Source organism: Sphingomonas sp., assembly GCF_036731925.1.
Lineage (GTDB): Bacteria > Pseudomonadota > Alphaproteobacteria > Sphingomonadales > Sphingomonadaceae > Sphingomonas.
This window is the reverse complement of sequence record NZ_DAINDJ010000002.1, coordinates 313,280-425,866: the sequence shown is the minus strand read 5'-3', so window position 1 is coordinate 425,866 and position 112,587 is coordinate 313,280. Positions and strand designations below refer to the sequence as shown.

The following is a 112,587-nucleotide window of genomic DNA, read 5'->3' as shown; positions in this document are numbered from 1 at the left end:
TCAACGTCTACACGACCGACCTGGGCGAGGAGGGTTTGGACCTCGCCAAGCTGTATGATTACGACATCATCCTGCTCGACCTGAACCTGCCGGACATGCACGGCTATGACGTGCTGAAGAAGGTGCGCACCGCGCGGGTGCAGACCCCGGTGCTGATCCTCTCCGGCATCAACGAAATGGATTCGAAGGTGCGCTCGTTCGGCTTCGGCGCCGATGATTACGTCACCAAGCCGTTCCATCGCGAAGAGCTGGTCGCCCGCATCCACGCCGTCGTGCGCCGCTCGAAGGGCCATTCGCAGTCGGTCATCCGCACCGGCAAGCTGGCGGTGAACCTGGACGCCAAGACCGTCGAGGTGGACGGCGCCCGCGTGCACCTGACCGGCAAGGAATATGCGATGCTGGAGCTGCTTTCGCTCCGCAAGGGCACGACGCTGACCAAGGAGATGTTCCTGAACCATCTCTATGGCGGCATGGACGAGCCCGAACTCAAGATCATCGACGTGTTCATCTGCAAGCTGCGCAAGAAGCTGAGCATGGCGTGCGAAGGTGACAATTACATCGAGACCGTCTGGGGCCGCGGCTATGTGCTGCGCGAGCCGGACGAGGCAGGCCAGGTGGACACCCAGGTCGCCTGATTTCCGGAGATCACGCAGGGGCAGGGCCGCCGTCACCACCGGGTGACGGCGGCCTTTTCGTTTCCACGCTGGCGGGGCGCCAACGGATCGGTCACGCTGACCGGATGAGCGAACCCAGCGACCACTGCGCGGCGCCGAAAGGCTTCAGCATTTCCGCGCGCCTGAAGAGCTTTCGCTACGCGATCCGGGGACTGCGCGTGCTGGTACGCGAGGAGCATAACGCGCGGGTGCATCTGGCCGCTTCGCTTTGTGCGGTCGCAGCCGGTGCCGCCTTGCAGCTGCCGCTCTCGGACTGGCGCTGGCTGGTCCTCGCCATTGCGCTGGTCTGGCTGGCCGAGGCGTTCAACACCGCCATCGAGGATCTTTGCGACCGGATCTGCCCGGATTTCGATCCGGCGATCGGCCGCATCAAGGATCTAGCAGCGGGCGGCGTATTGATCGCGTCGCTTGCGGCTGCGGCGATCGGACTGCTGACGCTGGTGCCGCCCCTGCTCCGGATACTGCCCTTCTAAGCCCCTCCCCTTCAGGGGAGGGGTTGGGGGTGGGGCCTGAACCGGAAGCGAGCCCGCCGCTCGTCGGTCATACCCCACCCCAACCTCTCCCCTGAAGGGGAGGGGCTTAGAAGGCTTTATCCGCGTCGTGCCGCTGCATGGTGTTCGGCGCGGGCGAGCAGTGCCAGCAAGTCCTCGCGGCTGACGTCGAAGGCCTCGCCGGCCTCTTCCAGCGCGGCGTCCACATCCTCCGGCAGCAGGCCCGGCGCGGGCGGGGCGGGCTGCACCCGGTGGGGGTAGCTGTGCCCGGTGAAGCGGTGGACCAGCAGCCCGCACAGCGTGAGCAGCACGGCGTTCACTGCGATCGGCAGCAGTACGAATTCCAGTCCCTGCGCCAGCACCGCAGGCGCCAGCACGGGCAGCAGCACCGTACCCCCGCCCGGCGGGTGCAGGCTGCGGGTAAGCGACATGATCAGGATCGCCAGCCCTACCGCCACGCCTGCTGCCAGCGCGCCGTGCCCCAGCCAGTGCGCCACGGCCAGTCCCACCAGCGCCGAAATCCCATTCCCGCCGATCACGCGCCACGGCTGCGCCAGTGGGCTCGACGGCACGGCGAACACCAGCACTGCCGAGGCACCGATGGGCGCGGCCAGCAGGATCGCCGTCGTACGGTCGAACCCAGCCAGGGCCGACACCCAGGCCGTTATCCCGATCCCGATCGCGCCGCCCAGCGCCGCGCCGATCCGGTCGCGCCACTGCGCGCCGGCCATCACCAGCTTGAACATGCGACTAGGGCTTCGCGCCCCAGGCCCGGCGCCCGCCGACCCAAGTCTCCACCACCTTGGTGCCGCGCAGCTCGGTAGGCGAGGCGGTCAGCGGGTCGCGATCTAGGATCAGGAAGTCGGCCCACAGGCCGGGTGCCAGCCGACCGATCTTGTCGTCGGCGAAGCCCGCATAGGCGGCGCCGATGGTGAAGCCCGCCCAGCCTTCCTCGCGGGTCAGCTTCTCCTCGGGGCGCCAGCCGCCCGGCGGATTGCCGGCCGCGTCCTGCCGGGTGAAGCTTGCCGCCCAGCCGGCCCAGGGATCGGGGCTCTCGACCGGATAGTCGGAGCCGAAGGCGATCCGCGTCCCGTCGCGCAGCATCGTCCGCCAGGCATAGGCACCGGCCAGCCGATCCGGTCCCAGCCGCGCTTCGGCCATGATCCTGTCGCTGGTCTGGTGGACCGGCTGCATCGAGGCGATCGCGCCCAGCTTGGCAAAGCGCGGCAGGTCCTTCGGATCGATGATCTGGGCGTGCTCGATCCGCCAGCGGCGATCGCCCTTGTAGGTTTCGGACAGGATCTCGATCGCGTCGAGCACTTGGCTGTTGGCGCGATCGCCAATCGCGTGAACGGCGAGCTGGAAATTGTCCATCGCCCCGCGCGCCATCAGGTTGAGCAGCTGGTCGTCGGTGAGGAAGCCCAGTCCCTTGTTGCCCGGCGCATCGCTGTAGTCGGCCTTGAGCCATGCGCCGCGCGAGCCCAGCGCGCCATCGGCATAGAGCTTGATGCCGCCCATCCGCAGCCGGTCGCCGTACAGCCACGGCGTCGGACCGGCGCCCGCCACGCGCAGCGCGGTGTCGACGCCGTGGGCATAGCTCAGGATGCGCAGGTGGAGCTGGCCGATATCGGCCATGCCGCGCATCGTTTCCCAATCGTCCACCGTGGTGCCCATGTCGGCGGTGGCGGTGATGCCGAGCGACAGCAGCTTCTGCTGTGCGGCAAGGAAGGCGGCGTTGCGTTCGCGCGGGGTGGGTTGCGGCACGACCTTGGCGACCAGCTCGGTCGCGGCATCGACCAGCACGCCGGTGGGGCGACCGCTCGCGTCACGCTCGATGCGGCCGCCGGCGGGGTCCCTGGTGGTCGCGGTAATGCCGGCCAGCTCGAGCGCCTTGCTGTTCGCCCAGCCGGCATGGCCGTCGACCCGCTCCAGCCAGACCGGACGGTCGCTCACCGCGCGATCGAGATCGGCGGCGGTGGGGAAGCGGCCGAGCTTCCAGGCTTCCTGGTTCCAGCCGCGGCCGAGCACCCATTTCGCGCGGCTCTTGGCCGTATAGTCGCCGATCCGGGCCAGCGCCTCGTCGAGGCTGGTGGTGGCGGAAAGATCGAGCTGGAGCTGCTGAAAGCCTAGGCCCATGAAATGGCCATGCGCGTCGATCATCCCCGGCACGATCGTCGCGCCCTTCAGGTCGAGCCGCCAGACCAGCTTTTTGGGCCGCTTCTGCCCCTTGGCATAGACTGCGACGACCTTGCCATAAGGGTCGATCTGCAGCGCCTCGAACCGCACCACGGCGCCTTTGGCGTCGAGCGTGATTCCATTGACATTGTCAACGATTCCATCGGCCTGGGCAGCGGGCGCGAGCAGCAGGGCGGTGGCGGCGGCAAGCCGCTTGAGGCGCGTGAACATGGACGAGGGCATAGGGCCTGTTCCCCTGCCGCGCCAGATGGTCTAGGCGAACGGGATCATGGCTACCAAAGCAGCAAACGCGCCCGCCTCGCTCCCCGTGTCCATCGCCGATGTTCGTGCGGCGGCGGAGCGAATTTCGGGCGCGGTGGTGCGTACGCCCACGCTGCACAGCCGGACGCTCTCGCAGCTGACCGGCGCGAACGTGTATCTGAAGTTCGAGAACCTGCAGTTCACCGCCGCCTACAAGGAACGCGGCGCGCTCAACACGCTGCTCCAGCTGGATGCCGAGGCCCGTGCCAAGGGCGTCATCGCCGCCTCGGCCGGCAACCATGCACAGGGCCTTGCCTATCACGCCACCCGGCTGGGCATCCCCAGCACGATCGTGATGCCCAAGAACACGCCGATCGTGAAGGTGACGCAGACCGAAGGGCACGGCGCCAACGTGGTGCTGCACGGTGAGACGTTCGACGCCGCCTACCAGCATTCGCGCGAGCTGGAGGCGGAGCGCGGCTTCACCTTCATCCACCCGTTCGACGATCCCCGCGTGATCGCCGGCCAGGGCACCGCGACGCTGGAACTGCTGGAAGACGTGCCCGGCATCGACACGCTCGTCGTGCCCATCGGCGGCGGCGGGCTCATCTCGGGCGCGGCAGTCGTCGCCAAGGCGCAGGATCGGCCGATCGAGGTGCTGGGCGTGCAGGCCGAGCTCTACCCATCGATGTACAACCGCGTGCACCACACCGAGATGCCGTGCGCGGGCGACACGCTCGCCGAGGGTATTGCGGTGAAGTACCCGGGCAACATGACGGCAAAGATCGTCGAGGCGCTGGTCGACGACATCGTGCTGGTCGGCGAACGCCGGCTGGAGGAGGCAGTGAGCCTGCTCCTGCAGATCGAGAAGACGGTGGTCGAAGGCGCAGGGGCCGCAGGCCTCGCCGCGCTGCTTTCCGAGCCGGAGCGCTTCAAGGGCAAGACCGTCGGCACCATCCTGTGCGGCGGCAATATCGACACCCGCCTCCTTGCCAACGTGCTGCTGCGCGACCTCGCGCGTTCGGGCCGTCTGGCGCGGCTACGCATCCGGCTGCAGGACCGCCCGGGCGCGCTGTTCCATGTCGCGCGGATCTTCCACGAACAGGGCGTGAATATCATCGAAGTGTATCACCAGCGCGTGTTCACGTCGCTGCCCGCCAAGGGCCTGGTGACCGACATCGAGTGCGAAACGCGCGACCGCAACCATCTCGATCGGCTGATCACCGCGCTGCGCCGGGCGCAGTATGAAGTGAGCATGGTCGAGTCCGCCTGATGCGCACGCTGTTTTCGACCCTCCTCTACCAGCAGCCGCTGGGCGACGACGCCTTGATCGCCGAGCTGGAAGCCTCGTGCCTGCAACTGGCGGAGGACGACACCGCCGGTCGCCGCTGGTGCCGGGAGAACCATTATCGCGGCTATACAAGCTACGCCTCGCTCGACGATCTGCCGATCCGCGACCCGGCCTTCGCGGATCTGAAGCGGCTGCTCGATCGCCACGTCGCCAAGTTTGTCGAGGCCTGCGCCTTCGACCTGGGCGGGCGCAAGCTCAAGCTCGACAGCCTGTGGGTCAACGTGCTCGACGGCAAGGGCGGCCACGGCGCACACATCCATCCGCACAGCGTGGTTTCGGGGACGGTCTATGTCGCGTTGCCGGCGGGGTCGCGCGGCCTGAAGCTCGAGGATCCGCGCCTGGCGATGATGATGGCTGCGCCGACGCGCCGCCCGGATGCGCCGGAATCGCTCCAGCCCTTTATCGAGGTGGTGCCGGAGCCGGGCACGATCCTGTTGTGGGAAAGCTGGCTTCGTCACGAGGTGCCGCCGGGGGCGGGCAAGGAAAAGCGGATCAGCGTCAGCTTCAACTATCGCTGGTAGCGTTCATGCGTTTCCGGTTGAACGGTGAACAGGGAGGAAAGCGATGGGTCTTCAGAACACGGTCGACCGAGTTCTGCTGAAGCTGATACGAAACCAGGACGAGAGCTCTTACCTTCGCAATCGCTTCCAGAAGCTCTACGGCATCGAGATCGGCCAATATAGCTACGGCGCATTCGATCGGTGGCGCATCCAGCCTGGCACCAAGATCGGCCGCTATTGTTCGTTCGCGGCATCGGTACGGGTCATCTCGGCCAACCACCCGCTCCAGGCACTGTCGACCCACCCGATCTTCTATTTGAAAGGCCGCGGGGTGATTGATCGGGACCGCGTTGTCTCCCGGGCGGCGATCATCGAGGACGATGTGTGGATCGGCCACAACGCCATCATCACGCCGGGCTGCACGCATATCGGTCGTGGCGCGGTGATCGGCGCGGGGTCGATCGTGACGCGCGATGTTCCGGCCTATGCAATCGTCGGGGGTAATCCCGCGAAGCTGATCCGCCATCGCTTTTCGCCCGAGGTGATCGACGCCGTGGAGCGCACGCGCTGGTGGGAACTGGATCTCGCGACCCTGAAGCGCGCCTCTGCACTGGCGCCTGACTTCGCGCTGGAGCCGACGGTGGAGAATGCCGCGGCCTTCGAGCGCGCGGTTGCAGCGGTCGCTGCGGGATAGCGATTGTTTGTCGGTTCCCAGCGCCTATGTTGGGGGCCAATGGCTAAGAACAGAACAAGCGCAGGGTTGCCGACACGGCAGCAGATTCTCGATTTCATCGCATCCTCCGACACGCCTGCCGGCAAGCGCGAGATCGCCAAGGCATTCGGGCTGAGTGCGCAGGACAAGATCCTGCTCAAGGCGCTGCTAAAGGACATGAGCGACGAGGGGCTGATCGATGTCGCCCCCGGCCGTGCCTTCCACAAGATGGGCGGGCTGCCCAAGGTGACCGTGCTGCGGATCACCGACGCGGACGGCGACACCACCTGGGCGGTGCCCGAGCGTTGGGAGGCCGAGCATGTGCCCGCCCCCCGGCTGCGCGTACGCGAACTGCGCGGCAAGCGATCGGCGCTGGGAGTAGGGGATCGCATCCTTGCGCGCACCGAAGAGGCCGGCAACGGCTGGATCGCGCATCCGATGAAAACGCTCGCGCGCGGCGAGGAACTGATGCTGGGCGTGCTGCACGAAGAGGGCGGCAAGCTCTGGCTGCAGGGTGTCGAGAAGAAGGAACGGCGCAGCTGGCCGGTTTCCGATGCCGGCGGCGCCGAACCGGGCGACCTGGTGCTGGCCGAAAAGGCCGGCCGCCCGCCGCGGATCAGCGCGCGCGTGGTGGAGCGGCTCGGCGATCCGTTCGCGCCGCGCAGCTTCTCGCTGATCGCGATCCACCGCCACGGCATTCCCAACGTGTTTTCGGAGGAGCTGCTGGAGGAGGCCGAGCGCGTCGCGAAGCAGCCGCTGGGCGACGGGCGCGAGGATCTGCGCCACCTGCCGATCGTCGCGATCGATCCTGCCGATGCCCGCGACCATGACGATGCCGTCTGGGCGACCCCTGATGACGATCCCGCCAATGAAGGCGGCTGGAAGGCGATCGTCGCGATTGCCGACGTCTCCTTCTATGTCCGCCCCGGCTCCGAGCTGGACCGCGAGGCGCGCAAGCGCGGCAACTCGGTCTATTTCCCCGATCGCGTCGTGCCGATGCTGCCCGAGATACTCTCGGCGGACGTCTGCTCGCTCAAGCAGGATGTCGATCGCGCCGCGCTTGCCTGCCATCTGCAGGTAACCAAGAGCGGCGCGCTCAAGAGCTGGCGCTTCACCCGTGCAGTGGTGCGGCTGGCGGCGAACATCGCCTATGAGGACGCCCAGGCGGCGATCGACGGCACGCTGGAGCATCCGCTCACCGAGACCACGCTGCGCCCGCTGTGGGACTGCTGGCACGCGCTCTACGCCGCGCGCGAGAAGCGGGAGCCGCTCGATCTGGACCTGCCGGAGCGTCGCATCGTGCTCGACGAGAAGGGCCGCATCCTCTCGGTCGCGCCGCGCGAGCGGCTCGATGCGCACAAGCTGATCGAGGATTACATGATCGCCGCCAACGTCGCCGCCGCCAAGGCGCTGGAGGCGAAGAAGACGCCGGTGATGTACCGCATCCACGAGCCGCCCGCGCGCGAGAAACTCACGGCGCTCAAGGAATATCTCAAGACGTTCGACATCGAGTTCGCGCTTGGCCAGGTGATCCGACCCGCCACCTTCAACCGCATCCTCGATCGGGTGGGCGAGGAGGATTTCCGTCCGCAGGTGATGGAGCAGGTGCTGCGCACCCAGACCCAGGCCTATTACGGCCCGGAGAATGTCGGCCATTTCGGCCTGGCGCTGGGCTCCTATGCCCATTTCACCTCGCCGATCCGCCGTTATGCCGATCTGGTCGTGCACCGCGCACTGGTCGATGCCTATCGGCTGGGGCCCGGCGGGCTGACCGCCGAGGAAGCGGGCAGCATGGACCGGATCGGCCAGTCGATCAGCCAGCTCGAGCGCCGCGCGATGGAAGCGGAGCGCGAGACGATCGACCGCTATGTCGCTGCCTATCTCGCCGCGCATGTCGGCGAGGTGATGGCGGCGCGGATCACCGGCGTGCAGAATTTCGGCTTCTTCGCGACCGTGGAGGGGATCGGCGGCGACGGGCTGGTCGCCGCGCGTGACCTGGGCAGCGAGTATTTCCACTATGACGAGGCCGGCAAGCGGCTGGTCGGCGAGCATAGCGGCGAGGAATTCACCCTGGGCCAGCGGATCGAGCTGCGGCTGGTCGAGGCGAACCCGGTCTCCGGCGCGCTGCGCTTCGAGTTGCCGGACGGCAAGGGCTCGGCGGGCGGGCCGCAGCGCACCGGTCGCCCGGGAAAGGGAGCGCCCAAGCGGGTGATCCACCGGCGGGGGCGCCCCGGCAATATCCGCCACCAGGGTCGCAAACGCTGAGGCGAGGCGCTGCCGGGCCTGCGTGTCTGGCAGCGCTGTCCAAAAACCGTGCAAAGGCGTAACGGCCGCGCTACAAGCTGTCATAGAGAGCATGTTGCAATGCCGGAATGACGCGTGTCTGCGAAGGAGTGAGAATGTCCAGCCGCCCGACGATCAAGGAAGTCTCGAAGATCGCCGGCGTGTCGTTCAAGACCGTGTCTCGCGTGCTCAACAACGAAAAGCACGTCAGCGAAGAGACGCGGCGGCGGGTCGAGGAAGTGGTCGCCCAGCTCAACTTCCGGCCGAGCCATGCCGCGCGGACGCTGGCAGGGCGCCGCTCGTTCCAGGTGGCGCTGCTGTATGACAATCCCAGCCCCTATTATGTCTTTCACATCCAGGCGGGCGCGCTGGAACGTTGCCACGAGCTTGGCTACCGCCTGCTGATGCAGCCGCTGGAAAGCGGGTCGCGCGATCTCGTGCCGGACGTGCTGGCGCTGGTCGACGAGGCGCATCTGGACGGACTGATCCTGTCGCCGCCGCTGACCGAGATGCCCGAACTGATCGAGGCGCTGGACCAGCGCAAGCTGCCCTATGTCCGCATCGCCCCGGGGCTCCGGAAGGATCACGGCCTCGCCACGACGATGGACGACGTGGCAGCCGCACGCGAAATCACCCGGCACCTCATCGAACTGGGCCACCGCGCCATCGCCTTTCTGCGCGGGCCGGAAAGCCACGTCTCCTCGGCCGATCGTCTTGCCGGCTATCGGCAGGAGCTGGAAGCGCATGGGATCGCCTTCGATCCGGCGCTCGTCATTGCAGGCGACTACAGCTTCCAGTCGGGCGGGGCGGCGGCGCGGGTGTTGTTTGCCCGGGAACCGCGCCCGACCGCGATCTTCGCCGGCAACGACGACATGGCGGCCGGCGCGCTGGCAGCGGCGCACGAGGCGGACATCGCCGTGCCGGATGCGCTGTCGATCGCCGGCTTTGACGATTCCGATCTCGCCCGCGCCGTATGGCCGCCGCTCACCACCATCCGCCAGCCGGTGCGCGAGCTGGCCTATGCCGCGGCGGACCTGATGCTGGCGGGCAATGCAGTCACGCCGCAGGTGATGCTCGACCATGAGCTGAAGGTCCGCGCGACCACGGGGCCGGCGCCCAAGCGCTGAGCGGATCGCAACCATCCCGGCCCGGGACGGCGTTAACCATGGTTGCGACTGGTCGAAATCGTAAACGGCGCGTTAACCTCCTGCCATGCAGCAGCCGTTTGCCCTTCGCGGCGTCCGTCGCCATCCGTTCCGCCGCCATGTGCGGCAGGTGATCGCCCGCCAGCACAAGGCAAGCGAAGACGGCGACGTGAAACTCTTCGTACTGAGCTTCACCGCCTTCTTCGTCTGCTTCTACACCTTCCTGCTGTAATCCGGGCTCAGGCCTCGGGGGCGTCGCCCCGGCGGGGCACGTCGCCTTCCTTGTGGAGCTTGCGCGCGCACCAGGCGGATGCCAGCGCCAGCACCGCCACGACCCACAGCGAATCCTCGACGGCGATGCCCGGAATCCGGGTGAAGCCGAAGATGCCCACCGATCCGAGCACCATCGCGCCCGAATTGACGACATTGTTGGCCGCGACCGTCCGCGCCGTCTGCGACTTCTCGACCGTGGTGGTGAGGAAGGCGTAGAGCGGCACCACGAACATGCCGCCGGTGGTGGCGATCAGGATCAGGTCCGCCAGCGCGTGCCAGGCTGCGGGCATTTGCACGAAGTCCATGGTCTTGAGCAGCGGACCATCGTGGATCGGCCAGTATTTGGCGGTGAAGTGGAAATCGACGACGATGGCCGTCATCGCGAGCACCGAGGGCACGCAGTAGCGCGCGGAGACGTTGCCCTTCAGCAGCTTGTTGATGATCACCGATCCGATCGCGATTCCGATCGAGAAGATGCCCAAGAACACGCTCGCCACGTCCTTCTGCGCGTGGAAGACGTTCTTGACGAGCGGCGGGAACAGCACGCCCAGCACCGCCGCGATCGACCAGAACACGCTGATCGAGATGATCGCCAGGAACAGGCGGCGAATATGCATCGTCGCCGAGATCAGCCGGTGCGAGGCACGGAAGATGTTGAGGTCGATCTCGAGGTGCGTGAGCGGCGGCGCCGGCGGGATCTGGAGCGAGGCAAGCCAGCCGATCAGCGCAACGCCAATCACGGCGAAGGCAGCCGCATGGGCGCTGATCAGTCCGCCCGCGATCGTGCCGCACAGGATCGCGACATAGGTGCCCGCCTCGATCATGCCGGTGCCGCCCAGCACGTCGTCCTCGGCCAGATGCTGCGGCAGCACCGCATATTTGATCGGCCCGAAGAAGGTCGAGTGCACCCCCATGCCGACGAGCGCGACCAGCATCAGCGGCAGGCTCTTGAGGAAGATGCCGGCGGCGCCGACGAGCATGATGCCCACTTCGGCCGCCTTGATGATCCGCATGATCTTCGCCTTGTCATGCGTATCGGCGAGTTGCCCCGCGAGCGCGGAGAAGAGGAAGAAGGGCAGGATGAAGATGCCGGTGGCGATCGCGCTGAACTGCGTCTCCTGCTCCACCGAGTTGAAAATCTGGTAGGTCGCGAAAAAAATCATCGCGTTCTTGAAGAGGTTGTCGTTGAACGCTCCCAGGAACTGCGTGATGAAAAGGGGCAGGAACCGGCGCTCCTTCATGAGCCCGAGCGCACCGATCATTCGATAAAAGCTCCCCTGCTGCGGTATTCCGCATGGTGAAGGGGCGGCATACCGAGGGGCGGGCGCGGCTTCAATCGATTAATCGGAACGGGCAGGAACGAGGCGAGAACATGGCGAGGGAAGTGGCGGTGAAACCGTTTGCGGTGCCGGCGGGGCTGTCCCCGGCGGTTGCAGGAAGGTGCTGGTTTCGCGACCAGATAGGGGAATCCGGCTGTGCGGTATACCGTCTCGCGGCTCCCGGGATGGACGATCTCTACCTCAAGATGGCGGACGCGGAGACGCTCGGCGACCTGGTGGACGAGATGGTGCGGCTGCGCTGGCTGTCGGCGCATCTGCCGGTGCCGCCGTTGCAGGGCTTCGGCCTGGAAGGCGGGGGCGGCTGGATGCTCACCGGGCGCGTGCCGGGGCGCACCGCCTATCAGTTGCTGGAAGAGGATCCCGCGGCTGCGCCCGCACTGGCGGCATCGCTCGCGCGCTTTCTTCGCCGGCTGCACGCGGTCCCGGCCGAACGATGCCCGTTCAACGCCGATCACGCGCTGCGGCTTGCAGCGGCGCGGGAGCGGATGGACGCGGGTCTGGTCGACGAGAGCGATTTTGACGAGTCCCGCCAGGGCCGGTCGGCCCGCGCGGTCTGGGACGAGATGCTGGCGGCGCTCCCCTCCCGGTTCGATCGCGTGGTCACGCATGGCGACTTCTCGCTCGACAACCTGTTCGTCGCGAACGGCGAGGTTGTCGGGTGCATCGATCTGGGACGGGTGGGGGTCGCCGATCGCTGGCAGGACCTCGCCATCCTCTGGCACAGCCTGGCGGGATTCGGCGAGGCGGCGGCGGCTGCGATGCTTGCGGCGTACGGCACCGCCCTGGATCAAGCCCGCCTGGACTTTCATCTTCGGCTCGACGAATTCTTCTGAAGCCGCGGGTGTTTGGCTCTCCCGCTGCGGGGATGCCGGTGCTAGGGCTTTGTCCATGTTGACGTTGCCGAATATTCTCACCTTGTCGCGCATCTTCACGGTGCCGCTGCTGGTGGGGTTCCTGTGGTGGCCGGCCTGGGCAGTCGGCTATGCGATTGCCTTTGCGCTCTACTGCCTGATGGGCATCACCGATTATTTCGACGGCTATCTGGCGCGCGCGCAGGGCACCGTATCGAAGCTCGGCGTGTTCCTTGATCCCATTGCGGACAAGATCATGGTCGCGGCGGTGATCCTGATCCTGGTGGGCAAGGGCGTCATTGCCGATTGGCACGTCATTGCGGCGCTGGTCATTCTGCTGCGGGAAATCGCCGTCTCGGGCCTGCGGGAGTTTCTGGGCGGGCTGCAGGTATCGATCCCGGTGTCGCGCCTGGCCAAGTGGAAGACGACGCTGCAACTCGTGTCGCTCGGCGCGCTGATCCTGTCCGGCGCCGTGCCGCATTGGCCCTGGGTGCTGCTGGTGGGGCTGGTGACGCTCTGGGCGTCGGCCGTGCTGACGGCGATTACCGGCTGGGACTATCTGCGCGTCGGCCTCAGCCACATGGACAGCTGATGGCGATCTCGATGCTCTACTTCGCCTGGGTGCGCGAGGCGGTAGGGACCGGCGAGGAGCAGGTCGATCCCCCCGAGGCGGTACGCAACGTCGCCGACCTGATCGACTGGCTGGCGCAGCAGAGCGACGGCCACGCCGCCGCCTTCGCCGAGCCTGCAAAGCTGCGTGCCGCGATCGACCAGCGCTTCGTGGCACTGGACGCGCTGCTGGGCAGTGCGCGCGAAGTGGCGATCTTCCCGCCGGTGACGGGCGGATGATCCGCGTCTCGGTCGATCCTGCGCCGATCGAACTGGGCGTCGAAGTCGCGGCGCTGGAGGAGCGGGGTGCCGGCGGCGTCGCCACGTTCACCGGCGTGGTGCGTACGGACGACGGCGTCGAGGCGCTGGAACTGGAGCATTATCCCGGCATGACCGAGGCGGCGCTGTGCGCGCTGGCCGAGGCGGCGATCGACCGGTGGAACCTGCTGGGCGTCACCATCGTCCACCGCGTCGGCCGGATGACGGCGGGCGAGCGGATCGTCTTCGTCGGCACCGCGGCGGCGCATCGGCGCGAGGCGCTGGAGGCGTGCGCCTATCTGATCGACCGGCTGAAGACCGACGCACCCTTCTGGAAGCGCGAATGGCTGGCCGGCGGCACGCGCTGGGTGGAACCCCGCGCCACCGATGCGGAGGCAGCGGCGCACTGGTCGTAGCGATACAGGATATTCCATGATATCTGTGCACGCATGACCAAGCCGATGAACCTCAACGTTCGAGTCTCCGGCCCTCTCAGCGACTTCGTCTCGCGCAATGTGGGCGAAGACGGGCTGTACGAGAATGTCAGCGAATATGTCCGCGACCTGATCCGCCGCGATAAGGAGCGGGTGGAGCGCGAGATGTTCGAGACGTTGAAGGCAGAGCTGCAGCGCGCCTTCGCCACACCGGACGAGGACTATGTCGAGGTTACGGCAGACGAGGTGATACAGCGTAATCGGCTGCGGCGCGCACAGCGATGAGCGTCTTTTTCGTCGAACCGACGGCCGATCAACGGCTCGACGAAATCTACGATTTCACCGCGGATCATTGGGGTGAAGAGCAGGCGGATCGCTATGTCCAGCGACTGTTCGAGCGCTTTGCAGCCATTGCCGCGAGGCGCGTACCCTGGCGTGCACTTCCTCCCGATTTCGGTGTGCCGCTCTACTACGCGCGCGCCGAACACCACATCGTCTATTGGCGGGAGCGCGCGGATGGCGCGATCGGCATCGTCACCATCCTCCACGAGCGCATGCACCAGCTCGAGCAGCTGCGCGCCGTCTGGGAGCCCTAGGTCCGCGCTGCGGTGAGCACGTCGGCGAGCAGCCGGAAGTCGCGCTCGCGGGGGGAGGCCTTGCGCCATACCAGCGCGATGTTGCGCGATGCATTGGCGGAATCCAGCGGCCGCGCCTTGACCGACGTGTGTTCCAGGATGCCGGCATCCACCGCCATCTCCGGCAGCATCGTCACGCCCAGCCCATTGTCGACCATCTGGACCATGGTGTGGAGCGAGGTGCCGAGCATCGTCGCCTCTGCGCGCATTTCCGGGCGGTTGCAGGCGGCAAGCGCATGGTCCTTCAGGCAGTGCCCGTCTTCCAGCATCAGCAGCCGGGTTTCGTCGATCGCATCGGGATGGATGACCGCGGTCGGATCCATCTCGCCGTCGCGGAAGGCGACGAAGAGCCGATCGTCGAACAGCCGGGCGCTCTCCACGTCGCCGCAGGAAAAGGGGAGCGCGAGCAGCACGCAATCGGTGCGGCCATGGCTCAGCGCCTCGCAGGCCTGGCCGCTGGTTTCCTCGCGCAGATAAAGCTTGAGATCGGGATATTGCTGGCGGAGCCGCGGCAGGATGCGCGGCAGCAGGAACGGTGCGATGGTGGGGATCACGCTCATCCGCATCTCGCCCGAGAGCGGGCGGCCGGCGGCGCGGGCGAGGTCGCCCAGTTCATCCGCCTCGCGCAAGACGCGGCGGGCCTTCTCGACGATCCGCTCGCCCAGCGGCGTGAAGCGCACCACCCGGCGGGTGCGCTCTACCAGAACGACGCCGATCAGCGTCTCCAGCTCGCGGATGCCGGCGGACAGGGTCGACTGGGTGACGAAGCACGCCTCCGCCGCGCGGCCGAAATGGCCGGCGTCGTTCAGCGCCACCAGATATTGCAGCTGCTTGAGGGTAGGGAGGTAGGTTTGCGCCACTGATCGCCTCTCTCGATTGTCGAGGGGGTATATAGTGGCTGTATCGAACATGGGAAGCGAAGACGGAAAAAGCGCTCCCCCTCCCGCAAGCGGGAGGGGGAGAGGGCTCAGGCGGCAACAGCCTGAAGCTCTTCTTCCGGCAGACGGATCATGTAATCGAAGGCGGAGAGCGCCGCGGTCGAACCCGCGCCCATCGCGATCACGATCTGCTTGTACGGCACAGTGGTGCAGTCGCCCGCCGCGAAGATGCCGGGCTGGCTGGTCTCGCCGCGCGCGTCGATCTCGATCTCGCCGCGCGGGGTGAGCGCCACCGCGTCCTTCAGCCATTCGGTGTTCGGCACCAGGCCGATCTGGACGAAGATGCCTTCCAGCGCGATGTCGTGCTCGGCGCCGGTATTGCGGTCCTTGTAGCTCAGGCCCGACACCTTCTCGCCGTCGCCATTGACCCTCGTGGTCATCGCCGAGGTGAGGATCTTCACGTTGGGCAGGCTGGCGAGCTTGCGCTGGAGCACTGCGTCGGCGCGGAGCTGGCTGTCATACTCGATCAGCGTGACGTGCGCGACGATGCCGGCCAGGTCGATCGCGGCCTCGACGCCCGAGTTGCCGCCGCCGATCACCGCCACGCGCTTGCCCTTGAACAGCGGGCCGTCGCAGTGCGGGCAATAGGCCACGCCCTTGTTCTTGTACTCGTCCTCGCCCGGCACGTTCATCTGCCGCCAGCGCGCGCCGGTGGAGAGGATGATCGCCTTGGCCTTCAGGCTCGCGCCGTTCGCCAGCACCACTTCGTGCAGACCGCCTTCGCGCTTCGCCGGGATCAGCTTCTCGGCCCGCTGCAGGTTCATGACGTCGACGTCATAATCCTTCACATGCTGCTCGAGCTGGGCGACGAGCTTGGGGCCCTCGGTGTGCGAGACCGAGATGAAGTTCTCGATGCCCATGGTGTCGAGCACCTGGCCACCGAAGCGCTCGGCGGCAACGCCGACCCGGATGCCCTTGCGCGCGGTGTAGATCGCCGCCGCGGCCCCTGCGGGACCGCCGCCGATGATCAGCACCTCGAACGGATCCTTCTTCTTGATCTTCTCGGCCGCGCGGGCTTCGGCGCCCGTGTCGATCTTGGCGACGATCTGCTCCAGGTCCATCCGGCCCGAGGCGAAGGGCTCGCCGTTCAGGTAGACGGTCGGCACGGCCATGACCTTGCGGCCCTCGACCTCTTCCTTGAACAGCGCGCCGTCGATCGCGACGTGGCGGATATTGGGGTTGAGCACCGCCATCAGGTTCAGCGCCTGCACCACGTCCGGGCAGTTCTGGCACGAGAGCGAGAAATAGGTCTCGAAGCTGAAATCGCCGTCGATCGCGCGGACCTGCTCGATCAGCTCCTGCGCCGCCTTGCTGGGGTGGCCGCCGACCTGGAGCAGGGCGAGCACCAGCGAGGTGAACTCATGCCCCATCGGGATGCCGGCGAAGCGCACGCCGAGATCGGTGCCCTTGCGGCGGATCATGAAGCTGGGCTTGCGACGGTCGTCCGCGTGGACGAGGTCGATCTTGTCGGACAGCGCGGCGATGGCCGCCAGCAGCTCGCCCAGCTCGCGCGACTTGGCGTCTTCGCCCAGGCTGGCGACGAGCTCGATCGGCTCGCGGATGTTCACGAGATAGCCCTTGAGCTGCTGCGTCAGGTTGGCGTCGAGCATGGGGAAACTCCTGTGTGTCTTACTAAACGACCCGGAGCGGAGGGGGGATCCGCTCCGGGTCGCAACCGGCGCCCGCATTGGGGGGCAGGGACGGGCGCCGTATTACTAGGTCCTTCCCAAAGGAGGGAAGATGACCTTTAGATCTTGCCGACCAGGTCGAGCGACGGCGCGAGGGTCTCGGCGCCTTCTTCCCACTTGGCGGGGCAGACTTCGCCCGGGTGCGCGGCAACATACTGCGCGGCCTTGATCTTGCGGAGCAGTTCCTGGGCGTTGCGGCCAACGCCTTCCGAAGTGATCTCCATGATCTGGATCACGCCGTCCGGGTCCACCACGAAGGTGCCGCGATCGGCCAGGCCCTGGCCCGCACGCAGAACGTCGAAGTTGTTCGAGATGGTGTGGTTCTGGTCGCCCAGCATGTAGTAGTTGATCTTGCCGATCGCGGGCGAGGTGTCGTGCCACGCCTTGTGGCTGAAATGCGTGTCGGTCGAGACCGAATAGACTTCAACGCCCATGCCCTGCAGGGTCGGGTAGATATCGGCCAGGTCTTCCAGTTCGGTCGGGCACACGAAGGTGAAGTCCGCCGGGTAGAAGAAGAAGACCGCCCACTTGCCCTTCACGTCGGCGTCGGTGACTTCGACGAACTTGCCTTCCTTGTAGGCCTGTGCGGTGAACGGCTTGATGGTGCTGCCGATAAGAGCCATGATTGTTGTTCCTCCAGAACGGGGGTTGCTGTTGCGAAACCGGATATAGGCGGCCGCATCGCTTCTGTGAAATTGGAAGACCCGCTTGCGCTGATCGAGTGGCTCACTCAATCAGCCAGCTTTGATCGCTCACCTAGGTAAGTAGGTTTCAGACCAGCGCGCGATAGAGGCTGAACGCGCTGGTGGCGGTCAGCACCACGCCGACCAGGCTCAGCAACAGGCGTACCGGCATGCGCTTGGCGAACATCGCGCCGAACGGCGCCGCGACCACCCCGCCGATCAGCAGCCCCAGCACCGGGTGCCAGAAGGCAGGCGTGAAGCCCTGCGCGCCGATGTGGAACAGGAACGTCGCGGAAATGGTGAGGGTCAGGAAGAACTCGGTGGTGTTGACCGTGCCGATCGTCGTGCGCGGTTGCGCACCCTGAACCAGCAGGTTGCTGGTCACCACCGGACCCCAGCCGCCACCGCCGGCGGCATCGAGGAAGCCGCCGGCCAGCCCGAGCGGCTCGACGATCTTCGGCTCGCGCTGGTGCGGGGGAAAGCGGACGGCCCGGAACAGCAGGTACAGGCCGATCGCCGACAGATAGGCCATCACGAACGGCCGCGTCACCGATGCGTCGAGCGTGGTCAGCACATAGGCCCCCAGCACGCCGCCGATGACGCCGGGGATCAGCAGCCGGGCGAACAGCCGCCAGTTCACGTTGCGGTGGAGGACGTGGCTAAGCCCCGACACGCCGGTGGTCATCGTCTCGACCAGGTGTACGCCGGCGGAAGCCGTCGCGGGCGCGATGCCGAGGACGCTGACCAACAGGGTGCTGGAAATCACTCCGAACGCCATGCCGAGTGCGCCGTCCACCAGCTGGGCGGCGAAACCGACGGCGACATAGGGCAGCATCTCGGCGAGCGTAATTCCGGCGAACATCCATGCCCCCGTTGCGATGGGTCGGCCCACCGAAATGGCGGGTTCCGCCAAATCCTACAACCCCGATAGTGTATGGACGGGACAGGCATGCAGCGGGGGCATGCTGGAAATTCCGGGGATGCTCCCCTATTTTGCGTGCTGCAAAGGGGTCCGGCCATGTACCAGCGTCTGAAGCGCTATCTCGATTCCATCCATGCGCGCGACCCGGCGCCACGGAGTCGGCTGGAAATCCTGCTCTATCCCGGAGTCTGGGCGCTCGGCTATCACCGCATTGCGCATGCGCTGTTCCGCCGCCGCTTCTTTTTCCTGGCGCGGCTGGTCAATCACTGGTCACGCTGGATGACCGCGATTGATATCCATCCGGGTGCGACGATCGGCCATAATTTCTTCATCGACCACGGCTTCGTGGTGATCGGCGAAACGGCGACCATCGGCGACAATGTGACGATCTACCAGTGCGTCACGCTGGGCGGCACCAGCCCGGACAATGGCGTGGGCGGCAAGCGCCACCCGACGCTGCTCGACGGCGTGATCATCGGCTCGGGCGCGCAGGTGCTGGGTCCCATCACGGTGGGTGAGCGCGCACGGATCGGCGCCAATGCGGTCGTCACCAAGGACGTCGCTCCCGGCGCGGTGATGGTCGGTATCCCGGCCAAGCCGACGCTGGTCGAGGCGGTCACGTGGCAGAAGGACTTCGTGCCCTATGGCACGCCGTGCAGCGACGTGTTCGACCCGTCCACCCAGAAGCTGGAACTGATGCGGTGCGAAATGGAGACGCTGCGCAAGCGGCTCGACACCATGATCGCCGAGCGTGACGCCGATTCCGAGCGGCGTGATCGGGCCTGATGGGAACCGTCACCCCGCTTCCCCTCGCGCGTCCCGAGCAGGTCGGTTTCGACCGTCTCGAGCTCAACCGGATCCTGGATTTGTATGGCCGGATGGTCGCCGCCGGCCACTGGCGGGACTATGCGATGCAGTTCGAAAAGGATTTCGCTGCATTCGCCGCGTTCCGCCGGGCAGCGGAGCGGCCCGAATACCGGATCGAGAAGCGGCCGTCCCTGCGCAATCGGCAGGGCATGTGGGCGCTGGTCAACGAGAGCGGCGCGGTGCTCAAGCGCGGGCATGAGCTTGGCCCGGTGCTGGCGCCGATAGAGCGCCGGCTGATGAAGCTGGTGGAAGAATAGGGGCACGGCATGTCCTTCCCCCGTGAAAGGGGAAGGACATGGCCTGATGCGGTTTACACGAGCGCGCCCTGCTGCGTCGGCGGCAGGCGACGGGCGAAGTCGCCGAGCACGCCCACGGCCGCGCGGCGCATCGGATGCCAGAAGGCGGAGAGCGTCAGCAGCGCCGATCCGATCACCAGCCCGGTGAATGCCGCGCTCAGTTCCACGGCGCCGCTCTGGTGGAACAGCGAGTAGAGCGCCCACAGCACATAGGCGAGGCTGGAGACGAGCAGGGCGCGCCGGTCCACTGCCAGCGCCACGAAGGCGAAGAACAGGTAGAGCGCGAAGACGAGCGCGGCCATCGGCGCCCCGATCTCACCGTCGAACACGCCGAGCATGTGGAACACCGGGTGCGCGATCAGCGGCGCGGCGGCGAGGTGGAGCCAGAAGGCCACGTCTGCGCGGCGGGTGCGGCGTTCCAGATCGGTCATGTCCCAGCGCATCGCCGCGATGAACGTGCCGATGCCGCCGACGAGCAGGATCGCGTTCACCCAATCCTTGGCCGCGGGGATCAGCGAGGTGATCAACCCCACCGATACGCCGACCACGGCCAGCGCGCCCGCCGCCACCGTGATCGGCACCATGAACCGCCGCCAATGAACCCAGGCGGCGACGGCGGTAAGCGTGCCCGCGACGGCGGCGATCACGCCGGCGATCCGCTCGCGCTGCGGCTCCGTGGTGATATGGAACGCGGATTCGATCCAGGGAATGTTGATGACGAACAACCCAGCAATCGTCGCGCCCGCGCCACCGACGAAACCGAGCAGCAGCAGGATCGACGGGAGCGCGAGGCGGCGGCGCGCTGTGAAATATTCGGCCAGCATCCAGCTGGTCGCCGCCACCGCCGCGCCGCCGCCGATCAGGTTCGCGCCGACGATGCGCGGCTCGGGACCGCTGCCCACCAGCATCTCGACCAGGCTGCCGCCCAGCTTGCCGATGGCGAGCAGGATCAGCGCCGCGGCAATGGTGACGAAAATGTCGTTGAAGCCGCTCAGCAGCCGGAAATGCTCTTCATCCACCGCCGGGGTCGCCCGGCTGGCGGCGACATAGTTGCGGAATGCAGCGGCGGCTTCGGGGGTGAGTGCCCCGGCCTCCACGGCGCTTGCCAGTTCGCTTTCGCTGTACATCGGCCATCCTCCTTAGAAGCGGCAAGCGTGCCACAGGTGTATTGCTGAAGCAATACGGTAATGCGCGTAGGATCAGCGCTGTAACTTGCCGAGGATCGCCATGGTCTGCTCGGCGCCGGATCCGGGGACGATCTCGCCCGTGCGATCGATGATCTCGGCCCATTGTGCGGCGACGGCCTCGGGCGTGCGCTCCGCGAGCACCGCGCCTTGGGTGAGGGTGACATAGGCCGCCTGCACCACGCCTGCGCCTGCGCCCACGATCATGTTGCTGGGCGCCTGTTCGGAGACCAGGAACAGCGCGGCGGGTGCCACATGCTCCGGTGCGAACGCGGCGAAGGCGGCTTCGGGAAAAATATCCTCGGTCATCCGCGTGCCGGCCACCGGCGCAATCGTGTTGACCCGGATCCCGTGCTTGGCGCCTTCCAGGTGCAGCGTCTTGGTGAGGCCGGCGAGCCCCAGCTTGGCCGCGCCATAGTTTGCCTGGCCGAAATTGCCGAACAGGCCGGTGGAGGAAGCCGTCATCAGGATGCGGCCATAGCCCTGTTCGCGCATCGTATCCCACACCGCCTTGGTGGCGCTGGCCGATCCGATCAGGTGGACGTCGACGACGAAGCGGAAATCCTCCGGCGTCATCTTGGCGAAGCTCTTGTCGCGCAGCACGCCCGCATTGTTGATCAGGATGTCGATCCGGCCCCAGCGCGCCTTGGCGGCCTCTGCCATTGCGAGCATGGCGTTCGGGTCCGTGACGCTCCCGCCATCGGCGATCGCCTCGCCGCCCAGCGCCTCGATTTCGGTGACCACCGCCCGAGCGGCATCGGAATGGCCGGATCCGTCGCGGCCGGCGCCCAGATCGTTCACCACCACGCGCGCGCCACGCCGGGCGAGCTCCAGCGCATAGGCACGGCCGATCCCGCCGCCGGCACCGGTGACGATGGCGACGCGGTCATCAAAGCGGATGGTCATGGGGGATGCTCTCCAACGATGGGTTTTGCGGAGAGACTAGGGCAGGTTGGGCGTGTCGCCAACCATGCTCCCCTCCCGCAAAGGGGAGGGGAGGATAGATGTCGGGGCGTTACTTGCCGCCCGGCTGGCGGCAATGGTCCTTCACGGTGCGCGAGCAGCGCGGATAGCTGGCCGGATCCGAAGGCGGGGGCGGCGGCGCTGCGCCGGCTGCTGCGGGGGCAGGCGCGGCAGACGGGGCTGCTGCCGCATCGACCGGGGCCTGCGGTGCGGGCGGCGCGCCCGGTGCGGTCGTGCCCGGAGGCGGGGGCGGTGAGGGGGCCACGCCCGAACCCGGCGGCGGCGGAGGCGGTGAGGGCGGCGAGGCTTCGCCGGCGCCCGTCGTCCCGTTCATCGGCGCAGGGGGGGCTGCGGGATCGGTCTGCGGAGTCGTCTGGCCCTGCATCGGCGCCGCCGGGGGCGCCGGTTGCGTCTGGGTCTGGCCCGGCGTCGTCTGCTGCGCCGGCATGTCTTGGGCGATGGCGGTGCCGCTGAGGGCGATCGCCGAGGCAAGAAGCATCCACTTCATCTTGTGTCTCCTTCTTCATGAAAGACGAGGTGCGAACGTCCGCCGCGGCGGATTGTTGCAACCAGGTTTCCGGGAAGAAGGTGCGAGGGTGCGGCGATCGGCGGCCGCCGCACCCTGTCTCTCGGTTCAGTTGCCCGCGTCGAGCGCGTATCCGGCCGAGCGGACCGTGCGGATGATGTCCGGCCGGTTGCCCTTGTTGATCGCCTTGCGCAGCCGGCGGATATGCACGTCGACGGTGCGCGATTCGATGTCGCTGTCATGCCCCCACACCGCATCGAGCAGCCGCTCGCGCGAGAACACCCAGCCCGGATGCTCGAGGAAATGCTTGAGCAGGCGGAACTCGGTGGGCCCCAGCTGGATCACTTCGCCGCCGCGGCGGACCTTGTGGCCCACCGTGTCCATCTCGATGTCCGAATAGGTGAGCGCCTCGCCGGCCAGCGCCGGGCGCACGCGGCGCAGCACCGCGCCGACGCGGGCGACCAGCTCGCGCGGCGAGAAGGGCTTGGTGACATAGTCGTCGGCGCCGGTCTCCAGCCCGCGGACACGGTCTTCCTCTTCGCCGCGCGCGGTCAGCATGATGATCGGCACGTTGGCCGTCTCCGGCATGCGGCGCAGGCGGCGGCACACCTCGATGCCCGACAGCCCCTCGACCATCCAGTCGAGCAGCACGATGTCCGGCGTTGCCTCCTTGGCGAGCAGCAACGCTTCCTCGCCATCGGGGGTGTGCTTCACTTCATAGTCTTCGCGCTTGAAATGCCAGGTGACGAGCTCCGCGATCGCGGCATCGTCTTCCACCAGCAGCATCTTGACCCGTGCCATATGTTCCCCTCAGCTCCCGCTGCTTTCGCCGGCTTCCGCCTCGGCGAGATAGTGCCCGGTCGCGGCAAAATAGACCATTTCGGCGACGTTGGTTGCGTGGTCGCCGATCCTCTCCAGATTCTTGGCGACGAACAGCAGGTGCGCCACCTGGCTGATCGTGCGCGGATTCTCGACCATGAAGGTCACCAGCGTGCGGAAGATCGAATCGTAGAAATCGTCGAGCGCGGTATCGCTGGCATGGACCTCGGCCGCGGCCTTGGCATCGCGCGCCGAAAAGGCATCGAGCGCGGCGCGCACCATGTCGGCGGCGACCTGGCCCATCGCGGGCAGGATGGAGACGGCCTCGATCCGCTCCTCGCCTTCGGCATGGATCATCGGCACGCGCTTGGCGATGTTCTTGGCATAATCGCCGATCCGCTCGATCACCGCGGCGATCTTCATCGCGGCGATCACTTCGCGCAGGTCGTCCGCCATCGGGGCGCGCAGCGCGATGACGCGGACGACGAGCTTTTCCAGCTCGGCCTCCATCGCGTCGATCTGCTTGTCCTTCTTGCGCACGGTCCTGGCGAGCGCCTCGTCGCCGCGCTGCAGCGCCTTCATCGCGTCGTAGATCGCCTGTTCGGCAAGCCCGCCCATCTGCGAGATCAGCGCGCGCAGCTGGCTGATGTCCTGGTCGAACGCCTTGACCGTGTGTTCATGAGGGCCTGCCATCAGCCGTACCTTCCGGTGATATAGTCCTTCGTGCGCTCTTCGCGGGGCGCGGTGAAGAGGTTGTCGGTCTCGCCATATTCGACCAGCTGGCCGAGATGGAAGAAGGCAGTGCGCTGCGAGACGCGGGCCGCCTGCTGCATGTTGTGGGTGACGATCACGATCGCATAGCGGCCGCGCAGCTCGTGGATCAGCTCCTCGATCTTGGCGGTGGCGATCGGATCGAGCGCGCTGGCCGGCTCGTCCATCAGGATCACCTCCGGGTCGACGGCGATCGCGCGGGCGATGCACAGCCGCTGCTGCTGGCCACCGGAAAGCGCGGTGCCGCTGTCGGACAGGCGGTCCTTCACTTCCTCCCAGAGCCCCGCGCGCTTCAGCGAGCGTTCGACGATGCCTTCCAGGTCGGTCTTCGACGCCGCCAGGCCGTGGATGCGCGGGCCATAGGCGACATTCTCGAAGATCGACTTGGGGAAGGGGTTCGGCTTCTGGAACACCATGCCGACGCGGGCGCGCAGCTGCACCACGTCCATGTCCGGCGAATAGATGTCCTCGCCGTCCAGCGTGATCTCGCCGGTCACCCGCGCGCTGGCGATGGTGTCGTTCATCCGGTTGAAGGTGCGCAGGAAGGTCGACTTGCCGCAGCCCGACGGGCCGATGAATGCCGTTACCTTGTCCATGTCGACGTCGATCGACACGTCCTTCACGGCCTGCTTGTCGCCATAGGAGACGCTGACGCCGCGAGCCGACATCTTGTGGGGGGCGGGGGAGAGGGCGGTCATTACCAGCGGGTCTCGAACTTGTTGCGAAGGTAGATGGCGAGCCCGTTCATCGCGAGCAGCACCGCGAGCAGCACCAGGATCGCGGCGCTCGTCTTCTCGACGAAGCCGCGGCTGACTTCGTCGGACCAGAGGAAGATCTGCACCGGCAGCACCGTCGACGGATCGGTGAAGCCGCCCGGCGCGGTGACGATGAAGGCGCGCATGCCGATCAGCAGCAGCGGCGCGGTCTCGCCCAGCGCACGCGCCATGCCGATGATCGTGCCGGTGAGGATGCCGGGCATCGCCAGCGGCAGCACATGATGGAACACCACCTGGATCGGGCTCGCGCCGATGCCGAGCGCGGCGTCGCGGATCGACGGCGGCACGCCCTTGATCGCGTTGCGGCTGGCGATGACGATGACGGGCATGATCATCAGCGCCAGCGTCACGCCGCCGACCAGCGGTGCCGAGCGCGGCAGCATCGGGCCATAGACATGGCCGCCGATCTGCCAGGTGCCGAGAAACACCGCGACGCCGAGCAGGCCGAAGATGATCGAGGGTACCGCGGCGAGGTTGTTGATCGAAACCTCGATGAGATCGGTCCACCGGTTCTTCGGCGCATATTCCTCGAGATAGATGGCCGACAGCACTCCCACGGGGAAGGCGATCAGGAAGGTGATCGCCATGGTGAGCAGCGAGCCCTTGAGCGCACCCCAGATGCCGACCGCCACCGGATCGGTCGAATCGGATTCGCGGAGGAATGCCGCGTTGAAGCTGCGGGAGATCGCGCCCTGTTTCTGCAGCCGCGCAACGCCCGCTTCCATCGCGGGATCGCCTTCGCCGGCCAGCGCCTGATCGAAGCCGGTGGCGGCGGGGACATAGACCGTCGCGCGGCGTTCCAGCAGCGAGGGGTCGCGCTTCACTGCGGTACGGACCGCCAGCCACGCGCTGGGCGCGAGATAGCGGTCTCCCTCCGGGCCGAAGGCGCGAACCGCCGCATTGTCCACCGCGTCCTCAAGGCCGGCGCTGGCCAGCGCCAGATCGGCGGCGGGCGTGGCGAGCTGGCGGCGCTCGATGTTCAGGCCGTCTGCACGCAGGTCGATCGGCAGCGCCAGTTCGGTGACGGTGAAGCCGCGCCACCCTTGCGCCACCATGGTGAGCAGCAGGAAGCCGAGGAACGCTGCCGAGAGGATCACCGCGCCGGCGCCGAGCACGCGGAAACGCCGTTCGGCCGCATAGCGGCGGCGGATGCGCTTCTGCATCGCCGCGCCCTTCCAGTCGGTCGGCCGGCGCTCGGCCTGGGCGGCGGGCTTATTCATAGGCCTCGCGATACTTCTTCACGACGCGCAGCGCGACGATGTTGAGCAGCAGGGTGATGACGAACAGGGTGAGGCCCAGCGCGAAGGCGGCGAGCGTCTTCGGGCTGTCGAACTCGGCCTCGCCGGTCAGCAGGTCGACGATCTGCTTGGTGACGGTGGTGGCGCTCTGCAGCGGGTTGAGCGTGATCGTCGCGGCGCCCGAGGCGGCCATGACCACGATCATCGTCTCGCCGATCGCGCGGCTCACCGCGAGCAGCACGCCGGCGACCACGCCCGGCAGCGCAGCGGGGACGAGCACGCGCGAGATCGTCTCGCTCGTGGTGGCGCCCATCGCAAGGCTGCCGTCGCGCATCGCGGTGGGTACGGCAGCGAGCGAATCGTCTGCCATCGAGGAGACGAACGGGATGATCATCACTCCCATGACGAGACCGGCGGCCAGCGCGCTTTCGGACGAGGCGAAAGGATCGCCCAGCAGCACCGCCAGCTTGCGCACCGCCGGCGCCACGGTGAGCGCGGCGAAATAGCCATAGACAACGGTGGGCACGCCGGCGAGCATCTCCAGCGTCGGCTTCATCCAGCGCCGCGTGGTGGGCGAGGCATATTGGGTGAGGTACACCGCGCTCATCAGCCCGAAGGGGATGGCGACCAGCATCGCGATCACCGCGCCGATGAAGAAGGTGCCCCAGAACAACGGCACCGCGCCGAGCGACGCGCCGGGGTTCTTCGCGTCGATGACCTGCGGGCTCCAATGGGTGCCGAACAGGAACTGGGTGATCGGCACCTGCGCGAAGAAGCGGGTGGATTCCCAGAAGAGCGAAGCGAAGATGCCGATGGTGGTGAAGATCGCGATCAGCGAGGCGACCAGCAGCCCCATCATCAGCGTGCGCTCCACCTTGGAACGGGCGCGGAAATCGGGGCGGGTGCGGCTCAGCGCGAAGGCTGCTCCGGCAAAGGCGAGCAGCGCCGCCGCCGCGGTGCCGATCCAGGCGTAGCGGCTGCGCGCTGCATGCACGATCGGGGCGAGCTGCCGCGCCAGCGGATCGGCTTCCGTGTCGTACGGGTTCTTCGCGACGTCGCGTGCCTGGGCGAGCACCGAGTCGCGCTCGAACGCGAAGTCGGACAGGCTGGCGGCGGCGGGGCTCTGCAGTACCGTCTGGCGGACCAGCCCGGGGCTGATCGCTGACCACACGACCAGGAACAGCAGCGGCGGCAGCACCGTCCACATGGCGACGAACCAGCCATGCTGCGCCGGCAGCGAGTGCAGCCGCTTGGCGCCGCCGCGATCGAACCGCAGCGCGCGCGCGCGGGCCGTCAGCCAGCCGATCAGCCCGAGGCCCAGGATCACAAACGAAAGCGCGAACGGGTTCACGGGCGGAGCATCTCGGCGAAACGGGGGGCGAAGGCAGCGATCACTTGAGGACTGCCGGATCCAGCGGGGTGAGGTCCGCCACGCGCTTGGCCATGTCGGCGCGCACGGCTTCGGGCGCGGCGATGAGGCCGCGTTTCACCAGCGGGCCCGTGGGGCCCCAGAGGGACGTGTAGAGCGTGAGGAAATCCTTCAGCCCCGGCACGGCCTTCAGGTGCCGCTTCTTGACGTAGAGGTAGAGCGGGCGGGCGCCCGGATAGCGGCCATCGGCGATGGTTGCGTAGGTCGGCGCGACGCCTTCAACCTGCACGCCGTGCAGCCGGTTCTGGTTCTCTTCGAGATAGGAATAGCCGAAGATGCCGAGTGCGTTGGGATTCTGCGCCAGCCCCTGGACGATCAGATTGTCGTTCTCGCCCTTGTCGACATAGGGGCCGTCGTCGCGGATGCGGCGGCATTCGGCGTCGTACTGCGCCGGATCCGCCTCGGCCTTCAGCCTGGTGGCGTTGGGATCGGCCTCCAGGCAGCCGGGCGCGAGCATCAGCTCGACGAACGCGTCGCGCGTGCCGCTGGTGGAGGGCGGGCCCATGACGAGGATGGGGATGGCCGGCAGGTCGGGATTTACATCGTGCCAGGTGCGGGCGGTGTTCGGCTTGCCCAGCGGCTTGGCCGCGAGCGCCAGATAGACGTCGCGCTTGCTCAGCTGGAGCTTGGGCCCCTGGTTGGATTCGGCGAGCGCCACGCCGTCCAGGCCGATCACGATCTCCATGATCTCGCCGACCTGGTTCGCCTCGCAGCGGTCATATTCCTTGCGGGTCATCCTGCGCGAGGCGTTGGCGATGTCGGGGAACTGCGCGCCCACGCCTTCGCAGAAGCGGCGGATGCCCGCACCGCTGCCGATCGATTCCACCACCGGGGCCTTGCGGCTGCTGCGCGCATTGACGAACGCTTCGGCCACCGTGGTGGTGAAGGGGTAGACGGTAGAGGAACCGACGACGCGGATTTCACGCGTAGCGCTGCCGTCGCACGCCGACAGGGCGAGCGTGCCGAAGGCGATCAGCGCTAGACGACCCAGCATCGTCACTTTGTGCTCCCCGAGGATGGCGGTATTTGGATTACGGAGTCTGCGCTTTGCCCCGCGCATCGCCCATCCGGCAATCGCGTTACGACTTTATGACAGTGGGCTCGATCGGCAGCCGCACGGCGACCGTGGTGCCGACCCCCACGCTGGAGGCGATGTCCAGCCGCCCCCGGTGGCGTTCCACCACATGCTTGACGATGGCAAGGCCCAGCCCGGTGCCCCCCAGCGAGCGGCTCCGTCCCGAATCGACACGATAGAAGCGTTCGGTAAGGCGCGGAATATGCTCCGCCGGAATGCCCTCGCCCTGGTCCGCCACGGCGAAGCGCACCATCGTGTCGCCCTCGCTGCGCAGCGATACCGTAACTGGTGTGCCGGCGCGGCCATATTTCATCGCGTTGCCGATCAGGTTGTGGAGCAGCTGGCTCAGCTGGGTGCGGTCGCCGCGCACCGGGGACACGGCTTCGATCTCGGTCACCAGATCGGCCGCACGGGGGCTGCCGGAAAGCTCGGCGCAGACCTGTGGGATCAGGTCTGCCAGTTGCACCGATTCCGCCGGCGCGCGGTATTTCTCCGCCTCGATCCGGCTCAGCGAGATCAGGTCGCTGATCAGCCGGTCCATCCGCCGCGCTTCGTCGTGCATGATCTTGAGGAAGCGGGCACGAATCTCCGGCTCCTCACCCGCACCGTCGGCCAGCGTTTCGACATAGCCGAGCAGCGAGGCGAGCGGCGTGCGCAGCTCGTGGCTGGCATTGGCGACGAAATCGACGCGCATCCGGTCGGCGGTGTAGCTGCCGGTGCGGTCGACCAGGTGGACGACGCGTTCGCCGGTCTCCAGCGTGCGCACCCGCATCTCCCAGCGCTGTTCGCGCGTGCCGAGGCCGACGAGGTGGATGGGCGCGCTATGATCCTCGCCGGGGTCGAGCAGGCGCTCGGCGGCGGCGGGGTGGCGGATCGCAAGGCGCACGTCCTCGCCCAGGATATGGTCGCCGAGCAGCGCGCGCGCGGCGGCGTTGGCGGCGATCACGCGGGTAGCGGCGATCACCAGCACCGGCTCCGCGATCGCCTCGATCACCTCGCCAAAGGCCGGATCGCGATCGGCGGTTGCCGCGTCGTCGCGCGGGATCGGTGCCGGATCGCCGCCGATGCCGACGACCAGCACGGCGGCCACCCCGCCGACCAGCAGCACCAGCGCCACCTGCAGGTCGCCGTTGAGCAGGAACCCCACCAGCGCCGAGAGGGCGGCGACTCCCAGTGCGAGAGCGATTCGGGAGCCATGGGCCGAGAGCATGTGCGCCTTCTAGCGCGCGATCGTCCCAAGACGAGCCCGTATTTACGATTGCGAAATGGGCGCGGGCGCAGAAGAAGAGGGCGATGGACGATCCCAAACCCGAAGATCAGCCGACCCGTCGGCGTGCGCTGATGCTGGGCGCGGCAAGTGCTGCCGCGATCGTCTCCATCCGCCCTGCGCTGGCGCAGACCAACGCCTCGATCATGCAGTGCGAGATTCCGGTGACGGACCCCGGCCGCGCGGGCAGCTATATCGCGTCCGACGGGCGGGTCGTGCCCGCGCATACGCCGGGCGCGTTCCCGGCTCCGGGACGAAACTTCAAGGCGCAGGACGTGAAGCGCGCCCTGAACGGCGGCACCCTGCCGGGCACCGATCCGCAGGCGAGCCGCGCCTACACCAACTATATCCGCCGCCTGCAGCGCGGGACCAGCGGCTTCACCTGCTTCGCCTCGCTGCAGATGCCGCGCGGCTGAAGGGCCCGGCGGTGTTCTATCGCGCCGCCGATCCCGCGACCCTGCGCATCGTGCCGCTGGATGCGCTGACGCTTGTCTACCACCGTGCCTCCGGCATCACCCATATCGTCGATGCGCCGGTGCCGGAAATCCTTGATATACTCGGCGAGGAGCCGCGCGATCTGGTTGGCCTGCTCGCGGTGCTGAGCGAGCGCTTCGACCTCGCCGACCCCGATCCGGCGGCATTGGCGGTGCGGCTGGACGAGCTGGTCGCCGCCGGGCTGGTGGAGCGGACATGCGCCATCTGAAGCTGCTGCGGATCGGGCCGATCGGCTTCCGCATCGGCAGCCACTGGCGCGGGCCGATCGCGGCGCTCGACAGTCTCTATCGCGACTATCCCGGCCCCTGCGACGGCATCGCCGACTTCAATGTCCATCTGTTCGCCGCGCGGCCCTGGCGGCGGGTGGTGCGGCCCTCGGTGCATATCGCGGGCGATTTCGTGATCCCGGACGCGGCACCGCTGCCGCTGGCGCAGGGGCTGCTCGCCGCCGAGATGGGGATGAACCTCCAGATGGCGCTGGGCTTGCGGCGCTACCTGCTGCTCCACGCCTCGATGGTCGAGCGGGACGGGCGGGCGGTGCTGATGACCGGCATCTCCGGCGCGGGCAAGTCGACGCTGGCGGCGCTGCTGATGGCGCGCGGATGGCGGCTGATGGGCGACGAGTTCGCGCTGATCGACTGCGCAATCGGCCTGGCGCATGCCTTTCCGCGGCTGGTGAGCCTGAAGAACGAGGCGATCGACGTGGTGGCGCAGGCGATGCCCGATGCGCGGTTCGGCCCGTTGCTGCAAGGCACGCCCAAGGGCGCGATCCGCCATCTGGTTCCCGACGCGCGGGCCATCGCCGCGATGGACGTGCCGGCCGAACCCAGCCTGATCCTGTTCCCGCGCTTCGGCTTCGAGGCGGCAGAGCGGCCGGTGCTGCCGAGCGAGGCGTTCGTGCGGCTCACCCAATCCTCCACCAACTATGTCACGCTCGCCGAACGCGGGTTCGAGGCGCTGACCCGGCTGGTGCAGACGGTGCCCGCGCGGGCGATCGACTATCCCGACGCCGAGACCGCGCTGGCGATGGTGGAGGCGCTGGCATGAACCCGGCGCGGCTGCTCGCCCGCGTGCTGCGCGATCCTGCGGCGATCGCGGAACTGCAGGCGGCCGAGTGGAACGCGCTGTGGGCCGTCGCGCGGGCCGAGCAGCTTGCGGGCACGCTCGCGCATCGCATCGCGGGATTGCCGATGCCGGGGGCGGCGGCACGGCTGGTGGCGGACGCGATCGCCTCGGCCGAGCAGGGATGCACCGCCGCGCTGTGGGAAGCCGAGATGGCGCGCCGCGCGCTGGCAGCAATCGACGCGCCGGTCGTGCTGCTCAAGGGCACCGCCTATGCCGCAGCCGGGCTGTCCCCCTCGACCGGCCGGGTGATCGGCGATCTCGACATCCTGGTGCCGCGCGAGTCGATCGGCGAGGTGGAAGCGGCGCTGCTCGCATCCGGATGGGAATGGGTGAAGCCGGACCCCTATGACGATGCCTATTACCGCCGCTGGATGCACGAGCTGCCGCCGCTGATCCACCGCGATCGCGACAGGATGATCGACGTCCACCACACGATCCTGCCGCGCACCGCGCGCATTCGGCCGGATGCGCGCGCGCTGCTGGCAGACAGCGTGGTGCTGGAGAATGGCCTGCGTATCCTCAGCCCCCAGGACATGCTCTGCCACGCCGCCGCGCACCTGTTCGCCGACGGTGACCTGGCGGGGGGCATGCGCAACCTGTGGGACATCCACTGCCTGCTCGGCGAATTCGGTTTCGGCGGACTGGCCGAACGTGCCGCCCATCACGGGCTGAGCGCCGCGATGGCGCGCGCGGTGCGGCAGGCGGTGCGGCTCTATGGCACGGAAGCGCCGCCCGCATGGCAGGGCTGGGACGCGCTCGACCCGTTGTTCCATCGCCGGCTGACCGCGCGCGACCGGTGGGGCCGCTCGACGCGCAAGGCGGTGCAGCTCGGCTTCTACCTCCGCTCGCACCTGTTGCGGATGCCGCCGGCGATGCTGGCCCGGCACCTCTGGACGAAGTGGCGCAAGGGGCACCGGCCGAGCTGAGCCGGACGGCGCCCCCGCGCGATCAGAAGGTCGCGATCTTCACCATGAACCGCACGTTGCGGCCCGGCTGGATCACCAGATCCTTGTTGAGCGAGGCGGCATTGCGCTGCACCTCGTCGGTGAGGTTCTGGCCGATGATCGCGAACTCGATCCCCGGCTGCGACCTGAACGGGCGCACGGCGATCTGCGCGTTGAGGTTGTTGTAGCCCGGCGTCTCGGTATCGAACGCGCCGAACCTGGTCTGCCTGCCGGCATGGACGAACTGCACCGCCGCATCCAGCGCCGGGCTCAGCCAGTTGACCCCGCCGCCGAGGCGATAGGGCGGGATGCGCGGCACATTGCTGCCGCTGTCCAGCGTCGCGCGGGTATAATCGGCCAGCGCGGTGAGTTGCAGCGTGCGGTCATGCCCGCGCAGCAGGTCGTAGCTTGCCTTGCCCTCCAGCCCGCGGAAATGGGCGCCCTGCTGGCGATAGTTGAGCTCCTTCAGGTCGCCGTCGCCGCCGAACGCGCAGGTCCCGTCGTCGTCACAGGTGCGCCCGGTGAGGTCGCCATAGATATAGTTGTGGAACCAGGTGGAATAGGCGCTGCCGTCGAGGTGCAAGCGATCCAGGTTCACCCGCAGCGTCGCCTCGATCGAATTGGCACGTTCGATCTTCAGGTCGGGATCGCCGGTCTCGAACGTGTTGGGGCCGTCATGGCCGCCGCGTGCGAACAGCTCGGTGATCGCGGGCGCGCGCCCCGTGCTGGAGCCGGTGAGGCCCAGCTTCACATGGGCGCCGACATCGAGCAGCGCACCGATCGCGCCGCTGACCGGCGTGAACTCGCGTGCGGTGAACACGTCGGAGGCCGGAGTGCCTTCGGTGCGGACATGCTCCACGCGGCCGCTGGCCTGAAGGTGGAGGATGTCGGCTACCGGCAGTTCGGTGAACAGATAGGCGGCTTCACTCTGCGTCGTGGTGGGGAACAGGTAGCTGCTGTCCTCCCCGATCGCCGAGAACTTGCGGTTCTGCACCTCGAATCCCAGCGCCGAGTTGCGGATGGGGCCCAGCGGATTCAGCAGGAATTCCAGATGGCCGTCGAATTCCTTGTTGCGGAAGGTCGTCGCGATCGTGCCGTCCGGTTCCTTCTCGTCGTGCGTATAGTCGGCATAGCTGGCGTCGACATTGATCGACTTGAGAGGGCCGGCGTTCACCGCGAACACGTCGCGCGACATCACCTTGGTCTGCCGCATGTCGATATAGGTGTCGTCGCTGGGGATGCCGTATTTGGAGTTATACTGGCTGACCGACAGGCCGATGTGGCTCGCATCCTTCTCGCCGAAGAAGTAGGAACCGCCGACCGAGACCCCGTGGCCGCGGAAGAACGAGTTCTGCTGGGTGCCGAGCGGCGTGTCGTAATCGCCTGCGTCGCGGTAGAAGCCGTCGGCATGCAGCGCGATCGCGCCGAGCTTTGCATCGACCAGCGCGCCGCCTTCGCCGACATTGGAGACGGTGCCATAGCTGCCCACCGCCTCGCCCGAGAGCGCCTCGCTCGGCAGCTTCATCGGCACGCGGTTGTTGATCACGTTGACCACACCGCCGATCGCCTGGCTGCCATAGCGCAGCGTGCCGGCGCCGCGGACCACTTCGATGCTCTGCGCGGAGAAGGGGTCGACCGGGATGCCGTGATCGGGCCCGATGTCCGATACGTCGGAGCTGCTCGCGCCGTTCTCCAGAATGCGCACCCGGGTCGCGTCCATGCCGCGGATGATCGGTCGGCTGGCGCCGTTGGCGAAGGTCGTTGCGGCGATGCCGGGCTCCTGCGCCAGCGCGTCGCCGATGCTGGCGCCGCCGCTGCGCAGGATCTGGTCGCGATCGACATGGGTGACGATGGTCGGCACCTCGTCGCTAGCCACGGCATAGGGCGCCGCCGTGATGATGATGACGTTCTTGTCGTTGGCCTGCTGCGGGTCGGAATCGGCAAAGGCATGGGGCACGAACGCGACGAAGGCCGCGCCCGCGAGAAGGGCAGTACGCATGGAAAGGATACTCCGTGAACCTGGGGTGCGCCGCCGATATCGGCGGCGCGAGATTGTCTTCAGGCGGTGCGGAGGGCAGGGGGCGCGCGGCTGTGCCAGGCGTGCGAACGCAGCAGGCGCTGCGCCGGATCGGCGGCCTCGCGCGCACGCCACTGGATGGCGGGAAGGGGAGGACTGAAGGCCGGCGGCAGGGGGGCGAGATAGGCCGCCGCCGTCGCACCCTCGTCGCAGAGGGGGCAATCCGGATCGTCGTCGTTCTGCTTGGGCGCATGGTGCGCGTGGGTCGCGACGGACCAGCTAGGCGCCGCATGCACATGCGCCCGCACGATCCCCGCCTGCCAGCACAGCGCGAACGCCAGCAGCAGCGCCGGCAGCAGCCGGGCGAGGAGATCGGGCACGCGGAACAGGCGCATGCCCGCTGCCCTACTGCAGCGGCGTGCATGTTTCAATATATCATTGGTGCGGGATGGCGGCGATGTCGATCCGTGCGGTGGCAAGCGCCAGCGGCGCGTGGCGATGCGAGACGAGGAGCAGGCCGGTTTCCGTCGCGTCCAGCCACGCGCGCAGCCGGGCGACCAGATCTGCCTCGGTTGCCGCGTCCAGGCCTTCGCTCGGCTCGTCGAGCAGCAGCCAGGGGCGGCGGGCGAGCAGCGCGCGGGCGAGCGACAGCCGCTTGCGCTCACCGCCGGAAAGCGTGCCGCCGGCTTCGGCCACCGGCGTGTCCAGTCCGGCGGGCATCCGTGCGACGGTCGCCTCCAGGCACGCGGTGCGCAGCGCCGCATGCATTTCCGCCTCCGTGATCCCGGGACGGGCAATGCGCAGATTGTCTGCGATCGAGCCGGCGATCAGCATGGCATCCTGCGGCGCGAGCGCGCATTGCTGCCGCAGCACCTCGGCGGGGCACTGCTCGGCCGGCGTGCCGCCGAGGCCGATTGCATGGACCGGCGCGCGAAGGCCGGCCAGCGCTTCGATCAGCCGCGTCTTGCCCGTGCCGGACACGCCGGTGATCGCGATGCGCGCACCCGGCGCCACCACCTGCTCGCCGAGCGTGATGGGCAGTGCGGCAGCGGTTCCGGCCGGCGCCGGGCTGAGTTCCCCCGGCAGCTGCGACAGCGTGGCGAGACGGGCCAGCCCCTGCTCGACGCTGGCCTGGCGGAGGGCCGTGCGGGCAAAAGCCGCCATCGCCTCCACCGCAGCAGCGGCGGCAAGCAGCGCCAGCGCGCGCACCGGCGCGCCGCCTTCGGCCAGCGCGAACACCAGGGCGGCCGCGAGCGTGCCATAGCCGGCGAGCAGCCCCGCCACGGTTCCGTCACCGCGCGCGAGCGCCGCGCGGGCGCGATCGAGCGGGCGCGATAGTGCAGCGATGGTGTCCGCCACGCGGGGGGCGAGGCCATAGGCGATGATCTCGGGGCGGGCAGCGGCATAGTCGACGAAGGCGGTGCGCAGTGCGCCCAGCGCCTCGGCGGCCTCCGCGGCGGGGCCGGCCGTCAGGCGGCGCGCCGCCAGGGTCAGGAGGGGCGGCAGCGCGGCGAGAAGCAGCGCCAGTGCAAGCGCGGCCTTCCACCCCGCAAGCGCCACCAGCGCAACCGCGAAGCACGCGGCGGCGAGGCTGGCAGGCCGGCCCGGGCGGCGGACGACCAGGTCTTCCAGCGCCTCGATGTCGCCGATCAGTCGTGCGCTGGCGTCGCCGCTGGCAAGGTCCGGCGCCGTGCGGCTGTCCTGCGCGGCCAGCTTGCCGAACAGGCGCCCGCGCAGATCGGCCATCGCAGTCAGCGCGGCCTGGTGCGACAGCAGTCGTTCGCCATAGCGCCCGCCAGTGCGCAGGATCGCAAGACCGCGGATGGCGGCGCTCGGAATCAGATAGTTGAACGCAGCGACGGCGGCGGCGCCGCTCGCCCCTGCGATCGCCGCGCCGGTGAGGAACCAGCCGGACAGGGCCAGCAGCAGGATCGATGCCAGCCCGGCGATGGTCGCGCAGGCAAGCGCCTGGCGTAGCGTGCGGCGTTCCGGGGCGGCGAGGGGGAAGGGGTTCACAGCGTCACCTCGGCATCGGCAGCCGCGATCAGGCGCGGATCATGGGTTGCGACGATCACCGCACGCTCCTCTGCGACGGCGCGGAGCAGCGCGGTGATCGCGGCTGCGCTGGCATCGTCCAGGTCGGCGGTCGGTTCGTCGGCGAGCAGCAGGGGGCGGTCCGCGAGCAGCGCGCGCGCAAGGCCGAGCCGTCGCCGTTCGCCGCCGGAAAGGCCGGAACCGCGATGGTCGAGCGGCAGGTCCAGGCCGGCGCCGCGGTGCGCGAGCATTGCGGTGAGGCCCACTCGTTCAATGGCGGCCTGTACCGCCGCGTCGCTGGCGTGCGGCGCGGCCAGCACCAGATTGTCGCGGAGCGTACCCGGCAGGATGAGGGGGTGCTGCGCCGCCCAAGCGATGGCTTCGGCGCCGGGCGCGGCGAGCGTGCCCGAACTGGGGGGGATCTGTCCCGCAATGGCCGCAAGCAGGCTCGTCTTGCCGCTGCCGGTGGGGCCGGTCAGGGCCACCAGTCCGGTGGTGCCGACCGAAAGCTCGGCCGGGCCGATCGTCCGGCCGGGCCAGGCGATCACCACTGCATGTGCCTGTACGCCCGTGAACATGGCGGGTGCCGCCGCCGGTGCTGCCAGCTCGGGCACTGCGGCGATGGCCGTTCGCGCAGCTTCGCCCAGCTGCTTGTCGTGATAGGCGGCCGCCAGCCGGCGCATCGGCAGGTAGAATTCCGGCGCCATCGCCAGTGCGAAAAAGGCTTCGCGGAGCGTGAGCGTCTCAGGATCGGGAAAGGGCAGCAGCCCCAGCAGGCTGAACCCGCAATAGACCGCGACCAGCGCGACCGCGAGCGCGGAGAAGAACTCCAGCACCGCGCTGGACAGGAAGGCGACGCGCAGCACCGCGACGGTCCGGCGAGCGACTTCGCGGGTGGCGACGCCCACCTGGCGGGCGATCCGTTCCTCCGCGGCGAAGTGGCGGACGATGGGCAGGGTGCGAACGCGGTCGACGAACAGGTCGGAAAGGTCGCCCAGTGCCGCCAGCTGGCGCTCCGAAGCGCGCTTGGCGGCCGTGCCGGCGAGAATCATGCCGAAGATGAAGGGCACGAGCGTGCCGATCAGGATGCCCGCCGCGACCAGGCTTGCGCACGCGATGATGCCCACCGCGACCAACGGTGCGGCAGCGGCTGCCACGCGCGCGGGCACGAAACGTGTCTCATATCCCTCGATCGTCGCGACATGGTCGATCGCGAGCACGGCGGATTGCCCGCTCGAAGGCGCCGCGCCGCTGCCGAGCAGGCGCTGGACCAGGGCGCGGCGGAGCGGCGCCGTGGTCGCCTGTGCGCCCCGCACCGCCAGCACCGGCACGCCCCAGGCGGTCGCCGCCCGCACGAGGCCGCCGCCCAGCATCGCGGCGAACGCGAGTGCCGGAACGCCGTGCCCGGCGGCCGCGGCGGCCACGCCGTCGGCAATTCCCCAGGCGAACAGCGCGGCGCCGCCAAGGTCGATGATCCAGGCGAGCCCGGCGTGCTTTTGAAGAGCCATATGAGACAATTTGTACAAGCGATTTCGGCCCTGCAACGGAATAGGGGATATCCCGCATAGGCGGTGGCGCCACCGAAGCCTAGGCCGCGGATCACCGGCTCTTTGCTGAGGACACAACTATGGATATGGCAGTCGTAGAGCTGTCGCGCCTGCAATTCGCGCTGACAGCGATGTACCACTTCCTGTTCGTGCCGCTGACGCTGGGCCTTTCCTTCATCCTCGTGATCATGGAAAGTGTCTATGTCGTCACCGATCGCCCGATCTGGAGGGACATCACCCGTTTCTGGGCCAAGTTATTTGGCATCAACTTCGTCCTCGGTGTTGCCACCGGGCTGACGATGGAATTCGAATTCGGGACCAACTGGTCCTATTACTCTCACTATGTGGGGGACATCTTCGGCGCACCGCTGGCGATCGAAGGGCTGATGGCCTTCTTCCTTGAAGCCACCTTCGTCGGCCTGATGTTCTTTGGCTGGGATCGCCTGTCGAAGCGCCAGCATCTGATGGTCACCTTCCTGGTGGCGCTTGGCACCAACTTGTCGGCGCTGTGGATCCTGGTTGCCAATGGCTGGATGCAGCACCCCACCGGTGCGGTGTTCAACGCCGACACGATGCGCATGGAAGTCGTCGACTTCATGGCGGTGATCTTCAACCCCGTCGCCCAGGCCAAGTTCCTGCACACCGTAAGCGCCGGCTATGTCTGCGCCAGCGGCTTCGTGCTCGGCATCTCGGCCTTTTACCTGCTGCGCGGCCGCCATATCGAGCTCGCCAAGCGCAGCTTCGCGGTTGCCGCAGCGTTCGGCCTGGCAGCCTCGCTGTCGGTTGTCGTACTGGGTGACGAAAGCGGCTACGCCCTCACCGACAACCAAAAAATGAAGCTCGCCGCGATCGAGGCCGAATGGCATACCGAAGCGGCACCCGCAGGCATCACGGTGATCGGCTTCCCCTCGAACCAGGGTCGCGAGACGCTGTTCCAGGTCAAGGTTCCCTATGTGCTGGGCCTGATCGGCACGCGCAGCCTTACCGGCCAGGTGGAAGGCATCTATCCGCTGGTGGGCAAGGCCCGGTTGCGAATCGAAAACGGCCTTACCGCCTATGACGCGTTGCAGACGCTGAAGACCGATCGCAACAACGTCGCCGCGCGCGCCAAGTTCGAGACGGCCAAGGGCGATCTGGGCTATGCCCTGCTGCTGAAGCGCTGGGTCGCCGATCCGCGTCAGGCGAGCGAGGCACAGAAGGACCGGGCCGCCTGGTCGACCGTGCCGAACGTGCCGGCCGTGTTCTGGCTGTTCCGCGGCATGGCGGGAATCGGCTTCGTGCTGATCGCCTTCTTCACCGCCGCGCTCTACTACGCCAATGCGCGCCGCTTCCACCGCAAGTGGTTCCTGCGCCTGGCGATGCTGGTGATGCCGCTTCCCTGGCTCGCGATCGAGTTCGGCTGGGTCGTCGCCGAAGTGGGCCGTCAGCCCTGGGCGGTGGACGGCGTGCTGCCGACCTTCCTCGCCACGTCGAGCCTGACCGTTGCGGCAATCTGGACCACGATCTTCGGCTTCACCGCGCTGTACGGCGTGATGGCCGTGATCGAGGTGCGCCTGATGCTGGCGGCGATCAAGCACGGGCCCGAGACGTACGAGCCCTGGCAACCCCGCCACGACCCGGTGCCCAGCGCACCCGAGCCGCGGCCGCTCCACGCCGTTCCTGCGGAATGAGCGCGAGCAAGGAGAAAGAACATGTCCATCCCGCTCGATTATGAGATCCTGCGCCTCATCTGGTGGGCGCTGCTGGGAGTGCTGCTGATCGGCTTCGCGCTGACCGACGGCTTCGACCTGGGAACGGCAGCGCTGCTGCCGTTCGTGGGCCGCACCGATGAAGAACGCCGCATGGTGATCAACACCGTCGGCCCGACCTGGGAAGGCAACCAGGTGTGGTTCATCCTGGGCGGCGGCGCCATCTTCGCCGCCTGGCCGTTCGTCTACGCAGTCAGTTTCTCGGGCTTCTACCTCGCGATGTTCCTGGTGCTGTCGGCGCTGATCCTGCGTCCGGTCGGCTTCAAGTATCGCTCCAAGCGCCCGGACGCCGCCTGGCGTTCGCGCTGGGACTGGGCGCTGTTCGTCGGCGGTTTCGTGCCGGCGCTGGTGTTCGGTGTCGCGGTCGGCAACGTGCTGCTGGGCGCGCCCTTCCGCCTCGATAGCGATATGCGGTCCTTCTATGACGGCACGCTGCTCGGCCTGTTCACCCCGTTCAGCCTGGTCGCGGGCCTGCTCTCGGTCGCGATGCTGGTGCTGCACGGCGCCGGCTGGCTGAGCCTGAAGGCCGAGGGCGTCGTTGTCGAGCGGGCACAGCGCTTCGGCACCGTCGCCGCGATCCTCGCGATCGTGCTGTTCGCAGCCGGTGGTGCGTTCATTGCCTATGGCGACATGGGCTATCGCCTGGTCGGCGTGGTCGATCCGAACGGCCCGTCCAACCCGCACCTGATCCAGACGGTGAAGGCGCCGGGTGCATGGCTGGCCAATTATGGTACCTATCCGTGGATGCTGGCGGCGCCGCTGCTCGGCTTCCTGGGGCCGGTGCTGGCGCTGATCGGCATCCGCAGCCGCAAGGGCGCACTGGTATTCACCGGCTCGTCGCTGGCGAATGTGGGCATCATCGCCACGGTGGGCCTGTCGATGTTCCCGTTCATCCTGCCGAGCTCGATCGATCCGGCCTCCAGCCTCACGGCATGGAACGCCTCGTCGAGCCACCTCACGCTGTTCATCATGCTGGTCTGCACGCTCGTCTTCCTGCCGATCGTGCTCGCCTACACCGCCTGGGTGTACAAGGTGATGTTCGGCCGCGTCAGCGGGGAAGAGCTTCGGCTCAACCCCGACCTCTACTGAGGAGTAACGTCCATGTGGTATTTCGCCTGGATCCTGGGAACCTGCCTAGCCGTCGCGGTCGCCGTGCTGAACGGCATCTGGCACGAGTTTCATTCAGACCCTTCGTCGGACCTCACGGTGCTAGACTGATCCCGCGGCGGGCGATTGACTAGGCGATCGCTCCGCCGTGCAGGAGGAGAGGGAAGGCGGCGAACCGGAACCCCCGGTTCGCCGCCTTTTCGTTTCCGGTTACATCGGCCCGCCGGCAGCGCGGCGCTCGAAGATGGCGGCCAGTTCGAGATGCAGGCGCTTGTGGCGCTCGTTCGGTGCACGCGCCGCACGGTCCCGCTCCTGCTCGGCGCGGAGGCGGAAGTGGCTGACAAGGGGTGCCATATTGGGGGAGCTCATCAACCCATTCTCTGTGGTAGTGCGACCTGTTCGCAAGAATGTGGCCCCAGCCTCGCCCGCCCGCCATTCCGTAGAAGTCACGGTCTGTACCGATACGATACGGGTTGCAGCCTAGATCGACTCAGCGTTGCACCGCCGGCTGCAACGCGAAGCTTCCCCTGCCCATGGGTGCGGGCGCAGCCGTAACTCCTTCTGAAGCAAGGATCGTGGCGATGGCGTGCGCGCGTTTCGTTGCCAGCGGTGCGTCTTCGGAGAGTGCGGCCACAGCTTCGGCGGCGGGTAGCCCCGGGACCCCCAGCATGCCCCAGTTCCACCGCTTCGCTGCCCATGCCGAGAGGCGCACGGCCGCCTCTGCCTCCGGCGACAGCATCGTTTCCGACGAATCGACGGGAAGAGTTGGAAGCGGAAGGGCAGGCGGCGTTATTTCCACCACCCAGCCAGGTGCCGTTCGGCTGCACGCTGTTCGAGCGCGCGGTAGCTTGCCAGTCCGGCCCCGGGGATCGGCGCGGCGGCCGCCACGACGCGCTGATGATAGCGACCGACGGTCACGCGCGCCTCCGGAATGCCGGCGAGCACTGCGACGAGGCGAACGCTGCAGCAGGGCGGTGCCGGGCCGGATCGTGGTATCGGGCATATCACCAGCTTCCTTGAAGAGATCGACCGTTCTGGAAACGGAATGAACCGGAGAAACACCGGAACTGTCCAGTGCGAAATCGGGTTCAAAGGGCTCCCCAACGCACAGGAGCGAGCCTTGCAGCGATTTGTCGCCGAGCTTCCCGGCTGGATGACCAGCATCTTCGCCATCCTTCTTGCCATCGCGGTGGCCTTGCTCCTCCACCATGTGGCCTTCGCCCTGGCCCGACGTGCGGCGGCCCGGACCAGCACCCAGCTCGACGACATCGTCATTCGGCGGCTGTTTCGTCCGGCGCGGTGGCTGCTGATGGCGATCGCGCTCTCCTTCGTGCAACCGGGGCTGGACCTGGGCGCAAGTGGCACACGCGCCTGGGCGCAGGCGGCGGGGCTGCTGGTGCCGGGCCTGATCGGCTGGACGCTGGTGGCGCTGCTCGGCGTGCTGTTCGACTGGGTGCTGCTGCGCGCCGACGTGTCGGTGGAGAACAACCTGCGGGCCCGTCGGCGGCGCACGCGCGCTTCGATCCTGCACCGCATCATCGTGTTCGTGGTGCTTGCGATCACCTTCTGCCTGATGCTGATGAGCATCCCCAGCGTGCGCAGCATCGGCGTGACGCTGATCGCTTCGGCCGGTCTTGCCGCGCTCGCGGTGGGTGCTGCCGCCCAGCCGGCGCTGAAGAACCTGATCGCCGGTATCCAGATGGCGTTTTCCGAGCCGATCCGGCTCGACGACGTGGTGATCGTGGAAGGCGAGTGGGGCCGGATCGAGGATATCCGCCTCACCTATGTCGTGGTGCGGCTATGGGACGAGCGGCGGCTGGTGGTGCCCGTCTCGCAATTCCTCGAGAAGAGCTTCCAGAACTGGACGCGCGAGACCAGCCAGCTGCTTGGCAGCGTGTTCTGGTATCTCGATCCGGCCGCCGACATCCCGCGGTTGCGCGCTAAGCTGGAGGAGCTGGTCAAGGCCAACCCGCGCTGGGACGGCCGCTTCTGCAATCTGCAGGTGACCGACACCAAGCCCGAGGCGATCGAAGTGCGCGGGCTGATGACGGCCAAGGATGCCTCGACCGCCTTCGACCTGCGCTGCGATATCCGCGAAGGGCTGCTCGCCTATATCCGGCAGGAGATGCCCGAGGCGCTGGTCCGCACCCGCGGGCTGCTCGACTTCACGCCTCGACCGGAAGCCGCGTCTCCGCCTCCATCGGCACGCTCCTGAGTTCGTCGGTGAACTTCTTGAGCCACCACATCACGTCCTGTTCGTCGACGCCTGCCTTCAGCGCCTGCCAGCGCGCGATCCGTTCTTCGAGCGACATGTTAAGCGCCTGGCAGATCGCGTCGGACACTTCCTCCGCGCTATAGGGGTTCACCAGCAGTGCCTGCTCCATCTGGATCGCCGCGCCGGCGAACTTGGAGAGGATCAGCACGCCCGGATCCTTGGGGTCCTGCGCCGCGACATATTCCTTGGCCACCAGGTTCATCCCGTCGCGCAAGGGGGTGACCAGCCCGATCTTTGCAGCGCGGTACACGCCCGCCAGCACGTCGCGCGGATAACCCTGGTTGACGTAGCGCAGCGGCACCCAGTCGAGATCGGCGTGCGCGCCGTTGATCTTGCCCGACAGGCCTTCCAGCGTGTTGCGGATGCGCTGATAGGTTTCCACCGTCGCGCGGGACGGCGGCGCAATCTGCAGCAGGAACACTTCCTTGCGCTGCTCCGGATAGGTGGTGAGGAAGCGCTCGTAACCGAGGAAGCGCTCTTCCAGCCCCTTCGAATAATCGAGCCGGTCGACGCCGACGATCAGCGAGCGGCCGACCGAGCTGGTGCGCATCTGCTCGAACGTCTCGCGCGCGGAATCGCTCTCGGCCAGCGCCGCGAACTCCTTGGCGTCGATGCCGATCGGGCAGGCAACCAGCTTCACGCTCTTCAGGCCGATGCGCAGCACGCCGTCGGGCTGGACCACCGCTTCCATCTCGGCGCGGGCGAAGTCGATGAAGCTTTCCATCCATTCCTGGGTGTGGAAGCCGATCACGTCATAGGCGAACAGCGTCTCGATCAGCTCGTGCGCCTTGGGCAGGCTGGAGAGCAGGCGGCGCGGCGGCCAGGGGATGTGGAGGAAGAAGCCGATCCGGTTCTTGCAGCCCCGCCGGCGCAGCTCCTGGCCGAGCGGGAACATGTGATAGTCCTGCACCCACACCATGTCGTCCGGCTCGATCAGCGGGCGGACGGTTTCGGCGAAGCGCTCGTTGACGCGCTGATAGCCGCCGGCGAAGCCGCGCTCATATTCGGCCAGGTCGATCCGGTAGTGAAACAGCGGCCACAGCGTCCGGTTCGCATAGCCGTTATAATATTCGTCGATGTCCTGCTCTTCGAGGTCGACCGTGGCGGTGGTGACGCCCTCATTCCGCTGCATGCTGATCTGGCCGGTGAACTGGTCGGTCTGCTCGCCGGACCAGCCAAACCAGATGCCGCCATTTTCGCGCAATGCTGCGGCGAGGGCGACGGCGAGGCCGCCCTGCGCCCCCGAATTGGAGCCGTTGGGTGCGGTGACGCGGTTCGAGATGACGATCAGGCGGCTCAACGGATTGAACTCCACGGTTTGCTCAGCAGGACGGCGCAGTTGATCATGCCGACCAGCGAGTAGGTCTGGGGATAATTGCCCCACAATTCCCCGGTCACGGGGTCGATATCCTCGGAGAGCAGGCCGGCGGCGGTGCGCCGGCTCAGCATCTCCTCGAACAAGGCGCGCGCTTCGTCAGTGCGGCCGGTGATGTGCAGCGCTTCGATCAACCAGAACGTACAGAAGTTGAACGCGGTTTCGGGCAGGCCGAAATCATCCTCGGTGTCGTAGCGCAGCATGGTCGAGCCGCGGCGCAGGCCCGCCTCGACTGCCTTGAGGGTATCGACGAAGCGGGAATCGTCGGGCGCCAGGAAGCGCATCTCCAGCAGCTGGAGCAGGCTGGCGTCGAGATCGTCGCCCGAGAAAGTGGCGGAGAAGCGCTGCGTCTCCTCCCGCCACGCCTTGTCGAACACGGCGTTACGGATCGTATCGGCGCGATGCTGCCAGAAGGCGCGCCGATCTTCGAGGCCGAGCGCATGCGCGGCATTGGCAAGCCGGTCGCACGCCGCCCAGCACATCGCCACCGAATAGGTGTGGACGCTCTGGCGCGTGCGCAGCTCCCAGAGACCGGCGTCCGGGGAATCGTGATACTGCCATGCCCGCTCGCCGACGCGCTCCAGCGCCTCGAAATCCTCGATACCCGCGATGCGGTACAGCCGCTGGTCGAAAAAGGCCTGGACGTTGGAGAGGACGATCTGGCCATATGCATCGTGCTGGACCTGCTCATAGGCCTGATTGCCGACGCGCACCGGACCCATGCCGCGATAGCCGGCGAGGTCAGGCGCCTCGCGCTCTTCCAGCGTCGCTTCGCCCAGCACGCCGTACAGCGGCTGGATATGGCCGCCGCGTGGCTCGGCGCGGGCATCGTCGACGATGTTGCGCAAATAGCCGAGATAGGTCTCGAGCACGTCGAGCGCGCCCAGCCGGTTGAGCGCCTGTACCGTATAATAGGCGTCGCGGATCCAGCAGTAGCGATAGTCCCAGTTGCGCTGCGAGCCCGCATGTTCGGGAATCGAGGTGGTCAAGGCTGCGACGATCGCGCCGGTTTCCTCGTGCTGGCAGAGCTTGAGGGTGACGGCGGCGCGGATCACCACGTCCTGCCATTCAAGGGGAATGGCGAGGCCGCGCACCCAGTGCTGCCATTCGGTGATGGTGTTGAGCAGCATGTCGTCGACGGTTTCTGCGACGTCGCCGCTGAAGCTCTCGTCGGGGCCCAGGAAGAAGTGCAGCGGCTTCTCGACGCGGAACAGGCGTTCCTCGTCCACCATGCCGACCGGCGCGGTGGTGGTGAGCCGCAGCGTCATCGGCTCGACCAGGTAGCGAAGGTGGTTGGAGCCGCCGATGCGGGTGGCGCAGGGCTTGCCCCAGCCGCAGGTGGGGCGCAGCTTCACCCGGATGCGCGGGCTACCCGCCACCGGCTTGACGATGCGCGCGAAGGCAACCGGACGGTACACGCGGCCCAGCCGCGAGAAGCGCGGGCAGAAATCGGTGACTTCGATTGCGTTGCCGGCTGCATCGGTGTGGCGGCTCACCAGGATCGGGGCGTTGCGCAGATAGTGCTGCTCGACCGAGACGACGCCTTCCAGCGCGATGTCCCAATAGCCGGAATCGGGTTCCTCGCCGCCAACCAGCGCGGAGAAGAGCGGATCGCCGTCCACCCGCGGCACGCAGCCCCAGACGAAGCGCCCGGTCCGGTCGATCAGCGCGCTGACCTGGCAGTTGCCGATCGGCCAGAGGTCCAGGGTGGTCATGCGTCGACTCCCGCAGCAAGGGCAAGCCATGCGAGCACGCCGTTCACGTCGTCGACGCGGTAGCGCGCGTCCGTCCGGCGGGGTGGCCCGACCAGCACGCCGGCACCGCCCAGCAGCGCCACGGCGGAGAAGCCGGGTTCGTCGGTCACGTCGTCGCCGAGGAATACGGGCCGGCCGCCGGCGAAGCGGGGATCGCTCATCAATGTGCGGATCGCGCTGCCCTTGTCACCGCCGGGGCTGCGGACCTCGACCATCATCTTGCCGTGCTGGAGGTACAGGCCGTGTTCGGCGGCAAGCTGCTCGCCCAGCGTCATCGCGTCGGCTTCATGCTCGGGGTTCAGCCGGTAGTGCACCGCGGCGCCGAGCGGCTTGTCTTCCAGCACCACGCCGTCACGCGCATCGGTGAAGGCGCGCATCGTGGCGAGTGCCTGCTCCAGCCCCACAGGCCGTTCGGCGCGCTCGCGGCGGCCGTCGGACCAGCGGAATTCCATGCCGTGGCTGCCGACGATCGAAGGCACGCGCTCTCCGAAAAACGTCGCCAGATCTTCCGCCGGCCGACCGCTCACCAGGGCAAGCCGGCCGTCCAGCTTTTCTTCCAGGGCGCGGAGCAGAGCGACGAGCTTCTCGTTCACCACCACGCCCTCCGGGCGCTCGGCGAGCTCGACCAACGTCCCATCGAAATCGAGGAACAGGCTGGCGGTATCAAGCAGGTCCGCCGGCGGCGGCATCAGCGAAACGGGTTCCCGGTCGGGCATGCAACTCCTCATCGGGGCGCAGCCAGAATTGCGCCCTCCACAGGATCGTTACGCGCGCGGGCCCGATCCGTTCCCCGACTGGTCGGATTCATGCTGCACCTGCGTTGTACCGAAGCGCAGCGACAGGCCGTGATAGAGCCGCTCTTTCGACACCAGCTGGGCAGTGAAGTCGGCGATCAGCGCGGCCGCGAGCAGCGGCAGCATCAGCCCGCGGCTGGCGGTCGTCTCGGCGATGATGATCACCGCGGTCAGCGGCGCGCGGACCACCCCCGTGAAATAGGCTACCATGCCCAGCAGCACGATCGTGCCTCCTGGGGCGGTGGGGAAGATCGGGCGGACGAGGTCCCCCACGCCCGCGCCGACGGAGAGCGACGGCGCGAAGATCCCCCCGGGAATGCCGGCGACCGCGGTGGCGAGGGTCGTCGCGAACTTGGCGGGGGCGTACCACCAGGCGATCTCGCTGCCGGTGATCGCGGCGCGGGCGGCGTCATAGCCGGTGCCCCAGGTGAGCCCTGTCGTCACGCCGAGCACCGCGACGACCAGCCCGCAGGCCGCGGCGAAGGCGAGCTTGTGGCGGCGGATAGCGACCAGTGGCCGCCAGTCGGATCCGCCGACGGCAAGCATCAGCCGCGCGAACAGCCCGCCGGCCAGGCCGCCCACCACCCCGGCGACGGGCGCGGCGAGGATCGCCTGGCCCAGCGGCAGCGTGCTGCGCATCGCGCCGAAATAGACATAGTCGCCGGCGATGCCGAGGCTGGTCATGCCGGCGATCAGCACTGCGGCCATCACCAGCACGGCCATCCGCTGCTCATAGGCGGCGGCGAGTTCCTCGATCGCGAAGGCGACTCCGGCCAGCGGCGTGTTGAACGCCGCCGCGACGCCCGCCGCGCCGCCCGCGATGAACACGGACGCGCGGATCGGCACCCGGGCGAACCGGTGTGCATAGCCCATGATCGAAGCGGCGACCTGCACGGTGGGGCCCTCGCGCCCGGTAGAGGCGCCGACCAGCACGGCACCGATGGTCAGAACGAGTTTCAGCACGACCGTCTTGGCCGCGGTGAGGCTGGTCATCGCATGGTCGGGGTCGCGCGTGGCGGCCATCACCTGCGGGATGCCGGAGCCGGTCGCGTCAGGGGCGAAGCGCCGCGTCGCCCAGGCGAACAGCGCAAAGCCCGCAGGCGTAAGAAGGAGCGGCAGCCACCACCAGGTGCGCTGCAATGTCGTGAAGCGCCGCGCAGCCCAATCGGCTGCTTCCGCAAAGGCGAAGGCGACGAGGCCGATGACGATCGCGCCGCCGAGGAAGGCGACGCGGCGACGCCATATCTGCGCAGTGGGCCCGTGCCGGCGCACCATGGCGCGGACGCGGCGGGTGGTCTGGTGGCGGTCCATGCACTCCCTCAGCCTGCCCCCGGCGCAGGCTGTAGCGGGGGAGGGCGGGGAGCACCACCCTTAGATCCCATCCTCCCCTGCAAGGGGAGGTCGCAGCCCGCAGGGCTGACGGAGGGGTGTAACCACCGGAAGGGTGGACGACATCTCCGCCTTCGACACCCCTCCGTCGCGCTTACGCGCGCCACCTCCCCTGCAAGGGGAGGATCGTTCGCCTCAAGCGAACGCCGGCATGCCCGGCAGCAGCTTGTCGAGCGTTACCGGATAGTCGCGCACCCGAACGCCGCACGCGTTGTAGATGGCGTTCGCCACCGCGGCGCCGACGCCGCACAGGCCGAGCTCGCCGACGCCCTTGGCCTTCATCGGCGACGTGGTGGGGTCGGTCTCGTCGAGGAAGATCACTTCCTGGTGCGGGATGTCGGCATGGACCGGCACTTCGTATCCGGCAAGGTCGTGGTTGACGAAGAAGCCGAAGCGCTTGTCGACCGCCAGCTCCTCCATCAGCGCCGAGCCGACGCCCATCGTCATCGCGCCGATCACCTGGCTGCGCGCCGACTTCGGGTTCAGGATGCGGCCGGCCGCGCACACCGCGAGCATCCGGCGCACGCGCACCTCGGCGGTTGCGGCATCCACCGCGACCTCGACGAAATGCGCGCCGAAGGTCGACTGCTGGAACTTCCTGGCGAGGTCGCCATAGTCCATGAAGTCCTCGGCGACCAGCTCGCCGCCCTTGGCCGCATCGGCCAGCGCCACGCTGCGGTTGCCCGCACGGACCTTGCCGTCCTCGAACACCACATCGGCCGAGTTGAAGCCGAGCGCCGCGGTCACCTTGTCGCGCAGCATCGCGCAGGCGGCATAGACGCCGGCGGTCGAGCTGTTGGCGCCCCATTGCCCGCCCGAGCCCGCCGAGGCCGGGAAGCTGGAGTCGCCCAGCCGCACGTCGACGTTCTCCAGCGGCACGCCCATCATCTCCGCCGCGGTCTGGGCGATGATCGTGTAGGTGCCGGTGCCGATGTCGGTCATGTCGGTCTCGACCGTGACGACGCCCTTGCCATCCAGCCGCACCCGCGCGCCGGACTTGCCGTTGAGGTTGTTGCGGAACGCCGCGGCCATGCCCATGCCGATCAGCCAGCGGCCCTCGCGGATCGCACCGGGCGCCTTGGCGCGCCTGGCCCAGCCGAACTTCTCCGCGCCGATCTGCATGCACTGGATCAGCTGGCGCTGCGAGAAGGGGCGGTTGGCGGCCTCGGGATCGACCTGGGTGTCGTTCAGCGCGCGGAATGCCACCGGGTCCATCCCCAGCTTCTCCGCCATTTCGTCCATCGCGATTTCGAGCGCCATCAGGCCCGGCGCCTCGCCCGGCGCGCGCATGGCGTTGCCTTCGGGCAGGTCGAGCACCGCGAGCCGCATCGCGGTCAGCCGGTTCTCGCCGGCATAGAGCAGGCGGGTCTGCCCGACCGCCGTTTCCGGACCGCCGCCGGGCAGGTCGCCGGACCAGCTCTCATGGCCGATCGCGGTGATCTTGCCGTCCTTGCTCGTGCCAATGCGGATGCGCTGGATCGTCGCCGGGCGATGCGTGGTGTTGTTGGCGATCAGCGGGCGCTGCAGCGACACCTTCACCGGCCGTCCGGCTGCCCTGGCGCCGAGCGCCGCGAGGATCGCGTCGGTGCGGACGAACAGCTTGCCGCCGAATCCGCCGCCGACGAAGGGCGACATCAGCCGCACCTTGTCCTTGGGCACGCCCAGCGTGCGCGCAACGTCGCCCTTGCCCCAGTTGATCATCTGGTTTGAGGTCCAGAGCAGCAGCTGGTCGCCTTCCCATTTGGCGGTGGAGGCGTGCGGCTCCATCATCGCGTGGGTGTGATCCGGCGTGGTGTAGCGCGCGTCGAGCTGGACGGGCGCGCTGGCGAAGGCACCCTCGAAATTGCCGACCTTGCTTTCGGCCGGACCGCCGAAGCCGGGCGGCGGCAGCGTGGCGCTGCCCATTTCCGCTTCCAGATCGAACCGGCCCTTGGCCCGCGCATAGTCGACGCGGATCAGCGCCGCGGCGGCGCGCGCCTGTTCGAAGCTGTCGGCCACCAGCAGTGCGATCGCCTGGTGGTAATGCTCGATCTCCGGCCCACCGAGCAGGTTGGCGGTATTGAAATTGCCCTTGGTCAGCTTGCCGGCATTCTCGGCGGTGACGATCGCGAGCACGCCCGGCGCTGCCTTGGCGGCGCTCAGGTCCATGCCGGTGATCCGGCCCTTGGCGATCGCCGAGCCGAGCACATAGCCGTATGCCGCACCCGGCGCGACGTCGTGCCGCTCATAGGCATAGGGCGCGCGGCCGGTGGTCTTGAGCGGACCGTCGATCCGGTCGGTGGGCTTGCCGACGACCTTGAGGCGGTCGATCGGATTGGTCGTGGCGGGGGTATCGAACTTCATGGCTCAGCCCCTTGCTTCGCTCAGCACCGCGGCGAGCGTGCGCTCGGCCAGCGGCAGCTTGAAGGCATTGTCGTGCGTCGGCGTGGCGCCGGCGAAGGCGATCCTGGCGGCCGCGGCAGCCCCCTTGGGCAGGGCTGCCTCGGCGGCTTCGACGCGCCACGGCTTGTGCGCCATGCCGCCAAAGGCGACGCGGCCCGTGCCGTCCTTCTGCACCACCGCCGCTACGGAGACGAGCGCGAAGGCATAGGAGGCGCGGTCGCGCACCTTGTGGTAGAAATGCTTGCCACCCAGCGGCTTGGGCAGGGTGACCGCGGTGATCAGCTCGCCGGTCTGGAGCGTGTTATCGATATGCGGCGTGTCGCCGGGCAGGCGATGGAAGTCCGCAATCGCGATCTTGCGGGTGCTGCCGTCGGGCTTCACCGTTTCCACCGTCGCGTCGAGCAGCCGCATCGCGATGGCCATGTCGCCCGGATAGGTGGCGATGCACGCCTTGCTGGTGCCGATCACCGCGAGCTGGCGGCTGAACCCGCCGATCGCCGCGCAGCCGCTGCCGGGCTTGCGCTTGTTGCACGGCTGGTTGGGATCGTAGAAATAAGGGCAGCGGGTGCGCTGGAGCAGATTACCGGCCGTTGTCGCCTTGTTGCGCAGCTGGCCCGAGGCGCCCGCGATGATCGCGCGGGTGAGTACCGCATAGTCGCGCCGCACGCGCTTGTCGGCTGCGAGATCGGTGTTGCGCACCAGCGCGCCGATGCGCAGGCCGCCGTCCGCAGTTTCCTCGATCCGGTCGAGCGCGAGCTTGTTGACGTCGATCAGATGCGCCGGGGTCTCGATCTCCAGCTTCATCAGGTCGAGCAGATTGGTGCCGCCGGCGATGAACTTGGCGCCGGGGATCTTGGCGGCGAGCGCGGCGGCATCGGCCGGGCTGCTGGCGCGGGTGTAGTGAAAAGCCTTCATGCCTGCCTCCGCCCCGCGGCCTCGCGGATCGCCTCGACGATGTTGGAATAGGCGCCGCAGCGGCAGATGTTGCCGCTCATCCGCTCGCGGATCTCCATCTCGGAGAATGCGGGGCTCGCAGCCACGTCGGCGGCGACATGGCTTGGGATGCCGGCCTTGATCTCGTCAAGCACCGCCACGGCCGAGCAGATCTGTCCGGGCGTGCAATAGCCGCACTGATAGCCGTCGTGTTTCACGAAAGCGGCCTGCATCGGGTGGAGGTCCTCGGGCGTGCCCAGGCCTTCGATCGTCGTGACGCTGTCGCCGTCGTGCATCACTGCCAGGCTGAGGCAGCTGTTGATCCGCCTGCCGTTCACCATCACCGTGCAGGCGCCGCACTGGCCGTGATCGCAGCCCTTCTTGGTGCCGGTGAGGTGGAGATGCTCGCGTAGCGCGTCGAGCAGGGTGGTGCGGGTGTCGACGGTCAGCTCGGCCGGCTTGCCGTTGACCTTCAGCTGGACGGGTAGGGTGGGGGGCGTCTCCATGGGCGCGGCCGGTTCCTTGTTGCTGGCACTGGCGGGAAGGGCGGTTGCGGCGGCGAAGCCCGCGCCGCTCGCCAGCAGTCTCCGTCGCGATACGCCAATATCGGCTGGTCGATCCATATGGGTATCCCCTGCTTGCCTGTTTTCTCGCCCGATGGTGCGCGCGGAGGCTGTTCCGGCACGGGCAGGCGGTCGATGGCTCTGTGCATCTATCGGCTTTTCGCCGCACCCGCAATTGTACCGACAGGTAGCAAATCCGCCGCGACCCATTGCATTCTGGCAACAGTGTCATGACATTTTGTTTCTGCACGTGTCTGCCGCGTTGCCATTCTGAGCGGATCGTGCAGACATGGTGCAAGGTGAAGGCGCACGAAAGTTGCGTCCGCTGCGGAAAAAAATCCGGGAAAAGGGAAAATTCATGACGTCCACGTTCAGAACCTGTCTGCTCGCGTCGACCATGCTGGTTGCGGGCATCGCGGCGCCTGCATACGCCCAGCAACAAAGCGTGCCCGAAACCGAGGCGCAGGCCGAAAGCGGCAGCGAGATCGTCGTCACCGGCACGCGCATCTCGCGGCCGGATCTCGAACTGGCCAGCCCGGTCAATGTCATCAGCCAGCAGGAAATCACGTTCCGGCAGCCGGGCACCGCGGATGACCTGCTGCGCAACCTGCCGGCGATTCGTCCGTCCATCGGCGCGGGCGTGAACAACGGTTCCGACGGTTCGTCGACGCTCAACCTGCGCGGCATCGGCGAGCAGCGCACCCTGGTGCTGCTGGATGGCCGCCGCCTGGTACCCTATGGCCTGGACGGGCTGACCGACACGAACAACATCCCTGTTGCGCTGCTGCAGCGCGTGGAAGTGTTCACTGGCGGCGCTTCGTCCACCTACGGCGCGGACGCCGTGGCGGGCGTCGTCAACTTCATCACCCGCCGCGACTTCTCCGGCATCGATGCATCGGCGAGCTACCGCGTGTCCGAGCGCGGCGACAGCCAGCGCTTCAAGGCGGACCTCGTCGTCGGCGGCAACTTCGCCGATGGCCGCGGCAACGTCGTGCTGGCGGTGGGCTACACCAAGGCCGATCCGCTGCTCCACCTCGATCGCAAGATCAGCGAAGTGCCGATCAGCTCCACCACCGGCTCGTTTGCCGGATCGAGCACCGCGGCCGTGACGATCTTCGGCTCGCCCGGGGTGGCCGCGCTCGGCCTCGGCCCCAGCGACTTCGGCGCCGTGGTGAACCCGACGACCGGGCTGCTCCAGTCCGCGACCGCGAACGACACCTACAACACCAATATCGGCACCTATTTCCAGACGCCGCTGGATCGCATCAACGCCTATTCGGCGGGCTATTACAAGATCACCGACGCGATCGAGTTCTACGGTTCGGCGATGTTCACGCGGAACCAGATCGCGACCCAGCTGGCCTCCTCGGGCACCTTCAACAACACCTATCAGCTGGGCCTGAACAACCCGTATCTGACGACCGGCATCCGCAACCAGCTCTGCACCGCGACCAAGATCTCGGCTGCGGACTGCGCGACCGCGGCGGCAGTGCAGGGCGGCCCGGGCACGGCCGGCTATCGCGAGATCCCGGTCGTTGCGCAGCGTCGCTTCACCGAGTTCGGCCCGCGCGGCAACCTGTTCGAATCGCAGATGTTCCAGGTGCAGGGCGGCTTCCGTGGCGAGATCACCACGGGCCTGAAGTACGATGTGTCGGCACAATATGGCGAGACGACGCAGAACCAGACGCGCCAGCGCTGGGGCTCGTTCAGCAAGGTCCAGCAGGCCCTGCGCGCCTATCGCGATGCGAGCGGCACCATCCGCTGCGTGGACAGCAGCAACGGCTGCGTGCCGCTGAACCTGTTCGGGCCCAACGGCTCGATCAGCTCGGCGCAGGCGGCGTTCATCAATCTCGACGCCATCATCAACCGCAAGGTGCGCCAGACCGTCGTTACGGGCAGCCTTTCGGGCGACCTGTTCACCTCGCCGCTTGCCGCGAGCAAGATCGCGTTCGCGGTGGGCGCCGAATATCGCAAGATCACTGCCGCCAGCCAGCCGGACGGCCCCTCGCAGGTGCAGGGTGAAGTGCTTGGCACCGGCGCGCGCACGCCCCCGGACACGGGCCGGTACAGCGTCAAGGAAGTGTTCGGCGAAGTGATCGCCCCGCTCGTCGAGAACCAGCCGTTCTTCTACAAGCTGACTGCGGAAGCGGGCATCCGCTATTCCGACTACACCACCACGGGCGGCAGCACGACGTGGAAGGCCGGCGGCACCTGGGAGCCGGTGCAGGGCTTCAAGTTCCGCGGCACCTATCAGGTGGCGGTGCGCTCGCCCAACATCCAGGAGCTGTTCCAGTCGCCGGTGCAGGGGCTGGGCAACCTGACGCGCGACGTCTGCGCTGGCACCGGCGTGCTGAGCAACGCGCCGCTGGCCGCGCTCTGCGTTGCCACCGGCGCGCCGGCGGGCACCATCGGTTCGATCGCGCAGCCAAGCTCGGGCCAGATCAACAACACCACCGCGGGCAACCGCGACCTCGATGTGGAAAAGGCGAAGACCCTCACCCTTGGCGGCGTGTTCACGCCCACCTTCCTCAAGGGCTTCTCGGCGACCGTCGACTATTTCCGCATCAAGGTCTCGAACGCGATCACTCAGCCGGCCCAGGCCGACATCCTGAACGGCTGCTATTCGGCAACGCTGAACCCCAGCTTCGCCAACAACGCGTTCTGCGCGCTGATCCGGCGTAACCCGCTGACCGGCACGCTGAACGGCGCGGGCGAAACCCCCGGCGTGATCCTGACCTATTCAAACCTGGGCGTAATCCGCACCGCGGGCATCGATCTCGGCGTCAATCAGCGCGTGCTGCTGAACGACATCGGCATCCAGGACAGCGGCGCGATCTCGATCGGGTTCAACGGCACCTATCTGGACTATTATCGCTTCCAGGCGAACCCGAACTCGATCAACCGCAACTGCACCGGCCGGTACAGCGCGGGTGGCTGCACCAATCCGCGCGCCAAGCTGCGCTGGAATGGTCGCCTGACCTATGATCGCCCGGGCTTCGACGCATCGCTGCTGTGGACCCACATCAGCCATGTCAGCCTGGAGGATCCGATCGGCAGCATCCTGCCGCGTTTCGCCCGCATCCCCGCCTACGACTATTTCGACCTGTCGTTCGGCGTGCGACCGACCAAGAACCTCAGCCTGAACCTGACGGTGAACAATCTGCTCGACAAGGATCCGCCGCTGGTGGGTTCGGGTGTCGGCGGTACGTCGTACAACAGCGGCAACACCTTCCCGACGATCTACGATCCGATCGGGCGCTCCTACACGCTGGGTGCGCGCCTCACCTTCTGATCCCGACCCAAAACATAAGTGTCTCCCAACACCTGGGGCGGCGGGCCGAAAGGCCCGCCGTTTTTTTTGCGGGAGGGGGATCAGTCCTGCTGGTCGGACAGGTCCATGAAGTTGCGCGCGGCCTCGCGATCGGCCTCGTCCTCGAAGGTGACGTCGAGATCGGGCGCGTTGCCCAGCATGAACAGCAGCGCCCACAGCGCGAAACGCCGGGCGCGATCGGTCTCGAGGCCGAGATCGACCTTCATCCGTTCGATTCCCGCGGCAAGCGCGGGCGGGGTGAGGGCGCCGAGATCGGCGGTGCCGAAATAGCGGACTAGCTGGTCGTCGAGTTGCATGCTGCCGGCCTAGGCCGGTCCGGTGCGGGCGGCAAGGATACGGGATATTCCCAAGCGACGTTCGCGTGCCCGCGGTCCATGCGACCCGATCATGTGGACCTATCACCCCGATCTGCTCGCCACGCCCGTGCCGCGTTACACCAGCTACCCCACCGCCGCCGAATTCGGTGAGGGCGTAGGGTCTGCGGAGATGGCGGCCGCGCTGGAGCGGGTGGAGCCGGACACGGAGGTCTCGCTCTATCTCCATATCCCGTTCTGCCGCGAGATTTGCTGGTATTGCGGCTGCAACACCGGGGCGGCGAACCGTGCAGCGCGGCTCGACGCCTATCTTGCCCGCCTCTCGGAGGAGATTGACGGCGTCGCCCGGCGGCTCGCAGGCCGTGGTAAGGTAGGCCGGATCGCGTTCGGCGGCGGCAGCCCCAACGCGATTGCGCCCCACGCCTTCCTCCAGCTTGCGGAGCAGGCAAAGGCTGCGTTTGGTGCGACGGCGCCGGTGCTTTCGGTGGAGGTCGACCCGCGCGGTTTCGATGGCGCCTGGGCCGAGGCGATGGCGAAGGCCGGCGTTTCGCGCGCCAGCCTGGGCGTGCAGACCTTTGATGCCGGCCTGCAGGCCGCGATCGGCCGGGTGCAGCCGCGCGAGGACATCGCCGCCACCGTCGGCCTGCTGCGCGGCGCCGGCGTCGAGTCGATCAACTTCGACCTGATGTACGGCCTCCCCGGGCAGACGGACGACGCGCTGGCGGCATCGATTGCGGAGAGCGTCGCGATGGGCGCCGATCGCCTGGCGGTGTTCGGCTATGCCCATGTGCCGCACCTGATCCCGCGCCAGCGCCGGATCGATGCGGGCGCCTTGCCGGATGCCGCCGCGCGCTTTGGCCAGGCGGCGCTGGCGCATGATGCGCTGACCGGTGCCGGCTATGACCCGATCGGCTTCGATCATTTCGCACGGCCCGGCGACGCCATTGCGGTCGCCGCGCGCGAGGGGCGGCTGCGGCGCAACTTCCAGGGGTTCACCGAGGACGAAGCCGAGGTGCTCATCGGCCTGGGCGCCAGTGCCATCAGCGAGTTTCCGGACCTGCTCGTGCAGAACGAGAAGAATGCCGGGCGGTGGCATATGGCGGTCTCGTCCGGCCGGCTGGCGGCTGCGCGCGGTGTGCGGCGCTCCAGCGACGACCAGTGGCGCGCGGCGGTGATCGAGGAACTGCTCTGCCAGGGCCAGGCCGATCTTGCCGGCATTTCCGGCCGCGCGGCGATCGCGCTGCGGCTTGCCCGGTTCGCCGCGCTGAACCTGGTGCGCTGGGAAGGCAGTGTGCTGCTGCTCGCGCCAGAGGCGCTGCCCTATGCGCGGGTGATCGCGAGCGCGGTCGACCAGTATCGCGGCGCGGCGCCCACGCGCTTCAGCAGTGCAGTGTGACGCTATCCGATCTCCGGGAATCTACCCAGCGTTGGGTGTATAGCTTCGGTTCATGCAGGCTCTTATAAGGCGCCGGCCCGATACGCGCCGGGGTCTTGTCTGCGCGGTTCGAAAGAGCACCGATGTCGCGTCCCGTTTTCTTTGATCCCACCGGCAGCCGCAAGCGCTGGACGATGCGCACCGTGTTCGCGCTGATCGGCGGTGTGCTGATCGCTGCCGTCGTGTTCGCCGCCACCATCGTCAACGTGCCGCCCGCACAGGACCTGCCGGTCCGCTGGGAGAATGCCAAGCCGGCGGCGCTGCGGTCGCTGAGCGCGCGGGGCCAGTCGCGCTCGCAGCGCTGGCTGCCTGGCGGCGCGGCCAAGCGGCCGGGCGCGCCGCTCACCGTCGGTTTCTACGTGCCTTGGGATCCGGCAAGCGCCGACTCGCTCCGCCGCAACATCGGCGATCTCGACTGGGTGGTGCCGGCCTTCGTCTCCGTAACCGGGCCGAACCACGCCATGCAGGTGCTCGACGACCCGAAGTTCGCGAGCATCGTCGCCGGCGCGCCGCGCCGGCCGCGTGTGCTGCCGATGGTGCAGAACGTATCCGACGAGGCCTGGGACACCGCCGGCTCGGCCCGCCTGATGGCGAGCCCGGCTGCCCGGGCGAAGCTGGCGCGCGACCTTGCCGCTATGGTCAAGGCGCGCAACCTGCCGGGCCTGGTGATGGACTTCGAGAGCCTGCAGCCGGCGTCGCTGCCCGGCTATGCCCAGCTGCTCGACCAGATCAACAAGGCGATGCCGAAGGACAAGACGCTGGCGGTCACCGTGCCGGCGGGCGACACCAATTGGGATCTCAAGCGCTTTGCGGCGGTCACCGACCGCGTGATCCTGATGGACTATGACGAGCATTGGCAGGGCGGCACCGCCGGGCCGATCGCTTCGCAGCCCTGGTTCGTGGAAGAACTGCGCCGGGCGGTGTCGAAGGTCGGCGCGGACAAGCTGATCGTTGCGCTGGCCAGCTATGCCTATGATTATCACGGCGACGGCACCGACGCGATGAGCATCGAAGAGGCGTGGTCGGCCGCGCGCGACAGCGACGCCAAGGTCACCTTCGACAAGACCAGCGGCAACAGCGCTTTCGCCTATGACGAAAACGGCAAGCACCACGAGATCTGGATGGTCGACGCCACCGCGACCTGGAACCAGCTGCAGGCGGTGCGCACGGCCGGCGTCGGCAGCGTCGCGCTGTGGCGCCTCGGCACGGAGGACGCCGGCGTGTGGACCGCGCTGCTCGCCTATCGCCATGGCGGCCGACCGGACCTGAGCCGGATCGTTCCCGCGACCAATGTGGACGTGGAGGGCCCGGGCGAGATCCTGCGCGTCACCTCGACGCCGATGGTCGGGCAGCGCGCGATCAGCTTCGATGCCGCCAGCATGATCCGCGACGTGCAGTATCCGCAGCTGCCGACGCCTTATGTGGTGATGCGCACCGGCGCCTCGAAGAACGAGATCGCGCTGACCTTCGACGATGGGCCCGATCCCACCTACACCCCGCGCATCCTCGACATCCTGAAGGCCGAGCATGTGCCGGCGACCTTCTTCATCATCGGCGAGAACGGCCTGCAGCACCCGCTGCTGCTCCGCCGGCTGGTGGCCGAGGGGCATGAGCTGGGCAACCACACCTATACCCACCCGAACCTCGCCACCACCTCGGCGGCGAGCACCGCGCTGGAGCTGAACGCCACCCAACGGCTGGTCCAGGCCTATACCGGCCGCGGCATGCGGCTGTTCCGCGCGCCCTATTTCGGAGACGCCGAGCCGACCACGCCAGACGAACTCGATCCGGCCGTGGTGGCGCAGAAGCAGGGCTATACCGTGGTCGGCCTGCACGTCGACCCGGACGACTGGAAGCGCCCTGGCGTGGATGCGATCGTGCACGGCGTGCTCGACGATGTATCCGGGGCCAGGCCCGACCACTCCACCAACGTCGTGCTGCTGCATGACGGCGGCGGCAATCGCGAGCAGACGATCGAGGCGCTGCCCCGCATCATCCACGAGCTGCGCGCGCGCGGCTATACCTTCGTGCCCGTCTCGAAGCTGGCCGGGCTTTCCTACGATGCGGTGATGCCGCCGATCCGCGGCAGCGACCTGCTGGCCGTGCGGGCCGACGTGGCGATCTTCGTCGCGCTCGCGATGGTCGCCTCGGGGTTGCGCTGGATGTTCTTCATCGCGATCACCCTGGGCATTGCCCGCGCGGTGATCCTGGCCGGGCTGGCGCTGCGCCAGCGGCTGCGCGAACGCGGCGAACCGCCGGTGTTCACCCCCAGCGTGTCGGTGATCATTCCCGCCTATAACGAGGAGCGGGTGATCGAATCTTCCGTGCGCCGGGTGCTTGCCAGCGATTACCCGGCGATCGAGCTGATCGTCGCCGACGACGGATCGAAGGATCGCACCAGCGAAATCGTCGCGGCGGCGTTCGGCGACGATCCGCGCGTCACCCTGCTCACCCTCGCCAATGGCGGCAAGGCGGCGGCACTGAACCGGGCGCTGCAACAGGCCAGCGGCGACGTGATCATCGCGCTCGATGCCGACACCCAGTTCGAGCCGGAGACGATCGGCCGTCTCGCCCGCTGGTTCGCCGACGAGAAGATCGGCGCAGTGGCCGGCAGCGCGCAGGTGGGCAACCGGGTCAACCTCGTCACCCGCTGGCAGGCGGTGGAATATATCACCGCGCAGAATCTGGAGCGGCGCGCGCTGGCCGGGTTCAACGCCATTACCGTCGTGCCCGGCGCGGTCGGCGCGTGGCGGCGCGGGGCACTCGACGCGGTGGGCGGCTATCCCGAGGACACGCTCGCCGAGGATCAGGACCTCACCATCGCCATCCAGCGCGCTGGTTGGCGCGTGACCTATGATCCCGACGCGGTCGCCTGGACCGAGGCGCCGGAGAGCTTCCGGGCGCTGGCCAAGCAGCGTTATCGCTGGGCGTTCGGCACCCTCCAGTGCCTCTGGAAGCACCGCGGGCTATATCGCGACAGGAGCGCGCGCGGGCTCGCCTGGATCGGGCTCCCCCAGGCCTGGGTGTTCCAGATCATCTTCGCTGCCATCTCGCCGCTGATCGACCTGGCGCTCGTCTCCGCGATCTTCGCCACCGGCGTCCGGATCGCGCAGCATGGCTGGGAGCAGACGCGCGGCGACGTCGGCACCATGGCGATCTACTGGGTGGCCTTCACCGCGATCGACGTGGGCTGCGGCTGGGTTGCATACCGCCTCAACAGTCGGAAGATCCGCTATCCGGCGCTGCTGCTCGTGGCGCAGCGTTTCGTCTACCGCCAGCTGATGTACTGGGTGGTGCTGCGTGCGATCAGCTCGGCGCTTGGCGGCTGGTTCGTCGGCTGGGGGAAGCTGGAGCGCACCGGCCGAGTCGGCGGCGGACAGGCAGCCGCAGCGGAGTAAAACCCGCTCCCTTCTTCTCGCGAGCAATGCCAGACCGCCCGTTCCGCTCTCGCGGAGCGGGCGGCTTTGCTGTCAGGACCAGGAAGCGCGGAAAGGTGCGCCAGATCCGCTGTGGTAATTTTGCACCGTCGACTGATTTTCGACGCGGAACCCGGCGCAATTTGGCACATTAACCAGCATCGCAAGCGGTTCGACATCAGCGTTGTCGGCCCATTTCCGCGGCTTTTCTTGTAACATGAAGTGAAGATGACGCCGTAGTGTCATGGATGCTGCGCCGGATGTAACAATCCTGCCAAATCGCCTGCCTAGGGCGCCCCCCGAACCAAACAGACTCTGCCTCGGGGAAAACAACTCCATGTCCGACCGTTCGACCTTCCGCCTCTCGCTGCTCGCGGGCGCCACGGTGCTGGCGCTCGCCGCCGCGCCTGCCTTTGCCCAGGCCCAGACCGACAACGCCGCGCCGACTGCGGCAGCTGCCGAGCCCGAGGGCCTGGCGGACATCGTCGTCACTGCGCAGAAGCGCGAGACCAACCTGCAGCAGACGCCGATCTCGATCAGCGTGCTGAGCGACGCCGCGCTCAAGGAGCGCCACGTCCAGAGCCTCTACGACCTTGCCGACGGCGCGGTGCCCAGCCTGCGCGTCGCCACCTTTGAAGCCCGCCAGTCGGCACTGACCGTCGGCATCCGCGGCATCGTGCCGCTCGACGCCAACCAGCCCGCGCGTGAGCAGGGCGTCGGCATCTATGTCGACGGCGTCTATCTCGGCCGCCAGCACGGCCTGAACGCCGCCCTGTTCGACCTCGAGCGCGTCGAAGTGCTGAAGGGGCCGCAGGGCACGCTGTTCGGCCGCAACACCGAAGGCGGTGCGCTGAGCCTCGTCAGCCGCGCGCCCAGCGGCGAGTTCGCCGGCCGCGTCAACGCCGGCGTCGCCAATTATGGCGGCTACAATGTCGACGCGCATCTCGACCTGCCGGAGTACAAGAACTTCGCGCTGAAGCTCGACGGTGTGGTCCAGCACCAGGATGCGACCACCAAGAACCCGCTCGCGGGCCAGGCCGGCTGGAACTATTATGACCGCCACGGCTTCCGCGCCGCGGTCCGCTGGAAGCCGATCGACGGCCTGACCAACGATTTCAGCTACGACAATGGCTATGACGCGAACACGCCGTTCTACAGCCAGCTGCTGAATTACAACCCGAACGGCTGCGTCGCCGGCGCCCAGGCGGCGGTGCCCGCCTGCACTCTGCCGGGCACCCAGTACACCGCGCTTACCGGCACGGTGAAGCCGCTGATGCCGGGCGTCGTCGTCAACGGCTCCAGCCGCATGAAGACCGCCGATATCGGCGTTCCCCAGCAGCCCAGCATCGACAAGACCCATGGCTTTACCAACAGCCTGCGCTGGAAGGTGAGCCCGGAAATCGAACTGCGCTCGATCACCGCATGGCGCGGCGTGACCGCCACCCAGTGGGATAACTCGGGCGGCGCGCACCGCGTGCCGGTCGTCAACACGCCCGCCATCGGTAGCGTGACCACCAGCTGCACCGCGGCCGCGCCCTGCGCCTTCAGCCGCTACAGCCTCGCCGACCTGCGCCAGAACCAGTTCAGCCAGGAGCTCCAGGCAGTGGGGACGGTCGGCCAGTTCGACTATGTCGCCGGCCTCTATTATTTCAACGAGCATGTCAGCGACGACGCTGCCACGCCGAACTCGAACGGCATCGTCGCGCTGACCAACACGGCGGGCCAGGTCACCGGCTACAACTATGTGATCCTCGATCCGTGCACCGGCTCGGCCGGCTTCGGTTCGCAGCCGGGCTGCCGCTCGATCGACCGCGCTTCGGAAGTCTGGTCGAAGAGCTATTCGGCCTATGGCCAGGTGACCTGGAACGCGACCGAGGCGCTGCACCTCACCGTCGGCGGCCGTTACACCCACGACAAGAAGCGCGGCGTGCTGCACTTCTCCCGCAACGTGAATTATGACGTGAACACTGCCGCTGCGGCAACGGCCGGCTACAAGCCGCTCGACAAGAGCTGGGACCGCTTCAACCCGATGGTCACGCTCGCCTATGACGTGAGCGACGCGGTGCACGCCTATGCCAAGTATGCGACCGGCTACCGCGCCGGCGGCGCCAGCTCGCGTACCGCCAACTACCAGGCGTTCAATCCGGAAGACGTGAAGTCCTACGAAGTCGGCCTGAAGAGCGACTTCTGGGGCCACAAGGGCCGCCTGAACCTCGCCGCCTACATCATGGACCGCAAGGACAGCCAGGTCGACATCAGCTCGATCCAGCCTTTCAACGGCAGCAACTTCAACAACCTCGTCACCATCAATGCCCCGGGCAACACCAAGATCCGCGGCATCGAGGCGGACCTGACGCTGAAGCCCGTGCAGGGCCTGACGCTGAACGCGTCCTATGCCTACACCTACACCCGCATCCCGCCGGTGCTGATCACCGCCACCGCGGGCGGGCTGTCGACCAGCGTGTACCAGAACTTCTACATCGTGTTCACGCCGCGCAACGCCGCCAGCGGCTCCGTCGACTATGAGCTGCCGCTGAAGGGGGCGGACCTGCGCTTCCACCTGGACGGCAACTATTCGCAGGCGACCCAGGCCTTCGACCAGTTCGCCACGAAGAACGAGGCGTCGCTGATCTTCAACGGCCGCATCTCGCTCGCCAACATCAATGTCGGCGCGATGCAGAACGTCACGTTCAGCGTGTGGGGCCGCAACCTGTTCAACGAACAGTATATCTTCCGCCGCGACCCCTCGAACAGCCTGCCGGGCTCGCCGACCAGCAGCGTTACCAGCGGCAGCATCAACAACGTGCTGGGCGATTACGGCAACTTCAACGCACCGCGCACCTTCGGTGGCGAAGTGTCGGTGAAGTTCTGATCTTGCACCGGCCGCCTCGGCGGCCGGGCTCAGCCAGCGACGCGGCCCGGAGGGGGAGACCCTTCCGGGCCGTTTCGCGTCTGGCGCAGGCCGAGCGCGGAAAGGGCGCGGAAGGTGATCGACCAGCGCGGTTCCGCCATCGGCGCGATGCTGTGCTCCCAGCCGTGGCGCGCCTGCCCGGACAGCAGGTAGACGGAGCGCGGCGGCAGATGCTGTTCGGCGCGGTCGAAGGCGCGGGGGCCCGTGCGCCGACGAAGGCGCAGCGTGGCGGGTGCGCCAAGGGAAATACCCACCACCTGCTCGAAAACGGGGCGATCCCGGTGCCAACCAATCCCTGCGCCCGGCGGGTAGTGGATCAGCAGCGCCTGGACGAGGGTGCCTGGCGCCAGACCCGCAAAGGCTTCTGCGCGATCGCGCAGCGGCACCAGCCATGCCGGCATGGCTGCGGCCGGACGGAAGCCCCCATTCTCGAAATCATAGCGCCAGCCGTAGCTGATCGTGCGCCGATTGCCGATCCAGCCCTGGAACTGGAACGGGAGGAGATCGTCCGAGTCGATCGACGCGATCGCGGCCGATTCCTCGGCAGTGTCCAGAAATGCCTCGGTCAGTCGCAGGCCGGAAGGCTCGGGAACATCGAACAAATCTGCCTGACGAGGGGCCATCGTCGCTCAACCTTCGAACAAGGGGTATGCTCCCCAATAGCGCCGGGAAAAGAGACACATGTCAGCAAAGTTGCATATATATGATGTGTCACATTGATCCAGGTTTATGAATTTCTTGGATATTTTGTCGCGTGACGGGTTGCTTGGCATAGGATACATGCATAGCCATGGTCGCCGTGAAGAACGATATGATCGAGGTAATCGACCACGCGTCGCAGTTTTTGAAGGCGCTGTCCGGCCGCAGCCGTCTGCTGCTTCTCTGCCACCTGGTGGATGGCGAGAAATCGGTGGGGGAACTGGCACGGCTCACCGGCGCTCGCGATACGGCGGTCTCCCAGCAACTTGCCCTGCTTCGCCGCGAGGGCATGGTTTCCGCCCGGCGCGCCGGTCAGATGATCTTCTACTCGCTGGCAAGTCCCGAGGCGCGTCGCATGCTCGAGGCGCTGAACGATCTGTTCTGTGCCAATGACGGCGCGACCGGCCTGCTGCTGAAGCCCGAGGTCAGCGAGACCGCCTGAGCGGCACCCCGCAGAAAGGGGCGCACCCCGCTTATCGGCGGGGGCGCTCGATCGCTGCCCGCGCCGCCGGCACGATCAGCTCCATCGCGCGATTGGCCCGCATCCGGTGCCAGCCGAACAGATCGCCGATCGGCTTTCGCGCCTGGTCCCGCGCCACCTCCGCCGTGGCATCCGAGGCGTCGCCCGTGCGCGCGGTAACCCGAGCGATGCGATCGCGATCGGGCGCTTCCAGCCAGATTCCGGTGAAGGGTACGCGCGCCTGCAGCGCCAGCGCCTCGGCCACTTCGCGCTCGCTGCGATTGAGGAACACCGCGTCCAGGATCACCGTGGACCCGCAGGCGAGGTGGTCGTCTGCCGATTCGAACAGCGCCTCATAGGTGTCGGCATCGTTGCGGCGCGTATAGTGCGACGGCGGCAGGCGGGTTTCCGGCGGAAGCCCGACGAGGCGCTTGCGGAACACGTCGGAGCGCAGCACCCTGGCGCCCGGCTGACGGCCGTACAGCCCGCCCAGGAGCCGTGCGAGGCTGGACTTGCCGGTGCCGGAAAGACCCCCGATCACGATCAGCTGCGGCATCGCAGGTTCGAGCAGGCGATCGGCGGCCGCCAGGTCGGCGGTCTGCAGCGAAAGCATCAGCGGCAGCAACGCCCAGCCGGTCGCGCCCTGGGGCGACAGGTCGAGATAGCGATTGGCAAGGATATTGGCGTCGGTGGCGCGATCCTGTGCGAGCAAGGCAGCCAGCGCGGCTGCGAGGTCGAACAGGATGTCGAGCGGCATGCCCTCGCCGAGCAGCCGGACCCGGCCGGCGCGTGCGCGACGTTCGATGTCGGCACCTTGCAGGGCAAGTGCGCTGCGCTGGGCGCTGGTCTGCGCGCGCTCCATCAGGGACTGGCGGAAGCTCGCGCCGGCCGGAGTCACCGTGGCGCGTCCATGTGCCCGCACGGTCGCTTCGGCAAGGGCGTGCAGCGCCGCGACGTCGATCGTGCCGGGAACCGGTAGGTCCCCGCCCGGTCCATGCCGCTTCACGGCCGCTGACGCCATCGCCCTGCTCCCCTCAATCCTTCGGCGACTCAGCCGATCGGGAGTATCCTATACGCGCGAAATCTGAACGGGACCGTACCGAGGTTCAACGTCGTGTCGCGGCGCCGATCAATTTCGCCGCAACCGTATCGCGCAGCGGCTTGGGGCGGAACCCGGAGTCATACGGAGCCACGCGCGGCGTGCTGCCGTCCTTGCGCGGCTTGAACCCCTTCAACCAGCTGTAGCGGTCGCACATGCCCCAGAACAGCAGGTCGCGCAGCTGCGGGTAGCTGAACATCACGTCCAGATAGGCGCCCGCATAGTCCGCCACCTGCCGGTCGCGCAGGGTGATGTCGGTCGGCAGATGCTGGTCGGCAACATCGAATTCGGTGATCAGCAGGTCGTAGCCCATGCCGGTCACCGCATCCAGAAAGGCGCGCCAAGGCTTCTCCTGCCGCGCCGCCAGCAGACCCGCCGGTGCATCGCCAGCTGGTTCGATATGCGATTGCACGCCCAGCGCATCCACCGGTACGCCGCGCTTGCGAAAGCCCTCCAACAGCCGCAGCACGCCGTCGCGGTGCGCGGCGTTGCCGGGCTCCCAGCTCATATAGTCGTTGTAGACGAGCTGCGCTTGCGGCGCGGCGGCGCGGGCGGCGTGGAAGGCATGGTCCAGCATCGGCACGGTGCCGCCAAAGGCGCGGGAAAGGCTGGTCTCGCGCAGCTCCCCGGTCTTCTCGTCCACCGTCTCGTTGACCACGTCATAGCTGTGGATCCGCCCGGCATAGCGCTTGCAGACCGTCTCGATGTGCGTGGTGAGCAGTCGTTCCGCCGCGCTGGCCGCGGTGGCGCCGAAATCGTAGCCGACGAGCCAGCGCGGAAAATACTCGGTCTTGTGCCACAGCAGCGTATGGCCGCGCATCGCCATGCGGTGCGCCTCCGCCCAGCCGAGCATCGCATCGACATGGGTGAAGTCGAACCTGTCGGGGGCAGGGCGGGTGGCCTGCCACTTCAGCTGGTTCTCCGGCACCAGCAGCCCGCAGTCGCGCTGGAGCAGCGCGGCATAGGCAGGGTTTGCAAAGGAGCCGGCATCGGCGCCCGGCGGGCTCCACGCGAAGGCCGATCCGATCCGCATGCCCTTCTCGGTGGCCAGCGCGTTGAGGCCGGGCGGCACGCTGGTCGCGCGTGCGACGAGCGGGAGCGTGGCGGCGGCGGTGGCAGCGCCCGCGAGCAGGGTGCGGCGATCGAGGCGGACGGTGTCGAGCGACATCGGGGGTGGTTCCTCTCCTGAGCCCGTTCTGCGGGGCCTATCTGTTTGGTAGCGATACCATGCTCGGCCTGCTACACCTTCGTCAACCGGCGTGAACGGGCGCGAGCGGGAGAGGGCAATGCGGGCGGCAGTACGGGCGTTGCTGTGCATCTGGATGGCGCTCGCCATGACGGGGCAGGGGCACGCCGAGACGGGATATGACCTGTGGCTGCGCTATCCGCCGCTCGATGCTGCCACGGTGCAGCGGGTCGCGCCCAGGCTCCGCTACGTAGTGGCGGAGGGCAGCGGTCCCGCCGTGCGGGCCGCGCTGGAGGAGCTAGATCGCGGTCTTGCCGGGTTGATCGGATTGGCGCCGGCACACGCGCGCACGGTGCAGGGTGAGGGCGGGGTGGTCCTCGCCACCGCCGGATCGCCGCTGCTGCAGGGGCTGGACTTGCCACTGGCGTCGCTGGGCCGGGAGGGCTTCCTGATCCGCTCCGTCGCGATCGGCGGAGTGCGCGTCACGCTGGTCGCAGCCAATAGCGATGCCGGGCTGCTCTACGGCACCTTCCGCCTGCTCAAGCTGGTCCAGCTCCGCGCGTCCATCGATGCGCTGGACGTGCGCGATGCGCCCAAGCTGCAGCTGCGCGCGCTCGATCACTGGGACAATCTGGATCGCTATGTCGAGCGCGGCTATGCGGGCCAGTCGCTATGGGACTGGCAGAAGCTGCCCGGCTACAAGGACCCGCGCTACACCGACTATGCCCGCGCCAACGCCTCGATCGGCATCAACGCGGTGGTGCCGAACAACGTCAATGCGAACGCCGATATCCTGACCGCGCCCTACCTGCAGAAGGTGCGGGCGCTGGCGGAGGTGTTCCGCCCCTATGGCATCCGCATCTACCTGACCGCCCGCTTTTCTGCGCCGATCGAGATCGGCGGGCTCAGGACGGCCGATCCGCTCGACCCCGCGGTGCGTGCCTGGTGGAAGGCCAAGGCAAACGAGATCTACGCCGCGATCTGGGATTTCGGCGGCTTCCTGGTGAAGGCCAATTCGGAAGGTCAGCCGGGTCCCTCCGACTATAAGCGCAGCCATGCGGACGGCGCGAACATGCTTGCCGACGCGCTCGCCCCGCATGGCGGCGTGGTGATGTGGCGGGCCTTCGTCTATTCCGAGCACAACGACGCGGATCGCCACAAGCAGGCGAACGACGAGTTCGTGCCGCTCGACGGCAGCTTCCGCGACAATGTCCTGCTCCAGGTGAAGAACGGCGCAATCGACTTCCAGCCACGCGAGCCGTTCCACCCGCTGTTCGGGGCGATGCCGAAGACGCCGCTGATGCTCGAGGTGCAGATCACCAAGGAATATCTCGGCTTCGCCACCCACCTCGCCTATCTCGGCACGATGTGGGAGGAGGTGCTGCAGAGCGACACCTTCCGGCCGCGGGAAGGCCGCACCGTCGCGAAGATCCTGGAAACGCCGGTGAAGTCCAGGACGCTCACCGGCATGGCGGGTGTCGCCAATATCGGGACGGACGTGAACTGGAGCGGATCGCAGTTCGATCAGGCGAACTGGTACGCCTATGGCCGGCTCGCCTGGGACCCGAACGCCAAGGCCGAGGACATCGCCCGCGACTGGGCGCGGCTGACCTGGAGCCACGATCCCGCCGTGGTGGATCCGATCGTCGCGATGATGCTGGAATCGCGCGAGGCGGTGGTGAACTACATGACGCCGCTCGGGCTCGGCCATGTGATGGCGACCGGGCATCATTACGGCCCGGGGCCCTGGGTGTCGAACCTCGCCCGGCCCGAATGGAACCCCACCTATTATCACCGCGCCGATGCGAACGGGATCGGCTTTGATCGCACCGCCACCGGCACCGATGCACTCGGCCAGTACGCGCCGGAAGTGGCGAGGCGCTGGGGCGAGCTGAAGACGGTGCCGGACAGCCTGCTGCTGTGGTTCCACCACGTCCCCTGGGACTATCGCCTGCGCTCGGGCGAAACCCTGTGGGACAGCCTGGTTATCCGGTACGATACGGGCATCGCCACGGTGGAGGACATGCAGCGGCGCTGGGCTGCGCTGGAGGGCAAGGTCGACGCGCGTCGATGGGGCGAGGTGCGCGACTTCCTCGCCATCCAGCGCGCGGAGGCACAATGGTGGCGCGACGCCTCGATCGCCTATTGGCAGTCGCTCTCGAAGCGGCCGCTGCCGGCGGGCCATCTGGCCCCGCCGCACGGGCTCGATTACTACAAGGCAATCCGGACGCCGCACGCGCCGGGGAATGGAAAATGAGGATGGCTGGAATGCGGAACATGATGGTCGGGCTTGTGGCGACGGTTGCGCTGGCGGCGCCCGCAGCGGCGCAGCAGCGCCCGGCGATCGACCTCAACCAGATCGGCTTCGAGCCCGGCGACGTGAAGCTCGCGGTAGTGCGGGGGGCAGGGTCGAGCCCGTTGCCCTGGCAGCTGCTGGATTCCGATGGCAACGCTGTCGGCAAGGGCGAGACGCTTGTCTACGGTGCCGATGCGAGCTCGGGCGCGGTGGTGCAGCGGATCGACTTTTCGGGCTTTCGCCGTGCGGGCAAGGGCTATCGCCTCTCCGTCGCAGGAGTAACCAGCGATCCCTTCGCCATCGCGCCGCTGCTCTACAGGTCGCTCGCGCGCGATGCCGCCAACTTCTTCTACCAGCAGCGCGCCGGCACGCCGATCGACGCGAAGTTCGCCGGTGCCGCCTGGGCACGTCCGGCGGGGCACGCAAGCGAGGTGGCGGGCTGCTTCTCGGGCGCCGACGAGCGCGGCACCGTCTGGCCGGGCTGCAATTACACGCTCGACGTGACCGGCGGCTGGTACGATGCCGGAGACCACGGCAAATATGTCGTCAACGGCGGCATTGCGCTGTGGACGCTGCTCAACGCCTATGAGCGCCGGCCCAGGGCATTCGCGGACGGATCGCTGCGCATCCCCGAAAGCGGCAACGGCGTGAGCGACCTGCTCGACGAGGCGCGCTGGGAGATGGAATTCCTGCTGCGGATGCAGATCGCCGACGGCGTTCGCACCCGGGTGCCGTCGGGCCCGCTCGGCGCGCCCAAGCCGGGCCGCCCCGCCTGGGAGCCGAGCTTCCCGCCCTTTGCGGAGATTGATGCGGGCGGCATGGCGCACCAGAAGGTCGCCGATCGCAACTGGACCGGGCTGCCGATGCCCCCGCAGAAGGATCGCGAGGAGCGGCTGCTCTATCCGCCGACGACGGGCGCCACGCTCAACCTGGCGGCAACGGCGGCGCAGTGCGCCCGGCTGTGGCGCGGGGTGGACGATGCCTTCGCGGCGCGCTGCCTCACCGCCGCGCGGCGGGCCTGGGCAGCGGCGCAGCGCAACCCGCAGGTTTTTGCCACCAGCAGCTTCACCGGCAGCGGCGGCTATGGCGACAACAGCCTGAGCGACGAATTCTACTGGGCGGCCGCCGAACTCTACGCCACCACCGGCGAGGAAGCCTTCCGCAAGGCGGTGACGAGCTCGCCCCATTTCGGCGAAGCGGTGCGCGCGCCCGGCTGGAGCTTCACCGCGCCGCTCGGCACGATCACGCTGGCAACGGTGAAGACGGGCCTGAGCGACGCCGAGGTGCAGAAGCTGCGCGCGACGCTGATCGCCGCGGCGGACGGCATCCTCGAGCAGCGCCGCCAGAACGGCTACGCCATTCCCTATCGGCCGATCGGCTACCCCTGGGGCTCGAACGGCGATCTGATGAACCAGGCCATGCTGCTCGGCGTGGCGAGCGACCTGACCGGCGCGCCCAAATACCGGGCGGGCATCGTCTCAGCGCTCGACTATCTGCTGGGGCGCAACCCGATGGGAACGTCCTATGTCAGCGGCTATGGTGTGCGGTCGCTGCAGAACCCGCACCATCGCCTCTGGGCGCATTCGCTGGATGCGAAGCTGCCGGGGCCGCCGCCGGGCGTCCTTTCGGGCGGACCCAACGATACTGCGATGGGCGACCCGGTCGCGATGCAGCTCAAGGGCAAGTGCGTCGCCCAGACCTGCTGGGTGGACAGCATCCACGCCTATGCGCTGAACGAAGTCGCGATCAACTGGAACGCGCCGTTCTTCTGGGTGGCGGCGTGGATGGACGATTGAGGGGAGGGGGCGTAGGGTCGTTTGCCATAACAGCGGCATGTCCGTTCACGCCCAAAATCAGACGTTCAGCGGCTCGCGATTATGTGCTTGATGGTGAGCGTAGGGGCCTCGCCAAGGAAGCAGAGTTGCGGGTCGATGCCGGAAAACGACAAAGTGAACATGTCGAGGTAGCCACGATAGTTCCGGCCTATCCAGCACCATCCGAGCGCAAAACCGACGGCATGGGCAATCTCCGCGACTTCAATCCAGTCGCCCGCAAGATCTGAGGTATCTTCAAGGGTGACGACGATTTCATCGGTGTTGGGATCAACTCGAAGCACGACGGCACCATTTTCGATGACGAAGGCAATAGAATCCCAACCGGCAGACCCATCTCTGCGTCCCACCACCCCGTTCACGGTTCGCTCGTGAACTCTGTCGTAGTCGAATTGGAGCATCGTACGGTCAGCCATGCGGCTCTATAACCCAACCATGGAACGGCAGCTAACCACCGATTGTGTTGAAAAACTCCGCGAGCGGCAGCGCCACGGTGATAGAGCGCAATATAAATTCGTGCGGCCCTTTATATGAATCATCAAGTTACAATGAGCGCACCTTTGTGGCATTGATATTTCAGTGCTGACCGCTGCGATCGGCCCACTAGGAGTTTTTCAACACAATCCACCAAAGTCGGAAGTTCGCTACCCGACGCCGAGGCAGTGATGTCGCCGGACTGACTATGCAAGGTCGGCACGGAGGCTGCAGCGGTTCGCAGCCTCCGTGCCAAAATCACCGTACCGTCAGCGTCGCGCTCTTCAGCGTCGCCGAGTTCGGGCCCGAGGAGATGGTGAAGGTCCCCGGTTCCACCACATGGCGCATCTGGCTGTTCCACAGCGCCAGATCGTCCGGAGTCAGTTCGAACCGCACCGTCTTCTTCTCGCCCGGCTTGAGCGTCACGCGCTCGAAGCGCTTGAGCTCGATCACCGGCCGGGTGACCGAAGCCTCGTCGTCATGGACGTAGAGCTGGACGACCTCGTCGCCGGCGACCTTGCCGGTGTTGGTCACGTCCACCTCGACGCTCGCCTTGTCGGCAATGCCGATCGTCGGCGTGCCCAGCCGCGGCGCCGCGATGTCGAAGGTCGTGTAGCTCAGGCCATAGCCGAACGGATAAAGCGGGCTGGTGTCGCCGAACAGATAGCCACGCCGCGCGCTCGGCTTCTTGTTGTAGTAGATCGGCAGCTGGCCGACACTGCGAGCCACCGATACCGGCAGCTTGCCGCCCGGATTGTAGCGGCCGAACACCACGTCGGCGAGCGCGTTGCCGGTCTGCTCGCCGAGATACCAGCCCTCGATCAGCGCCGGTGCCTTTTCGGCGAGGTAGTTCACCGCATAGGGGCGGCCGTTGAGCAGGATCACGACCACCGGCTTGCCCAGCGCGATCAGTTCCTTGGCGAGCTGGTCCTGCGGCCCGGGCAGGTCGAGCGTCTCGCTGTCGCCGAGATGGTTGTCGGCCCAGGCCTCGCGGCTCACCGCCTCGTTGCCGCCGAGCACCAGCACGACGACATCGGCGTTCTTCGCCGTCTCCACCGCCTGGGCGCGGAGCTGGTCGTTTACCGATGCCGGCACCTGCTTCACTTCGTCCTTCGACCATTCGCGATGGTCGGTAATGCGGATGCCCTCGGCATAGTCGACCGCGAACTTGCCCTTGCCCTCGGCCTGCATGCCTTCGAGCACGCTGACGACATGGGTCGGCAGGTCAGAATAGCCGCCGATCGGGGTATCCCTGGCGTGGGTGCCGATCACCGCCATGCGCTTGATGCCCTTGGCGTCGAGCGGCAGCAACCCTTGCGCGTTCTTGAGCAGCACGATCGATTCACGCGCCGCCTGGCGGGATAGCGCGATGGCTTCCGGCGTGTTGGTGCGCGCCGCCGCCAGCTTCACCTCGGGATAGGGGTTCTCGAACAGCCCGCCCTGGAACTTCATCCGCAGCACGCGGCGCACCGCATTGTCGATCTCGCCCTGGCTGACCCGGCCTTCCTTCACCAGCTCGACGAGGTGGGTATAGGCCTCGCCGTCGGGCGTCTCGACGTCGACGCCCGCGTCGAGGGCGCGCTGGGCCGCATCCTTGGGATCCTTGAACATATGGTGGCGGGTGATCAGCTCGCGGATCGCGAAATAGTCGCTGACCACGGCGCCCTGGAAACCCCATTCGCCGCGCAGTACGTCGGTGAGCAGCCACTTGTTGGCGTGGCTGGGGATGCCGTCGATCTCGTTATAGCTGGCCATCACCGACATCACGGGCAGGGTCTTCACCGCCTGTTCGAAGGGCGGGAAGAAATCCTCGCGCAGCGTCCGCTCGCCGAGCGAGGCGGGGCCGACATTGGTGCCGTTCTCCGGCTGACCATGACCGGTCATGTGCTTGAGGGTGATGAACACCTTGTCGGACTTGAGCGGCAGCGTCGTGCCCTGGAAGCCGCGGATCGCGGCGAGGCCCATCTGGGTGACGAGGTACGGATCCTCGCCATAGGTCTCCTCGATGCGGCCCCAGCGCGGGTCGCGGGCCACATCGACGACCGGCGCAAGGACCAGGTTCGCACCACGGGCGCGCGCTTCCCTGGCGGCCATCGAGAAGATGTTCTCGACCAGCCTGGGGTTGAAGCTGCTGGCCAGCGCGATCGATTGCGGGAAGCTGGTGGCACCAGGTGCTACCAGGCCGTGCAGCGATTCCTCGTGCATCAGCATCGGGATGCCGAGCCGGGTCTTCTCCATCGCCCATTTCTGCGCGGCATAGACATAGCGGGCGGTCTCTTCCGGGCTGCGGTTGACGTCGCCCGCATTGGCACCGGCGGCGGTCGTCTGGCCGGCGGCGACACCGCGCCGGTCATAGGGGCGCGAGATCATGCCAAGGCCGTTGGGGAAGCTGGCGCTCGCCTTGACGGGGTCGAACTCGCCCTTGGCGTCCTGGACCATCCCCTTGTTGAGCCACAGCGCCTGGAGCTGCTGGACCTTCTCCTCCAGCGTCATGCGGGCGAGCAGGTCGTCCACGCGCGCTTCGATCGGCTGGGCGGCGTCCTTGTAGAGCGGCTTGTCGGCGCGCGCTTGCGCGCTTGCCGGCTGGGGCGCGACGAAGGGCGTCAGAGCGCTCGCGGCGATGGCAAGCGCGGCGAAGCGGCGAAGTGAGCGCATGTTCCTCTCCCTGAAGGCCGGCGACGGTTCTGGTGTCGCCTGTTGCCGTGATGGTAACGTTATCATCTATAGGTGTGCGCGATGATGGCGGTCAACGGGGCTGTAGCGCTGCAGCAACGATTGCAATCATGATAGCGCGAACTTATGCGTCGGTGCAGGAGGGGGGATGACAAAACCTAGCCGGCGCAGCCGGGGCAGCATTACCGTACAGGACGTGGCACGCGAGGCAGGCGTGTCCGCAATGACCGTGTCGCGCGTGGTCAACGGCGGCACCAATGTGCGCGAGGCGACTCGCGAAGCGGTGCTCGCTGCGATCGCCAAGCTCAACTATTCGCCCAACAGCGCGGCGCGCAGCCTGGCCGCAGGGGAAGCCACCCAGATCGGGCTGCTCTATTCCAACCCGTCCGCTGCCTATCTTTCGCAATTCCTGATCGGTGCACTGGCCGCCGCGCGGCGCGCCGGCTGCCATCTCGTGCTCGAAGCGTGCGAGGGCGAGCGTGCCGAGGAACAGGCCGAGGCGACCCGCGGCTTCGTGCAGACGCATGTGCAAGGCGTGATCCTGCCCCCGCCGCTGTCGGAAGTCGGCGCCGTGCGCGACGAACTCGATGCAGCCGGTATCCCCTGGGTCTCGGTGGCGATGGGCCTGCCGCCCGAAGGGTGCCGCAACGTCCGCATCGATGATTTCGCGGCTGCGGCGGCGATGACCCGGCACCTGATCGACATGGGCCACCGCCGCATCGGCTTCATCCGCGGCAACCCGAACCAGACCTCCAGCGCCGAACGTTACCGGGGCTTCTGCGCCGCCATCGAGGAGGCGGGGCTGGACCTTGCCGCCATGCCGGTGGAGCAGGGCTATTTCACCTTCCGCTCGGGCATCGTCGCCTGTGAGGCGCTCCTGGACCTGCCCGAGCCCCCGACGGCCATTTTCGCGAGCAACGACGACATGGCCGCCGCCGCGGTGGGCGTCGCGCATCGCCGGGGCCTCCACGTACCGCAGGATCTGAGCGTCGTCGGCTTCGATGACACCTCGCTCGCGACGACGATGTGGCCGGAACTCACTACCGTGCGCCAGCCGATCGCGGCGATGGCGGAGGCGGCGCTGACCATGCTGCTGGACGAGCTGCGCCCCGGCGGCCAGGGCGGGCAGGCCGAACAAGTGCTTGCACATCAGCTGATCGTGCGCGAATCCTGCGCCCCGCCGCCCGCTGCGTAGGGAATTGGACGACAACGTTGGCAGAAAGTTGCGTCGCACGCCTGCCGACTTGCTTTTCCCGGTTGCACGGGCCAGCGTTACCGCTAACAAATCGCGCCACGTTTCCGGGCGACTAGGAGAGGGATCGGATGAACCAGACGGCGGAGAAGGCCAATATCGGCCTGATCGGCGCCATCGTGGCCGTAGCCACGATCGGCGGATTGCTTTTCGGATATGACAGCGGTGCGGTGAACGGCACGCAACCCGGCCTGCAGGCCGCGTTCCAGCTGGACGAGGCGGGGCTCGGCTTCACGGTCGGTTCGCTGCTGATCGGCTGCGTCGCGGGCGCGTTTTTCGCAGGCACGCTGGCGGACCAGATGGGCCGCCGCAACGTGATGCGGCTCGCCGCGCTGCTGTTCCTCGGCGGCGCGCTCGTCCAGGGCTTCGCGCATGACCATACGCTCTTCGTCATCGCCCGCATCGCCGGCGGTGTCGCCGTGGGCGCGGCTTCGGTGCTGTCTCCCGCCTATATCTCCGAAGTCGCCCCCGCGAACATTCGCGGGCGCATGACGACGGTGCAGCAGATCATGATCATTTCCGGCCTCACCGCCGCGTTCGTGGTCAATTACTATCTGGCGGGTGCGGCGGGTGCCTCGACCAATAAGTTCTGGGCGGGCCTCGAAGCCTGGCGCTGGATGTACCTGATGCAGGCGCTGCCGGCGGCGATCTTCCTGGTTGCGCTGTTCTTCATCCCGGAGAGCCCGCGCTTCCTGGTGGCCAAGGGCCGGATCGAGGAAGCGACCAAGGTGCTGACCGACCTGTTCGGCCCGCAGACCGCGCGCACCAAGCTGGAGGAGATCCGGGCGAGCTTCACCGCCGATCACCGCCCGAGCTTCCGCGACCTGATCGACCCGCGCACCGGCGGCGTTCGCCCTATCCTGTGGGCGGGCCTGGTGATCGCGGTGTTTCAGCAGCTCGTCGGCATCAACGTGATCTTCTACTACGGCTCTACGCTGTGGCAGCTGGCGGGCTTCACCGAGAATGACTCGCTCCTGATCAACATCGTCTCGGGTGCGGTCTCCATCGCGGCCTGTCTCGTCACCATCGGGCTGGTCGACAAGATCGGTCGCAAGCCGCTGCTGCTGATCGGCTCGGCGGGCATGGCCGTCACCCTGTTCGTGCTGGTCTATGCCTTCGGCCATGGATCGCTCGACTCGGCGGGCAAGCTCGTCCTGTCGCCCGATCTGGGCAAGACGGCCGTCGTCGCCGCCAATCTGTACGTGATCTTCTTCAACGTCAGCTGGGGCCCGGTGATGTGGGTGATGCTCGGCGAGATGTTCCCGAACCAGATCCGCGGCTCGGCGCTGGCGGTGTGCGGCTTTGCCCAGTGGTTCGCCAACTATCTGATCGCGCAGAGCTTCCCGGTGATGGCGTCCAAGCTCGGCCTCGCCGCCAGCTACACCTTCTACGCCGTCTGCGCGGCGGTCAGCTTCTTCCTGGTCCTGAAGTTCATCAAGGAAACCAAGGGCAAGGAACTCGAGGCGATGGAGGGGTAAGAGCCTCCAGACCCGTCCTTCTGTGCTCCCCTCCCGCTTGCGGGAGGGGATGATTGCAGGCGGGAGGTGCCCATTTCAGCCCCTCCCCCGACCCCTCCCGCAAGCGGGAGGGGAGTTTGGTTTGGGAGAATATCGTGACCCGCACGCCCGTCCGTCCGTTCCGATCGCGCGAATGGTTCGCCGCCCCCGGCCGCGCCGACATGGCAGCACTCTATCTCGAGCGCTTCATGAACTACGGCATCACCCCGGCGGAGCTGACCTCGGGCAAGCCGATCATCGGCATCGCCCAGTCGGGCAGCGACATCGCGCCGTGCAACCGCATCCACCTGGAAACGGTGAAGCGCGCCCGCGAAGGCATCCTGGCGGCGGGCGGCATCCCGATGGAATTCCCGCTCCACCCGATCTTCGAGAATTGCCGGCGCCCCACTGCGGCGCTCGATCGCAACCTCGCCTATCTCGGCCTGGTCGAGATCCTCAACGGCTATCCGATCGACGCAGTGATCCTCACCACCGGCTGCGACAAGACCACGCCCTCGTCGCTGATGGCCGCCTCCACCGTCGACATTCCGGCGATCGTTCTGTCGGGCGGCCCGATGCTCGACGGCTGGCACGAAGGCGAACTGGTCGGCTCCGGCACGGTGATCTGGCGCTCGCGCCGCAAGATGGCGGCGGGCGAGATCGACGAGGCCGAGTTCCTCCGCCGCGCGATGGAAAGCGCGCCGTCCTCCGGGCACTGCAACACCATGGGCACCGCCTCGACGATGAACAGCCTCGCGGAGGGCCTGGGCATGTCGCTGCCGGGCTGCGCGATGATCCCGGCGCCGTATCGCGAGCGCGGGCAGATCGCCTATGAGACCGGCAAGCGCATCGTCGACATGGCGTACGAGGACCTGCGCCCGTCCAAGATCCTGACCAAGCAGAGCTTCCTCAACGCGATCAAGCTGCTCACCGCGATCGGCGGCTCGACCAACGCGCAGCCGCACCTCAACGCGATGGCGGCGCATGCAGGCATCACCATCACGCCAGAGGACTGGCAGACCGGTTACGACCTGCCGCTGATCGTCAACATGCAGCCGGCGGGCCAGTATCTGTCCGAGCGCTTCCACCGCGCCGGCGGCATCCCGGCGGTGCTCAAGCTGCTGGTCGATGCCGGTATCCTCGACGGCAGCGTCGCAACCTGCACCGGCCACACCATGGCGGAGAATGTCGCCGAGGCGCGGGTCCTGGATGCGGACGTCATCTTCCCCCTCGACAAGCCGCTGATGGAGAAGGCCGGGTTCCTGGTGCTCACCGGCAACCTGTTCGACATGGCGATCATGAAGACCAGCGTGATCTCCGAGCAGTTCCGCTCGCGCTATCTCTCCAAGCCGGGGCAGGAGGGCGTGTTCGAGGTTCGCGCGATCGTGTTCGACGGGTCGGACGATTATCACCACCGGATCAACGATCCGGCGCTCGCCATCGACGACAATTGCATCCTGGTGATCCGCGGCGCGGGCGTGCTGGGCTGGCCCGGCTCGGCCGAGGTAGTCAACATGCAGCCGCCCGATGCGCTGCTCCAGAAGGGCATCCAGAGCCTGCCGACGCTGGGCGACGGCCGCCAGTCGGGCACCTCGGACAGCCCGTCGATCCTCAACGCATCGCCGGAAAGCGCAGCGGGTGGCGGCCTTTCCTGGCTGCGCACCGGCGACGTGATCCGCATCGACCTCAACCAGGGCCGTGTCGACGCGCTGGTCGAGCCGGACGAGATCGCTCGCCGCAAGGCCGAGCCCGCGCCGCCGATCCCGCCGAGCAACACGCCGTGGGAAGAGCTGTACCGCGAGAAATCGGGCCAGCTGCACGAAGGCGGCGTGTTGGAATTCGCGACCAAATATCGTGGTACCGGGCTGAAGGTGCCGCGGCACAACCATTGACCATCAGGGGCGGAGGCAGTGCTTCCGCCCCTTTTTCTTATCCCTTGCCATTCCGCGAACACGCGGATCACGGCGGAGCGCGACTAGCCGAATCCTCCTCCCACAATCCCGTCCCCGCCTCCGGCCCATTCCGGAGGTGGTAAGTGTCACTCGGCAGTGATAGTTAACCATTACCAACTGACAGGGGACGGACGGGGTGGAAGAAGGGGCACCGGCGAAGCGGCCGCGCAATGCGGCGAACACGCGGGGCGTTATTCTCGAGGCGGCCAAAAGGCTGCTGGCGGAGCAGGGCTTTGCCCGTTGGGGCGTGAACGCGATCGCGCGCGCCTCGGGCTATGACAAGCAGCTGATCTACCGCTATTTTGGCGGCATGGACGGCCTTGCAGAGGCGATTGCAGCAGACGTCTCCGCCTGGATGGAGACTGCGCTTATTCGGCCGGAAAATGTCCCGCCGCCCGCCACCTATGCGGAAATGATGGGGCGTGTCGCGGTGGCGTTGCTCGACGCGTTGCGCAGTGATCCCCTTGCGCAGAAGATCCTGGCCTGGGAGCTGTCGGCACCCTCCAAGCTCGCCCAGGCCTTCACCGAGGCGCGGGGCAAGGCGCTGAGCGCCTGGATTGCGAGGGAACGGGGTACCTTGCAGCGCCCTGCGGGAATCGATGCGCCGATGCTCAATGCGCTGTTGATCGCCTCGATCCAGCAGCTGGTGCTGTCGGGCGCGCAGAGCGGTCGGTTCCTGGGGCTGGACCTGTCCGACGACGCGGGCTGGGAGCGTGTGCGTGGCGGAATCGCCGGCCTCACCCGGGCGATGTACCAGTAGCAGGATATGGAGCCCTAAGGCTTCCCTGGCCCCTCCCGCTTGCGGGAGGAGCCAGGGGAAGGCGTTCAGGCCCCGACGCGGATCATCGAACCCGGCTGGCCGGCCACCGTCACGCGGAAGCTGAACAGGTCGCCGGAGCTGGGCCGTGCGGCCTTGTCCTCGGCCGAGAGGTGCTTGTTCGCGGTGGTGGCATACACCGTCTTCAGGTCGGGGCCGCCGAATGCGATCTTGGTGATGGCGTCCACCGGGAACGGTACGGTTTCTACCAGCGCGCCAGCGGGCGAGTAGCGGCGCACCTCGGAGCCCATATAGAGGCTCACCCACACAAAGCCTTCGCTGTCGACGCAGGGGCCGTCCGGGAAGCCTTCGCCCTCTGCGATGCGGACGAACTCGCGGCGGTTCACCAGCGCCCCCTCCGCGTCGATGTCGCAGGCGTAGACCAGCTGGCCCAGCGTATCGACATGGTAGAGCGTCTTGCCGTCGGGCGAGACCGCCGGGCCGTTGGTGATGGAAACCTTCGGCGTCGATGGGACGCAGCTGCCGTCGGCGGCAAGGCGGTAGATGGTGCCGGTAGCCTCGCTCTCGGCGTCATCCATCGTGCCGAACCACAGCCGACCCTCGGGATCGACGGTGCCGTCGTTCAGGCGATTGCCGGGCAGGCCGGGCTCGGGGTCGACGAGCGGAGTGAAGCTGCCGTCGGCGGGGTCGAACCTGGCGAGGCCGGTCTGCAGGCCCGCGACAAAGCCGCCGCTGGCGCATGGCAAGGCGAAGCCCACCTGCGCCGGTGCGTCCCAGCTCGCCTTGTCGCCCGTGGCGGGGTCAAGGCGGTGGATCTTGTGGCTCTTGATGTCGACGAACCACAAAGCGGCATCGCGCTCCACCCACACCGGGCCTTCGAGAAGCGGGGCGCTGAGCCCCCAAACGCTCTCCGGCGCCGAAACCACCACCTTGTCGGTCATCTTATCTCCAGCCTGCATCCACGAAGAATTCATGGCTCGTTACCAGCCGCGCATCGTCGGATGCAAGGAACAGCGCTGCCGCTGCGATGTCGTCCGGCACCAGGCGGCCGGGCAGGCACTGCGCCTTGACGATCTCGGCCTCGCCCTCGGGCGTGTACCACTTCATCTGGCGCGGCGTCTTGACGTTGCCGGGGACGATGCAGACCGAACGGATGCCGTCCGGGCCCAGCTCGCGCGCCAGGCTGCGGGTGAGGCCTTCGATCGCCGCCTTCGCGGTCTGGTAGAGCGTCAGCTCTTCCAGCGCGAGATGCCAGGAGATCGAGCCGAGGTTGATGATCACGCCCGCGCGCTTCGCCTTCATCGCCGGGATCACCGCCTGCGCCATGAAGAACTGGTGGCGCAGGTTCACGTTCATGCGGTTATCCCAATATTCCGGGGTCACCTGCTCGATCGTGTGGCGGTCGTCATTGGCGGCGTTGTTGAGCAGCACGTCGAAGCCACCCTCCGCCTCGATCAGCGCCTGCACCTGTGCTTGCGCGGCGCGGACGTCGGTGAGGTCGACCTTGTAGAAGCGCGGCGCGATCGCTGCATCCGACAGGCTGGCCACCAATGCCTTCGAATCGTCCTCGGCGATATCGAAGAACGTCACGTCAGCGCCCTGGCGGACGAACCCCTCGACCAGCCCGGCGCCGATCCCCGAACCACCGCCGGTGATCAGGACCCGCTTGCCCTTGAGGCTCGGATAGACGGCGCGCTGCGCGGCCGGGATCGGCCCCTGCTGGAGATCGGCTTCAGACATGGACACCTTACGAGTTGGAGAGAAGGCCGCGGGCGGCGAGGTTGCGCATCAGGTCGCGGATGCCGAACGTCCAGGGCGCGGCGGCCTTCGACGTGGTGACGCGGTTGACGAGCGTGCCGAGCTTCGGCGTGGCGATGCGCACGACGTCGCCGGGCTTGTGGGTGAAGCCGCGGCCGGGATGATCACGATCCTGCACAGGCGCGAACAACGTGCCCAGGAACAGCGCGAAGCCGTCCGGATACTGATGCTCGCTCAGCGTCTGGCGGACCAGCTCGGTGGGATCGCGGCTGATCTCGCTCATCTTGTTGGTGCCCGAAAGGCGATAGCCTTCCGGCCCGTCGATGGTGAGATCGACCACCGCGCTGCGCACGTCGTCCATCGTGAAATGATCGTCGAACAGGCGGATGAAGGGACCGATCGAGGTCGAGGCGTTGTTGTCCTTGGCCTTGCCGAGCAGCAGCGCGCTGCGGCCTTCGAAGTCGCGCAGGTTGACGTCGTTGCCCAGCGCGGCGCCCTTGATCGCGCCGTTGCGGTCCACGACCAGCACGACTTCCGGCTCGGGGTTGTTCCAGTCGCTGTCCGAGCGGATGCCGATCTCGGCACCCCAGCCCATCGCCGACAGCACCGGTGCCTTGGTGAACACTTCCGCGTCCGGCCCGATCGCGACTTCGAGATACTGCGACCACATGCCGGCCTCGATCAGCGCGGCCTTGAGGCTGGCGGCCTCCGGCGTGCCGGGAACGACCGAGCGGATGCCGGAGCCGACCTTGGCTTCCAGGTCGCCGCGAATCTCGGCAGCCTTGGCGGAATCGCCGCGGGCGCGTTCCTCGATCACGCGCTCCAGCGCCGAGACTGCAAAGGTGACGCCGGCGGCCTTCACGCACTGCAGGTCAACGGGCGCGAGGATCTGCGGGGCCGCATCGGTGCCAAGTGCCTCGACGCTGCACAGCACCGTCCCGCTGAGGGTGGCGATGTCGTCGCGCTCCAGCAGGTCGGCGACAGTGGGCGCGGTGCCCGATACGTCGATCACCTGGCCGTCGCGGAGGATCACCGGGCTGGGGCCGGCGGGCGTCTGCACACGACCGACCAGGATGGCCTGCGCATGATCGGCAGGCAGCATGTCTCGAAGCGCTTCCAAGGGACCTCTCACCAACTCGTTTCGGATTGTGATAGCGCTACCATTGGCGCTCCGGCAAAGCAAATGTCAAGCGCGGCATAGCGGGCTTTCCGCCAGTTTCAAATATGAGAAAGGATTTCGCCTACGATTGCTTCAGGCGCGCGCATCGCTCCCTCCTCGCTGGCGCGGACGACGCGCCAGGGGCCGAGCAGATCGGCGGCGACGATCGCCTCGTAATTGCCGCGCACGCGCTGCTGGAGTGCGATATCGGCCTCATATTCGTCGAAGCTGCGATCGGTGTAGCTGCGCTGCGCCTTTTGCAGGATCAGTTCGCGCGCCAGCTCCCAGGGGGTGTCGAGATAGATCGACAGGCGCGGGCGGGGCAGGGCGAACTGGCCGGTTTCGAGCGCGAGGATCCAGTCCATCAGCGCGCGGCCTTCGTCGCCGCCCAGCTTGGCGCCCTGATAGGCCATGTTCGATGCGATGTAGCGATCGAGCACCACCACGTCGTGGCTCGCCTGCGCCTCGAGCAACGCGTCCCGCCACTCGAAGCGGTCGAGCGCGTAGAGGACGGCGGCGGCATGGGGTGTTACGGGGACGGGCAGCTCGCCGGCAAGCATCTTGCCGATCGTCACCCCGGCGACGGTCTCGCCATAGCGCGGGAAGCCGAGCACGGTGGCGGTGCGGCCCGATGCCTGGAGCGCCGCACACAGCCCGCGCGCGGCGGTGTTCTTGCCGACGCCGTCGGCGCCCTCGATCGCGATGAGTTCACCCATGCCGCTGCCATAGCATGGTCCGAGAGGTTGTCATCAAGACTCCCCGGGCACTTGTGGTGCGTGGGCGCGAGGGGGAGGGAGGAAAGCACGCCGCGGCACAACGATCGTCATTCCCGCGAAGGCGGGAATCCATTTGCCAGGACACCTGGGGCAGGAACCGCAGCTTCAGCGCCAATCGATCCCCGCCTTCGCGGGGATGACGGCGGTGTGTGATGCCCTTGCGTCCAACTGCGGGCGTTGGAGCGACCAGACCCTCAATGCAGCGAAGCCGTCTCCGGCGGGGTGCACAGCAGCGCGCAGGGGCCTTCGGTGTCGAGCGGCAGGATCGCTGTCAGCGCGGCCAGGCCGCCGGCATGGTCGATCAGCCAGCCCGGCTCCGCCACGGCGGGTCGTTCCGGAGAAAAGGCGACTCCGGTGCCGTCGGTGATCACGCCCAGTCGGCGCGGCGGGCTCGGCCAGCGGCCTGCGAGATAGGTGAGGCAGGCGCTCGCCGCGTCCTGCAGCGCGCCTTCGTCGCTGTCCTCGGGGCAGAAGCCTTCAGGTGTGGCGTCGATTTCGGCGACCAGGCGGAAATCGTCGCCGCGCCACCAGATCATCCGCAGCGACCCGTCGATCTCCTGCTGTAGACCCAGAAAAAGCCGACCGCCGGCCGGGAGCAGCGGCTGCGCGCAGCGCACCATTTCCTCGGCCAGTTCGGTCAGCTTGTAGTTCGACCGGGGCAACATCTGCATCGCACCTCGGCCGTTGGTCAGGGAATCTCGGGGCATCGGATCATTCCGGGAAGGAGTATGCTTCCCTTATAGAATGCTTTTGCCCCGATGGGGTATCAGTGCAGTGCGGCGCTGCTCGGAACCGGCGCTGCGGCGATGGCAACGGCTTCCACCGTCTCGCGATTGGCGTCGGCAGCGACGACCGCGTCGATGCTCGAAGCGTCGATGGCGGCGACGCTGGAGAGCAGGTTGTGCGGCTGGCTGGCGTCCGGCAGGATCGGCGTGGTGCTGCGGGCAGCGGCCGGCTGGCGGCGCTTGGCGGTGGCGGGTTCGCCATATTCGGCCATCACCGAGAAGCGCGGATCGGCAGCGGCGATTTCGGCGATCACCTTGGCGGCGCGCTTGGTGATCTGGCGGACGCGCTCCTTGGTCACGCCGGTTTCCATCGACAGGTCGTCGAGCGTGGCGGTCTGGAACACGCGGCGGGCGACGATCTCGCGATCACGCTCCAGCTTGGCTTCCAGCTTCTCCAGCTCGGCCGGGTCGATGCCGTGGGTGGCGGTGCGGAGGCGCGGGCCTTCGCGGCGCAGGGCTGCCTCTTCCCGCTTTGGGCGGGGACGGCGGCGGAGCTGCTCAATGCCAACCTTGCGGAGGTGATCGACATAGGCCTCGATCAGCGAGGAGATCGCGCCATCGGCGAGGTAATCCGATGCGGCGCTCTCGGTGCGCTCCAGGGCATCCTCGTCCTCGATCATCGCTTCGGGCGACATTTCGTCGCCATCGGCGGAGCTGACCATCGCGCTGAGCGAAACGGTGGTGGCTTCGACCTTCTTCGCCGAGGGGCGCTGATCGGTCATCAGGCGGAAGCGCAGGCTCTGCAGCTCACCGCGGATCTGCCAGTTGACGAAGGTGGTGAACTGGGCCTTTTCCGGCTCATAGGCCTGGATGGCGCGGTGCACGGCGATGGCGCAGCACTGCTCGGCGTCGTCCCAGTGTGCGGTCAGGCCGTACTGGCGGATGAAGTGGCGAATGCGGGGAGCGATCAGCTTCAGGATGCGGGCAAAGGCGCGATCGATTTCGGCGCGCTGACGGTTGGTCTGCTTGCCGTCCTTCGGCGAGTTCTCGATGACGGTTTGGACTGCGGCCTCGAGAGCGATCGTGATCTTCGACATTCGTATTCCCCTGGTTCAGCGCCGGTCCGATCGTTTCGGCGCCGTCGACAGGGGACACATTTCGTCTGAAACCTTTAAAGGAGTGCTAATCCGAACCTTAGGTAGTTTTCCGCAAACGCACTCCCAAGCTTTATAGCAACGCCGATTCGCTTGGCGAGCCAAGTGCCTGAAAAAATGATGGTTAATCGCCGTTCAGCAGCTTCGCTAACGGACGCGGAAACGGCCTAAGTGGCGGTTTCAGGAGGCAAATTTGTCCGGCTGGACGTGCCTGTCGATGAAATCGAGTAACCATTGGCGATGCGCGCGCGTCGCGTCGCCGGCGCTGGCGATCCGCTGCTCGGCCGCCGATCCGCCGATCTGGGCGGTCAGCAACTGGCGCGCACGGGCCGAGTCAATATTGCCGGCAAGAAACTTCTTTGCATCACCGAGGCCGAGATGGTGCCCCAGATAGGCCGCCTTGGCCAACGTCTCCGAATCGGCGCGGACGTTGAGGCCCGCCGATTCGAAATGCTGCAGGTTGTTGCGCGCCATGTCGGCGATGGTGAGAATCGACGCCTGCGGGTCGTAGCGAAGCGCCAGCAGCTCGCTGCGGCGGGACGGATCGACCTTGCCGTTTTCCTTCAGCCAGCCGCGCGCCTTGGCCACTTCGTTCAGCCAGGTGCCGCCCTGTTCGGCGAGGGTCTGCCAGGTGCCGCTGAGGAATTGCCCGAGCCCGGCCGCGCTGGAACGCGGATTGCGCGACAACGGATTCCAGCTGCCGTCCTGGCCCTTGCCCGCCTCCGCATTGACGATCGCGGCGATTGCGGCGGAGGGGATGCCGCTCCGCGCCTCAGCTGCCGCAAGCGTATCGGCGTAGCGGGCGTTGGTGCCGAGCGAGACTGCACCGGCCATGGCCCCGGCCGTGGGCGCGGATGCCAGCGCGACGGGGCGTTCGGCAACGGCGCGGGCGCGCTCGGCAGTCATCGGGCCCTTGGGTAGCGCCGCGACCTCGTCGGGCTCCTCGTCATGGCAGGAGCAGGCGCACTGGCACTTGCACTTGCCCTTGGCGGATTTCGGCGCCTGGGTACCGAGCAGTTCGAGCAGCGAATCCATCGCCATGTCCGATCCGCCGCCCAGCGGGGAACGGGTCTTCTCGCCGTCGCGATCATTTTCGCCGATCGCGGCGCGCCACAGGCGGGTGGAGAGTTCGGACTGCGCCTGCGCATAGATCACATTGGCGCGCTGCGCCGGCGTGAGCGCGGCAAGGTCGGTACGGTGGATCATGCGGCCTTCACCAGCATCCGCTTGCGATCGCGCAGGAAGCGCGCCGCAGCGATATCGTCGATCGCCGCCTGTTCGGCGGCTTCGGCTTCGCGCTCGGCTTCGGCGCGGAACCGTTCGGCCGCGCTTTCGATCGCGCGGACCGTGCCATAGGCCTCGCGCGCCAGCTCGCGCAGGTTGAGCAGGCGTGCCTGCTCGGCCGCGGCTTCCTCGGCGATCCGCGTCTGGGCATGCTTGGCGGTGGCGAGCCAGGCATCCGATGCGAAGGGCAGGGCGTGGGCGAGCACGCGCTCCTCGCGAACACGCGCGACAAGGTCGCGACCCTGCTGCTCAAGCTCGGTGATTCGCTCGATCGACGCGCCGATCGCCACCTTGAGGTCGTCGACGGCACGCTGCTGCATGCGCAGGGCTGTATCGAACGGCGTTCTCATGCGGCGAGGCCCACGTTATGGCCATGGCCGTGGCCGTCGCCCGTCGCTTCGCCGGACAGGATCGCCGCCAGTTCGGCGAACGCTGCCTCGGCATGGCCCTGGTCGTTCTTGCCCTGGTTGAGCAGGGCCTCGATCCGCGGCGCGAGCGCGACGGCACGGTCGACATCGGGCGACGAACCCGCCTTGTAGGCGCCCAGCCGTACCATCTCCTCCATGTCGGCATAGGTCGACAGCAGCTTGCGGGCAGCGAGGCGGACCTCGTTCTGCTCGGGCTCGAGGCAATGGGGCAGGGTGCGCGAGACGGACTTGAGAATGTCGATCGCCGGATAGCGGCCGCGCTCCGCGATCGCGCGGCGCATCACGACGTGTCCGTCGAGGATGCCGCGCACGGCGTCCGCAACGGGCTCGTTGTGATCGTCGCCGTCGACGAGCACCGTGAACAGGCCGGTGATCATTCCCTGGCCGGGCGCACCCGGGCCGGCGCGCTCCAGCAGGCGCGGCAGCTCGGCGAAGACGGTGGGGGTATAGCCCTTGGTGGCCGGCGGCTCGCCCGAGGCGAGGCCGATCTCGCGCTGCGCCATCGCGAAGCGGGTGACCGAGTCCATCAGGCAGAGCACGTTGAGACCCTGATCGCGGAAATGCTCGGCAACGGCGAGGGTGGTCCAGGCCGCCTGGCGGCGCATCAGCGCCGGCTCGTCCGAGGTGGCGACGACGACAACCGAGCGGGCCATGCCTTCCGGCCCCAGGTCGTCCTCGATGAATTCCTGCACTTCGCGGCCGCGTTCGCCGATCAGGCCGATCACCGCGACGTCGCACTGCGTCCAGCGCGCGAGCATCGACAGGAGGACGGACTTGCCGACGCCGGAGCCGGCGAACAGGCCCAGCCGCTGGCCGCGGCAGAGCGGCACGAAGGTATCGAGGCAGCGCACGCCCGTTTCGATGCGTTCGGCAACGCGCGAGCGGCCGGCGGCGGCGGGGGGGGAGGCCTTGATCGGCTGGGGATCGGCCCCGTTGACCAGCGGGCCGAGACCGTCGACCGGGCGGCCGAGGCCGTTGATCATGCGGCCGAGCCACGCCTTGGAGGGGCGCACGGTAAACTGGCCGGCGCCGAGCTCGGCAATTGCACCAAGCCCCACGCCCTGCGGATCGACGAACGGCAGGCACAGCGCGACGCCGCGGTCGAGCGCGGTGACTTCGGCTTCCACCTTGCCGGTAGGAGACTGGATCTCGACGCGGCTGCCGATCTGGGCAACGCCGGTCAGGCCCTCGACTTCGATGAGCGCGCCGCGCACTGCAACCACGCGCCCGAAGCGACGGTCGGGGACCATCTCCTTGATGGCGCGGGCGGCACTGGCGAGCGTCTGCATCGCGCGGCTCCCTCAGGCGGCCTGCGTCGCGGCGGGGTCGGCGGTGGCGGCGTCTTCCATCGCGATCAGCTCGCGTGCGACCGACAGCGCCTTGTAATATTCGCCTTGGGCAAGATCGTTGGCGAAGCGGATGCACAGCTCGCGCGCCTCGGCGGTGCCGAGGCCGGCGATCAGCAGGCTGAGCAGCTGGACCACGGCATCCTGATGGGCGTCGCGGCCGTTCGGATCGATATAGGCGAGCATCGTCGCGAAATAGAGCTGGCGCGCGGGTGTCGTCGCTTCCTCGGGCCGCATCACTTCGCGGCCGCGCAGGATCGACACCATGTTCTCCACGGCGATCTGGGTACGTCCCACGGCGCGCAGCACCGCACCGTTGACGATCGCCTTTTCACCGTCGCGCAGCGTAATGCGAAGCATGGAACTGGCCTTTCAATAAGCGTTCCTAAACTTATAGCTGCGTTTTCCTCGCGCCTGGGCAAACACCCGGCAAATTTTGCCGCCTGCCGCGCAAAAGCGGCAAAATCGCCCCTCCGATTTGGGACGCGCCTTCACCCCTCTACAATGAGGATGTCGCCGGCGTGGGGATCGCGCGGGCATCTCGAGGAGTTTTGAACTTGAGCCTCTATTCCGCTCTTTACGCTGGCGTTTCCGGGCTGAGCGCGCAGTCGAGTGCCATGGCCACGGTTGCCGACAACATCACCAACATCAACACCGTCGCCTATAAGGGCGTCGAAGCACAGTTCCGCACGCTGGTGACCGATGGTCGCGCGTCGTCGAGCTATGCGGCTGGTGGTGTGGCGGCGACCCCGATCACGCAGGTCACCAAGCAGGGCCTGCCCCAGGCTACCGGCAGCAGCACCGACCTCGCCATCGACGGCGACGGCTTCTTCATCACCCGTTCGGGCGTGTCGGGCAACGACCCTGTCGCCTATACCCGCGCGGGTTCATTCAAGCCCGACGAGCAGGGCTTCATGCGCAACTCGTCCGGCCTCTACCTCTACGGCTGGCGTCTGAACGAGACCGGCGGCTATACCAACACCGGCAACGTTAACGCGCTGACGCCGGTGCGTCTGAGCGATCTGGTGGGCACCGCCGCGCCGACCACGAAAGTCGACGCGCGCATCAACCTGCAGTCGGACGCCGCCACCTATCCGCCGAACGCTGCCGCCCCGGCCTATACCGTCGGGAGCCTCGCAAGCGGCGCGATCGAGCCGACCTTCACGCGGTCCTTCACCGTCTATGACTCGCAGGGCGGCAGCCACGAGCTCAAGATGTCGTTCCTGAAGACGGGTGCGAACACCTGGAAGGCCGAGACCTACATGAACCCGGCGACGGATGTCTCCGGCGTGACTGGTGGTCTGCTGGCCAACGGCGAAATCAAGTTCAACGGCAACGGCAGCCTGGACAAGGCTGGTTCGACCGGCACCTTCTTCAACACGCTGAACATCAACTACACCAACGGTTCGACCTCGGTTCCGATCGAGATGTCGCTGGGTGAAGACGGCGGCATCAGCGGCCTTACCTCGTTTGGCCAGCCCTCGTCGCTGGTGCGCGGTGGCGCGGACGGCGGCATCCTGGGCAACATCGCAGCGACCGAAATCTCGAAGGAAGGCGTGGTCAGCGCGATCTTCGACGACGGTTCGAGCCGCAAGGTGTTCCAGCTGCCGGTCGCGACCTTCCCGAACCCCAATGGCCTCACCCGCGTGTCGGGCAACGCCTATTCGGGCAATCGCCAGTCGGGCATGATGACCATGAACGCGCCGGGCGAGCTCGGTGCCGGCAAGTTGCTGTCGAACACGCTGGAGGCCTCCACGGTCGACCTGGCGGGCGAGTTCACCAACATGATCCGCTTCCAGCGCGCCTATAGCGCATCGTCGAAGATCATCACGACCGTCGACGACATGCTGCGCGAAGTCAGCGATCTGAAGCGCTGATTTCTAAGGCAGGGGGACGCTCGACATGGCGCTGAACGATATCCTGGGAACCGCCGCTTCCGGCCTGGCTGCTGCGCAGGCGGGATTGAAGGCGGTATCGAACAACATCGCCAATGTCGGCGTCGCCGGCTATGCGCGCGAGCGGGTGAATCTTTCGACCTCGGTGCTGGCGGGCAATGTCAGCGGCGTCAGCGTCGGCGAGTTCGAACGCGTCGCCGACCGCTTCCTGGAAGCCACCGTCTACCGCCGCGCGGGCGACTACGGCAAAACGGAAGTCACCTCGAGCTACCTCGACCGGCTGCAGTCGCTGCTCGGCGAGCCCGGCGCCAAATCGGGCCTGCCGGCGCGACTGGACGCGATCAGCAGCGCCGCGATCTCTATGACCGGGTCGCAGTCCTCGGCGCAGACCTCGGCGGTCTTCACCGGCACCGTCGTCGACGCGATCTCCTCGATGCAGCAGATCACGCGCGACGTGGACGGCCTGCGCGCCGACGTGGAATCCGAGGTCGGCTATTCGGTCGACAAGATCAACACGCTGCTCAAGCGCATCTACGATCTCAACGGTACGGTCTCCCAGGCCACCGGTCTCGGGCGGAATGCGAGCGGCGCGGCCGATCAGCGCATGAGCGCGATCGAGGAACTGAGCGGCATGCTCTCGGTCAACGTCCGCGACCAGCCGGACGGCCGGGTGATCATCGAGACGACGTCGGGGCAGATGCTGCTCGACTCCCGGGTGCGCCAGCTCGACTATCCGAACAAGGGTGCCGGCATCGGCAACTCGCAGATCACCTATCCGGACATCTCGATTCGCTTCGCCGACAAGAACGGCACGATGGGCGCATTGTCGGGCGAGAAGATCGAATCCTCCGCCGTAGGCGGCAAGCTGGGCGGCCTGCTCGACCTGCGTGACCGGGCGCTGCCCTCCTTCTCGGAGCAGCTCGGCGTCGTCTTCAGTGGGCTGTCCGAAGCGCTGAACGCGGTTTCGAACGAGAACACGGCGATGCCGCCGCCCTCCAGCCTCACCGGCCGCCAGACAGGACTGGTCGCAAGCGACCGGCTCGGCTTCACCGGCAAGGCAACCTTCGCGGTCGCCCAGGCCAACGGCACGCTGGTCGCAAAGACCGAAGTCGATTTCGACGCGCTCGGGCCCGCGGCTACCGTGTCCGACATGGTCAATGCGATCAATTCGGGACTCGGCGGCGCGGCCACGGCCAGCTTCACCAATGGCGTGCTGAGCTTCGCGGCGAGCGGCGCCGGCAACGGCGTGGCGATCGCGCAGTCGACGGCCAATCCGAGTGCCCGCGCCGGCGTGGGCGTGTCGCAATATTTCGGCATGAACGACCTGATCCGCAGCGATAGCAACAGCCTGGTGCCGACCGGCTTCAACGCGACGGATCCGCATGGCTTTACCACGGGGCAGACCGCCCAGATCGTCCTGCGCGACGCATCGGGCCTGGCGCTGACCAGCTACACGCTGCAACCGACCACCGGCGGCACGATGGGGGACATCGTCACCCAGTTGAGCGGCAGCCCGCTGGGCAATTTCGGCGCCTTCTCGCTCGACAGCCGCGGGCGGATTCGCTTCGATCCGGTCGGCGGCCTCTCGGGCGCTACCCTGTCGATGGCTTCGGACTCGACCGATCGCTTCGGCAGCGGCCGAACCTTCTCGGCGCTGTCCGGCCTCAGCGGCCTCAACAGCGGCCTCGACGTGGCGAAGGTTCGCAACGAGGTCGTCAACAGCCCCGGCTCGCTGCCGCTGGGCCGGCTCGACACCAGCGCTGCCGTCGGCGCCAAGGCACTCGGTGCGGGGGATACCCGCGGCGCGACGGCCTTTGTCGAGAAGCTCGGCAGCACGCTGGATCTCGGCAAGGACGGCGTGGTCAGCGTCGGGCGTTTCTCGACTCAGCTGCTCGGCCGGGCCGGCCTGGAAGCCAGCCAGGCGCAGGGCCGCTACGACGACGCCAACGCCCGCAAGTCCGACGCGGTGAACCGCCGCGACAGCTATTCCGGCGTCAACATCGACGAGGAACTCTCGCAGATGGTCGTCCTGCAGAACAGCTATTCTGCCTCCGCGCGGGTGATGAGCACCGCCGCAGAGATGTACGACACGCTCCTCCAGATGGTTCGTTAAGGGGACTGACCGATGACCCGCGTTGCCACCATTCCACTCCAGCGCACCATGGCCAGCGCCATTTCCGGCGCGCAGGAAAAGCTGGCGATTACCCAGAAGCAGCTCTCGACCGGCAAGAAGGCGACGGACTTCGCGTCGCTCGGCACCGAGTCCGTGCGCAACCTCTCGGCGCACAGCCTGCTGGAGCAGCAGAAGGCACAGGCGAACGTCGCCAAGCGCGTGGGCACCACGATGTCGCTCTATCAGGGCCATATCGAAGGCATCCAGACCGCCACGACCGCGTTGCGCCAGCAGATCCTGAGCGCGATCGGCACCGGCCAGTCGGCCGGTCTGCAGCAGGCGATGGACAGCTCGTTCAGCCAGATGCGCTCGTCGCTGAACGCGTCGGAAGGCGGCACACCGCTGTTCGGCGGTTCGCAACTCGACCGCGCGCCGTTCTCGGTCACCACGCTGGCAGACGCCGCGACCGTGCCCGTGGCGCAGGCCTTCCACGACGACAATGTTCTGGCCAGCGCCCGCGTGGCCGATGGTCTGGACGTCACCTATGGCGTCAACGCCAGCTCGATGGCGACCGGTATCTATGATGCGTACCGTGCCATGGCGCAGATTGGCCCGATCGGCGAGACGCTCACCGACGCGCAGAAAACCGCGCTCGCAGGCGTGATCTCGAAGCTGGACGGCGGCCTGAAGCAGCTCGTCGCCGTCAATGCCGATAACGGCCGCAAGCAGAACCAGGTCGAGGACCTGACCACGCGCGGCGAAGAGCGATCGCTGCTGCTGCAGCAGGTAATCGAGGACAATGAGGACGCGGATCTGGGCCAGGTCGCGATCGACCTGTCGCAGCAGAAGACCGTGCTCGAGGCGAGCTATTCGGTCTTCTCGCAGCTCTCCAGCCTGAGCCTCGTCAAGTATCTCTGAGCGCAAGCGCGCGTTCGAACACCGCCGTCAGCATCGGCTCGGTCAACCGGCCGATGCTCTGATTGTACCGCGACACGTGATAGCTATCGAGCACCGTCTGCCCCTTTGGCAGGCGGTGCTCTGCGCCGTGCGCGAACCTTGCCTTGGGCAGCTTGCCGCCAAGCGCCTTCACCGCCGACTGGTGCGCGATCTCCCCCAGCGCGACCACGACCGGCGCGTGCAGCTGGCCGGCCAGGAACGGTCGGCAAGCGTGGATTTCAGCCGGGGTAGGGCGGTTTTCCGGCGGCAGGCAGCGCACCGCGTTGAGGATCTGCACGCCCTTCGGCACGCCTGCTTCGGCAAGGCCAAGCTTCTCCAGCACCGCAAACAGCAGCGTGCCGGACTCGTCGCCCGTGAAGGCGCGGCCGGTGCGGTTCGCCCCCAGCTTGCCGGGCGCGAGGCCAACAATGGCGATCGCTGCATCGGAGTCGCCCAGCATCGGCACGGGCGCGTTCCACCATTCCGGCTGTTCGGTGCGCAGCTGGGTGCGCAGCGCGACGAGGCGCGGGCAGAACGGGCAGTCGCGATCGGGTTCGGGGCTTGGCGTGGGCATCGCCCGGCGATAGGCGCAGGTACGTGTCCGTCACAAGCTACATCATCGCCCTGGGCTCCAACCGCCGCGGCCGCCACGGCGGACCACGCGCCGAGGTGCAGGCGGCACTTGTCGCGATCGGCGGCGTGCGCGCGGTGTCCCGCATCCACGAGACGCCGCCTTTGGGTCCCTCGATCCGCCGCTTCGCCAATGCCGTTGCCGAAGTCGAGAGCGGCGAGGCGCCGGAAGCCCTGCTGCGCCGGCTGAAGGCGCTCGAGCGCGCCTTTGGCAGGCGCCCGGGGCAGCGCTGGGGCGCGCGGGTGATTGATCTGGACATCGTGCTGTGGTCGGGCGGCTGCTGGGCAAGCCGCACGCTGACCGTACCGCACCCCCAGTATCGCGCGCGTCGCTTCGTGCTGGCCCCGCTGGCCGAGATCGCGCCGGACTGGCGGGACCCGGTGACCGGCCGCGCGACACTTCCGTTGCTGCACGCGGTTGACCGGCGGCGCCCCTGCGCTTAGGTGGCGGGATGTGGGTCCGTAGCTCAGTCGGTAGAGCAAGCGACTTTTAATCGAGAGGTCCCGGGTTCGAATCCCGGCGGACCCACCACCGCCTCTCCAAGTGCATGGCCCCATCCGCTGGCCTGTGGTTCTCGTGCTGGTCTGGCACGACGGGACAGGGCGGCTTTGGGCTTGCCCGTGGGAGCCCGCGAACATCTGGATACGCTTCTGGGGGATGACAGGCTCGCGCAACGGGCTCCTGCACCGCAGCAATTTCAGCTTGATACCATATATCATCCCCGGTACATGCGCGCCTCATGCTCCCTTCAGAAAGTGGAATCCCGATGCGTCGCGTACTTCTCGCTTCTTCCTCGCTCGTGCTCTTGCCCCTGTCCGCGGTCGCCGAACCGCTTTCGGACAAGCCGCTTGCCGCCGAGACCGAACAGGCGAAGGATGCGCCCGCGCAGCAGGGGCCGGCGATCATCGTGACCGCACCTTATCGCCAGAGCGAGGCCGACGTGCTTTCGGGCACTTCGGTCGTCACCGGCGAGGAACTCACCCGCAGCCTGCGGCCGACGATCGGCGAGACGCTGGCGCGCCAGCCGGGCGTTTCCGCCAGTTCGTTCGGCCCAAGCGCGTCGCGGCCGATCCTGCGCGGCTTTCAGGGCGAGCGCGTGCGCATCCTCACCGACGGCATCGGCTCGATCGACGTGTCGAACACCTCGGCCGATCATGCGGTGATCATCGATCCGCTGCTCGCCGAGCGCGTGGAAGTGCTGCGTGGCCCGTCCGCGCTGCTTTTCGGATCCTCGGCGATGGGCGGCGTGGTCAATGTGATCGACAGCCGCATCCCGCGCAGCGTGCCGGAAAAGGGCTACCGGCTGAGCAGCATCGCCACCTATGGCTCGGCGGCGAACGAGCGTTCGGTCGGCGGGGCAGGGGATGTGGCGGTGGGCAGCCACCTCGTGCTGCATGCCGACGGCTCCTATTCCAAGTCGGACGACCTCAAGATCGGCGGCTATGCGCTGACTGCGGGCAAGCGCCGGCAGGCGCTGGCGAGCGCGGCACTGCCCGCGGATCCGGATGCCGATCCGATCGATTTCGCGGCAAACGCAGGCGTGAAGAACCGGCTGCCCAACACCGCCGCCAAGACCTGGACGGCGGGCGCGGGCGCGGCGATCGTCACCGAGACCGGCACGCTGGGCATCGCCTACAGCCATTATGACAGCCTTTACGGGGTGCCGATCCGCTTCGCGACCCTGCCGGGGCAGGAGCAGGAAGGCCCGCGGCTGAGCGTCGTCCAGAACCGCCTCGATCTGCGCGCCGAGGCCGATACCGGCGGCGGTTTCCTCCAGAAGGTGCGGCTGCGCGCGGGCTATGCCGCCTATCGGCACTTCGAGCTGGAGGAAGACGGCGCGGTTGGCACTGCCTTCTACAACAAGGGGCTGGAAGGCCGCCTGGAGCTCGTCCAGGCCGATCACGGCGCGTGGCGGGGCGCGAGCGGCGTGCAGTATTTCGCGCGCGACTTCGACGTGCAAGGCGACGAGGCCTTTCTGCCCAAGAACAAGACCCAGCAGGTCGGCCTGTTCACGCTCCAGCAGCTGGATCTCGGCGCGCTGAAGGCCGAGGCGGGGCTGCGCTACGAGTTCACCGATCTTTCCGCGAACCCCGTGCTGGACGACACGCGCTTCTTCAACGGCAAGCGCAGCTTCCAGGCGCTGTCGGGCTCGATCGGCGCGTCCTACGGCGTGGCGCGGGACATTCGCATCGGCCTCAACCTGTCGCACACCGAACGTGCGCCGTCGGCCGAGGAGCTGTTCGCCAACGGCGCCCATGCCGGCACCGAAGCCTATGAGCTGGGCAATCCCGATTTCCGGCTGGAGAAGAGCTGGGGGCTGGAAGCGACGCTGCACGCGCATGGCGACGGCTACAGCTTCGATGCCTCGGCCTATTACAACTGGTTCTCCAACTATATCAGCGACAACCAGACGCAGCAGGGGATCTGCGAGGCGGCGGCCGCGCCGAGCGGACGCACCGTCGACCTGCCGTGCTTCCAGTTCACCCAGCGGGACGCGCGCTATTACGGCTTCGAGGCGGAGGGTTCGGTGCGGGTCGCGCAGCTGGGCGCAACCACGATCAACGTGGACGCCCTGGGCGACTATGTTCGCGCCAACATCGTCGACGAGGGGCCGGCACCCCGCATCCCCGCGCCGCGCGTGCTCGGCGGCATCGAGGCGCAGTCGGATCGGATCACCGGCCGGGTGGAGGCGGAGCATGTCTTCGTCCAGAACCGCACCGCGGCGTTCGAGACGCGCACGTCGCCGTACACGATGGTCAATGCCACCGTCAGCCTGAAGCCGTTCCCGACGATGCCCGGCACCACGCTCACTCTGTCCGCCAACAACCTGTTCGACGTCGAGGCCCGGCGCGCGAGCAGCTATCTGAAGGACTATGCGCCGCTCGCAGGCCGCGACCTGCGCGCGACGCTGCGCTTTAGCCTGTAGTCGTCGACGCAGTCGCGTCCAGCAGATCCCCGATCGCGCCCGTCGGGCTCGCTTCGGGGATCGCTGCCATCGCCGCGCTGATCCGGGCGGGATCGACGGTCGGCGTCGGCTGGGTCAGCAGGTCGAAGGCCTGGGCGCTGGGCAGCGACTTGAATGCCGCGCCGTAGCGGGCGCGCAGTGCCTGCAGCTTGGCTTCCTGGTTCAGCATCGCCAGCGCCACCGCCTGACGCAACACGATCGCCTGGTTGGGCGGGGACATCGCGCCGGGCGCAGGCAGTGTCGCCTCGTTCTCGGTGATGAACGAGCCCCAGTTGCGCGTTCGCCAGTGGATCTCGCTGCGTACGCCGCCGCCACCAGGCACGCCGTCCAGCGCCGCCATTGCCGCGGCCTCGCGGCCGAGCTTGTACAGCGCCACTGCCTCGATCCGCTTGCGATCGAAGCGCATGGCGTCCGAATAGCTGGCCTGCTCGGTCGCGTGCAGCGTGTCGAGCGCCTTCACCGGATCGCCGGACAGGATGAACAGCGTGGCCACCTTTACCGACAGCGGGCCCTGCGCCACGTCCTGCCGGCGCTGCATCAGCTGATACTGGAGCAGCTCGGCCGCACGCGGATAGAGACCGGCGGCCTCCAGACGATCGGCGAGGCGCAGCGCGAGCGTATCGCCTTCGGCACCGGCGGGTGCCAGTTCCTTGTAATCCCAGTAGAGGCCGGCCGCTTCAGGAAGCGGCGTGCCGCTGTCCGGCGCCAGCATCTCGCCCAGCCACGCCTGGATCTGCTTGAGCATCATGCTGGAGTCGCCGTCTGGCCGGTAATAGCGGAAAAGCGTGGCGGCGCTGCGCAGCGCGGCACGATGGTCGTTTTCGGCCAGTGCCAGCTGGTATTCGAGCCGTAGCGCGCCCTGTTCGACCGGACCGCCGCGCCAGCCGTAGCGGAGCGCTTCCAGCTGCTTGATCCCCTCGGCAGGGGTGATGCGGTGGAGCTTCAGATCGCCCTGGATATGGGCGAGCTTTGCCTCGGCCTGGATGTCCGGCGTGCCGCTCAGATCGGCCCGCGACAGGCGGAACAGCCCCTCGGCGGGGTCGCCGGAAGCCAGCAGCGCCTTGCCGCGCAGCAGATTGGCCTGCGGGTCCTGGTCGCCGAACAGCTTCAGCCACGCAAGGGCGGGCTGGCCCTGGTTGATGGCGATGGCGCCCTTTGCCGCGGCGAGCGTGAACGGCTTGCGTTCCTGCGGTGCCCGGCCGTTGATGGCCGGCACGGCGCAATTGATCTGGCGCGCGGCGGCCTTGTCATCGCCGGTCCCGGCAAGCGCACGGACGCGCCAGGCACAGGCCTCGGCATTGCCTTCCAGCTCCGGGAGCGAAAGCGCTTCCACCGCGTCACGGTAATGGCCGATCATCACCAGCGCCGCGCCGCTCGCGAGCTGGAACGGCGCGACAAGGGCGAGATCCTCGTCATCCGATTCCATCGTCTCCAGCACGCCCAGCGCCTCGGCCCCCATGCCGCGGCGGATCAGCGAGCCGGCGTAGCGCCAGCGAGCGAGCTGGCGGGATTCGGGCTTGGCATTGATCAGCGCATCCCACGCGGCTTCCTCGGTCAGTTCCGGCCAGTCGCGGCTGTCGGTGATCGTCGGCATCTGCGCGAGGAGGGCGGCGAACGGCGGCAGTACGGCACGGCCGGCAGCCGGTGCCGCGGGAGCGGCAGCTTCCGCAGCCGCAGCCGCAGCTGCAGGTGCGGCGCCATGGTCGGCGCCGTGGTCTGCCGCTGGTGCGTGGGCAGGATCGCTGGGGGGGGCAGCGGCGGTGCTGGCGAGCAGCGCGACGATCAGCAAACGACGCATTAATGTGCTCCGGCCATGAGATAGGTCACCACGGCACCGCCGATGATGCAGGCGATCACGAAGAGCATCGCGGGCACGATCGGCAGTCCGTCCTGCGCGGCCGCGTCCGGGCCGCCTGCCTGGGCGTTCTGCATCTCGCTGGTGTCGACGGCGTTGCCGCGGCTTGCCGCATCGGCGACGACGCGCATCCGGGCGGGGCGTTGATCGTGGCTCATTTGGAATCCGTTAAGTGCTTGTCCCTTATTTATAGGACGTGCGTGGCCGCAGTGGCGGCCCGACCCATGCGATTGACGGGAGAAATTTGGTGCGCGGCAAGCAGACGCTGGCGATGCTCGGACTGGTGGCACTGGCGGTTTCGCCGCTGCCCGCGGGGCGTGCATTGGCCTCGGGCGGCGGGGGCGAAGGCGAGGGGGTGCATCTGGTAAAGATGGAGCCAATTGCGGTGCCTATCGTCGATTCCGATCGCGTTGCGGGCACGCTGAATTTCAAGCTGGTACTGGAAGTGCACGACGCCGCCGCCGCCGAGAAGTTGGCCGCGGCGATGCCGAACCTGCGAATGGCGGCGATCGCCGGCGGCGTGGAATTCGCGCGACTCGATGCTTCGGCACTCCGCGCGGTGAACGTTGCGGATCTCGACAAGACGCTGACCGGCGCGCTCAAGACCGTGACGCCCGATGTCGGCCGTGTGCTGATCGTCGAAGTGGGTGCCTCGCAGAACTGAGGCTGCCGGCACCCGCGACGGACCGGACCCCGACCAAAAAAAAGGGCATCCCTGCGGCAGCCGGGATGCCCTTTTTGCATTGAGGCTATATGCGGCAGCCGCGACGGCCGGAAGCACCCCGGCCCTCGCCGGGATGCCGTTGATCGGTCAGCCCGGCTTGCGCGCGGCGCCCGCGGGTGCGGCCATCGCGGCAGCGGCCGGGGCGGCTGCCGGCTTCGCCGCGCTCTTCCGCGCCAGCGCCATGCTGAGCGAGGCCGCGCCCTTGGGCGACATCGCTGCGAGGATCGCTGCGGTGGAGGCGGGACGCATCCGCTGCGCCACCTTCATCTGCACTTCCATGTCGAGCTGCTCGAACACGGCGGCAGCCTTCGCTGGCTTCATCGCCTGGTAGATTCGGGCCAGCTCATCGAACTGCGCTTCCGCAGGCGAGGGTGCACCGGGCGCACCGGGCGCGCCGGTGGCGGCCTCCTTCTGCTGTGCCTCGACGCTGGCTGCCAGCCGCTGTTCGGCCGCCTTCGCAGCCTGTTCGCGCAGGTCGAGCGCGCGCTGGCGCTTGGCCGCTTCCTGGTCGCGTGCGCTCAGGTCGCGCTCGATCGAGTTGCCGAGCCGGGTCTTGTTGGTGCCGTCCTGATCGCCGGTGGCGATGCTGGCGGCGTTGGCCACCGCGGCGATCGCGGAGGCCGCTGCCATCAGCAGCAGCAGGGAGGGGCGCGCCATCACGCGGCCTCACGCGTGGCGGGCAGCGCTTCAACGGGCGTTTCCGCCGCGATCGCCGATTCCGCTTCCGACTGTTCGGCGGCTTCCTCTCCGGCGACGCGCAGCGCGTTGGCGAGGCTCACCGCCGACACGATCCGCTCGCAGGCGGAATCGGCGATGCCGATCATGTCCGACAGCTCGTCGCGCAGATCGCGGGCCTGCTCCACCAGCCGGGCGTGGCGGGCGCAATCGGTGCCCAGCGTGGCCTTCATGTCCGAAAGCACGGAGCGTGCCTGCACCGTCGCGTTGTCCAGCGCCTTCACCACATCGGTGAGGGCACCTTCCTTCACGGTGCGCAGGCTGCGCATCATGCGCATGCTCTGCACGAGCACCGCGACGCACAGGATGATCGTCAGCACATTGGCGAAAAGCGCGATACTCATGTTACTTCTTCCTCGTGCGGGAAACGTCGTTGACCAGGCGCACGGCGACGCGGCCGCTACGCTGGCCGATCTGGGCCTGGGCGAGCTTGATGTCGCCGCACGCCATGTCGAGCGCGTCGTCGGGGCTCTTGTCGAACGCGATGGTCTGGCCGACCTGCAGCTCTTCCAGGTCGGAAAGCGGCAGCGCCTTTTCGCCGAGCAGCACGTTGACGGTGACGTTGGTCTTGCGGATCTCGGAGGCCATGTGCGCCTCCCAGATGCTGTCGCGGCCGCTCTTTTCGCCCATGAAGCGCTGGAGCAGCTTGTGGCGCACTGGCTCCAGCGTGGCGTAGGGAAATACCAATGTGATGCAGCCGCCGCGGCCGTCCATGTCGACGCGGAAGGTGGCGATGGCGCAGATGTTCGAGGTCGCGGCGATCGCGGCGAAGCGCGGGTTGGTCTCGATGCGCTCCAGCCGCATGTTCACCGGCTCGATCGGCTCGAACGCGTCGGCGAAGTCGCGGAGCGCGGTTTCCAGCACGCGCGAGACCAGAGAGGTCTCGATCGGCGTAAAGCCGCGGCCGTCGATCACCGTCGGCGTGTTGCTGCCGCGACCGCCGAGCAGCGCGTCGACCACCGAATAGATCAGGCCGGACTCCACGGTGATCAGGCCGTAGCTTTCCCATTCCGCGATCTTGAACACGCCGACCATCGCGGGCAGCAGCACGCGGTTCATGAACTCGCCGAAACGGGCCGAGGTCACTTCCTCCAGGCTCACGTCGATCGCGTCCGAGGTCATGTTGCGCATCGAGCTGGCGAAGCTGCGCACCACGCGGTCGCACACCACTTCCAGCATCGGCAGCCGTTCATGGCTGATGACCTTCGATTCCAGAACGGCGCGCAGGCCCTTCTTCTTCAGAACCGGTTCGCTGCCGCCGAAGAGCGCGTCGATGTCCGCCTGGTCGAAGCGGATATCGTCGCCGCCCATCGGTGCGGCGGGGGGATCCGGAAGGTCGAAATCGTCTAGATCGATCATTGCTGGATCAGGTCCTGAATGAGAACTTCCTTGACCATGCCGGGGCCGAGCACGCGGGTGGCGCGGACCATCAGCTCTTCCTTCAGCCGGAACACCGCCGCCGATCCGCCCAGGTCCTCGGGACGCAGCTCGCGCAGGAAGGGCTGATAGGCGTCGAGCACGACGGGCAGCTTGTCCTTCAGCGCCGCGTCGGTGGTCTTCGGGCCAGGAACCAGCATAAGGTGCAGCTTGAGGAAGCGCGGCGCGCCGTCGGGCGAACGCAGGTTCACGGAGACGGTCGGCACGTCGACGAACTTGCCCTTTCCTTCGCCTTCGCCGTGCCCGCCTTCGCCTTCCTTGGCCGCTTCGCCCTCGCCGTGCCCTTCGTCGGCAGCAGCGGCTTCCTCGCCGTGCGCTTCCGTCTTGGCCGTGCTCTTGCCGCCCATGAAGAACGCGGCGCCGCCGCCGCCCAGCGTCAGCGCAGCAGCAGTCGCGGCGCCGATGATGATCAGCTTCTTCTTCTTGTTGGGCGCCGGGGTCTCCTGCGCGCTCTTATCCTCGACGATTTCGGCCGACATAATAACCCTGGACCTTCCGATTTATCGGCCGCGGCGTCCGCACGTCCGATTTTCTCCTATTATAGAAGCGTCACCCGGCAATTTCTGCCTAGTGACCATTTTTCGAAGGACGGTCCGGTGGACATCTCCTCTTACGTGCTCCTGAGCCAGGAGCAGGCGCTGCGGCGCCGGATGGACGTGGTGGCGAACAACATCGCCAACATGAATACGGTGGGGTTCAAGCGCGAGCAGCCGGTGTTCCGCGAATATGTGGAGCAGACCGACAGCGCGGTGAAGCCGGCCGAGAAAACCTCGTTCGTGCTCGATTACGGCGCGGTCCACGATGCCGCGAACGGCGCGTTCCAGCCGACCGGCAACCCGCTCGACGTGATGATCGACGGGCCGGGCTATCTGGCGGTGCAGGCCGGCGACGGCACCACCGCCTATACGCGTGCGGGCTATGTGAAGGTGCTGGAAAGCGGCGAACTTGCCACGGCCGGCGGCCAGGTGATCCTGGGAGAAGGCGGCAAGCCTATCAAGATCCCGACCGAGGAAGCGGGCAAGGTCAACGTCCAGGCGGACGGCACGGTGATGGGCGAGAACGGCCCGCTCGGCCGCATCGCGGTGACGGTGTTCAATGACGAGGCGGTGGTGGATCCGCGCGGCAACGGCATGTTCACCGCCACCGGCGGCCGCGAACTGCCGGCCAGCGCCACCAAGCTGGTGAGCGGCGGCGTCGAGGGATCGAACGTCAACGCGATCGTCGAGACGACCGACATGATCCAGATCCTGCGCGCCTATCAGACCAGCCAGAGCATCTCCAACTCCATGTCCGACATGCGCAAGAGCGCCATCGACAAGCTCGGCCGCGTCAGCTGAATTTCACGAAGGGATAGATTCCATGCGTACGCTTTCCATCGCCGCGACCGGCATGCTGGCCCAGCAGACCAATGTCGACGTGATCTCGAACAACATCGCCAACATGAACACGACCGCGTTCAAGAAGCAGCGCGCCGAGTTCCAGGACCTGCTGTACCAGCAGGTCTCGCGTCCGGGTTCCGCCACCGGCGGCGACACCAAGGTGCCGGCCGGCATCCAGATCGGCTCGGGCGTGAAGACCGGTGGCGTTTACCGCATCAACGAGCAGGGCGTGATGACCCAGACCGGCAACCCCTATGACATGGCGGTGCAGGGCAAGGGCTATTTCCAGGTGACGATGCCGGACGGCACCACCGCCTACACCCGTGACGGCTCGTTCCAGATTTCCGACCAGGGCGAACTGGTGACGCAGGACGGCTACCCGGTGCAGCCGGGCATCACGGTTCCGCAGGGGGCGCTCGACGTCAACATCTCGAAGACCGGCCTGGTCGAGGTGACCGTCGCCGGCAACACCCAGCCGCAGCAGCTCGGCCAGCTCCAGCTCGCCACCTTCATGAACGAGAGCGGCCTGGAAGCGAAGGGCGGCAACCTGTTCCTCGAAACCGCCGCCTCGGGCCAGCCGACCGTCGGTTCGCCGGGCGACACCGGCATCGGCACGCTGACCCAGGGCTTCATCGAAGCCTCGAACGTCAATCCGGTGTCCGAGATCACCTCGCTCATCACCGCGCAGCGCGCCTATGAAATGAACAGCCGTGTCGTGAAGACCGCCGACGAGATGCTGGCGACGACCAGCCAGCTGCGCTGATGTCCGCGCTGCTGGGCCTGTTGCTGCGCGTGGCGGTACCTGCCGAGGACGTGCCGGTGGCGGTGGTCCAGCAGCCGGTCGCGCGCGGCGAACGGATCGAGATGGGCGACCTCTCGATCGAAACCCGCCCCGAGGCGAGCGCGCGTGGCGCGCTCCGCCCGGAAGAAGCCGTCGGCATGGACGCATCGCGGGCGCTGACGCCCGGCACGCTGCTCCGCCGCGGCGACGTGATGAAGCCGCAGCTGGTCAAGCGCGGCGAACCGGTCACGGCCAGGATCGTGTCCGGTGCGATGGTGATCACCGCCGCCGGCCGCGCGCTGGGCAGCGGTGCCCAGGGCGATCCGGTGCGGATCGTCGTCAACGCCACCAACCGCACGCTCGACGGGATCGTCGACGGCAGCGGCACGGTGCGGATCTCCACTCCCTGAGGGACAAGTACATGCGTAGGATCATTCTCGCGCTGGCGCTGGGCGCCACGCTCTCGGGCTGCGGTGCGGTCGGCCGGTTGAAGACGGTGGGCAAGGCGCCGAAGCTGACGACGATGGAGCCGGTGGATTCGCCGGATCTCGAGCCGTCGCTCGCCTCGCCGCTGGATCGCTCGAACCGCGCCCGTCCGGCACAGCCGGCGAATGCGCCGACCGCGTCGCTGTTCCGCACCGGGGCAGGGGCCTTCTTCCGCGATCAGCGTGCCGGCAGGGTGGGCGACATCCTCACGATCAAGATCGCGATCGCCGACAAGGCAGACATCGGCAACAACACCTCGCGCACCCGCGGCGGCTCGGAAACGAGCGGCATCGCCGGCCTGCTGGGGCTGCAGAAGCCGATTCAGAAGCTGACCGGCAGCGATCCCTCGAAGCTGGTCGATACCAGCTCCGGCTCCAAATATGCGGGCGGCGGCACCACCGTGCGATCGGAAACGATCAACATGACGATGGCCGCCATCGTGACCCAGGTACTGCCCAACGGCAACCTGATGATCCGCGGTCGCCAGGAAGTGCGGGTGAACTTCGAGATGCGCGAGCTGATCGTCACCGGGATCATCCGGCCCGAGGACATCGCCCGCGACAATTCGATCCAGCACAGCCAGATTGCCGAGGCGCGTGTCATCTATGGCGGCAAGGGCCAGCTGACCGACGCGCAGCAAGCGCGCTGGGGACAGCAGATCTACGACGCGCTTTTCCCGTTCTGACGCCGAACAGCAGGCTACCGCCCCAGAAAGGGCTCGCCGGACATCCCGGCGGGCCCTTTTCGCATTTACCGGATATTTATCTTAATCTTGCGGTAACCATCAAAATTTTCAGGACAATTTTGGCCGGCCTGATTTTCTTCCCACAATGATCGTGCAGGGTGTTTCGCCCAGTCGCGGGTCGGCGGTTCCGACCCAGGTCGCAGAAGCGACTCTATATCCAAGAAGGAAAGTATCATGGCATTTTCGGTTAACACGAACGTCGGCGCGATGGCGGCTCTCCAGAGCCTGACTTCGACCCAGAAGGACCTGGCCACCACCCAGAGCCGCATCAACACCGGCATGGCGGTGTCCTCGACCAAGGATGACTCGGCACAGTACACGATCGCTCAGGGCCTCCGCGGCGACCTGGGTGGCCTGAAGGCGGTTTCGTCGTCGCTCAGCCGCGCGAAGAGCGTGACCGACGTCGCCGTTGCCGGTGCCGAGCAGATCTCCGACATCGTCAACCAGATGAAGGCGAAGGCCACGCAGGCGGCTGACGCTGGTATCGACACCGCGACCCGTGACGCCCTGAACAAGGACTTCACCGCGCTGCGCGACCAGATCAGCACGATCGTCAACGCTTCGGACTTCAACGGCACGAACCTGCTCAAGGCTTCGGGTGGTCAGGTGACCGCGCTGCAGTCGCTGCAGGACTCGGACACGAGCTCGCCCACCACCTGGAACCCGGATTCGCTCAGCGTGGCGAACCAGGGTCTGGACCTCGGCGGTACGACGATCACCATTGCTTCGACCGGTAACATCAGCTCGCAGGCCAATGCGCAGGCGATGGTCGACACCCTGACGACCACGCAGAGCAACCTGAAGACCACGCTCAGCACGCTCGGCGCCGCTTCGCGCAAGATCGACGCGCAGTCGGCCTTCACCAGCAAGCTGTCGGACGTGATCGAAGGCGGCATCGGCAACCTCGTCGACGCCGACCTGGCGAAGGAATCGGCTCGACTGCAGGCTCTGCAGGTCAAGCAGCAGCTCGGTGTTCAGGCTCTGTCGATCGCCAACCAGGCGCCGCAGACGATCACTTCGCTGTTCCGCTAATAGCCCGAGGCCCCAACCCTGGGGGGCCGAAGGCTTGCGGGGGCCGGGATGGTACGCCATCCCGGCCCCCTTTTTTTGCCCGCGTTCATCGCGGGTAATATGGTTTCCGCTTCTATAATGATGGGAAACTGGGAGGTCGGCGTTGTTTCCGAGGATTCGTGAAATCACCGATGCCTTTGGCGGACGCCTGCGCGTCAGCGTCGAAGAGCATCCCTCGGGCGCGCTGGTCGTGGTCGAGCGTCCCGATCTGGGGGGGCGCCCGCGCATCCTGCTGGACGGGTACGGCGTGGACGTGCTGGCCGGCTATATCATGTCGGCCCGGCTGTCGGTTCCGCAGGGCCTGCCGGACGAGCATGTCGACGGCATGTTCGCCACCCGCTTCCGCCTCGAGCTGGACCCCAGTGCGGCGCTGGTACTCAGCCAGGAAGGCGCTGCCGGGCTCGAGATTGCTGCTCCCTTCTGGGATCGCCTCTATGCCGAGCTGTGCATTGTCGCAGCCCATGCCCGCGAACTGACCCGGCGGGCCGAAGCCCGCGTGCACTGACGGCGGCGCTGGCGCGCCGGCGCGGTGCGCCCCCGCGCGTCCCGCGCGTCCTGCGCGTCCTGCGCGTCCTGCGTGCCCTTCGTGGGCGCCCCCAGCACCAGGCGGTCGCGTGCCGCCCGCACCTTCAGCATCGATCGAGAGAGCCCGGACGGGGCGCTGCGTCCTGTGCAATCAGGGCCGCAGCAGCGCCGCTGCGCGTGCAGGCGACGAAGCGCCGCCGGCTGCCGCGCGCGTGCGGCACTGTGGGTGAGGGCGGGGCCGGTCTCGTGCAGGGTCGGCTTCGCCGAACCGCGATCCCGACGCGGCGACGCCACGCACGTGCAGGCCGCCAGGAGCTAGCAGAACGCTTGCTATGCAGGGTGTTTTGGGCCGCGAGGCTGTGCCGGAGGCGCTGATGCGCAACGGCGCAAATGCGAGCGGCAGGCCAGTTGGGGGGAACTGACCTGCCGCCATGCCGAGCAGGGGGGTGCTCGGCAAATTGGGAAGCGCGAGGATCGTGAGGGGATCGGAACGTCCTCGCTGCTTCTGATTTCGTTATATCGCAAATTTGGTCGTCAGAGAAACGAAACCCGCACTATCGAGGTACAGGATTTGTACTTAGGGGCCGTTCCATAAGCGCCGACATCAACTGCGATAATTATTTTGCGATGCGCAAGATCATGCTGGTCGGGTATTGGGCGCCGTTCACCGATACCACGGGTGCACCATTTAGCATCTGCACGTCGGTAACCTTGCCGATCGCCTTCGCCGTCGTGGTGATCTTGGCGCCTGCATCGGTCGTGCCGCTCAGCGTTAGCTGATACAGACCATCGGTATACTTGGCGCCCGAGCTGGTTGTCCCGTCCCAGCTGAACTGGCCGGACGTGCCCTTCACGTCCAGGTTGAACGTGTCGACCTTGGTGCCCTTTGCGTCCGTCACCGTCGCGGTAAGCTTGGTGATCGCGTTAGGCGCGCTCCATTCCCACTGCGCGGGCGCGATTGCGCTCAGGCCCGACTTGTCGGAATCCAGCTGCACCGGCTGGCCGATCATGGACGAGCTGGTCGTCAGCGAGGTCATGTTCAGGCCCGACAGGATCGAATTGAGCGTCTTGTTCTGGGTGATCGACTGTTCGACCTGCGAATACTGGACGAGCTGCTGCGTATATTGCGCGCTGTCCATCGGGTTCATCGGATCCTGGTTCTGCATCTGGGTGGTCAGCAGCTTCAGGAACAGGTTGTAATCGGCCGTGAGCTTGGAGCTGGCAGCGTCGGCGGCGCCCTGTGCCGTGGTCTGGGCGGTGGCGGAAGAGACGAGGGTCATGCGCTACTCCTGAGCGTTAGGCGATGAGATCGACCTGCCCGTCGCCGCGGATGGGGCGGTAGGCTGCGGTCTGGACTTCGGGTTCGTCGCGGAACTGCTGGTTGCCGCCGCGCGACTGCTGCTGGGAACCGGACTGGCCATTGCCGCCGGTGCCCGTGCTGCCGTCGCGGCTTTCAAAGCGGAAGCTGTTCGCATCACTGCGGATGCCGGCCTGGTCCAGCGCGCGCCCAAGGTCGGGCGCGTCCTGGCGGAGCAGGTCGAGCGTATGCTGGCTTTCGGCACGCATCGTTGCCTGTACGCGGCCCTTGTCGTCGAACGCCAGCGTCACCTCGACCCGGCCGAGTTCCGCCGGGTTCAGGCGCACGCGCAGGGTATCCTCGCCGGCGTCGACCTTGCGGGCGATCTCGACGCCGAGGTTGCGGCCCAGTTCGCCCGGGCGCGCGTTGACGACGGGCTCTGCCGCCGCCGCTGCGGCGGCGCCCGGCGCGGCGGCGGTGAAGGGCGCGGGAGCGCCGGCCACGGCCATCGCTCCGCCCGCATGCGTGTCCGCCGCGGCGAGCTGCTGGCCGAAGGCGGGCTGGCCGTTATCGCCCGTGCCGCCGCCATCGGTGGCGCCGCCATGGGCATGGCTGCCGATGGCACGCGCGAGGTCTGCCATCTTGTCGTTGGTGGTCTGCGCCGGCGCAGCGTCGTTCCCGCCGGGCGCGTCGGTCTTGGCGTAGCGCGGCGCCGCGACGCCGCTGGTCTTGTTCTGCGCGACCGCCTGGGGCGTTGCGGGCTGCGCGACAGGCTGCTGCGGCTGCGGCTGCGGCTGCGCAATCGCGACAGCGATCGGCTGCACGGGCGCCGCGGCGGCTTCCGGGGCGGGCAGTGGCGCGCCGGCAGGATCGAGGTCCGCTTCCTTGGCGTTGGCGCCCCGCAAGGGCTTTGCCGCGGTCTTGACCGGCAGCCCCGGCTGGATCTGCTCGGCGGCTTCCGGTGGAAGCGCGACGGCGGGCTCCAGTGCGGCGGCGAGCGCGTCGGTCCCCGACGACGCCGGCGCGGGCTTCGCGCTGGTCGGCTTGGGCTGTACGGGCGTGGTGCCGGGTTCCGGCGGCAGCGTATCCGCTGCAGCGGGGGCATCGGCGGTCTTGCCCTGGGCGCCGGCCAGGGCCTTGGCTACGGCATCCGCAAGCGGGTTGCCGCCGGTGGCCACCGGCTGAGTCATTGCGCCCGGCGCCGAAGTGGCGAGCAGCTGCGCCATCGCCACCTGCGGCCGGTCGCCGGGCAGCGCGCCACCGGGAGCGCCGGTGCCGGGCAGCAGCGGGGCGTTGGTCTGGGCGGTCAGCAGCGCGGCGCCGAGATCCGGCATGCCGAGCGCGACCGGGCCCTGTGCGGCGTCACCCGCCACCGTGCCGAGCAAGCCGGCAAAGCCGGTGCCGGCGGCGGCCTCCGCGTTGCCCCCCTGTGCAGTGGGGGTGGGCAAGGGGAAGCCGATGTTCGTGACGTTCATGCAGTCGCCTCGTGCGTACGGCCGGAAAGAGGCCGTTCCAAACCATTATAGGACAATCCCGGATCTGATCGCTCCGGGTCAGCCAATTACCCCGAGCGCGCGGATGCGGGCGCGGGCGTGAATTTCGTTCTGCGACAGCACCACGGTCGCCGGGCGAACGCGCTCGATGATCGAGCGGACGAACGGTCGGATGGATGGGCTGGTGAGAAGGCAGGGGATCTCGCCGTCCTGCGCCAGCCGGTCATAGGTCTCGCGCACGGCCCCGATGAACTGCTGGAGCGCGGAGGGTGCCATCGCCAGCTGCCGGTCGTCGCCTGCGCCGAGGATGCTGTCGGCGAATGCCTGGTCCCAGTCTGCCGAGAGGGTGACCACCGGGATCGCATCGCCGCGCGCCTGCGATGCGCTGATCTGGCGGGCGAGGCGGCTGCGGACATGCTCGGTGATGGTGGTGAGATTGTTCGAGAGCGGCGCGGACTCGGCGATGCCTTCGAGAATCGTCGGGATGTCGCGGATCGAGATGCCCTCGGCGAGCAGGTTCTGGAGGATGCGCTGGACGCTCGACACCGATACCTTGGAGGGGATGATGTCCGCCACCAGCTTTTCCGATTCCTTGTGGACTTCGGTGAGCAGCTTCTGCGTCTCGGTATAGGAGAGCAGGTCGGCGATATTGTCCTTCACCAGCTCGGTCAGGTGCGTGGCGATGATCGTGCCGCAATCCACCACGGTCAGGCCGCGGAAGCCGGCCTCGTCGCGCAGCTCGCGATCGATCCACAGCGCGGGCAGGCCGAACACCGGTTCCTTGGTCGGCTCGCCCGGCAGGCCGACGGGGCCGCCGCCCGGGTTGATCAGCAGCAGCTTCTCCAGCCGGATGTCGCCGCGCGCGGCCTCGGTCTCCTTGATCGAGATGACGTACTCGTTGGGCTTGAGGCCCATATTGTCGATGATCCGCACCGACGGCAGCACGAAGCCGTACTCGGTCGCCATCTGGCGGCGGAGTGCGCGGACCTGATCGTCGAGCCGCGGTTCGCGGGTATCGTCGTTGATCATCGGGAGCAGCGCATAGCCGATCTCGATGCGCACCGCGTCGATCGCCAGCGTCTCGGAGATCGGCTGCTCGACGGCCTGCGACTGGGCCACCTCCTGCGCCGCCTGGATGCGCTGTCGCGCGGCCTTGGCGGTGGAGCGGCGCGACATCTCCCAGGCGGCCCAGCCCGACAGCGCCGAGAAGGCGGCGAACGGGATGAAGGGCAGGCCGGGCATCAGCGCCAGCGCTCCCATCAGGAACGACACCATGCCGAACGCCTTGGGGTAGCGCCCGAGCTGGTCGCCCAGCGCCGCGCCGGTCTTGCCGGCGACGCCACCCTTGGAGACGAGCAGGCCCGCCGCGGTCGACACGATCAGCGCCGGGATCTGGCTGACCAGGCCGTCGCCGGCGGTCAGCACGGTATAGGTGCGGAATGCCTCGCCGATCGGCACACCGTGCGAGATGACGCCGATGCCCAGGCCGACGACGATGTTGATGGCGGTGATCAGCAGGCCGGCGACAGCGTCGCCCTTCACGAACTTCGAGGCACCGTCCATCGCGCCGTAGAAGCCGCTTTCGGCCTCCACTTCGGCGCGGCGGGCCTTGGCCTGTTCCTCGTTGATCATGCCGGCGGAGAGGTCGGCGTCGATCGCCATCTGCTTGCCGGGCATGGAGTCGAGGCTGAAGCGCGCGGCGACTTCGGCAATACGGCCGGCGCCCTTGGTGATGACGACGAAGTTGATCACCACCAGGATCATGAAGATGGTGAGACCGATGATGGTCTCGCCGCCCATCAGGAACTCGCCAAAGGCACCGATCACGCCGCCCGCGGCGTCCGGACCTTCATGGCCATGGCCAAGGATCAGGCGGGTCGAGGCGAGATTGAGGCCCAGCCGCAGCATCGTCGCGATCAGCAGGATCGTCGGGAAGGCGCTGAGCTCCAGCGGCTTCTCGATGAACAGCGCCGTCATCAGGATCATCACCGAGACGGTGATCGACAAGGCCAGGCCCATGTCGAGCATCCAGCCCGGCATCGGCAGGATGAGCATCGCGATGATCGCGATCACGCCACCGGCGAGCGCCATGTCGCGGTTGGCGCCGATGCGGTCGAGGAACTTCAGGACGGCGGGAGGCATGGGCTGCTACCGGGAATAGAGGTCAGGGCGCCGGCGAGACGGCGATGCCGGCTTCGATGAAGCTGCGCAGCTTGTTGCGCATCGTCCGCACCGAGATACCGAGGATGTTCGAAGCCGAAGTGCGGTTGCCGTGGCAGCGCTCGAGCGTCTGCAGGATCAGCTCGCGCTCCACCTCTTCGACCGTGCGGCCGACAAGGCTGTTGATGTCCAAGGGGTTCGCCTCTGCATTGAGCTCGGCAAGCGGCGTGCCGTCGGCGCGCACCAGGTCGCCCGGCACGATCGCGGCGCCGCGGCCGAGCAGGATGGCGCGGTGCACCGTCTCGTCCAGCTCGCGGATGTTCCCCGGCCAGGCATAGCGCTGGAGCAGCGCCAGCGCTTCGTCGGTGAAGGCGCGCGGCGGCAGGCCGTCGACTTCGGCGTGGCGCTTGGCGAAATAGCGGGCAAGCGCGAGGATGTCCTCGCCGCGGGCACGCAAGGGCGGCACTTCGACGCGCACCAGCCCCAGCCGCACCATCAGGTCAGCGCGAAACGTGCCGCTGTCGACCAGTGCGTCCAGGTTGAGGCTCGAGGTGGCGATCAGGCGGCCGTGGAACGGGATCACCTCGTTGCCGGCGAGGCGGCGGAACTGCTGCTTCTGGAGGACGTCGTGCAGCTTCGCCTGCAGCGCGGGCGACAGCATGCCGACCTCGCGGAGCAGGACGGTGCCGTGGCCGGCCTTTTCCAGCCTTCCGATGCGCCGGGCGACGGCGCCGGGGAAGGCGCCGGCCTCGTGGCCGAACAGTTCGGATTCGAGCACGTCGGGTGCGACGCCGGCGCACTCCGCGACCAGCATCGGCTGCGGACGGCCCGAGGCATCGTGCACTGCACGCGCCATCATTTCCTTGCCGCTGCCCTTCTCGCCGGTGATCAGCACCGGGGCCGCGCTGGGGGCGACGCCGGCGGCGAGGGAGAGCGCGCGCGCAAGCGCAGGATGGCCGCCGATCCAGGCGGGTGCCTTGCGCTCGACCACCGAAGCGATGGCGGCGGCAATCAGCTCGCGCTGCGGGGGGAGGGGAACGTAATCGCGGGCGCCGGCGCGGATCGCCGCCACCGCGCGCTCGGCGGGCGCGTCGATGCCGCAGGCCAGCACGGCGATGGTGAAGCGTTCGGCGCGGATGCTCGCCATGAAGCCCGTGATGTCGGCCTCCACGTCGATCATCACGAGGTCGGCACCGCCCTGACGCAGCT

The 112,587-nt window shown here is 67.6% G+C and carries 104 protein-coding genes and 1 tRNA gene (2 of these 105 only partly in view); 48 read left to right on the top strand and 57 right to left on the bottom strand.

What is annotated here, in order from left to right:
• Both ctrA and V7E00_RS11500 read left to right on the top strand, forming a co-directional pair.
• A protein-coding gene (ctrA, locus tag V7E00_RS11505; protein ID WP_333572786.1) for a response regulator transcription factor CtrA crosses the window boundary here: on the top strand, window positions 1–635 show its 3' portion. 73 nt of this gene lie to the left of the window's left edge; the window shows 635 of its 708 coding nt (coding positions 74–708); the start codon falls outside the window, past its left edge; it ends in the stop codon at window positions 633–635.
• Window positions 636–739: 104 nt separating this feature from the next.
• Entirely contained in the window at window positions 740–1,147 is a 408-nt protein-coding gene (locus tag V7E00_RS11500) for a diacylglycerol kinase family protein (protein ID WP_333572785.1), read from the top strand.
• A 116-nt stretch (window positions 1,148–1,263) separates the two neighbouring features.
• Here V7E00_RS11500 and V7E00_RS11495 read toward each other — a convergent pair whose 3' ends face one another.
• Together V7E00_RS11495 and V7E00_RS11490 are read right to left on the bottom strand one after the other, a co-directional pair.
• Entirely contained in the window at window positions 1,264–1,911 is a 648-nt protein-coding gene (locus tag V7E00_RS11495) for an HPP family protein (protein ID WP_333572784.1), read from the bottom strand.
• A gap of 4 nt (window positions 1,912–1,915) precedes the next feature.
• Window positions 1,916–3,571 carry an amidohydrolase gene (locus V7E00_RS11490; RefSeq protein ID WP_333572783.1) on the bottom strand — a complete coding sequence of 552 codons (1,656 nt, stop codon included), beginning with the start codon at window positions 3,569–3,571 and terminating at the stop codon, window positions 1,916–1,918.
• 58 nt (window positions 3,572–3,629) lie between these two features.
• Here V7E00_RS11490 and V7E00_RS11485 point away from each other — a divergent pair, with 58 nt between their 5' ends.
• The 6 genes from V7E00_RS11485 (at window position 3,630) to V7E00_RS11460 (ending at window position 9,824) form a co-directional block, all read left to right on the top strand.
• Entirely contained in the window at window positions 3,630–4,874 is a 1,245-nt protein-coding gene (locus V7E00_RS11485) for a threonine ammonia-lyase (protein ID WP_333572782.1), read from the top strand.
• Window positions 4,874–5,473, top strand: a complete 600-nt coding sequence (locus V7E00_RS11480) for a TIGR02466 family protein (RefSeq protein ID WP_333572781.1) — start codon at window positions 4,874–4,876, stop codon at window positions 5,471–5,473. Before V7E00_RS11485 ends, V7E00_RS11480 begins: the two co-directional genes overlap by 1 nt.
• A gap of 43 nt (window positions 5,474–5,516) precedes the next feature.
• The gene (locus V7E00_RS11475) at window positions 5,517–6,146 is read left to right on the top strand and encodes a CatB-related O-acetyltransferase (protein WP_333572780.1); all 630 of its coding nucleotides are present in this window, start codon (window positions 5,517–5,519) and stop codon (window positions 6,144–6,146) included.
• A 39-nt stretch (window positions 6,147–6,185) separates the two neighbouring features.
• Complete coding sequence (gene rnr / locus V7E00_RS11470) at window positions 6,186–8,429, top strand: ribonuclease R (protein WP_333572779.1); 2,244 nt, start codon at window positions 6,186–6,188, stop codon at window positions 8,427–8,429.
• Between the two features lie 134 nt (window positions 8,430–8,563).
• On the top strand, window positions 8,564–9,574 hold the full coding sequence (locus V7E00_RS11465; protein WP_333572778.1) for a LacI family DNA-binding transcriptional regulator: 1,011 nt from the start codon (window positions 8,564–8,566) through the stop codon (window positions 9,572–9,574).
• A gap of 85 nt (window positions 9,575–9,659) precedes the next feature.
• Entirely contained in the window at window positions 9,660–9,824 is a 165-nt protein-coding gene (locus V7E00_RS11460; protein ID WP_333572777.1) for a hypothetical protein, read from the top strand.
• Between the two features lie 7 nt (window positions 9,825–9,831).
• On the opposite strand, the gene V7E00_RS11455 is transcribed toward V7E00_RS11460, so the two are convergent.
• On the bottom strand, window positions 9,832–11,127 hold the full coding sequence (locus V7E00_RS11455; RefSeq protein WP_333572776.1) for an MFS transporter: 1,296 nt from the start codon (window positions 11,125–11,127) through the stop codon (window positions 9,832–9,834).
• 110 nt (window positions 11,128–11,237) lie between these two features.
• Here V7E00_RS11455 and V7E00_RS11450 point away from each other — a divergent pair, with 110 nt between their 5' ends.
• Genes V7E00_RS11450 through V7E00_RS11425 form a run of 6 tightly spaced genes read left to right on the top strand, consistent with a single transcriptional unit; the run spans window position 11,238 to window position 13,953 of the window.
• The gene (locus V7E00_RS11450) at window positions 11,238–12,038 is read left to right on the top strand and encodes an APH(3') family aminoglycoside O-phosphotransferase (protein ID WP_333572775.1); all 801 of its coding nucleotides are present in this window, start codon (window positions 11,238–11,240) and stop codon (window positions 12,036–12,038) included.
• A gap of 55 nt (window positions 12,039–12,093) precedes the next feature.
• Window positions 12,094–12,648 carry a CDP-diacylglycerol--glycerol-3-phosphate 3-phosphatidyltransferase gene (pgsA, locus tag V7E00_RS11445; RefSeq protein WP_333572774.1) on the top strand — a complete coding sequence of 185 codons (555 nt, stop codon included), beginning with the start codon at window positions 12,094–12,096 and terminating at the stop codon, window positions 12,646–12,648.
• Window positions 12,648–12,905 (top strand): molybdopterin converting factor subunit 1, encoded by a 258-nt coding sequence (gene moaD / locus V7E00_RS11440; RefSeq protein WP_333572773.1) that lies wholly within the window; start codon window positions 12,648–12,650, stop codon window positions 12,903–12,905. Before pgsA ends, moaD begins: the two co-directional genes overlap by 1 nt.
• Window positions 12,902–13,339 (top strand): molybdenum cofactor biosynthesis protein MoaE, encoded by a 438-nt coding sequence (locus tag V7E00_RS11435; protein ID WP_333572772.1) that lies wholly within the window; start codon window positions 12,902–12,904, stop codon window positions 13,337–13,339. The genes moaD and V7E00_RS11435 overlap by 4 nt, the downstream gene beginning before the upstream one ends.
• A gap of 33 nt (window positions 13,340–13,372) precedes the next feature.
• Complete coding sequence (locus V7E00_RS11430) at window positions 13,373–13,642, top strand: ribbon-helix-helix domain-containing protein (protein WP_333572771.1); 270 nt, start codon at window positions 13,373–13,375, stop codon at window positions 13,640–13,642.
• Window positions 13,639–13,953, top strand: coding sequence for a type II toxin-antitoxin system RelE/ParE family toxin (locus tag V7E00_RS11425; RefSeq protein ID WP_333572770.1), 315 nt, complete (start codon window positions 13,639–13,641; stop codon window positions 13,951–13,953). The genes V7E00_RS11430 and V7E00_RS11425 overlap by 4 nt, the downstream gene beginning before the upstream one ends.
• Here V7E00_RS11425 and V7E00_RS11420 read toward each other — a convergent pair.
• The 4 genes from V7E00_RS11420 to V7E00_RS11405 all read right to left on the bottom strand — a co-directional run bounded on the left by V7E00_RS11420 (window position 13,950) and on the right by V7E00_RS11405 (window position 18,163).
• Window positions 13,950–14,903: a hydrogen peroxide-inducible genes activator gene (locus tag V7E00_RS11420; protein ID WP_443019189.1), complete on the bottom strand. Its 954-nt coding sequence runs from the start codon at window positions 14,901–14,903 to the stop codon at window positions 13,950–13,952. The genes V7E00_RS11425 and V7E00_RS11420 overlap by 4 nt on opposite strands.
• Before the next feature lie 56 nt (window positions 14,904–14,959).
• On the bottom strand, window positions 14,960–16,540 hold the full coding sequence (gene ahpF / locus V7E00_RS11415; protein ID WP_333572768.1) for an alkyl hydroperoxide reductase subunit F: 1,581 nt from the start codon (window positions 16,538–16,540) through the stop codon (window positions 14,960–14,962).
• Between the two features lie 137 nt (window positions 16,541–16,677).
• Window positions 16,678–17,241, bottom strand: a complete 564-nt coding sequence (gene ahpC, locus V7E00_RS11410) for an alkyl hydroperoxide reductase subunit C (RefSeq protein WP_093298686.1) — start codon at window positions 17,239–17,241, stop codon at window positions 16,678–16,680.
• Window positions 17,242–17,389: 148 nt separating this feature from the next.
• Entirely contained in the window at window positions 17,390–18,163 is a 774-nt protein-coding gene (locus V7E00_RS11405; RefSeq protein WP_333572767.1) for a sulfite exporter TauE/SafE family protein, read from the bottom strand.
• Between the two features lie 156 nt (window positions 18,164–18,319).
• On the opposite strand from V7E00_RS11405, the gene epsC reads away from it, so the two are divergent.
• Complete coding sequence (gene epsC / locus V7E00_RS11400; RefSeq protein WP_333572766.1) at window positions 18,320–19,009, top strand: serine O-acetyltransferase EpsC; 690 nt, start codon at window positions 18,320–18,322, stop codon at window positions 19,007–19,009.
• Window positions 19,009–19,347 (top strand): DUF2794 domain-containing protein, encoded by a 339-nt coding sequence (locus V7E00_RS11395; protein WP_333572765.1) that lies wholly within the window; start codon window positions 19,009–19,011, stop codon window positions 19,345–19,347. Before epsC ends, V7E00_RS11395 begins: the two co-directional genes overlap by 1 nt.
• A 53-nt stretch (window positions 19,348–19,400) precedes the next feature.
• Here V7E00_RS11395 and V7E00_RS11390 read toward each other — a convergent pair whose 3' ends face one another.
• From V7E00_RS11390 to V7E00_RS11345, 10 genes are all read right to left on the bottom strand, one after another.
• A complete protein-coding gene (locus tag V7E00_RS11390; RefSeq protein WP_333572764.1) occupies window positions 19,401–20,513 on the bottom strand; it encodes a hypothetical protein in 1,113 nt (370 codons plus the stop codon).
• 72 nt (window positions 20,514–20,585) lie between these two features.
• Window positions 20,586–21,476 carry an SDR family NAD(P)-dependent oxidoreductase gene (locus V7E00_RS11385; protein WP_333572763.1) on the bottom strand — a complete coding sequence of 297 codons (891 nt, stop codon included), beginning with the start codon at window positions 21,474–21,476 and terminating at the stop codon, window positions 20,586–20,588.
• Between the two features lie 109 nt (window positions 21,477–21,585).
• Entirely contained in the window at window positions 21,586–22,041 is a 456-nt protein-coding gene (locus V7E00_RS11380) for a Fe-S oxidoreductase (protein WP_333572762.1), read from the bottom strand.
• 126 nt (window positions 22,042–22,167) lie between these two features.
• Window positions 22,168–22,860 carry a phosphate regulon transcriptional regulator PhoB gene (gene phoB, locus V7E00_RS11375; RefSeq protein ID WP_064314091.1) on the bottom strand — a complete coding sequence of 231 codons (693 nt, stop codon included), beginning with the start codon at window positions 22,858–22,860 and terminating at the stop codon, window positions 22,168–22,170.
• A 9-nt stretch (window positions 22,861–22,869) separates the two neighbouring features.
• The gene (gene phoU, locus V7E00_RS11370; protein ID WP_333572761.1) at window positions 22,870–23,571 is read right to left on the bottom strand and encodes a phosphate signaling complex protein PhoU; all 702 of its coding nucleotides are present in this window, start codon (window positions 23,569–23,571) and stop codon (window positions 22,870–22,872) included.
• Window positions 23,571–24,347, bottom strand: coding sequence for a phosphate ABC transporter ATP-binding protein PstB (gene pstB / locus V7E00_RS11365; RefSeq protein WP_333572760.1), 777 nt, complete (start codon window positions 24,345–24,347; stop codon window positions 23,571–23,573). The genes phoU and pstB overlap by 1 nt, the downstream gene beginning before the upstream one ends.
• Window positions 24,347–25,645, bottom strand: a complete 1,299-nt coding sequence (gene pstA, locus V7E00_RS11360; RefSeq protein WP_333572759.1) for a phosphate ABC transporter permease PstA — start codon at window positions 25,643–25,645, stop codon at window positions 24,347–24,349. The genes pstB and pstA overlap by 1 nt, the downstream gene beginning before the upstream one ends.
• Window positions 25,638–27,014, bottom strand: coding sequence for a phosphate ABC transporter permease subunit PstC (gene pstC / locus V7E00_RS11355; RefSeq protein ID WP_333572758.1), 1,377 nt, complete (start codon window positions 27,012–27,014; stop codon window positions 25,638–25,640). Before pstC ends, pstA begins: the two co-directional genes overlap by 8 nt.
• A 40-nt stretch (window positions 27,015–27,054) precedes the next feature.
• Window positions 27,055–28,086, bottom strand: a complete 1,032-nt coding sequence (locus V7E00_RS11350; RefSeq protein ID WP_333573853.1) for a substrate-binding domain-containing protein — start codon at window positions 28,084–28,086, stop codon at window positions 27,055–27,057.
• An 85-nt stretch (window positions 28,087–28,171) separates the two neighbouring features.
• Window positions 28,172–29,377 carry a sensor histidine kinase gene (locus V7E00_RS11345; protein ID WP_333572757.1) on the bottom strand — a complete coding sequence of 402 codons (1,206 nt, stop codon included), beginning with the start codon at window positions 29,375–29,377 and terminating at the stop codon, window positions 28,172–28,174.
• A gap of 83 nt (window positions 29,378–29,460) precedes the next feature.
• Here V7E00_RS11345 and V7E00_RS11340 point away from each other — a divergent pair, with 83 nt between their 5' ends.
• From V7E00_RS11340 to V7E00_RS11325, 4 genes are read left to right on the top strand one after another with little or no spacing between them, the layout of a single operon-like run.
• Window positions 29,461–29,850, top strand: a complete 390-nt coding sequence (locus tag V7E00_RS11340; RefSeq protein ID WP_333572756.1) for a hypothetical protein — start codon at window positions 29,461–29,463, stop codon at window positions 29,848–29,850.
• An 11-nt stretch (window positions 29,851–29,861) separates the two neighbouring features.
• Window positions 29,862–30,137 (top strand): HPr-rel-A system PqqD family peptide chaperone, encoded by a 276-nt coding sequence (locus V7E00_RS11335; protein ID WP_333572755.1) that lies wholly within the window; start codon window positions 29,862–29,864, stop codon window positions 30,135–30,137.
• On the top strand, window positions 30,125–30,976 hold the full coding sequence (locus tag V7E00_RS11330) for an HprK-related kinase A (RefSeq protein ID WP_333572754.1): 852 nt from the start codon (window positions 30,125–30,127) through the stop codon (window positions 30,974–30,976). The genes V7E00_RS11335 and V7E00_RS11330 overlap by 13 nt, the downstream gene beginning before the upstream one ends.
• Complete coding sequence (locus V7E00_RS11325) at window positions 30,973–31,980, top strand: nucleotidyltransferase domain-containing protein (protein WP_333572753.1); 1,008 nt, start codon at window positions 30,973–30,975, stop codon at window positions 31,978–31,980. The genes V7E00_RS11330 and V7E00_RS11325 overlap by 4 nt, the downstream gene beginning before the upstream one ends.
• Window positions 31,981–32,002: 22 nt before the next feature.
• On the opposite strand, the gene V7E00_RS11320 is transcribed toward V7E00_RS11325, so the two are convergent.
• Genes V7E00_RS11320 through V7E00_RS11305 form a run of 4 tightly spaced genes read right to left on the bottom strand, consistent with a single transcriptional unit; the run spans window position 32,003 to window position 37,557 of the window.
• Entirely contained in the window at window positions 32,003–33,997 is a 1,995-nt protein-coding gene (locus tag V7E00_RS11320) for a TonB-dependent receptor (protein ID WP_333572752.1), read from the bottom strand.
• Window positions 33,998–34,056: 59 nt separating this feature from the next.
• Window positions 34,057–34,410: a hypothetical protein gene (locus tag V7E00_RS11315; RefSeq protein ID WP_333572751.1), complete on the bottom strand. Its 354-nt coding sequence runs from the start codon at window positions 34,408–34,410 to the stop codon at window positions 34,057–34,059.
• A gap of 40 nt (window positions 34,411–34,450) precedes the next feature.
• Window positions 34,451–36,031, bottom strand: coding sequence for an ATP-binding cassette domain-containing protein (locus tag V7E00_RS11310; protein WP_333572750.1), 1,581 nt, complete (start codon window positions 36,029–36,031; stop codon window positions 34,451–34,453).
• Window positions 36,028–37,557 carry an ATP-binding cassette domain-containing protein gene (locus tag V7E00_RS11305; RefSeq protein WP_333572749.1) on the bottom strand — a complete coding sequence of 510 codons (1,530 nt, stop codon included), beginning with the start codon at window positions 37,555–37,557 and terminating at the stop codon, window positions 36,028–36,030. Before V7E00_RS11305 ends, V7E00_RS11310 begins: the two co-directional genes overlap by 4 nt.
• Before the next feature lie 119 nt (window positions 37,558–37,676).
• On the opposite strand from V7E00_RS11305, the gene V7E00_RS11300 reads away from it, so the two are divergent.
• Genes V7E00_RS11300 through cydX form a run of 3 tightly spaced genes read left to right on the top strand, consistent with a single transcriptional unit; the run spans window position 37,677 to window position 40,562 of the window.
• Window positions 37,677–39,266 (top strand): cytochrome ubiquinol oxidase subunit I, encoded by a 1,590-nt coding sequence (locus V7E00_RS11300; RefSeq protein WP_333572748.1) that lies wholly within the window; start codon window positions 37,677–37,679, stop codon window positions 39,264–39,266.
• 21 nt (window positions 39,267–39,287) lie between these two features.
• Window positions 39,288–40,433: a cytochrome d ubiquinol oxidase subunit II gene (gene cydB, locus V7E00_RS11295; RefSeq protein ID WP_333572747.1), complete on the top strand. Its 1,146-nt coding sequence runs from the start codon at window positions 39,288–39,290 to the stop codon at window positions 40,431–40,433.
• Window positions 40,434–40,445: 12 nt separating this feature from the next.
• Window positions 40,446–40,562 carry a cytochrome bd-I oxidase subunit CydX gene (gene cydX, locus V7E00_RS11290; protein ID WP_333572746.1) on the top strand — a complete coding sequence of 39 codons (117 nt, stop codon included), beginning with the start codon at window positions 40,446–40,448 and terminating at the stop codon, window positions 40,560–40,562.
• A 99-nt stretch (window positions 40,563–40,661) separates the two neighbouring features.
• Here cydX and V7E00_RS11285 read toward each other — a convergent pair whose 3' ends face one another.
• Both V7E00_RS11285 and V7E00_RS11280 read right to left on the bottom strand, forming a co-directional pair.
• Window positions 40,662–40,820: a hypothetical protein gene (locus V7E00_RS11285; RefSeq protein WP_333572745.1), complete on the bottom strand. Its 159-nt coding sequence runs from the start codon at window positions 40,818–40,820 to the stop codon at window positions 40,662–40,664.
• A gap of 420 nt (window positions 40,821–41,240) precedes the next feature.
• Window positions 41,241–41,459: a hypothetical protein gene (locus V7E00_RS11280; protein WP_333572744.1), complete on the bottom strand. Its 219-nt coding sequence runs from the start codon at window positions 41,457–41,459 to the stop codon at window positions 41,241–41,243.
• 145 nt (window positions 41,460–41,604) lie between these two features.
• Between V7E00_RS11280 and V7E00_RS11275 the strand changes: the two genes are divergently transcribed.
• A complete protein-coding gene (locus V7E00_RS11275; RefSeq protein WP_443019210.1) occupies window positions 41,605–42,666 on the top strand; it encodes a mechanosensitive ion channel family protein in 1,062 nt (353 codons plus the stop codon).
• Here the strand turns inward: V7E00_RS11275 and V7E00_RS11270 are convergent.
• The 7 genes from V7E00_RS11270 to paoA form a co-directional block, all read right to left on the bottom strand.
• Window positions 42,617–44,026, bottom strand: a complete 1,410-nt coding sequence (locus V7E00_RS11270) for an alpha,alpha-trehalose-phosphate synthase (UDP-forming) (RefSeq protein ID WP_333572742.1) — start codon at window positions 44,024–44,026, stop codon at window positions 42,617–42,619. The genes V7E00_RS11275 and V7E00_RS11270 overlap by 50 nt on opposite strands.
• On the bottom strand, window positions 44,023–45,816 hold the full coding sequence (locus V7E00_RS11265; protein ID WP_333572741.1) for a glycoside hydrolase family 15 protein: 1,794 nt from the start codon (window positions 45,814–45,816) through the stop codon (window positions 44,023–44,025). Before V7E00_RS11265 ends, V7E00_RS11270 begins: the two co-directional genes overlap by 4 nt.
• Window positions 45,813–46,571 carry a trehalose-phosphatase gene (otsB, locus tag V7E00_RS11260; protein WP_333572740.1) on the bottom strand — a complete coding sequence of 253 codons (759 nt, stop codon included), beginning with the start codon at window positions 46,569–46,571 and terminating at the stop codon, window positions 45,813–45,815. The genes V7E00_RS11265 and otsB overlap by 4 nt, the downstream gene beginning before the upstream one ends.
• Before the next feature lie 48 nt (window positions 46,572–46,619).
• Window positions 46,620–47,960 carry a chloride channel protein gene (locus tag V7E00_RS11255; RefSeq protein ID WP_333572739.1) on the bottom strand — a complete coding sequence of 447 codons (1,341 nt, stop codon included), beginning with the start codon at window positions 47,958–47,960 and terminating at the stop codon, window positions 46,620–46,622.
• 213 nt (window positions 47,961–48,173) lie between these two features.
• Window positions 48,174–50,381, bottom strand: a complete 2,208-nt coding sequence (paoC, locus tag V7E00_RS11250; RefSeq protein ID WP_333572738.1) for an aldehyde oxidoreductase molybdenum-binding subunit PaoC — start codon at window positions 50,379–50,381, stop codon at window positions 48,174–48,176.
• Between the two features lie 3 nt (window positions 50,382–50,384).
• On the bottom strand, window positions 50,385–51,335 hold the full coding sequence (locus V7E00_RS11245) for an FAD binding domain-containing protein (protein WP_333572737.1): 951 nt from the start codon (window positions 51,333–51,335) through the stop codon (window positions 50,385–50,387).
• A complete protein-coding gene (gene paoA / locus V7E00_RS11240) occupies window positions 51,332–51,976 on the bottom strand; it encodes an aldehyde dehydrogenase iron-sulfur subunit PaoA (RefSeq protein ID WP_333572736.1) in 645 nt (214 codons plus the stop codon). Before paoA ends, V7E00_RS11245 begins: the two co-directional genes overlap by 4 nt.
• A gap of 298 nt (window positions 51,977–52,274) precedes the next feature.
• Between paoA and V7E00_RS11235 the strand changes: the two genes are divergently transcribed.
• Entirely contained in the window at window positions 52,275–55,208 is a 2,934-nt protein-coding gene (locus V7E00_RS11235) for a TonB-dependent receptor domain-containing protein (RefSeq protein WP_333572735.1), read from the top strand.
• 80 nt (window positions 55,209–55,288) lie between these two features.
• On the opposite strand, the gene V7E00_RS11230 is transcribed toward V7E00_RS11235, so the two are convergent.
• Complete coding sequence (locus V7E00_RS11230; RefSeq protein WP_333572734.1) at window positions 55,289–55,543, bottom strand: hypothetical protein; 255 nt, start codon at window positions 55,541–55,543, stop codon at window positions 55,289–55,291.
• 91 nt (window positions 55,544–55,634) lie between these two features.
• On the opposite strand from V7E00_RS11230, the gene hemN reads away from it, so the two are divergent.
• The 3 genes from hemN to V7E00_RS11215 all read left to right on the top strand — a co-directional run bounded on the left by hemN (window position 55,635) and on the right by V7E00_RS11215 (window position 63,284).
• Window positions 55,635–56,957: an oxygen-independent coproporphyrinogen III oxidase gene (hemN, locus tag V7E00_RS11225; RefSeq protein ID WP_333572733.1), complete on the top strand. Its 1,323-nt coding sequence runs from the start codon at window positions 55,635–55,637 to the stop codon at window positions 56,955–56,957.
• A 122-nt stretch (window positions 56,958–57,079) separates the two neighbouring features.
• A complete protein-coding gene (locus V7E00_RS11220) occupies window positions 57,080–60,394 on the top strand; it encodes a glycosyltransferase (protein ID WP_333572732.1) in 3,315 nt (1,104 codons plus the stop codon).
• Window positions 60,395–60,749: 355 nt separating this feature from the next.
• Window positions 60,750–63,284: a TonB-dependent receptor gene (locus tag V7E00_RS11215; protein WP_333572731.1), complete on the top strand. Its 2,535-nt coding sequence runs from the start codon at window positions 60,750–60,752 to the stop codon at window positions 63,282–63,284.
• Window positions 63,285–63,313: 29 nt separating this feature from the next.
• On the opposite strand, the gene V7E00_RS11210 is transcribed toward V7E00_RS11215, so the two are convergent.
• Window positions 63,314–63,946 carry an alpha-ketoglutarate-dependent dioxygenase AlkB gene (locus V7E00_RS11210; protein ID WP_333572730.1) on the bottom strand — a complete coding sequence of 211 codons (633 nt, stop codon included), beginning with the start codon at window positions 63,944–63,946 and terminating at the stop codon, window positions 63,314–63,316.
• Between the two features lie 167 nt (window positions 63,947–64,113).
• Here V7E00_RS11210 and V7E00_RS11205 point away from each other — a divergent pair, with 167 nt between their 5' ends.
• Window positions 64,114–64,464 (top strand): ArsR/SmtB family transcription factor, encoded by a 351-nt coding sequence (locus V7E00_RS11205; RefSeq protein WP_066723364.1) that lies wholly within the window; start codon window positions 64,114–64,116, stop codon window positions 64,462–64,464.
• 31 nt (window positions 64,465–64,495) lie between these two features.
• Here the strand turns inward: V7E00_RS11205 and V7E00_RS11200 are convergent, their stop codons facing one another.
• Window positions 64,496–65,503 carry an AAA family ATPase gene (locus tag V7E00_RS11200; protein WP_333572729.1) on the bottom strand — a complete coding sequence of 336 codons (1,008 nt, stop codon included), beginning with the start codon at window positions 65,501–65,503 and terminating at the stop codon, window positions 64,496–64,498.
• A gap of 85 nt (window positions 65,504–65,588) precedes the next feature.
• On the bottom strand, window positions 65,589–66,749 hold the full coding sequence (locus V7E00_RS11195; RefSeq protein ID WP_333572728.1) for an endo-1,4-beta-xylanase: 1,161 nt from the start codon (window positions 66,747–66,749) through the stop codon (window positions 65,589–65,591).
• Window positions 66,750–66,867: 118 nt separating this feature from the next.
• On the opposite strand from V7E00_RS11195, the gene V7E00_RS11190 reads away from it, so the two are divergent.
• Window positions 66,868–69,024 carry an alpha-glucuronidase family glycosyl hydrolase gene (locus tag V7E00_RS11190; protein ID WP_443019188.1) on the top strand — a complete coding sequence of 719 codons (2,157 nt, stop codon included), beginning with the start codon at window positions 66,868–66,870 and terminating at the stop codon, window positions 69,022–69,024.
• Window positions 69,025–69,044: 20 nt separating this feature from the next.
• The gene (locus V7E00_RS11185) at window positions 69,045–70,859 is read left to right on the top strand and encodes a glycoside hydrolase family 9 protein (RefSeq protein ID WP_333572727.1); all 1,815 of its coding nucleotides are present in this window, start codon (window positions 69,045–69,047) and stop codon (window positions 70,857–70,859) included.
• Between the two features lie 65 nt (window positions 70,860–70,924).
• Here V7E00_RS11185 and V7E00_RS11180 read toward each other — a convergent pair whose 3' ends face one another.
• On the bottom strand, window positions 70,925–71,311 hold the full coding sequence (locus V7E00_RS11180) for a DUF6334 family protein (protein WP_333572726.1): 387 nt from the start codon (window positions 71,309–71,311) through the stop codon (window positions 70,925–70,927).
• A 316-nt stretch (window positions 71,312–71,627) separates the two neighbouring features.
• On the bottom strand, window positions 71,628–74,024 hold the full coding sequence (locus tag V7E00_RS11175; protein ID WP_333572725.1) for a glycoside hydrolase family 3 N-terminal domain-containing protein: 2,397 nt from the start codon (window positions 74,022–74,024) through the stop codon (window positions 71,628–71,630).
• A 166-nt stretch (window positions 74,025–74,190) separates the two neighbouring features.
• On the opposite strand from V7E00_RS11175, the gene V7E00_RS11170 reads away from it, so the two are divergent.
• From V7E00_RS11170 to V7E00_RS11155, 4 genes are all read left to right on the top strand, one after another.
• Window positions 74,191–75,237: a LacI family DNA-binding transcriptional regulator gene (locus V7E00_RS11170; RefSeq protein WP_333572724.1), complete on the top strand. Its 1,047-nt coding sequence runs from the start codon at window positions 74,191–74,193 to the stop codon at window positions 75,235–75,237.
• A gap of 128 nt (window positions 75,238–75,365) precedes the next feature.
• Window positions 75,366–76,772 carry a sugar porter family MFS transporter gene (locus V7E00_RS11165; RefSeq protein ID WP_333572723.1) on the top strand — a complete coding sequence of 469 codons (1,407 nt, stop codon included), beginning with the start codon at window positions 75,366–75,368 and terminating at the stop codon, window positions 76,770–76,772.
• Between the two features lie 131 nt (window positions 76,773–76,903).
• A complete protein-coding gene (locus tag V7E00_RS11160) occupies window positions 76,904–78,682 on the top strand; it encodes an IlvD/Edd family dehydratase (protein WP_333573851.1) in 1,779 nt (592 codons plus the stop codon).
• A gap of 196 nt (window positions 78,683–78,878) precedes the next feature.
• Complete coding sequence (locus tag V7E00_RS11155) at window positions 78,879–79,502, top strand: TetR/AcrR family transcriptional regulator (RefSeq protein ID WP_333572722.1); 624 nt, start codon at window positions 78,879–78,881, stop codon at window positions 79,500–79,502.
• Between the two features lie 65 nt (window positions 79,503–79,567).
• On the opposite strand, the gene V7E00_RS11150 is transcribed toward V7E00_RS11155, so the two are convergent.
• The 10 genes from V7E00_RS11150 to V7E00_RS11105 form a co-directional block, all read right to left on the bottom strand.
• Window positions 79,568–80,461: an SMP-30/gluconolactonase/LRE family protein gene (locus tag V7E00_RS11150; RefSeq protein WP_333572721.1), complete on the bottom strand. Its 894-nt coding sequence runs from the start codon at window positions 80,459–80,461 to the stop codon at window positions 79,568–79,570.
• Window position 80,462: 1 nt separating this feature from the next.
• Window positions 80,463–81,260, bottom strand: coding sequence for an SDR family NAD(P)-dependent oxidoreductase (locus tag V7E00_RS11145; RefSeq protein ID WP_333572720.1), 798 nt, complete (start codon window positions 81,258–81,260; stop codon window positions 80,463–80,465).
• A gap of 7 nt (window positions 81,261–81,267) precedes the next feature.
• Window positions 81,268–82,380, bottom strand: a complete 1,113-nt coding sequence (locus V7E00_RS11140) for a fumarylacetoacetate hydrolase family protein (RefSeq protein WP_333573850.1) — start codon at window positions 82,378–82,380, stop codon at window positions 81,268–81,270.
• A 116-nt stretch (window positions 82,381–82,496) separates the two neighbouring features.
• A complete protein-coding gene (locus V7E00_RS11135) occupies window positions 82,497–83,153 on the bottom strand; it encodes a dTMP kinase (RefSeq protein ID WP_333572719.1) in 657 nt (218 codons plus the stop codon).
• A 254-nt stretch (window positions 83,154–83,407) separates the two neighbouring features.
• Window positions 83,408–83,920 (bottom strand): hypothetical protein, encoded by a 513-nt coding sequence (locus tag V7E00_RS11130; RefSeq protein ID WP_333572718.1) that lies wholly within the window; start codon window positions 83,918–83,920, stop codon window positions 83,408–83,410.
• A gap of 59 nt (window positions 83,921–83,979) precedes the next feature.
• Window positions 83,980–85,035, bottom strand: a complete 1,056-nt coding sequence (locus tag V7E00_RS11125; protein WP_333572717.1) for a sigma factor-like helix-turn-helix DNA-binding protein — start codon at window positions 85,033–85,035, stop codon at window positions 83,980–83,982.
• Between the two features lie 237 nt (window positions 85,036–85,272).
• Window positions 85,273–86,298 carry a peptidoglycan-binding protein gene (locus tag V7E00_RS11120; protein WP_333572716.1) on the bottom strand — a complete coding sequence of 342 codons (1,026 nt, stop codon included), beginning with the start codon at window positions 86,296–86,298 and terminating at the stop codon, window positions 85,273–85,275.
• Entirely contained in the window at window positions 86,295–86,696 is a 402-nt protein-coding gene (locus V7E00_RS11115) for a hypothetical protein (RefSeq protein WP_333572715.1), read from the bottom strand. The genes V7E00_RS11120 and V7E00_RS11115 overlap by 4 nt, the downstream gene beginning before the upstream one ends.
• Before the next feature lie 26 nt (window positions 86,697–86,722).
• A complete protein-coding gene (gene fliI / locus V7E00_RS11110; RefSeq protein WP_333572714.1) occupies window positions 86,723–88,093 on the bottom strand; it encodes a flagellar protein export ATPase FliI in 1,371 nt (456 codons plus the stop codon).
• 12 nt (window positions 88,094–88,105) lie between these two features.
• Window positions 88,106–88,510 carry a flagellar biosynthesis repressor FlbT gene (locus V7E00_RS11105; protein WP_333572713.1) on the bottom strand — a complete coding sequence of 135 codons (405 nt, stop codon included), beginning with the start codon at window positions 88,508–88,510 and terminating at the stop codon, window positions 88,106–88,108.
• Window positions 88,511–88,707: 197 nt separating this feature from the next.
• Between V7E00_RS11105 and V7E00_RS11100 the strand changes: the two genes are divergently transcribed.
• Genes V7E00_RS11100 through V7E00_RS11090 form a run of 3 tightly spaced genes read left to right on the top strand, consistent with a single transcriptional unit; the run spans window position 88,708 to window position 93,076 of the window.
• The gene (locus tag V7E00_RS11100; protein WP_333572712.1) at window positions 88,708–90,027 is read left to right on the top strand and encodes a flagellar hook protein FlgE; all 1,320 of its coding nucleotides are present in this window, start codon (window positions 88,708–88,710) and stop codon (window positions 90,025–90,027) included.
• Between the two features lie 25 nt (window positions 90,028–90,052).
• Window positions 90,053–92,158, top strand: coding sequence for a FlgK family flagellar hook-associated protein (locus tag V7E00_RS11095; protein ID WP_333572711.1), 2,106 nt, complete (start codon window positions 90,053–90,055; stop codon window positions 92,156–92,158).
• 12 nt (window positions 92,159–92,170) lie between these two features.
• Complete coding sequence (locus tag V7E00_RS11090; protein ID WP_333572710.1) at window positions 92,171–93,076, top strand: flagellin; 906 nt, start codon at window positions 92,171–92,173, stop codon at window positions 93,074–93,076.
• On the opposite strand, the gene V7E00_RS11085 is transcribed toward V7E00_RS11090, so the two are convergent.
• Window positions 93,063–93,668, bottom strand: a complete 606-nt coding sequence (locus V7E00_RS11085; protein ID WP_333572709.1) for a uracil-DNA glycosylase — start codon at window positions 93,666–93,668, stop codon at window positions 93,063–93,065. The genes V7E00_RS11090 and V7E00_RS11085 overlap by 14 nt on opposite strands.
• Window positions 93,669–93,691: 23 nt before the next feature.
• Here V7E00_RS11085 and folK point away from each other — a divergent pair, with 23 nt between their 5' ends.
• From folK to V7E00_RS11070, 3 genes are all read left to right on the top strand, one after another.
• Window positions 93,692–94,168, top strand: coding sequence for a 2-amino-4-hydroxy-6-hydroxymethyldihydropteridine diphosphokinase (gene folK, locus V7E00_RS11080; RefSeq protein ID WP_333572708.1), 477 nt, complete (start codon window positions 93,692–93,694; stop codon window positions 94,166–94,168).
• Window positions 94,169–94,180: 12 nt separating this feature from the next.
• Window positions 94,181–94,256: transfer RNA gene (locus V7E00_RS11075), tRNA-Lys, on the top strand.
• Window positions 94,257–94,491: 235 nt separating this feature from the next.
• Window positions 94,492–96,651, top strand: a complete 2,160-nt coding sequence (locus tag V7E00_RS11070) for a TonB-dependent receptor (RefSeq protein WP_333572707.1) — start codon at window positions 94,492–94,494, stop codon at window positions 96,649–96,651.
• On the opposite strand, the gene V7E00_RS11065 is transcribed toward V7E00_RS11070, so the two are convergent.
• Window positions 96,641–98,488, bottom strand: a complete 1,848-nt coding sequence (locus V7E00_RS11065) for a hypothetical protein (RefSeq protein ID WP_333572706.1) — start codon at window positions 98,486–98,488, stop codon at window positions 96,641–96,643. The genes V7E00_RS11070 and V7E00_RS11065 overlap by 11 nt on opposite strands.
• Window positions 98,488–98,703: a hypothetical protein gene (locus V7E00_RS11060; protein ID WP_333572705.1), complete on the bottom strand. Its 216-nt coding sequence runs from the start codon at window positions 98,701–98,703 to the stop codon at window positions 98,488–98,490. Before V7E00_RS11060 ends, V7E00_RS11065 begins: the two co-directional genes overlap by 1 nt.
• Before the next feature lie 89 nt (window positions 98,704–98,792).
• On the opposite strand from V7E00_RS11060, the gene V7E00_RS11055 reads away from it, so the two are divergent.
• On the top strand, window positions 98,793–99,209 hold the full coding sequence (locus V7E00_RS11055) for a hypothetical protein (protein WP_333572704.1): 417 nt from the start codon (window positions 98,793–98,795) through the stop codon (window positions 99,207–99,209).
• Window positions 99,210–99,356: 147 nt separating this feature from the next.
• On the opposite strand, the gene V7E00_RS11050 is transcribed toward V7E00_RS11055, so the two are convergent.
• Genes V7E00_RS11050 through V7E00_RS11035 form a run of 4 tightly spaced genes read right to left on the bottom strand, consistent with a single transcriptional unit; the run spans window position 99,357 to window position 101,920 of the window.
• A complete protein-coding gene (locus tag V7E00_RS11050; RefSeq protein WP_333572703.1) occupies window positions 99,357–99,926 on the bottom strand; it encodes a MotE family protein in 570 nt (189 codons plus the stop codon).
• Window positions 99,926–100,348, bottom strand: a complete 423-nt coding sequence (locus V7E00_RS11045) for a DUF6468 domain-containing protein (protein WP_333572702.1) — start codon at window positions 100,346–100,348, stop codon at window positions 99,926–99,928. Before V7E00_RS11045 ends, V7E00_RS11050 begins: the two co-directional genes overlap by 1 nt.
• Before the next feature lies 1 nt (window position 100,349).
• Window positions 100,350–101,363, bottom strand: coding sequence for a flagellar motor switch protein FliM (gene fliM, locus V7E00_RS11040; protein WP_333572701.1), 1,014 nt, complete (start codon window positions 101,361–101,363; stop codon window positions 100,350–100,352).
• On the bottom strand, window positions 101,360–101,920 hold the full coding sequence (locus tag V7E00_RS11035; RefSeq protein ID WP_333572700.1) for a flagellar basal body-associated FliL family protein: 561 nt from the start codon (window positions 101,918–101,920) through the stop codon (window positions 101,360–101,362). Before V7E00_RS11035 ends, fliM begins: the two co-directional genes overlap by 4 nt.
• Before the next feature lie 117 nt (window positions 101,921–102,037).
• Here V7E00_RS11035 and V7E00_RS11030 point away from each other — a divergent pair, with 117 nt between their 5' ends.
• The 6 genes from V7E00_RS11030 to V7E00_RS11005 all read left to right on the top strand — a co-directional run bounded on the left by V7E00_RS11030 (window position 102,038) and on the right by V7E00_RS11005 (window position 106,408).
• Window positions 102,038–102,778, top strand: coding sequence for a flagellar hook-basal body complex protein (locus V7E00_RS11030; protein WP_333572699.1), 741 nt, complete (start codon window positions 102,038–102,040; stop codon window positions 102,776–102,778).
• Between the two features lie 22 nt (window positions 102,779–102,800).
• On the top strand, window positions 102,801–103,583 hold the full coding sequence (flgG, locus tag V7E00_RS11025; RefSeq protein ID WP_066723652.1) for a flagellar basal-body rod protein FlgG: 783 nt from the start codon (window positions 102,801–102,803) through the stop codon (window positions 103,581–103,583).
• On the top strand, window positions 103,583–104,011 hold the full coding sequence (gene flgA / locus V7E00_RS11020) for a flagellar basal body P-ring formation chaperone FlgA (RefSeq protein ID WP_333572698.1): 429 nt from the start codon (window positions 103,583–103,585) through the stop codon (window positions 104,009–104,011). The genes flgG and flgA overlap by 1 nt, the downstream gene beginning before the upstream one ends.
• 11 nt (window positions 104,012–104,022) lie before the next feature.
• Window positions 104,023–104,772 carry a flagellar basal body L-ring protein FlgH gene (gene flgH, locus V7E00_RS11015; protein ID WP_333572697.1) on the top strand — a complete coding sequence of 250 codons (750 nt, stop codon included), beginning with the start codon at window positions 104,023–104,025 and terminating at the stop codon, window positions 104,770–104,772.
• Between the two features lie 234 nt (window positions 104,773–105,006).
• Window positions 105,007–105,864, top strand: coding sequence for a flagellin (locus V7E00_RS11010; protein ID WP_333572452.1), 858 nt, complete (start codon window positions 105,007–105,009; stop codon window positions 105,862–105,864).
• Window positions 105,865–106,006: 142 nt separating this feature from the next.
• A complete protein-coding gene (locus tag V7E00_RS11005; RefSeq protein ID WP_333572696.1) occupies window positions 106,007–106,408 on the top strand; it encodes a hypothetical protein in 402 nt (133 codons plus the stop codon).
• Window positions 106,409–107,045: 637 nt separating this feature from the next.
• On the opposite strand, the gene V7E00_RS11000 is transcribed toward V7E00_RS11005, so the two are convergent.
• The 4 genes from V7E00_RS11000 to V7E00_RS10985 all read right to left on the bottom strand — a co-directional run.
• Window positions 107,046–107,708: a flagellar hook assembly protein FlgD gene (locus V7E00_RS11000; RefSeq protein WP_333572695.1), complete on the bottom strand. Its 663-nt coding sequence runs from the start codon at window positions 107,706–107,708 to the stop codon at window positions 107,046–107,048.
• Between the two features lie 16 nt (window positions 107,709–107,724).
• Entirely contained in the window at window positions 107,725–109,200 is a 1,476-nt protein-coding gene (locus V7E00_RS10995; protein WP_333572694.1) for a flagellar hook-length control protein FliK, read from the bottom strand.
• A 78-nt stretch (window positions 109,201–109,278) separates the two neighbouring features.
• On the bottom strand, window positions 109,279–111,360 hold the full coding sequence (gene flhA, locus V7E00_RS10990; RefSeq protein WP_333572693.1) for a flagellar biosynthesis protein FlhA: 2,082 nt from the start codon (window positions 111,358–111,360) through the stop codon (window positions 109,279–109,281).
• 22 nt (window positions 111,361–111,382) lie between these two features.
• Window positions 111,383–112,587 carry the 3' portion of a sigma-54-dependent transcriptional regulator gene (locus V7E00_RS10985; RefSeq protein ID WP_333572692.1) on the bottom strand. It continues 127 nt past the right edge of the window, so the window shows 1,205 of its 1,332 coding nt (coding positions 128–1,332); its start codon lies beyond the right edge, outside the window; the stop codon is at window positions 111,383–111,385.

Coding starts and splice junctions, on each gene's coding strand:
- V7E00_RS11500 (WP_333572785.1), top strand. CDS start 740: ATGAGCGAACCCAGCGACCACTGCGCGGCGCCGAAAGGCTTCAGCATT.
- V7E00_RS11495 (WP_333572784.1), bottom strand. CDS start 1,911: ATGTTCAAGCTGGTGATGGCCGGCGCGCAGTGGCGCGACCGGATCGGC.
- V7E00_RS11490 (WP_333572783.1), bottom strand. CDS start 3,571: ATGTTCACGCGCCTCAAGCGGCTTGCCGCCGCCACCGCCCTGCTGCTC.
- V7E00_RS11485 (WP_333572782.1), top strand. CDS start 3,630: ATGGCTACCAAAGCAGCAAACGCGCCCGCCTCGCTCCCCGTGTCCATC.
- V7E00_RS11480 (WP_333572781.1), top strand. CDS start 4,874: ATGCGCACGCTGTTTTCGACCCTCCTCTACCAGCAGCCGCTGGGCGAC.
- V7E00_RS11475 (WP_333572780.1), top strand. CDS start 5,517: ATGGGTCTTCAGAACACGGTCGACCGAGTTCTGCTGAAGCTGATACGA.
- rnr (WP_333572779.1), top strand. CDS start 6,186: ATGGCTAAGAACAGAACAAGCGCAGGGTTGCCGACACGGCAGCAGATT.
- V7E00_RS11465 (WP_333572778.1), top strand. CDS start 8,564: ATGTCCAGCCGCCCGACGATCAAGGAAGTCTCGAAGATCGCCGGCGTG.
- V7E00_RS11460 (WP_333572777.1), top strand. CDS start 9,660: ATGCAGCAGCCGTTTGCCCTTCGCGGCGTCCGTCGCCATCCGTTCCGC.
- V7E00_RS11455 (WP_333572776.1), bottom strand. CDS start 11,127: ATGATCGGTGCGCTCGGGCTCATGAAGGAGCGCCGGTTCCTGCCCCTT.
- V7E00_RS11450 (WP_333572775.1), top strand. CDS start 11,238: ATGGCGAGGGAAGTGGCGGTGAAACCGTTTGCGGTGCCGGCGGGGCTG.
- pgsA (WP_333572774.1), top strand. CDS start 12,094: ATGTTGACGTTGCCGAATATTCTCACCTTGTCGCGCATCTTCACGGTG.
- moaD (WP_333572773.1), top strand. CDS start 12,648: ATGGCGATCTCGATGCTCTACTTCGCCTGGGTGCGCGAGGCGGTAGGG.
- V7E00_RS11435 (WP_333572772.1), top strand. CDS start 12,902: ATGATCCGCGTCTCGGTCGATCCTGCGCCGATCGAACTGGGCGTCGAA.
- V7E00_RS11430 (WP_333572771.1), top strand. CDS start 13,373: ATGACCAAGCCGATGAACCTCAACGTTCGAGTCTCCGGCCCTCTCAGC.
- V7E00_RS11425 (WP_333572770.1), top strand. CDS start 13,639: ATGAGCGTCTTTTTCGTCGAACCGACGGCCGATCAACGGCTCGACGAA.
- V7E00_RS11420 (WP_443019189.1), bottom strand. CDS start 14,903: ATGTTCGATACAGCCACTATATACCCCCTCGACAATCGAGAGAGGCGA.
- ahpF (WP_333572768.1), bottom strand. CDS start 16,540: ATGCTCGACGCCAACCTGACGCAGCAGCTCAAGGGCTATCTCGTGAAC.
- ahpC (WP_093298686.1), bottom strand. CDS start 17,241: ATGGCTCTTATCGGCAGCACCATCAAGCCGTTCACCGCACAGGCCTAC.
- V7E00_RS11405 (WP_333572767.1), bottom strand. CDS start 18,163: ATGTTCGCCGGAATTACGCTCGCCGAGATGCTGCCCTATGTCGCCGTC.
- epsC (WP_333572766.1), top strand. CDS start 18,320: ATGTACCAGCGTCTGAAGCGCTATCTCGATTCCATCCATGCGCGCGAC.
- V7E00_RS11395 (WP_333572765.1), top strand. CDS start 19,009: ATGGGAACCGTCACCCCGCTTCCCCTCGCGCGTCCCGAGCAGGTCGGT.
- V7E00_RS11390 (WP_333572764.1), bottom strand. CDS start 20,513: ATGTACAGCGAAAGCGAACTGGCAAGCGCCGTGGAGGCCGGGGCACTC.
- V7E00_RS11385 (WP_333572763.1), bottom strand. CDS start 21,476: ATGACCATCCGCTTTGATGACCGCGTCGCCATCGTCACCGGTGCCGGC.
- V7E00_RS11380 (WP_333572762.1), bottom strand. CDS start 22,041: ATGAAGTGGATGCTTCTTGCCTCGGCGATCGCCCTCAGCGGCACCGCC.
- phoB (WP_064314091.1), bottom strand. CDS start 22,860: ATGGCACGGGTCAAGATGCTGCTGGTGGAAGACGATGCCGCGATCGCG.
- phoU (WP_333572761.1), bottom strand. CDS start 23,571: ATGGCAGGCCCTCATGAACACACGGTCAAGGCGTTCGACCAGGACATC.
- pstB (WP_333572760.1), bottom strand. CDS start 24,347: ATGACCGCCCTCTCCCCCGCCCCCCACAAGATGTCGGCTCGCGGCGTC.
- pstA (WP_333572759.1), bottom strand. CDS start 25,645: ATGAATAAGCCCGCCGCCCAGGCCGAGCGCCGGCCGACCGACTGGAAG.
- V7E00_RS11350 (WP_333573853.1), bottom strand. CDS start 28,086: ATGCTGGGTCGTCTAGCGCTGATCGCCTTCGGCACGCTCGCCCTGTCG.
- V7E00_RS11345 (WP_333572757.1), bottom strand. CDS start 29,377: ATGCTCTCGGCCCATGGCTCCCGAATCGCTCTCGCACTGGGAGTCGCC.
- V7E00_RS11340 (WP_333572756.1), top strand. CDS start 29,461: ATGGACGATCCCAAACCCGAAGATCAGCCGACCCGTCGGCGTGCGCTG.
- V7E00_RS11330 (WP_333572754.1), top strand. CDS start 30,125: ATGCGCCATCTGAAGCTGCTGCGGATCGGGCCGATCGGCTTCCGCATC.
- V7E00_RS11325 (WP_333572753.1), top strand. CDS start 30,973: ATGAACCCGGCGCGGCTGCTCGCCCGCGTGCTGCGCGATCCTGCGGCG.
- V7E00_RS11320 (WP_333572752.1), bottom strand. CDS start 33,997: ATGCGTACTGCCCTTCTCGCGGGCGCGGCCTTCGTCGCGTTCGTGCCC.
- V7E00_RS11315 (WP_333572751.1), bottom strand. CDS start 34,410: ATGCGCCTGTTCCGCGTGCCCGATCTCCTCGCCCGGCTGCTGCCGGCG.
- V7E00_RS11305 (WP_333572749.1), bottom strand. CDS start 37,557: ATGGCTCTTCAAAAGCACGCCGGGCTCGCCTGGATCATCGACCTTGGC.
- V7E00_RS11300 (WP_333572748.1), top strand. CDS start 37,677: ATGGATATGGCAGTCGTAGAGCTGTCGCGCCTGCAATTCGCGCTGACA.
- cydB (WP_333572747.1), top strand. CDS start 39,288: ATGTCCATCCCGCTCGATTATGAGATCCTGCGCCTCATCTGGTGGGCG.
- cydX (WP_333572746.1), top strand. CDS start 40,446: ATGTGGTATTTCGCCTGGATCCTGGGAACCTGCCTAGCCGTCGCGGTC.
- V7E00_RS11285 (WP_333572745.1), bottom strand. CDS start 40,820: ATGAGCTCCCCCAATATGGCACCCCTTGTCAGCCACTTCCGCCTCCGC.
- V7E00_RS11275 (WP_443019210.1), top strand. CDS start 41,605: ATGACCAGCATCTTCGCCATCCTTCTTGCCATCGCGGTGGCCTTGCTC.
- V7E00_RS11265 (WP_333572741.1), bottom strand. CDS start 45,816: ATGACCACCCTGGACCTCTGGCCGATCGGCAACTGCCAGGTCAGCGCG.
- otsB (WP_333572740.1), bottom strand. CDS start 46,571: ATGCCCGACCGGGAACCCGTTTCGCTGATGCCGCCGCCGGCGGACCTG.
- V7E00_RS11255 (WP_333572739.1), bottom strand. CDS start 47,960: ATGGACCGCCACCAGACCACCCGCCGCGTCCGCGCCATGGTGCGCCGG.
- paoC (WP_333572738.1), bottom strand. CDS start 50,381: ATGAAGTTCGATACCCCCGCCACGACCAATCCGATCGACCGCCTCAAG.
- V7E00_RS11245 (WP_333572737.1), bottom strand. CDS start 51,335: ATGAAGGCTTTTCACTACACCCGCGCCAGCAGCCCGGCCGATGCCGCC.
- paoA (WP_333572736.1), bottom strand. CDS start 51,976: ATGGATCGACCAGCCGATATTGGCGTATCGCGACGGAGACTGCTGGCG.
- V7E00_RS11235 (WP_333572735.1), top strand. CDS start 52,275: ATGACGTCCACGTTCAGAACCTGTCTGCTCGCGTCGACCATGCTGGTT.
- V7E00_RS11230 (WP_333572734.1), bottom strand. CDS start 55,543: ATGCAACTCGACGACCAGCTAGTCCGCTATTTCGGCACCGCCGATCTC.
- hemN (WP_333572733.1), top strand. CDS start 55,635: ATGTGGACCTATCACCCCGATCTGCTCGCCACGCCCGTGCCGCGTTAC.
- V7E00_RS11220 (WP_333572732.1), top strand. CDS start 57,080: ATGTCGCGTCCCGTTTTCTTTGATCCCACCGGCAGCCGCAAGCGCTGG.
- V7E00_RS11215 (WP_333572731.1), top strand. CDS start 60,750: ATGTCCGACCGTTCGACCTTCCGCCTCTCGCTGCTCGCGGGCGCCACG.
- V7E00_RS11210 (WP_333572730.1), bottom strand. CDS start 63,946: ATGGCCCCTCGTCAGGCAGATTTGTTCGATGTTCCCGAGCCTTCCGGC.
- V7E00_RS11205 (WP_066723364.1), top strand. CDS start 64,114: ATGGTCGCCGTGAAGAACGATATGATCGAGGTAATCGACCACGCGTCG.
- V7E00_RS11200 (WP_333572729.1), bottom strand. CDS start 65,503: ATGGCGTCAGCGGCCGTGAAGCGGCATGGACCGGGCGGGGACCTACCG.
- V7E00_RS11195 (WP_333572728.1), bottom strand. CDS start 66,749: ATGTCGCTCGACACCGTCCGCCTCGATCGCCGCACCCTGCTCGCGGGC.
- V7E00_RS11190 (WP_443019188.1), top strand. CDS start 66,868: ATGCGGGCGGCAGTACGGGCGTTGCTGTGCATCTGGATGGCGCTCGCC.
- V7E00_RS11185 (WP_333572727.1), top strand. CDS start 69,045: ATGATGGTCGGGCTTGTGGCGACGGTTGCGCTGGCGGCGCCCGCAGCG.
- V7E00_RS11180 (WP_333572726.1), bottom strand. CDS start 71,311: ATGGCTGACCGTACGATGCTCCAATTCGACTACGACAGAGTTCACGAG.
- V7E00_RS11175 (WP_333572725.1), bottom strand. CDS start 74,024: ATGCGCTCACTTCGCCGCTTCGCCGCGCTTGCCATCGCCGCGAGCGCT.
- V7E00_RS11170 (WP_333572724.1), top strand. CDS start 74,191: ATGACAAAACCTAGCCGGCGCAGCCGGGGCAGCATTACCGTACAGGAC.
- V7E00_RS11165 (WP_333572723.1), top strand. CDS start 75,366: ATGAACCAGACGGCGGAGAAGGCCAATATCGGCCTGATCGGCGCCATC.
- V7E00_RS11150 (WP_333572721.1), bottom strand. CDS start 80,461: ATGACCGACAAGGTGGTGGTTTCGGCGCCGGAGAGCGTTTGGGGGCTC.
- V7E00_RS11145 (WP_333572720.1), bottom strand. CDS start 81,260: ATGTCTGAAGCCGATCTCCAGCAGGGGCCGATCCCGGCCGCGCAGCGC.
- V7E00_RS11140 (WP_333573850.1), bottom strand. CDS start 82,380: ATGCTGCCTGCCGATCATGCGCAGGCCATCCTGGTCGGTCGTGTGCAG.
- V7E00_RS11135 (WP_333572719.1), bottom strand. CDS start 83,153: ATGGGTGAACTCATCGCGATCGAGGGCGCCGACGGCGTCGGCAAGAAC.
- V7E00_RS11130 (WP_333572718.1), bottom strand. CDS start 83,920: ATGCCCCGAGATTCCCTGACCAACGGCCGAGGTGCGATGCAGATGTTG.
- V7E00_RS11125 (WP_333572717.1), bottom strand. CDS start 85,035: ATGTCGAAGATCACGATCGCTCTCGAGGCCGCAGTCCAAACCGTCATC.
- V7E00_RS11120 (WP_333572716.1), bottom strand. CDS start 86,298: ATGATCCACCGTACCGACCTTGCCGCGCTCACGCCGGCGCAGCGCGCC.
- V7E00_RS11115 (WP_333572715.1), bottom strand. CDS start 86,696: ATGCAGCAGCGTGCCGTCGACGACCTCAAGGTGGCGATCGGCGCGTCG.
- fliI (WP_333572714.1), bottom strand. CDS start 88,093: ATGCAGACGCTCGCCAGTGCCGCCCGCGCCATCAAGGAGATGGTCCCC.
- V7E00_RS11105 (WP_333572713.1), bottom strand. CDS start 88,510: ATGCTTCGCATTACGCTGCGCGACGGTGAAAAGGCGATCGTCAACGGT.
- V7E00_RS11095 (WP_333572711.1), top strand. CDS start 90,053: ATGGCGCTGAACGATATCCTGGGAACCGCCGCTTCCGGCCTGGCTGCT.
- V7E00_RS11090 (WP_333572710.1), top strand. CDS start 92,171: ATGACCCGCGTTGCCACCATTCCACTCCAGCGCACCATGGCCAGCGCC.
- V7E00_RS11085 (WP_333572709.1), bottom strand. CDS start 93,668: ATGCCCACGCCAAGCCCCGAACCCGATCGCGACTGCCCGTTCTGCCCG.
- V7E00_RS11070 (WP_333572707.1), top strand. CDS start 94,492: ATGCGTCGCGTACTTCTCGCTTCTTCCTCGCTCGTGCTCTTGCCCCTG.
- V7E00_RS11065 (WP_333572706.1), bottom strand. CDS start 98,488: ATGCGTCGTTTGCTGATCGTCGCGCTGCTCGCCAGCACCGCCGCTGCC.
- V7E00_RS11060 (WP_333572705.1), bottom strand. CDS start 98,703: ATGAGCCACGATCAACGCCCCGCCCGGATGCGCGTCGTCGCCGATGCG.
- V7E00_RS11050 (WP_333572703.1), bottom strand. CDS start 99,926: ATGGCGCGCCCCTCCCTGCTGCTGCTGATGGCAGCGGCCTCCGCGATC.
- V7E00_RS11045 (WP_333572702.1), bottom strand. CDS start 100,348: ATGAGTATCGCGCTTTTCGCCAATGTGCTGACGATCATCCTGTGCGTC.
- fliM (WP_333572701.1), bottom strand. CDS start 101,363: ATGATCGATCTAGACGATTTCGACCTTCCGGATCCCCCCGCCGCACCG.
- V7E00_RS11035 (WP_333572700.1), bottom strand. CDS start 101,920: ATGTCGGCCGAAATCGTCGAGGATAAGAGCGCGCAGGAGACCCCGGCG.
- flgG (WP_066723652.1), top strand. CDS start 102,801: ATGCGTACGCTTTCCATCGCCGCGACCGGCATGCTGGCCCAGCAGACC.
- flgA (WP_333572698.1), top strand. CDS start 103,583: ATGTCCGCGCTGCTGGGCCTGTTGCTGCGCGTGGCGGTACCTGCCGAG.
- flgH (WP_333572697.1), top strand. CDS start 104,023: ATGCGTAGGATCATTCTCGCGCTGGCGCTGGGCGCCACGCTCTCGGGC.
- V7E00_RS11010 (WP_333572452.1), top strand. CDS start 105,007: ATGGCATTTTCGGTTAACACGAACGTCGGCGCGATGGCGGCTCTCCAG.
- V7E00_RS11000 (WP_333572695.1), bottom strand. CDS start 107,708: ATGACCCTCGTCTCTTCCGCCACCGCCCAGACCACGGCACAGGGCGCC.
- V7E00_RS10995 (WP_333572694.1), bottom strand. CDS start 109,200: ATGAACGTCACGAACATCGGCTTCCCCTTGCCCACCCCCACTGCACAG.
- flhA (WP_333572693.1), bottom strand. CDS start 111,360: ATGCCTCCCGCCGTCCTGAAGTTCCTCGACCGCATCGGCGCCAACCGC.